Annotated in this window: 96 protein-coding genes (1 of these 96 only partly in view); 56 read left to right on the top strand and 40 right to left on the bottom strand. The window is 66.7% G+C overall.

The features are described 5' to 3' along the window. Positions 1–29: 29 nt before the first annotated feature. The 4 genes from ASC87_RS17975 to ASC87_RS17960 all read right to left on the bottom strand — a co-directional run bounded on the left by ASC87_RS17975 (position 30) and on the right by ASC87_RS17960 (position 7,103). A complete protein-coding gene (locus ASC87_RS17975; RefSeq protein ID WP_082568712.1) occupies positions 30–1,199 on the bottom strand; it encodes an IS4 family transposase in 1,170 nt (389 codons plus the stop codon). Between the two features lie 357 nt (positions 1,200–1,556). After that, positions 1,557–2,648 carry a redox-regulated ATPase YchF gene (ychF, locus tag ASC87_RS17970; RefSeq protein ID WP_056665033.1) on the bottom strand — a complete coding sequence of 364 codons (1,092 nt, stop codon included), beginning with the start codon at positions 2,646–2,648 and terminating at the stop codon, positions 1,557–1,559. A gap of 66 nt (positions 2,649–2,714) precedes the next feature. Next, a complete protein-coding gene (locus ASC87_RS17965) occupies positions 2,715–4,553 on the bottom strand; it encodes an ATP-binding protein (protein ID WP_082568711.1) in 1,839 nt (612 codons plus the stop codon). Between the two features lie 117 nt (positions 4,554–4,670). After that, a complete protein-coding gene (locus ASC87_RS17960; RefSeq protein ID WP_056665027.1) occupies positions 4,671–7,103 on the bottom strand; it encodes an AsmA family protein in 2,433 nt (810 codons plus the stop codon). A 95-nt stretch (positions 7,104–7,198) separates the two neighbouring features. Here ASC87_RS17960 and ASC87_RS17955 point away from each other — a divergent pair, with 95 nt between their 5' ends. The 5 genes from ASC87_RS17955 to ASC87_RS17935 all read left to right on the top strand — a co-directional run bounded on the left by ASC87_RS17955 (position 7,199) and on the right by ASC87_RS17935 (position 12,239). Next, entirely contained in the window at positions 7,199–8,302 is a 1,104-nt protein-coding gene (locus ASC87_RS17955) for an FAD-dependent monooxygenase (protein WP_056665022.1), read from the top strand. Positions 8,303–8,311: 9 nt separating this feature from the next. Continuing rightward, positions 8,312–9,040 (top strand): DsbC family protein, encoded by a 729-nt coding sequence (locus ASC87_RS17950; RefSeq protein WP_056665019.1) that lies wholly within the window; start codon positions 8,312–8,314, stop codon positions 9,038–9,040. 62 nt (positions 9,041–9,102) lie between these two features. Continuing rightward, entirely contained in the window at positions 9,103–10,836 is a 1,734-nt protein-coding gene (locus ASC87_RS17945; protein ID WP_056665016.1) for a M61 family metallopeptidase, read from the top strand. Next, positions 10,821–11,870: a DUF3108 domain-containing protein gene (locus ASC87_RS17940; RefSeq protein WP_157604104.1), complete on the top strand. Its 1,050-nt coding sequence runs from the start codon at positions 10,821–10,823 to the stop codon at positions 11,868–11,870. Before ASC87_RS17945 ends, ASC87_RS17940 begins: the two co-directional genes overlap by 16 nt. A gap of 51 nt (positions 11,871–11,921) precedes the next feature. Continuing rightward, positions 11,922–12,239: a GIY-YIG nuclease family protein gene (locus ASC87_RS17935; RefSeq protein ID WP_056665009.1), complete on the top strand. Its 318-nt coding sequence runs from the start codon at positions 11,922–11,924 to the stop codon at positions 12,237–12,239. A 156-nt stretch (positions 12,240–12,395) separates the two neighbouring features. On the opposite strand, the gene lysS is transcribed toward ASC87_RS17935, so the two are convergent. Then, positions 12,396–13,964 (bottom strand): lysine--tRNA ligase, encoded by a 1,569-nt coding sequence (gene lysS, locus ASC87_RS17930; protein ID WP_369820772.1) that lies wholly within the window; start codon positions 13,962–13,964, stop codon positions 12,396–12,398. A gap of 45 nt (positions 13,965–14,009) precedes the next feature. Between lysS and ASC87_RS17925 the strand changes: the two genes are divergently transcribed. From ASC87_RS17925 to ASC87_RS17855, 15 genes are all read left to right on the top strand, one after another. Further along, positions 14,010–15,068: a Gfo/Idh/MocA family protein gene (locus ASC87_RS17925; RefSeq protein ID WP_056665003.1), complete on the top strand. Its 1,059-nt coding sequence runs from the start codon at positions 14,010–14,012 to the stop codon at positions 15,066–15,068. Beyond that, positions 15,068–15,649, top strand: coding sequence for an acyltransferase (locus ASC87_RS17920; RefSeq protein WP_056665000.1), 582 nt, complete (start codon positions 15,068–15,070; stop codon positions 15,647–15,649). Before ASC87_RS17925 ends, ASC87_RS17920 begins: the two co-directional genes overlap by 1 nt. Positions 15,650–15,654: 5 nt before the next feature. Beyond that, positions 15,655–16,746, top strand: coding sequence for a DegT/DnrJ/EryC1/StrS aminotransferase family protein (locus tag ASC87_RS17915; protein ID WP_056664997.1), 1,092 nt, complete (start codon positions 15,655–15,657; stop codon positions 16,744–16,746). Positions 16,747–16,749: 3 nt separating this feature from the next. Next, a complete protein-coding gene (locus tag ASC87_RS17910; RefSeq protein ID WP_056664994.1) occupies positions 16,750–17,988 on the top strand; it encodes a lipopolysaccharide biosynthesis protein in 1,239 nt (412 codons plus the stop codon). Then, the gene (locus tag ASC87_RS17905) at positions 17,972–18,574 is read left to right on the top strand and encodes an acyltransferase (RefSeq protein ID WP_056664992.1); all 603 of its coding nucleotides are present in this window, start codon (positions 17,972–17,974) and stop codon (positions 18,572–18,574) included. Before ASC87_RS17910 ends, ASC87_RS17905 begins: the two co-directional genes overlap by 17 nt. Then, positions 18,574–19,641 (top strand): glycosyltransferase, encoded by a 1,068-nt coding sequence (locus tag ASC87_RS17900; RefSeq protein ID WP_056664989.1) that lies wholly within the window; start codon positions 18,574–18,576, stop codon positions 19,639–19,641. The genes ASC87_RS17905 and ASC87_RS17900 overlap by 1 nt, the downstream gene beginning before the upstream one ends. Next, positions 19,638–20,867 (top strand): glycosyltransferase family 4 protein, encoded by a 1,230-nt coding sequence (locus ASC87_RS17895; RefSeq protein WP_056665121.1) that lies wholly within the window; start codon positions 19,638–19,640, stop codon positions 20,865–20,867. The genes ASC87_RS17900 and ASC87_RS17895 overlap by 4 nt, the downstream gene beginning before the upstream one ends. Continuing rightward, on the top strand, positions 20,864–21,547 hold the full coding sequence (locus tag ASC87_RS17890) for a class I SAM-dependent methyltransferase (protein ID WP_056664984.1): 684 nt from the start codon (positions 20,864–20,866) through the stop codon (positions 21,545–21,547). The genes ASC87_RS17895 and ASC87_RS17890 overlap by 4 nt, the downstream gene beginning before the upstream one ends. Before the next feature lie 3 nt (positions 21,548–21,550). Then, on the top strand, positions 21,551–22,714 hold the full coding sequence (locus tag ASC87_RS17885) for a DegT/DnrJ/EryC1/StrS aminotransferase family protein (protein WP_056664981.1): 1,164 nt from the start codon (positions 21,551–21,553) through the stop codon (positions 22,712–22,714). Between the two features lie 3 nt (positions 22,715–22,717). Continuing rightward, on the top strand, positions 22,718–23,314 hold the full coding sequence (locus tag ASC87_RS17880) for a sugar transferase (RefSeq protein WP_056664978.1): 597 nt from the start codon (positions 22,718–22,720) through the stop codon (positions 23,312–23,314). Next, positions 23,311–25,191, top strand: a complete 1,881-nt coding sequence (locus ASC87_RS17875) for a nucleoside-diphosphate sugar epimerase/dehydratase (RefSeq protein ID WP_056664975.1) — start codon at positions 23,311–23,313, stop codon at positions 25,189–25,191. Before ASC87_RS17880 ends, ASC87_RS17875 begins: the two co-directional genes overlap by 4 nt. Positions 25,192–25,392: 201 nt before the next feature. Beyond that, positions 25,393–26,370, top strand: coding sequence for a glycosyltransferase family 4 protein (locus tag ASC87_RS17870; protein WP_056664970.1), 978 nt, complete (start codon positions 25,393–25,395; stop codon positions 26,368–26,370). A gap of 29 nt (positions 26,371–26,399) precedes the next feature. Further along, entirely contained in the window at positions 26,400–27,059 is a 660-nt protein-coding gene (locus ASC87_RS17865) for a class I SAM-dependent methyltransferase (RefSeq protein WP_056664968.1), read from the top strand. Continuing rightward, on the top strand, positions 27,056–27,952 hold the full coding sequence (locus ASC87_RS17860; protein ID WP_056664965.1) for a GDP-mannose 4,6-dehydratase: 897 nt from the start codon (positions 27,056–27,058) through the stop codon (positions 27,950–27,952). The genes ASC87_RS17865 and ASC87_RS17860 overlap by 4 nt, the downstream gene beginning before the upstream one ends. After that, positions 27,949–28,917 carry a GDP-mannose 4,6-dehydratase gene (locus ASC87_RS17855; protein ID WP_056664962.1) on the top strand — a complete coding sequence of 323 codons (969 nt, stop codon included), beginning with the start codon at positions 27,949–27,951 and terminating at the stop codon, positions 28,915–28,917. The genes ASC87_RS17860 and ASC87_RS17855 overlap by 4 nt, the downstream gene beginning before the upstream one ends. Before the next feature lie 37 nt (positions 28,918–28,954). Here the strand turns inward: ASC87_RS17855 and ASC87_RS17850 are convergent, their stop codons facing one another. The 24 genes from ASC87_RS17850 to rfbB all read right to left on the bottom strand — a co-directional run bounded on the left by ASC87_RS17850 (position 28,955) and on the right by rfbB (position 53,467). After that, positions 28,955–30,055, bottom strand: coding sequence for a glycosyltransferase (locus ASC87_RS17850; protein ID WP_056664959.1), 1,101 nt, complete (start codon positions 30,053–30,055; stop codon positions 28,955–28,957). A 268-nt stretch (positions 30,056–30,323) separates the two neighbouring features. Next, complete coding sequence (locus ASC87_RS17845) at positions 30,324–31,091, bottom strand: glycosyltransferase (protein WP_082568708.1); 768 nt, start codon at positions 31,089–31,091, stop codon at positions 30,324–30,326. 97 nt (positions 31,092–31,188) lie between these two features. Beyond that, positions 31,189–32,511, bottom strand: coding sequence for an oligosaccharide repeat unit polymerase (locus ASC87_RS17840; RefSeq protein ID WP_056664952.1), 1,323 nt, complete (start codon positions 32,509–32,511; stop codon positions 31,189–31,191). 37 nt (positions 32,512–32,548) lie between these two features. Then, positions 32,549–34,006 (bottom strand): hypothetical protein, encoded by a 1,458-nt coding sequence (locus tag ASC87_RS17835; RefSeq protein ID WP_157604103.1) that lies wholly within the window; start codon positions 34,004–34,006, stop codon positions 32,549–32,551. Continuing rightward, positions 34,003–35,235, bottom strand: coding sequence for a lipopolysaccharide biosynthesis protein (locus tag ASC87_RS17830; RefSeq protein ID WP_056664947.1), 1,233 nt, complete (start codon positions 35,233–35,235; stop codon positions 34,003–34,005). The genes ASC87_RS17835 and ASC87_RS17830 overlap by 4 nt, the downstream gene beginning before the upstream one ends. A 24-nt stretch (positions 35,236–35,259) precedes the next feature. Beyond that, a complete protein-coding gene (locus tag ASC87_RS17825; protein ID WP_056664945.1) occupies positions 35,260–36,066 on the bottom strand; it encodes an SDR family oxidoreductase in 807 nt (268 codons plus the stop codon). A gap of 9 nt (positions 36,067–36,075) precedes the next feature. Beyond that, entirely contained in the window at positions 36,076–37,449 is a 1,374-nt protein-coding gene (locus tag ASC87_RS17820) for a glutamate-1-semialdehyde 2,1-aminomutase (protein WP_056665118.1), read from the bottom strand. Beyond that, the gene (locus tag ASC87_RS17815) at positions 37,446–38,108 is read right to left on the bottom strand and encodes a hypothetical protein (RefSeq protein ID WP_056664942.1); all 663 of its coding nucleotides are present in this window, start codon (positions 38,106–38,108) and stop codon (positions 37,446–37,448) included. The genes ASC87_RS17820 and ASC87_RS17815 overlap by 4 nt, the downstream gene beginning before the upstream one ends. A gap of 7 nt (positions 38,109–38,115) precedes the next feature. After that, positions 38,116–39,597: a hypothetical protein gene (locus ASC87_RS17810; protein WP_157604101.1), complete on the bottom strand. Its 1,482-nt coding sequence runs from the start codon at positions 39,595–39,597 to the stop codon at positions 38,116–38,118. Next, positions 39,597–40,373, bottom strand: coding sequence for an imidazole glycerol phosphate synthase subunit HisF (gene hisF, locus ASC87_RS17805; protein WP_056664934.1), 777 nt, complete (start codon positions 40,371–40,373; stop codon positions 39,597–39,599). Before hisF ends, ASC87_RS17810 begins: the two co-directional genes overlap by 1 nt. 13 nt (positions 40,374–40,386) lie before the next feature. Further along, positions 40,387–41,004, bottom strand: coding sequence for an imidazole glycerol phosphate synthase subunit HisH (hisH, locus tag ASC87_RS17800; RefSeq protein ID WP_056664932.1), 618 nt, complete (start codon positions 41,002–41,004; stop codon positions 40,387–40,389). Between the two features lie 9 nt (positions 41,005–41,013). Continuing rightward, on the bottom strand, positions 41,014–42,216 hold the full coding sequence (locus ASC87_RS17795) for an N-acetyl sugar amidotransferase (RefSeq protein WP_056664929.1): 1,203 nt from the start codon (positions 42,214–42,216) through the stop codon (positions 41,014–41,016). Then, positions 42,213–42,974 (bottom strand): cytidylyltransferase domain-containing protein, encoded by a 762-nt coding sequence (locus ASC87_RS17790; RefSeq protein ID WP_056664926.1) that lies wholly within the window; start codon positions 42,972–42,974, stop codon positions 42,213–42,215. Before ASC87_RS17790 ends, ASC87_RS17795 begins: the two co-directional genes overlap by 4 nt. After that, positions 42,971–44,020 (bottom strand): nucleotidyltransferase family protein, encoded by a 1,050-nt coding sequence (locus tag ASC87_RS17785; protein ID WP_056664924.1) that lies wholly within the window; start codon positions 44,018–44,020, stop codon positions 42,971–42,973. Before ASC87_RS17785 ends, ASC87_RS17790 begins: the two co-directional genes overlap by 4 nt. Beyond that, complete coding sequence (locus tag ASC87_RS17780; protein WP_082568707.1) at positions 44,017–44,667, bottom strand: acetyltransferase; 651 nt, start codon at positions 44,665–44,667, stop codon at positions 44,017–44,019. Before ASC87_RS17780 ends, ASC87_RS17785 begins: the two co-directional genes overlap by 4 nt. Continuing rightward, a complete protein-coding gene (neuB, locus tag ASC87_RS17775) occupies positions 44,664–45,722 on the bottom strand; it encodes an N-acetylneuraminate synthase (RefSeq protein ID WP_200954405.1) in 1,059 nt (352 codons plus the stop codon). The genes ASC87_RS17780 and neuB overlap by 4 nt, the downstream gene beginning before the upstream one ends. A 10-nt stretch (positions 45,723–45,732) precedes the next feature. Further along, positions 45,733–46,908, bottom strand: coding sequence for a UDP-N-acetylglucosamine 2-epimerase (gene neuC, locus ASC87_RS17770; RefSeq protein WP_056664918.1), 1,176 nt, complete (start codon positions 46,906–46,908; stop codon positions 45,733–45,735). Next, positions 46,905–48,071 carry a LegC family aminotransferase gene (locus tag ASC87_RS17765; protein ID WP_056664915.1) on the bottom strand — a complete coding sequence of 389 codons (1,167 nt, stop codon included), beginning with the start codon at positions 48,069–48,071 and terminating at the stop codon, positions 46,905–46,907. The genes neuC and ASC87_RS17765 overlap by 4 nt, the downstream gene beginning before the upstream one ends. Before the next feature lie 15 nt (positions 48,072–48,086). After that, complete coding sequence (locus ASC87_RS17760) at positions 48,087–49,097, bottom strand: NAD-dependent 4,6-dehydratase LegB (protein WP_056664912.1); 1,011 nt, start codon at positions 49,095–49,097, stop codon at positions 48,087–48,089. A gap of 195 nt (positions 49,098–49,292) precedes the next feature. Then, on the bottom strand, positions 49,293–49,724 hold the full coding sequence (locus ASC87_RS17755; RefSeq protein WP_200954400.1) for a MarR family EPS-associated transcriptional regulator: 432 nt from the start codon (positions 49,722–49,724) through the stop codon (positions 49,293–49,295). Positions 49,725–49,810: 86 nt separating this feature from the next. Beyond that, a complete protein-coding gene (gene rfbC / locus ASC87_RS17750) occupies positions 49,811–50,362 on the bottom strand; it encodes a dTDP-4-dehydrorhamnose 3,5-epimerase (RefSeq protein WP_056664908.1) in 552 nt (183 codons plus the stop codon). Further along, a complete protein-coding gene (gene rfbA / locus ASC87_RS17745; protein WP_056664905.1) occupies positions 50,362–51,246 on the bottom strand; it encodes a glucose-1-phosphate thymidylyltransferase RfbA in 885 nt (294 codons plus the stop codon). Before rfbA ends, rfbC begins: the two co-directional genes overlap by 1 nt. Positions 51,247–51,265: 19 nt before the next feature. Continuing rightward, on the bottom strand, positions 51,266–52,159 hold the full coding sequence (gene rfbD, locus ASC87_RS17740; RefSeq protein WP_056664901.1) for a dTDP-4-dehydrorhamnose reductase: 894 nt from the start codon (positions 52,157–52,159) through the stop codon (positions 51,266–51,268). A 252-nt stretch (positions 52,160–52,411) separates the two neighbouring features. After that, positions 52,412–53,467 (bottom strand): dTDP-glucose 4,6-dehydratase, encoded by a 1,056-nt coding sequence (gene rfbB, locus ASC87_RS17735; protein ID WP_056664896.1) that lies wholly within the window; start codon positions 53,465–53,467, stop codon positions 52,412–52,414. Between the two features lie 98 nt (positions 53,468–53,565). On the opposite strand from rfbB, the gene ASC87_RS17730 reads away from it, so the two are divergent. Next, entirely contained in the window at positions 53,566–55,038 is a 1,473-nt protein-coding gene (locus ASC87_RS17730; protein ID WP_082568704.1) for a DEAD/DEAH box helicase, read from the top strand. Here ASC87_RS17730 and ASC87_RS17725 read toward each other — a convergent pair. After that, entirely contained in the window at positions 55,035–55,796 is a 762-nt protein-coding gene (locus ASC87_RS17725) for an SAM-dependent methyltransferase (protein ID WP_056664891.1), read from the bottom strand. The genes ASC87_RS17730 and ASC87_RS17725 overlap by 4 nt on opposite strands. Further along, a complete protein-coding gene (locus ASC87_RS17720) occupies positions 55,793–56,386 on the bottom strand; it encodes a Maf family nucleotide pyrophosphatase (protein ID WP_056664886.1) in 594 nt (197 codons plus the stop codon). Before ASC87_RS17720 ends, ASC87_RS17725 begins: the two co-directional genes overlap by 4 nt. 71 nt (positions 56,387–56,457) lie before the next feature. Between ASC87_RS17720 and ASC87_RS17715 the strand changes: the two genes are divergently transcribed. The 23 genes from ASC87_RS17715 (at position 56,458) to ASC87_RS17605 (ending at position 76,959) form a co-directional block, all read left to right on the top strand. Continuing rightward, a complete protein-coding gene (locus ASC87_RS17715; protein ID WP_056664882.1) occupies positions 56,458–57,006 on the top strand; it encodes a DUF177 domain-containing protein in 549 nt (182 codons plus the stop codon). Positions 57,007–57,157: 151 nt separating this feature from the next. Beyond that, positions 57,158–57,340 carry a 50S ribosomal protein L32 gene (rpmF, locus tag ASC87_RS17710; RefSeq protein WP_056664877.1) on the top strand — a complete coding sequence of 61 codons (183 nt, stop codon included), beginning with the start codon at positions 57,158–57,160 and terminating at the stop codon, positions 57,338–57,340. Between the two features lie 149 nt (positions 57,341–57,489). Then, on the top strand, positions 57,490–58,602 hold the full coding sequence (plsX, locus tag ASC87_RS17705) for a phosphate acyltransferase PlsX (protein ID WP_056664874.1): 1,113 nt from the start codon (positions 57,490–57,492) through the stop codon (positions 58,600–58,602). Further along, positions 58,599–59,591 carry a beta-ketoacyl-ACP synthase III gene (locus tag ASC87_RS17700; RefSeq protein ID WP_056664872.1) on the top strand — a complete coding sequence of 331 codons (993 nt, stop codon included), beginning with the start codon at positions 58,599–58,601 and terminating at the stop codon, positions 59,589–59,591. The genes plsX and ASC87_RS17700 overlap by 4 nt, the downstream gene beginning before the upstream one ends. A gap of 86 nt (positions 59,592–59,677) precedes the next feature. Then, complete coding sequence (gene fabD / locus ASC87_RS17695; RefSeq protein ID WP_056664869.1) at positions 59,678–60,616, top strand: ACP S-malonyltransferase; 939 nt, start codon at positions 59,678–59,680, stop codon at positions 60,614–60,616. Beyond that, positions 60,613–61,362 (top strand): 3-oxoacyl-ACP reductase FabG, encoded by a 750-nt coding sequence (gene fabG, locus ASC87_RS17690; RefSeq protein WP_056664866.1) that lies wholly within the window; start codon positions 60,613–60,615, stop codon positions 61,360–61,362. Before fabD ends, fabG begins: the two co-directional genes overlap by 4 nt. A 142-nt stretch (positions 61,363–61,504) precedes the next feature. After that, on the top strand, positions 61,505–61,744 hold the full coding sequence (gene acpP / locus ASC87_RS17685; RefSeq protein WP_056664864.1) for an acyl carrier protein: 240 nt from the start codon (positions 61,505–61,507) through the stop codon (positions 61,742–61,744). Positions 61,745–61,778: 34 nt separating this feature from the next. Continuing rightward, positions 61,779–63,023 carry a beta-ketoacyl-ACP synthase II gene (gene fabF, locus ASC87_RS17680; RefSeq protein WP_056664860.1) on the top strand — a complete coding sequence of 415 codons (1,245 nt, stop codon included), beginning with the start codon at positions 61,779–61,781 and terminating at the stop codon, positions 63,021–63,023. Between the two features lie 45 nt (positions 63,024–63,068). Continuing rightward, positions 63,069–63,473, top strand: a complete 405-nt coding sequence (locus ASC87_RS17675; protein ID WP_157604100.1) for a hypothetical protein — start codon at positions 63,069–63,071, stop codon at positions 63,471–63,473. A gap of 10 nt (positions 63,474–63,483) precedes the next feature. After that, positions 63,484–64,092: an RNA polymerase sigma factor RpoE gene (gene rpoE / locus ASC87_RS17670; RefSeq protein WP_056664854.1), complete on the top strand. Its 609-nt coding sequence runs from the start codon at positions 63,484–63,486 to the stop codon at positions 64,090–64,092. Between the two features lie 60 nt (positions 64,093–64,152). After that, positions 64,153–64,821: a sigma-E factor negative regulatory protein gene (locus ASC87_RS17665; RefSeq protein WP_162255178.1), complete on the top strand. Its 669-nt coding sequence runs from the start codon at positions 64,153–64,155 to the stop codon at positions 64,819–64,821. A gap of 3 nt (positions 64,822–64,824) precedes the next feature. Further along, positions 64,825–65,868: a MucB/RseB C-terminal domain-containing protein gene (locus ASC87_RS17660; RefSeq protein WP_082568702.1), complete on the top strand. Its 1,044-nt coding sequence runs from the start codon at positions 64,825–64,827 to the stop codon at positions 65,866–65,868. Between the two features lie 97 nt (positions 65,869–65,965). Then, positions 65,966–67,399 (top strand): Do family serine endopeptidase, encoded by a 1,434-nt coding sequence (locus ASC87_RS17655; RefSeq protein WP_056664849.1) that lies wholly within the window; start codon positions 65,966–65,968, stop codon positions 67,397–67,399. Positions 67,400–67,964: 565 nt separating this feature from the next. Beyond that, on the top strand, positions 67,965–69,773 hold the full coding sequence (gene lepA / locus ASC87_RS17650; RefSeq protein ID WP_056664846.1) for a translation elongation factor 4: 1,809 nt from the start codon (positions 67,965–67,967) through the stop codon (positions 69,771–69,773). Then, positions 69,773–70,762 carry a signal peptidase I gene (gene lepB / locus ASC87_RS17645; protein ID WP_056664843.1) on the top strand — a complete coding sequence of 330 codons (990 nt, stop codon included), beginning with the start codon at positions 69,773–69,775 and terminating at the stop codon, positions 70,760–70,762. The genes lepA and lepB overlap by 1 nt, the downstream gene beginning before the upstream one ends. A 25-nt stretch (positions 70,763–70,787) precedes the next feature. Continuing rightward, positions 70,788–71,156, top strand: coding sequence for a DUF4845 domain-containing protein (locus ASC87_RS17640; protein WP_056664835.1), 369 nt, complete (start codon positions 70,788–70,790; stop codon positions 71,154–71,156). A 32-nt stretch (positions 71,157–71,188) separates the two neighbouring features. After that, positions 71,189–71,893 (top strand): ribonuclease III, encoded by a 705-nt coding sequence (gene rnc, locus ASC87_RS17635; protein WP_056664831.1) that lies wholly within the window; start codon positions 71,189–71,191, stop codon positions 71,891–71,893. A gap of 2 nt (positions 71,894–71,895) precedes the next feature. Next, entirely contained in the window at positions 71,896–72,867 is a 972-nt protein-coding gene (gene era / locus ASC87_RS17630) for a GTPase Era (protein WP_056664829.1), read from the top strand. Between the two features lie 39 nt (positions 72,868–72,906). Beyond that, the gene (gene recO, locus ASC87_RS17625) at positions 72,907–73,683 is read left to right on the top strand and encodes a DNA repair protein RecO (protein WP_056665104.1); all 777 of its coding nucleotides are present in this window, start codon (positions 72,907–72,909) and stop codon (positions 73,681–73,683) included. Positions 73,684–73,693: 10 nt separating this feature from the next. Next, on the top strand, positions 73,694–74,491 hold the full coding sequence (locus ASC87_RS17620) for a pyridoxine 5'-phosphate synthase (RefSeq protein ID WP_082568701.1): 798 nt from the start codon (positions 73,694–73,696) through the stop codon (positions 74,489–74,491). Then, positions 74,488–74,904 (top strand): holo-ACP synthase, encoded by a 417-nt coding sequence (gene acpS / locus ASC87_RS17615; protein WP_056664819.1) that lies wholly within the window; start codon positions 74,488–74,490, stop codon positions 74,902–74,904. The genes ASC87_RS17620 and acpS overlap by 4 nt, the downstream gene beginning before the upstream one ends. Further along, positions 74,901–75,983: a beta-N-acetylhexosaminidase gene (nagZ, locus tag ASC87_RS17610; RefSeq protein WP_056664816.1), complete on the top strand. Its 1,083-nt coding sequence runs from the start codon at positions 74,901–74,903 to the stop codon at positions 75,981–75,983. Before acpS ends, nagZ begins: the two co-directional genes overlap by 4 nt. Positions 75,984–76,074: 91 nt before the next feature. Beyond that, the gene (locus ASC87_RS17605; protein WP_056664813.1) at positions 76,075–76,959 is read left to right on the top strand and encodes a 2OG-Fe(II) oxygenase; all 885 of its coding nucleotides are present in this window, start codon (positions 76,075–76,077) and stop codon (positions 76,957–76,959) included. A 96-nt stretch (positions 76,960–77,055) separates the two neighbouring features. Here ASC87_RS17605 and ASC87_RS17600 read toward each other — a convergent pair whose 3' ends face one another. Continuing rightward, positions 77,056–80,169, bottom strand: coding sequence for an Rne/Rng family ribonuclease (locus ASC87_RS17600; RefSeq protein WP_056664811.1), 3,114 nt, complete (start codon positions 80,167–80,169; stop codon positions 77,056–77,058). 644 nt (positions 80,170–80,813) lie between these two features. On the opposite strand from ASC87_RS17600, the gene ASC87_RS17595 reads away from it, so the two are divergent. Genes ASC87_RS17595 through ASC87_RS17580 form a run of 4 tightly spaced genes read left to right on the top strand, consistent with a single transcriptional unit; the run spans position 80,814 to position 83,819 of the window. Then, on the top strand, positions 80,814–81,749 hold the full coding sequence (locus tag ASC87_RS17595) for an RluA family pseudouridine synthase (RefSeq protein ID WP_056665102.1): 936 nt from the start codon (positions 80,814–80,816) through the stop codon (positions 81,747–81,749). Further along, positions 81,746–82,408, top strand: a complete 663-nt coding sequence (locus ASC87_RS17590) for an HAD family hydrolase (protein ID WP_235582198.1) — start codon at positions 81,746–81,748, stop codon at positions 82,406–82,408. The genes ASC87_RS17595 and ASC87_RS17590 overlap by 4 nt, the downstream gene beginning before the upstream one ends. Further along, on the top strand, positions 82,401–82,820 hold the full coding sequence (locus tag ASC87_RS31950; RefSeq protein WP_056664804.1) for a Rieske 2Fe-2S domain-containing protein: 420 nt from the start codon (positions 82,401–82,403) through the stop codon (positions 82,818–82,820). Before ASC87_RS17590 ends, ASC87_RS31950 begins: the two co-directional genes overlap by 8 nt. A gap of 9 nt (positions 82,821–82,829) precedes the next feature. Next, the gene (locus tag ASC87_RS17580; protein ID WP_056664801.1) at positions 82,830–83,819 is read left to right on the top strand and encodes a S49 family peptidase; all 990 of its coding nucleotides are present in this window, start codon (positions 82,830–82,832) and stop codon (positions 83,817–83,819) included. 94 nt (positions 83,820–83,913) lie between these two features. Here the strand turns inward: ASC87_RS17580 and ureG are convergent, their stop codons facing one another. From ureG to ASC87_RS17550, 6 genes are all read right to left on the bottom strand, one after another. Then, positions 83,914–84,567 (bottom strand): urease accessory protein UreG, encoded by a 654-nt coding sequence (ureG, locus tag ASC87_RS17575; protein WP_056665099.1) that lies wholly within the window; start codon positions 84,565–84,567, stop codon positions 83,914–83,916. Positions 84,568–84,584: 17 nt separating this feature from the next. Continuing rightward, on the bottom strand, positions 84,585–85,448 hold the full coding sequence (locus tag ASC87_RS17570) for a hypothetical protein (protein WP_056664798.1): 864 nt from the start codon (positions 85,446–85,448) through the stop codon (positions 84,585–84,587). A gap of 18 nt (positions 85,449–85,466) precedes the next feature. Continuing rightward, positions 85,467–86,633, bottom strand: a complete 1,167-nt coding sequence (locus ASC87_RS17565) for an ATP-binding protein (RefSeq protein WP_056664795.1) — start codon at positions 86,631–86,633, stop codon at positions 85,467–85,469. Then, entirely contained in the window at positions 86,630–87,328 is a 699-nt protein-coding gene (locus ASC87_RS17560; protein ID WP_056664791.1) for a response regulator, read from the bottom strand. The genes ASC87_RS17565 and ASC87_RS17560 overlap by 4 nt, the downstream gene beginning before the upstream one ends. A gap of 31 nt (positions 87,329–87,359) precedes the next feature. Then, positions 87,360–88,433 carry a glycosyltransferase gene (locus tag ASC87_RS17555; RefSeq protein WP_056664789.1) on the bottom strand — a complete coding sequence of 358 codons (1,074 nt, stop codon included), beginning with the start codon at positions 88,431–88,433 and terminating at the stop codon, positions 87,360–87,362. 70 nt (positions 88,434–88,503) lie between these two features. Continuing rightward, positions 88,504–89,148: a sugar transferase gene (locus ASC87_RS17550; protein WP_235582197.1), complete on the bottom strand. Its 645-nt coding sequence runs from the start codon at positions 89,146–89,148 to the stop codon at positions 88,504–88,506. 240 nt (positions 89,149–89,388) lie between these two features. On the opposite strand from ASC87_RS17550, the gene epsF reads away from it, so the two are divergent. The 8 genes from epsF to ASC87_RS17510 are packed head-to-tail and all read left to right on the top strand — an operon-like array spanning position 89,389 to position 98,319. Further along, a complete protein-coding gene (gene epsF / locus ASC87_RS17545; protein ID WP_056664784.1) occupies positions 89,389–90,819 on the top strand; it encodes a chain length determinant protein EpsF in 1,431 nt (476 codons plus the stop codon). 23 nt (positions 90,820–90,842) lie between these two features. Next, positions 90,843–91,769: a polysaccharide biosynthesis tyrosine autokinase gene (locus ASC87_RS17540; protein ID WP_056664781.1), complete on the top strand. Its 927-nt coding sequence runs from the start codon at positions 90,843–90,845 to the stop codon at positions 91,767–91,769. Positions 91,770–91,785: 16 nt separating this feature from the next. Beyond that, the gene (locus ASC87_RS17535) at positions 91,786–92,811 is read left to right on the top strand and encodes a glycosyltransferase family 2 protein (RefSeq protein ID WP_056664778.1); all 1,026 of its coding nucleotides are present in this window, start codon (positions 91,786–91,788) and stop codon (positions 92,809–92,811) included. Next, on the top strand, positions 92,804–93,988 hold the full coding sequence (locus ASC87_RS17530) for a glycosyltransferase (protein WP_082568700.1): 1,185 nt from the start codon (positions 92,804–92,806) through the stop codon (positions 93,986–93,988). Before ASC87_RS17535 ends, ASC87_RS17530 begins: the two co-directional genes overlap by 8 nt. Beyond that, positions 93,985–94,830 (top strand): family 16 glycosylhydrolase, encoded by an 846-nt coding sequence (locus ASC87_RS17525; protein ID WP_056664772.1) that lies wholly within the window; start codon positions 93,985–93,987, stop codon positions 94,828–94,830. The genes ASC87_RS17530 and ASC87_RS17525 overlap by 4 nt, the downstream gene beginning before the upstream one ends. 8 nt (positions 94,831–94,838) lie before the next feature. Further along, the gene (locus ASC87_RS32470) at positions 94,839–96,191 is read left to right on the top strand and encodes a hypothetical protein (RefSeq protein WP_056664770.1); all 1,353 of its coding nucleotides are present in this window, start codon (positions 94,839–94,841) and stop codon (positions 96,189–96,191) included. Beyond that, positions 96,188–97,243: a glycosyltransferase family A protein gene (locus ASC87_RS32465; RefSeq protein ID WP_056664765.1), complete on the top strand. Its 1,056-nt coding sequence runs from the start codon at positions 96,188–96,190 to the stop codon at positions 97,241–97,243. The genes ASC87_RS32470 and ASC87_RS32465 overlap by 4 nt, the downstream gene beginning before the upstream one ends. A 17-nt stretch (positions 97,244–97,260) precedes the next feature. Continuing rightward, on the top strand, positions 97,261–98,319 hold the full coding sequence (locus ASC87_RS17510) for a glycosyltransferase family 2 protein (protein WP_056664761.1): 1,059 nt from the start codon (positions 97,261–97,263) through the stop codon (positions 98,317–98,319). Between the two features lie 3 nt (positions 98,320–98,322). Here ASC87_RS17510 and ASC87_RS17505 read toward each other — a convergent pair whose 3' ends face one another. Together ASC87_RS17505 and ASC87_RS17500 are read right to left on the bottom strand one after the other, a co-directional pair. Beyond that, positions 98,323–100,254 carry an HAD family hydrolase gene (locus ASC87_RS17505; protein ID WP_056664754.1) on the bottom strand — a complete coding sequence of 644 codons (1,932 nt, stop codon included), beginning with the start codon at positions 100,252–100,254 and terminating at the stop codon, positions 98,323–98,325. Further along, positions 100,251–100,484, bottom strand: partial view of an SDR family oxidoreductase gene (locus ASC87_RS17500; protein WP_056664752.1) — the final stretch only. Its footprint extends 456 nt past the window's final position; only the last 234 of its 690 coding nucleotides appear in the window; its start codon lies off the right edge, out of view — the gene reads right to left on this strand; it ends in the stop codon at positions 100,251–100,253. The genes ASC87_RS17505 and ASC87_RS17500 overlap by 4 nt, the downstream gene beginning before the upstream one ends.

Raw genomic sequence — 100,484 nt, 5'->3', positions numbered from 1 at the left:
GCCCACTACTGTCCGGAATAATTTCCCCCTCAGTTGAACAGGGGCGGTTGGGCGGCGGCGAAGGCTTGCGCGGCTTGCCTTCGTCGTCGATACAACTGGTTTTGTGTGTCCGGGCGCATGAACAGCTTTGAGCTGACCTCACACAGCAACTCCCATAGTGTTTTGGGCGACCCGGTCGCCTTCTTGTGCAGCACCAGCAGCAGGTAGGCGATCATGGCAATGAGGATCTGCGTTCGCACCGCTCGTTCGCTGCGCCCCAAGAACCGCTTTATGTTCAGGTGCTGCTTGATCCACTTGAAGAACAGCTCGATGTCCCAGCGATCCTGGTACGCCTGAGCGATGCTCAGTGCCGACGAGCTCAGATCGTTGGTCGCAAGGATCAACGCGGCCTTGCCCTCACGGGCCACTTCGATGCGCCGCAGTACCCGCTCGTACCGATTGCGTCGTCCGCCACCCGGATTGCGATTGGCTAGCCTGACCAATTGATCGCTCAGGATCTTGTCCCCTGCGTCCTCGGGAACTTCCCTGTTTTCCTCGATAGCAAGCGATGCGTTCTTCTTGAACCGGGTCACGAACTGCGCGCCCTGCTGCTCGATGGAGTACCACCAGTTGTAGTCGCAGTAGCCCTTGTCGAACACGTACGTCACGCCCTGTTGGATCGGCACTTTCACGCCTTCATCCCGGTCGTTGACGTTCGGAGCGGTGATGCTGTGCCAGATCGGCGCCCGTGTCTTTGCATCGAACACCAAGTGCAGCTTCACACCTTGCGTATGCCGGGTTCGGTTGTGCAACGTCCAATGGTCGAACTCGCGACCTTTCAACGTGATCGAAGTCGAATCCAGCAGATGAAGTACCTTGCTGCAGCCGCTGCGTGCCTCGCCCTGAACTGCGCTCATGAGGGATCGCACGACATCGGCAAACACCTCGGGTGAACGCTTGGCGTTGGCGTCGGCCAGCGTGGACTTGCGCACCTCGTCCGTGCCCAAGTGGTGGTGGACGTTTTTGTGGGTGTTGAAGTGCTCGACTGTGTGCCGAAGCCCCTTGCAATCACTCCACTGCCCGCACAGCATCACCAGCAGCTGGTCGCGGGCACCGAAGCCCTTGCAGTGGCGATCCGCTCGATGCCTTTCCACGAGCGAGTCGAAACGACCCCGTGGTATCGGCTTCAGCAACTCTTCGAACTGGCTTATCCTGAACATGTTGCGAGCTCCTCGGTTGTTTTGAGTTGGCGCTCTGGGATTTATCCCAAACAGCGAGTGCTCGCAACAACTTACGTGACCTCGGTCCAATTTATTCCGGACAGTAGTGGGCGTTGAGTTGGCGCTCTGGGATTTATCCCAAACAGCGAGTGCTCGCAACAACTTACGTGACCTCGGTCCAATTTATTCCGGACAGTAGTGGGCGAACGCCGGGATCTCCAGCGGTGGACGGGAACGCTGCTGTTGAGCGAGAAGGTGGAGACCCCGGCCTTCGCCGGGGCGACAGCCTGTTTTTTCCCCGGACAGCAGGGGGCCTTCGCCGGCATCACAGGATAGGCAGCAACGGCTCGAGCCGCCTCAGACGTTGAACAGGAAGTTCAACACATCCCCATCCTTGACCACGTATTCCTTGCCTTCCGCACGCATCTTCCCGGCGTCCTTCGCCCCTTGCTCACCCTTGAACGCCACGAAGTCGGCGTAGGCGATGGTCTGGGCGCGGATGAACCCGCGTTCGAAGTCGGTGTGGATCACGCCGGCGGCCTGCGGGGCGGTGTCGCCGATGTGGATGGTCCAGGCGCGCACTTCCTTCACACCCGCGGTGAAGTAGGTCTGCAGGCCCAGCAGCGAGAAGCCGGCGCGGATCAGGCGGTTCAGGCCCGGTTCGGTCTGGCCCATCTCCTGCAGGAACATCAGGCGGTCCTCGTCTTCCATCTCGGACAGCTCGGCCTCGGTCTTCGCGCAGATGGCCACCACCGGGGCCTTCTGGCTGTTGGCGTACTCGCGCAGGCGGTCGAGGTACGGGTTGTTCTCGAACCCGCTTTCGTCGACGTTGCCCACGAACATGGCCGGCTTGGCGGTGATCAGGCACAGCGGCTTGATCAAGGCCTGGTCGTCCTTGCTGAGGCCCAGCGAACGCACGGGCATGGCCTCGTCGAGCGCGGCCTGCACTTTCACGAGCACTTCGACGAGCTTGAGCGCGTCCTTGTCACCCGCACGGCCGAGCTTCTGCGCCCGGTGGACGGCTTTCTCGACGGTGCCGAGGTCGGCCAGGCACAGCTCGGTCTGGATGACCTCGATGTCGGAGATGGGGTCCACCTTGCCGGCCACGTGGATGACGTTTTCGTCGTCGAAGCAGCGCACCACGTTGACGATGGCGTCGGTTTCGCGGATGTGGGCGAGGAATTGGTTCCCCAGGCCTTCACCCTTCGACGCGCCGGCCACCAGGCCCGCGATGTCCACGAATTCCACGATGGCGGGCACGATGCGCTCGGGCTGGACGATGGTGGCCAGGTCCTGGAGGCGGGGATCGGGCAGCTCGACGATGCCGACGTTGGGCTCGATCGTGCAGAACGGGTAGTTTTCGGCCGCGATGCCTGCCTTGGTGAGGGCGTTGAAGAGGGTGGACTTGCCGACGTTCGGCAGGCCCACGATGCCGCATTTGAGGCTCATGGTGTGATGGCGCGGACGCGCGGTGGGTGGCGCAACCGCCGTGACGGACGGTGCAAAAGGCGTATTTTACGGGCGGTCGCGCACTTCCACCGTCCGCTTGATGGCGCGCAGCAGCTGAGCCCGGGAGACAGGCTTCACCAGCACCTCGTCCATGCCGGCCTGAAGGCAGGCGGCCCGGTCCTCGGCGAAGGCGTGGGCGGTCATGCCGATCACGGGCATGGCCTGGGCGGCCCCACCTGCGGAACCGGCCCGCATGCGGCGCGTGGTCTCGAGCCCGTCCATGCCCGGCATCAGCCAATCCATCAGCACCAGGTCGTAGCCGCCCTGGGCCAGGGCCTCCAGGGCCGCCATGCCCGAGTGCACGGTGCGGACATGGACGGCAGCACCGCGGAGCATCTGCTCGGCGATCATCGTGTTGATGGGGTCGTCGTCCACCAGCAGCACCCGCACGCCGGCCAACCCCGCCTCGAAGGACGCCGTGCTGCTCATCGGGTCGCGCCCGGGCGCATCGCTGACGGGCAGCGGCAGTTGCAGCTGCACCCGCGTGCCCACGCCCGGCTGGCTGTCGAGCATGATGCGCCCGCCCATGAGCGTGACGAGCTGCCGGGTGATCGCCAGGCCGAGACCGGTGCCGGCAAACCGGCGCGTGCTGCCGCTGTCGGCCTGGTGGAAGGCGTCGAACACCCGGGCCAGTTCGTTCGGGGCAATGCCGATGCCGGTGTCCTGGATGCGCAGCAGCAGTTCGCTGCGGGCGCGGTCGTAGTCGACTTCGAGGCTCACGTGGCCCTGGTCGGTGAACTTCAGCGCGTTGCCGAGCAGGTTGATCAGCACCTGCTTGAGCCGGAATTCATCGCCGTGCACACACGCTGGCAACTTCGGTGCGGTGCGGTACATGAGCTTGAGCGACTTGGCCAGGGCCTGCGGCTGCATCGTGTCGCGCACGTGGGCGAGGCAGGTGTGCAGGTCGAACCCTTCGTTGAAGATCTCGACACGGCCCGCCTCGATGCGGGAGAGGTCCAGCACGTCGTTGATCAGGTGCAGCAGGTGGGTACCCCCCCGGCGCACGGTCTCGATCAGCTCGGCCCGTTGCTGGGGTGAGGTGGACTGGTCACGCAGCAGGTCGGCCGCGCCCAGCACCCCGTGCAGCGGGGTGCGCAGCTCGTGGCTCATCGTGGCGAGGAAACTCGATTTCGCCTCGGATGCCTGTTCCGCCGCGTCGCGGGCCAGTTCCAGGTCGCGCATGCGGTGGGCGATGAACTCGTTGACGGTGAAGGGTTCGCGGTCGGGCTGGACGGGGGTGAGCTGGACCAGCTGGCTCATCTGCCGCGCGATGCCATACAGGACGATGCCCAGCAGCACCTGTGCGAAACAGCCGTTCAGGTAGAACGGCCACAGCACGTCGCGCCAGCCCGGTATGGCGGTGCCGCGCCATTGCACCACCACCGCGGGCAGCGTGGACAGCACGGTGATCCCGACACTCAGCGCCCAGGCCCTGGCCGCCGGCCAGGTGAAAAACAGCATCAGGTGCGCACCCATCACCCAATACGACATCGACGTGGCGGCGTACAGGCCGATGTGCTGTTCCACGAGCAGCGCATAGCCGACGGTGCCCACCAGGTAGGCGGCAAGCCCCAGGGTCACCAGGCCCTGGGTGAGCAGCAACTGCGACGGCTTGCGCCACACCAGCAGGGCGAGCGCGATGAACCATCCCATCATCAGCGGGAAGCCGACATGGTCGGACGGCGACAGCAGGCCGGCGGCCGACTCGGCGCCCCACAGCACCGCGATGCACCCGGCGATCAGCAGGAACAGCCAGAGGGCCGTGCGCCGGGCGACCAGCGTCAGCCTGGGCGCCGAGTGGGCCGCCGGGGACCGCTGGGCGAGAGGCATTTGCGTGGAAGGCATAGGGAAGGGATTCTCCGGGTAGCCACGCGCCGCGCGGCGCAGTCCAGGTGTGGCCCAGGGGCACTTTTCGTGACGGATTGCGCGCGGCCGGAGGCCTTTCTCAGCCGCAAGGCCTGGCTACTTGAAGAGACCCCGCAGCTTGCGCTTCAGCTCGTCCTCCGGACGCGAGGCGCCCCCTTCCGGTGCACTGGCGCTGCGCGGCGGCAGGCCGAGGCGTTCGCTCAGCTTGTCCTTGAGCCGCTCCTCCACCTTTTTCCCCACCTGGCTCTTCAGCACGTCGGCCGCCACCGCCGACCAGCGGATGCGCCAGGCCACGGCATCGAGCGGCCCGGTCAACTGCACGGGGATGGTGACCCCGCGCAACTCGGCCAGTTCGGCACCCCCCTGGCCCTTCGAGGTTTCGGCCACCGTGGCCCGCACGGTGTAGTCGATGCGGCTTTTCGGGATGTCGACCAGGCCCTCGCCGCCCAGGCGCAGGAACGGGCTCTTGACACTCAGGTCGCTGCTGCGGGCGATGCCGTCGGTGATGGCGAACGATGCGCTCAGTTCCGAGAAGTCGGTCTTTTCGGTGGCGGTGGCCCGGGTGTCGGCATCAGCCTTCATCGACAGCGCCGCGCGCGCCTGGCGCAGCTGTTTCGCGAGGTTGATGCCCTTGATGGCCCCGTCCTGCAACTGCAGGCCTGCCTGGCCGTGCAGCCGGGCCTTCATCTGGCCCACGGTGCGGCCCGCGGTGTCGAGGTCGAACGACACGCGGCCCCGGCCCTCCAGCAGGTCCTTGTCTGCCACGTCCTTCAGCAGCGCGGCCACGTCGATGCCCGTGGCCGCGCCTTTCGCGGCCACCCGGTTCGCGCCGGCGTCGGCGGTCACCGCCATGTCGAGCCGGCCCTTCCACAGGTCGGCCGCGAACGGGCTCGCGCGTAACACCCCGCCCGACAGCGTGGCGTCCAGTGCCAGGTTGGCCGCCCGGTACTGCCGGAACGCGAATGTGCCGGCGCGCAGGCTGAGCCGGCCCTGCATCGACTTGAGTGCGGACAGATCGACCGGTGCCGCGTCACCCGCACCGCCGCCGGCCGGTGCGGAGGCCGCTGGTGCGGTGGTGGCCGAGGCGGCCGGCAGCAGGCGGTTCAGGTCGAGCGCCTTGAAATTCGCCGATGCGGTGATGGCCATCGGCTTGTCGGCCAGGCGCACCTGTCCGTCGGTGTCGAACGGGTTCGTGTTGATGTCACCCGACAGCTTCCACGAGGCCGCGTCGGCGGACGCCGTGGCGCGACCGTTCACGTTGAGCGCCAGCGGCTGCAGTGAGGGTTCCTCGATGCGCAGCCGCGCCACGAGTGCTTCCACCGACAGCACGCGCCCGGCCACGTCGAGCCGCAGGTCGGACCGCACGGTGCCGCCCAGCCGGCGGGGCCCGCTGCTGCCCTTCAGCGTGGTCTCGAACGCCGGCACCTCGATGCGCTCGAAATTGCCCTTCGGCGCGGCCGACTTGAAGGTGGCGTCGATGGCCGTGGGCCCTTGGAGCGACAGCGCGCCGGTCACCGGCCCGCCACTGAGCGTGTTGCCCTTCACCGCGAGCGTGGGCCAGTCGAGGTCGAGCTTGAGTGGGTGGCCGTCCTGCTTGCCGGCGATGCGCACCTTCAACTGGTCGAGCGAAAGTTGCTGTTTGGCCGGGTCGTAGCCGAACGCCTTGAGCGCCACCTGCGAACCGTCCAGGCGCAACGCGCCCAGCACCGCACCGATGCGGGCGTCGAGGTTGTCGGCCGACAGCGTGCCGGCGGCGCCGTCGTAGGCAAGGGCGCCGGTGACCCTGGTGTCGAGCGCCTTGATGCCGAACGCATCCCCGGCCCAGGCGAGCTGCATGTCGCGCAGCGCTACCGAACTGGTCTTCAGGTCGAGCTTGAGCAGGGTCTTGCCACTCAGCCGGCCGGCCAACGCGGGTTGGGTGAGTGCCAGCTGTGCATCCAGTTCGATGGGCGATTCGCGCTGGTCGGCCAATCGGCCGGTGCTGAACGTGGTGATGGCCAGGTCGCCGTCGATCTTGGCGAGTGCGTCGTGCACCGTGAGCCGCAGGTCGTCGAACCGGATCGATTGCACGTCGAACGCGAGCGCTTCACCCTTCGGGCCGCCTTCGGCCACGGGGTCGGGCTTCTGCTTGTCCAGCAGGTCGTCGATGTTGGTGGTGCCGTCGGCGGCGCGGCGGTAGGTGGCCCGCAGGCCGCGTGCGGCGATGCGGTCCACCTCCAGGCGCTTGCGCAGCAGCGGCATCACCGCCACCGACAGCGACACGTCGTCGAGGTGGGCGAAGGTGTCGGGTTTGTCGCGTTCACTCAGGGTCACCGCCGACAGCTGCACCGTGAGCCGCGGAAACACCGAGAGCTTGATGGGCCCGTCGATCACCAGCGTGCGGTGGCGTTCGGTTTTCATCCAGTCGATGGCCAGGCCCTTGTAGGCGTTGGGATCGAAACTGGCCACGAGCCACACGAGGGCGACCACGGCGAGCAGCACCAGCCCACCGAACACGAACGAGATCTTGCGGAGCCGGGAAGTCGCCATGGATGACCGAAGGTCCGGCACCGGGCCGGCGTGGTGGAAACCCGGGCATTGTGCCCAGGGTCAGAGGCCCTCCGTGCGTCTCTACAATGGGACGGATGAAACGTCATGACGTGTGTGTGCGCGGCGCGGGCATCGTGGGCCGAAGCCTGGCGCTGTCGCTTGCCCGGCTGGGGCTGCGCGTGGCCCTCGTGGCCGACGCCGCTGCACCGGCCCGCGCCGACGTGCGCGCCTACGCCCTCAACGCCGCTTCCGTGGCGCTGCTGCGCGAACTCAAGGTGTGGGACGCCTTGCCGGCCCATGCCGCCACCGCCGTCCACGGCATGCATGTGGAAGGTGACACCTCCGGCGTGCTGGAGTTCTCGGCCTGGCAGCAGCAGGTGGCCGAACTGGCCTGGATCACCGACGCCGCCCTGCTGGAGCAGGCGCTGGATTCTGCCGTTCGGTACGCGCCGCACGTGTCGGTGGTGCCAGCGCCGGTGGACGCCACGCTGACCGCCGTGTGCGAAGGCAAGGCCTCGGCCGGCCGCGAAGGCCTGGGCGTGGTGTTCGAACGCCACGACTACGGCCACCGGGCCATCGCCGCGCGGCTGACCACGCCGGTGTCCCACCGCAACGTGGCGCGCCAGTGGTTCCGCTCACCCGACGTGCTGGCGCTGCTCCCGTTCGACGCGCCGGTGCCCGACCACGGTTACGCGCTCGTCTGGTCGTTGCCCGAAGCCCGCGCGCAGGAACTGCTGGCGCTCGACGTGCCGGCGTTCGAGGCCGCGCTGAACGAGGCCACTCGTGGCGACGCTGGCGCGCTGGCGCTGGCCGGCGAACGCGCCTCGTGGCCGCTGATGCAGGCCCGTGCGCACGCCTGGAGCGGCCCCGGCTGGGTGTTGCTGGGCGATGCGGCGCACGTCGTGCACCCGCTGGCCGGGCAGGGCCTCAATCTCGGGCTGGCCGACGTCGTCGCGCTGACCCAGGTGATTTCTTCTCGTGAAACGTGGCGGCCGGTGGGTGACCCCCGGTTGCTGCGGCGGTACGAACGGGTGCGCGACCTGCCCACCCGGGCGATGGGCCAACTGACCGACGGCTTGTTGCATTTGTTCGCAGGATCCCAGGCCCCGTTGCGGGAACTTCGCAACCGCGGCATGGGTCTCGTCAATCAACTGCCCCCGTTGAAACGCTGGCTCACGGCGCGTGCACTCGATTTCTGAAAGCAGACCATGAAACATCCCGTCACCCGCACCCTGCTGGCGTTGGCCGCCGGCGTCCTCGCCAGTTCGTTCGCCTTCGCCGACGAGGCGGCCATCCGCAAGAACCTGCCCGAGCGGGTGCCTGACCTGCCCCCCATCGACGAAGTCACCAAGACCGAGATCCCCGGCCTCTACGAAGTGCGCCTGGGCGGCTCCGAGATCGTGTACTCGGACGAAACGGCCAGCTACATCATCGAGGGCAGCCTCATCGATGCCCGCGCCCGCAAGGACCTCACCAAGGCCCGCCAGGAGAAACTCTCGGGCTTCGTGTTCGACAAGCTGCCCATGAAGGACGCCATCGTCTGGAAAAACGGCACCGGCGCCCGCAAGCTCGTGGTCTTCTCGGACCCCAACTGCGGCTACTGCAAGCGCCTCGAGGTCGACCTGCAGAAGCTGAAGGACGTCACCGTCTACACCTTCCTGATCCCGGTGCTGGGCCCCGACTCGGGCGAAAAGTCGAAGAACATCTGGTGCTCGAAAGACCAGGCCAAGGCCTGGCTCGGCTGGATGCTGGAGGGCAAGCAGCCGGTGCGCAACATGGGCAGCTGCGACACCCCGATCGACCGCAACCTGGCGCTGAGCCGCAAGCACCGTGTCAACGGCACGCCGGCCCTCGTCTTCAGCGACAACACCCGCGTGCCGGGTGCCATCGGCCTGGACGAAATCGAGAAACGCCTGGCTGCCGCGTCGAAGTCCTGACGGCGGGTCGTGTGGCGGCGGGTGACAATGCCCGCAACGCCGCCACACGGAGCCCTTCGCCGATGATCTCGTACCGCGTCACCCTTGCCGATGTCCACGCGCACCTGTACCAGGTGACCCTGTCGGTGCCCGATCCGGCCGCCGACCAGACCCTGAGCCTGCCGGTGTGGATCCCCGGCAGCTACCTGGTGCGGGAATTCGCCCGGCACCTGTCCGGCGTCTCGGCGCGTCAGGGCAGCCGCGAGGTGGTGCTGCAGCAGGCCGACAAGGCCACGTGGATCGCGCGCTGCGAAGGCCGCGGCGCACTGGTCGTCACCTACACGGTCTACGCGTTCGACACCTCGGTGCGGGCCGCTTTCCTCGATGCGGAGCGCGGCTTCTTCAACGGCACCGGCGTGTGCCTGCGGGTGCACGGCCGCGAGGACGAACCTCACCGCCTCGAACTCGCCCGCCTGCCCAAGGGCTGGGACGTGGCCACCTCGATGACGCCCGCCGACGGGCGCGGGGCCTTCCAGGCCACCGGGTACGACGAGCTGGTGGACCACCCGGTGGAACTGGGCCGCTTCTGGCGGGGCACGTTCAAGGCGGCCGGGGTGCCGCACGAGTTCGTGGTGGCCGGGGCGCTGCCCGATTTCGACGGTGACCGCCTGCTGGCCGACACCCGCCGCATCTGCGAGTCGCAGATCACGTTCTGGCACGGCAAGAAAAAGCCGCACTTCAAGCGCTACGTGTTCCTGCTCAACGCGGTGGACGACGGGTACGGCGGCCTGGAACACCGCGCCAGCACGGCGCTGATCGCCGCCCGGCGCGACCTGCCGCAGCGCGGGAAGACCGAACTCTCCGACGGGTACGTCACGCTGCTCGGGCTCATCAGCCACGAGTACTTCCACACCTGGAACGTCAAGCGCCTGCGGCCGGCCGAGTTCGCGCGCTACGACTACACGCAGGAGAACTACACCCAGCTGCTGTGGTTCTTCGAGGGGTTCACGTCCTACTACGACGACCAGTTCCTGCTGCGCACCGGCCTGATCGACCCGGCGCGATACCTCAAGCTCGTGGCCAAGACGGTCACGGGCGTGCTCGGCATGCCGGGCCGCAAGGTGCAGAGCGTGGCGCAGGCGAGCTTCGACGCGTGGGTCAAGTACTACCGCGGCGACGAAAACACCCCGAACTCGACCATCAGCTACTACACCAAGGGCTCGCTCGTGGCCCTCGCGCTCGACCTCACGTTGCGCGACGAAGGCCGCGGCACGCTCGACGACGTGATGCGCGGCCTGTGGGCGCGCAGCGGCGGCGGGCCGGTCAGCGAGGCCGACATCGCCGCGGTCCTGCGGGAGGTCTCGGGCCGTCCGATGGCCAAGGAACTCGCGGCGTGGGTGCACGGCACCGACGACCTGCCGCTGCAAAAACTGCTGGCCCGCGTGGGCGTGAGCTGGACGGCGCAGCCGCCCACGCTCGCGCAGCGCCTGGGCCTGCGGGTGTCCGAAGGGCCGTTGACCGGCATCAAGGTGCAGTCGGTGCTGCGGGGCGGGGCTGGCGAGGTGGCGGGGTTGTCGGCGGGCGATGAACTGCTGGCCGTCGACGACTGGCGCGTGCGCCGCCTCGACGATGCGTTGCGGCTGCTGCCGGCCTCGGGCCAGGTCGAACTCTTGACCGTGCGCGACGGGCGGGTGCGCCGCCTCTCGGCAACGGTGCCCGACGCGGCAGACGCTGGTGCCGTGACGCTGGCGCCCACGGCGGTGGCCAGCACCGCGGCGGCGGCGCTCGACCTGCGGCGGGCGTGGCTGCCCGGTTGAGCCGCCGCGTGCGGGCCGCGGCGCTCGCCGCGCTGGTGGGCGCGGTCGTCGCGGTGCACGGGTGTGTCGTGCAGCAGGTGGGTTTGCACCTCGCCGGTTTCGGCCGCGGCGACCCGATGCCCGAGCGCATGAAGGCCACCTACGTGCGCAGCATGGAGCTGGCCGATCCCGTCGTGGTGGCCAAGGCCGCGCCGGCACCGCGTCCGAAACGGGTGGCGGCCGCGGCGCCACCCGCGCCCGAACCCGCGGCGCCGGCGGCATCGGCGCCCGAACCCGTCACAGCACCCGCCTCGGCCCCGGTGGTGGCGGAGGCCGCGTCTGTCCCCGTCGTGGTGCCCGTGGCGGACGCCGCCAGTGCCCCGCCGTTCGAATGGCCGCGGGCCACGCGGGTGAGCTTCGACCTCACCGGCTACTACCGCGGCGAGGTGTACGGCACCGCACAGGTCGAGTGGTTGCGGGAAGACGACCGCTACCAGGTGCACCTGGACGTGTACGTCGGGTTGAAGGTGGCCCCGTTCATGTCACGCCGCATGAGCAGCGAGGGGGTCATCACCGCCGAGGGGCTGATGCCGCGCCGCTACGACCAGCAGACCAAGCTGGCCTTCAGCCAGCCCACCCGGGCCACCGTGCTGCTGGAGCCCGACCATGTGCTGCTTGCCAACGGCCAGCGCCGCGAACGGTGGGCGGGTGTGCAGGACACCGCCAGCCAGTTCGTCCAGCTCGCGTGGCAGTTCAGCACCCACCCGGAGCAGTTGAAGCCGGGCGCCACCGTCACCGTGCCCCTCGCGCTGCCGCGGGCGGTCAGCCGCATGGTGTACGACGTGTCGGAACCCGAACTGCTGTGGACCAACTTCGGCGAGATTTCGGTGTACCGGTTGAAGCCCCGGCTGGTGCCGAAGGCTGGCGGTGACTTGTCGGTGGAGATGTGGATCGCGCCGCAGTTCCAGTACCTGCCCATCCGGCTGAAGATCCACCAGGATGCGGAGACGTTTGTGGATTTGATGATTACGAAGCCGCCGGAGTTGGGGTCGTAAGGAGGCGTCTTATGAGGCGGTGCTCGGCCTGTGGCCGGCACAGTCGGTGGGATGAACGAGAAGGTCTACTTTGTCTATCTGTTGGCCAGCGGGCGCAACGGCACGCTGTATGCGGGCTCCACGAGCCACCTGGTTCACCGCGTCTTCCAACACAAGTCTGGCACGTTCGATGGATTCACGCGCATGCACCGGGTGGACCGGCTGGTGTGGTTCGAGGTTCATGGATCGGCGCGCGAGATGGTCGTGCGCGAGCGTCGCATCAAGGAATGGCAGCGGGCGTGGAAGATCGAACTGATCGAGGCGATGAACCCGCGATGGCACGACCTGTATGGCGAGCTCCTGGGCGGTGTGTCGCTCAGGCCGGAGTGAGCTCACACCCCCCATGTCACCCCGGTGAAAACCGGGGCCTACTGCGGGCGGTGGGTACCCGGCGTTCGCCGGTATGACATGTCGGTCACCCCGGTGAAAACCGGGGCCCACTGCGGCCGGTGGGTACCGGCGTTCGCCGGTATGACAAGCGTTGTGTCAGCCCTCTTTTCGCAACGACGGAAACAAGATCACATCCCGAATGCTCGGCGAATCCGTCACCAGCATCATCAACCGATCCAGCCCGATCCCGCACCCACCGGTAGGCGGCATGCCGTACTCCAGCGCCCGGATGAAGTCAGCGTCGTAGTACATCGCCTCCTCATCCCCGGCTTCCTTGTTGGCCGCCTGCGACTGGAACCGCGCCGCCTGGTCTTCCGCATCGTTGAGCTCGGAGAACCCGTTGGCGTACTCGCGCCCGGTGATGAACAGCTCGAAGCGTTCGGTGATGGCCGGGTTCGTGTCCGACGCGCGGGCCAGTGGCGACACCTCCACCGGGTAGTCGATGATGAACGTGGGGTTCCACAGCTGCTCTTCCACCACCGCCTCGAACAGGCCGAACTGCAGCTCCGGCAGCTTCCAGTGCGCAGGCGCTTCCTCGCCGGACTTTTTCAGGCGGGCGCGCAGCACCTCGGTGTCGTCGGCTTCGGCGGCCGTCAGCCCCGCATGGGCCACCAGCGAATCGCGCACCGTCAGGCGCGTGAAGGCCGGCTCCAGGTCCACCGGCTTGCCGCCGTACGTCAGCGTGGCCGAACCGGTGGCTTCACGCGCGGCATGGCGCAGCACGTTTTCGGTGAAGTCCATCAGGTCGTGGTGGTTCCAGAACGCCGCGTAGAACTCCATCATCGTGAATTCCGGGTTGTGCCGGACCGAGATGCCTTCATTGCGGAAGCTGCGGTTGATCTCGAACACGCGCTCGAACCCGCCCACGATCAGGCGCTTGAGGTACAGCTCGGGCGCGATGCGCAGGAACATGTCCTGGTCGAGTGCGTTGTGGTGCGTGACAAACGGCTTCGCGTTCGCGCCACCCGGGATCGGGTGCAGCATGGGCGTCTCCACCTCCATGAACCCGTTGTCCACCATGTACTGGCGGATCGAGCTGATGGCGCGGCTGCGCGCGGCGAAACGCTTGCGGGCGTCTTCGTCGGTGATCAGGTCCACGTAGCGCTGGCGGTACTTCTGCTCCTGGTCGGCCATGCCCTGGAATTCGCCGGGCAGGGGCCGCAGGCTCTTGGTCAGCAGCCGCAACGTCGTGACCTTGACCGACAGTTCCCCGGTCTTGGTCTTGAACAGCGTGCCTTCCGCGCCCAGGATGTCACCCAGGTCGTAGTGCTTGAACGCGGCGTAGGCTTCCTCGCCGATGCCGTCGCGCGACACGTACAGCTGGATGCGGCCCGTGGCGTCCTGCAACGAGGCGAAGCTCGCCTTGCCCATCACCCGTTTGAGCATCATCCGGCCCGCCACCGACACGGAGACGTTCAGCGGTTCGAGGGTTTCGTTGTCCTTGTCGCCGTGTTCGCCTGACAGCGCCGCTGCGCGGTGCGCCGGTTTGAAGTCGTTCGGGAAGGCCACGCCCTGCTGGCGGATGGCCGCAAGCTTTTCGCGGCGGGTGGCGATCAGCAGGTTCTCGTCGATGGGGAGGATGGGTTGGTTCATGGGGATTCTCGGTGCGGCCGCAATTTTATGCGGCTGCGCACCATCTCGAGGCCCGGACGGGCCAGGGCGCATAAAATCTTCGGCTTTACCCGGGCGTTCCGCCCGAAAAGAGCCCTCATGCCCGTACCGTCCGTCATCCGGGACCGCAAACTGCGTCTGGCACTGGTCGGCTGCGGCCGCATCTCGAAAAACCACATCGAGGCGCTCAAACAGCACGCCGACCGCGCCGAATGGGTCGCGGTGTGCGACACCCACCCCGAATCACTCGTGCGCGCCGCGGCCGACACGGGTGCGCCCGGGTTCTCGTCCCTCGACGACCTGCTCGCCAACAGCAACCCCGACCTGGTGGTGCTGGCCACCCCGAGCGGCCTGCACCCGCAGCAGGCCATCCGCGTGGCCCAGGCCGGCCGCCACGTGCTGAGCGAAAAGCCCATGGCCACCAAGTGGGACGAAGGCGTGGCCATGGTGCGCGCCTGCCGCGACGCCCGCGTCAAGCTCTTCGTGGTGAAGCAGAACCGCCTCAACGCCACGCTGCAGCTGGTCAAGCGCGCGGTGGACCAGGGCCGCTTCGGCCGCCTGGCGATGGTCAACGTCAATGTCTTCTGGACCCGCCCGCAGGCCTACTACGACGCCGCCCCCTGGCGCGGCCGCTGGGACATGGATGGCGGCGCCTTCATGAACCAGGCGAGCCACTACGTCGACATGGTCGACTGGCTGGTGGGCCCGGTGGACAACGTGCACGCCTACACCGCCACGCTCGCCCGCAACATCGAGGCGGAAGACACCGGCGTGATGAGCCTGCGCCTGCGCAGCGGCGCGCTGGCCTCGGTCAACGTGACCATGCTCACTCACAACAAGAACTTCGAAGGCAGCATCACCTTGCTGGGTGAACGCGGCACCGTGCGCGTGGGCGGCGTGGCCGTCAACAAGATCGAGCACTGGGAGTTCGACACCCCGCACGAGGACGACGCACTGGTGCAGCAGGCGAGCTACGGTGTCGAGAGCGTGTACGGCCCGGGCCACCCGCTGTACTACGACAACGTGATCCGCACGCTGCGCGGCGAAGCGCAGGCGCAGGTCGACGGCTACGAGGGGCTGCGGTCGCTCGAGGTGCTGATCGCTGCCTACCGCTCCGCCCGCGACGGCGTGCGCGTGGGCCTGCCGCTGGTGTTCTGATGTCAGCCGCCACCATCCACCCGTCCGCCATCGTCGACGACGGCGCCACGCTCGGCACCGGCACCCGTGTGTGGCACTTCGCCCACGTGTGCGCCGGGGCCCGCATCGGCGACGGGTGTTCGCTGGGGCAGGGCACCTACGTCGGCAACGACGTGGTGATCGGCCACAACGTCAAGATCCAGAACAACGTGTCGGTGTACGACGCCGTGACGCTGGAAGACGACGTGTTCTGCGGCCCCAGCATGGTGTTCACGAACGTGTTCAACCCGCGTGCGGCCGTGGTGCGCAAGAACGAGTACCGGCGCACGCTGGTGCGCCAGGGCGCCACGCTCGGGGCCAACTGCACCATCGTGTGTGGCACCACCGTGGGCCCGTACGCCTTCGTGGGCGCAGGCGCCGTGGTGAGCCGCGACGTGCCGGCGTTCGCGCTGGTGGCGGGGGTGCCCGCCAAACAGATCGGCTGGATGAGCCGGCACGGCGAACGCCTGGCCCTGCCGCTGGCAGGCGACGGCGAGGCGGCGTGCCCGGCCACCGGCGAACGCTACCGCCTGCGCGACGGCCAGTGCGAGGTGCTCGCGTGAGTGCGTTGCCCTTCATCGACCTGGCCTCGCAGTACCAGGCGCTCAAGCCCCGCATCGCCGAGCGCATGCAGCGCGTGCTCGACCACGGCCAGTACATCATGGGCCCCGAGGTGGCCGAACTCGAGGGCCAGCTCACCGCCTTCACCGGGGCGCGCCACTGCATCACCGTGGCCAGCGGCACCGAGGCGCTGCTGATCGCGCTGATGGCCCAGGGTGTGAAACCGGGCGACGAGGTCATCACCACGCCGTTCACGTTTGCCGCCACCGCCGAGGTCATCGTGCTGCTGGGGGCCGTGCCGGTGTTCGTGGACATCGAGCCCGACACCTGCAACCTCGACGGGTCGCAGGTGGAGGCCCGCATCACACCGCGCACCCGCGCCATCATGCCGGTGAGCCTGTACGGCCAGGTGGCCGACATGGCCCCGCTGAACGACATCGCCACACGCCACGGCCTCACCGTCATCGAAGACGCCGCACAGAGTTTCGGTGCCACGTACCAGGGCCGCCGCAGCGGCGCCCTCAGCACGTTCGGCTGCACCAGCTTCTTCCCGAGCAAGCCGCTGGGCTGCTACGGCGACGGTGGCGCCATCTTCACCAGCGATGACGCGCTGGCCCAGGCCTGCCGCGAGATCCGCGTGCACGGCCAGAGCGCGCGCTACACCCACACCCGCGTGGGCGTGGGCGGCCGCATGGACACGCTGCAATGCGCCGTGGTGCTCGCCAAGCTCGAACGCTTCGGCTGGGAACTGCAGCGCCGTGCCGAAATCGGCGCGCGTTACGCGGCGCTGCTGGCCGGCAGCGGCGTGCAGCTGCTGGCCGTGCGCCCCGACCGCGACTGCGTGTGGGGCCAGTACACCGTGTTCGTCGACGGCCGGGCAGACGTCCAGGCCCGCTTGCAGGCCCAAGGCATTCCCACGGCCGTGCACTACCCGAAACCGCTGCATCGCCAGCCGGCCTACGCCGCGTTCTCGGGCGATGGTCATTTCCCCCATAGCGATGCGGCAAGCGAGCGCGTGATGAGCCTGCCCATGAGCGCCGACCTCACCGAGGCCCAGCAAGACCGCGTCGCGCAGACGCTGCGCCAAGCGCTGGCCTGACCCATGCACGGCCGGCCCGATGGTCTGCTGAAGGCAACGCTGACCCTGCTGGCCGGCGGTGCGCTCGCGCAGGCGCTGCCGCTGCTCCTCGGGCCCTGGCTGGCACGGCTCTACACACCGGCCGAGTTTGGCCACTACACCGTGTTTGCCGCGGTGGCGGCCAACATCGCGGTGGTGGCCTGCGCGCGGTACGACTTCGCGCTGCCGCTGGCCCGCGACGAGGCGGAGGCGCGTGACCTGATCGCGCTGTGCCTGCGCGTGCTGCTGGCCGTGTCGCTGCTGTGCGTGCCGGTCGCCGCGGTGGCGGGATACGCCGGCTGGCTGCCGGCCTGGCCCTGGTTGCCGTTTGCCGTGGGCGCCGCTGGCCTGGTGCAATGCCTCACGCTGTGGTCCACCCGGGCGCAGCACTTCCGGCGCCTGTCGGGCAGCCGCATCACGCACTATGGCGGCGCGTCCGTGGTCCAGGTGGCGGGCGGTGTCGCCCACCTCGGGGTGACGGGCCTGGTGGCTGGCCCCGTGCTGGCGGCGATGGCCGCCTGCACGTGGATGCTGCACCCGAGGCCGCTCGGCGGCTGGCGCGCGCTGTGGACCACCCCGCGCGCGGCGCTGGCGGCGGTTGCCCGTCGGCACCGCGAGTTCCCGTTGCTCAACACCCCCCATGCCTTCGCTGGCGCGTTGCAGGACACGCTGGCCGTGGCGCTGCTGGTGGCATGGACGGGCGAGGCTTCGGCCGGGTTCTGGGGCCTCGCGCTGCGGTACCTGAAGGCGCCGGCCACGCTGGTGGGCGGCGCGGTGTCGCAGGCGCTGTACCCGAAGCTGGCCCACGCCGAGCCGGATGCCGCCCGCCGTGCCGTGCGCCAGGTCATGGCCATGCTGGCGCTGGTGGCCGTGCCGCTCGTGCTGGTGCTGGTGCTGGCCGGGCCGCAGATCTTCGGCGCGCTCTTCGGCGAACGCTGGCGGCCCGCCGGCGAACTGGCACGGGCGCTCGCCCCCTACATCGGCGTGCACTTCATCGCGGCCCCGCTGGCGGTCGTGACACTCGCCTGGCGGGCGCAGGCCTGGGCGTTGCGCGTGGCCCTCGGTGGCCAGGCCGTGTTCCTGCTGTCGCTGGCCGCCGGCCTGCACGTGGGCGGCCTGCTGGCGGGCGCCTGGGCCGTGTCCGCCGGCATGACGCTGTACTTCGGAGCCTACTTCTGGTGGCTCGCGACCTGGAAGGAGGTGCCCCATGCCACTGCCGCTTAGGGCCTGGATCAACCGGGTGCGCCGCTGGATCTGGCACCGCCTGTTCTTTCGCGTGCTGTTCGGCGAGCGTGCACACGACGGCCGGCCGCTGCCGCTCACCCGGCTGTCGCCCAGCACGTGCATCGAGCACGACGAAAACCTCGTGCTGGCCGACGACGTGTTCATCGGCCACTTCAACTTCATCGAGGCGAGCCACGGCGTGCGCATCGACACCGGCGTGCAGGTGACGAACTTCGTCAGCATCGTGAGCCACAGCTCGCACCGCAGCCTGCGCCTGATGGGCCACGAATTCCACCAACTGCCCGACGGCGGCCGCCCCGGGTTCATTGGCGGGCCCGTGCACATCGGCGCGTTCTGCTTCATCGGGCCCCACACGGTGATCGAACCCCACACCACCCTCGGCATCGGGTGCCTCGTGCTGTCGCACAGCCGCGTGCGCGGCCACTTCCCCGACTTTTCGGTGATCGGAGGCGCGCCAGCCAAGGTGATGGGTGACACCCGCGACACCGATGCCGTGCTGCTCGAGAAACACCCGCAATGGCGCGAGCACTACGAGGCCTGGGCGAAGCGCGGGGACGGGGCGTGATGCGCATCGCGTTGATCGGCGACGGCCAGAGCCCCCATCTGCTGAAGTGGGCGCGTGCGCTGACGGCCACGCCCGGGGTGTCGCTGTGGGTGGCGTCGAGCCGCGGTTTCCTGCCAGCGTTCGACGGCCTGGTGCCGATGGAGCGGCGGCTGGCGCTGGGCACCCAGGCGAACCACGCGGGCGGCAACGTCGGTGTGTTGCGGTCGTTGCCCCTGCTCGGCCGCTGGTTGCGCGAGGTGGATGCCGACTGGCTCAACCCCCACTACCTCACGTCCCACGGCACGCTGGCCTGGCTGGCCAAGCGGTTCTGGCGGTTGCGTGCGCGCATCGTGGGGTCGGCCTGGGGCAGTGACATCCTCGTCACGCCGTCGCAGTCCGCCGCGTACCGTTTGCTTACCCGCCGTGTGTTGCGGGCCTGTGCGTTGTGCACCAGCGATTCGTCGCACATGACCGAACGCATGCAGGTGCTGGGCGCGGGGGAGGTCATGACCTTCCCGTTCGGCCTGGAGGCCATGCCCCCTGCACCCGGCGAGAAGGTGCCGTGGCTCTTTTTCGCGAACCGGGGCCTCGAACCCCTGTACCAGCCCGACCGGGTGCTGGTGCTGTTCTCCCGCGTGCTGGCAACCCACCCCGAGGCCCGGCTGGTGGTGGCCAACGGCGGTTCGTTGCGCGGGGCCCTCGAACACCAGGCCCTGGCGCTCGGCATCGCCCACGCGGTGCAGTTCGTGGGCCGCCTGGACGCCGCCACGCAGGCCGGGTGGTACGACCGCGCGCAGTGGTACGTGAGCCTGCCGGCCAGCGATTCGGTGGCCGTGTCGGTGCTGGAGGCCATGGCCCACGGCTGCATTCCGCTGTTGAGCGATCTGCCGGCCAACCGCGAGCTGGTGCGCGACGGCGACAACGGCCGCATCGTCACCGACACCCTGGATCCGGTGGCGCTGGGCCGCCTGCTGCCGCGTGGTGCCGGCATTGCCGCGGCCAACCGGGCCTGGGTGTCTCAACACGCGTTGTTCCCGCCGGCCGTGGGCCGGCTGCTCGACCGCCTGAACGAATGGCCCCCGGCATGAACATCCTCCTCCTGAACCACTATGCCGGGTCGCCCCGCCACGGCATGGAGTTCCGCCCGTACTACCTGGCGCGCGAATGGGTGCGAGCGGGCCATCGCGTGCAGATCGTCGCGGCCTCGTACTCCCACGTGCGCGCTCGCCAGCCCGAGGTGGCCGACACCCCGGTGGACGAGGTGATCGACGGCATCGCCTACCGCTGGTGGCCCGCGCCCCGCTACACGGGCAACGGCCTCGGCCGCGTGCGCAACATCGCCACGTTCCTGTGGCAGGTGTGGCGCGATGCCCGCCGGCAGGTGGCGGCGTTCAAGCCCGACGTGGTCATCGCATCCAGCACGTACCCGATGGACATCTGGGTGGCCCGCCGCCTGGCCCGTTTCGCGCGCGCGAAACTGGTCTACGAGGTGCACGACCTGTGGCCCGCGTCACCGATGGAACTGTCGGGCCTGTCGAAACACCACCCGTTCATCATGCTGTGCCAGAAGGCCGAAGACGACGCGTACCGCGACGCCGACGCGGTGGTGTCGATGCTGCCCAAGGTGGCCGGCCACATGGCCGCGCACGGCCTCGACCTGGCGAAACTGCACATCGTGCCCAACGGCATCTCGCCGGAGGAATGGGATGGCGAGGCCGCTCCGCTCGACGGCACGCTGCTGGCCCACCTCCGGCGCGAACGCGCGGCCGGCCGCACCGTGGTGGGCTATGCCGGCTCGCATGGGGAGCCCAACGCGCTCGACGTGCTGCTCGACGCCGCCGCCGGCCTGCGCGGCGACCCGCTGTCCATCGTGATGGTGGGTGACGGCCACCTGAAATCACACCTGGCCGCACGCGTGCAGTCGGAAGGCCTCACCAGCGTGGCCATGTTCCCGCCCATCCCGAAGGCCCAGATCCCGGCGCTGCTGGCCGAGTTCGACATCGCCTACATCGGCTGGCAGCGCGTGCCGCTGTACCGCTTCGGCATCGCGCCCAACAAGCTGATGGACTACATGATGGCGGGCCGTGCCGTGTTGCACTCGGTGGAGGCTGGCAACGATCCGGTGGCCGAGGCCGGTTGCGGCCTCACCGTGGCACCCGAGTCGGCGCCGGCGGTGGTGGACGGCTTGCGCCGGCTGGCTGCCACGCCGCCGGTCGAGCGCGCCGCGATGGGCGAACGCGGCCGCGCGTTCGTGCGCGCCCACCACACCTACCCGGTGCTCGCAGCCCGGTTCATCGAGGCGGTGACCCCATGAACGAACCCCAGGCCGTCGCCGAACGGTACGCCCGCCGCGCGGCGGACGACCGCTACAGCCTGCTGCGCCCCGACGTGTGGCACACCGTGCAGGAACGCCAGCGGGCGATGCTCCGGCTCTTCGCACGCCAGGGCCTGTCCGACCTGTCCACGGTGCGCGTGATGGAAGTGGGCTGCGGCGCTGGTGGCAACTTGCTGGAACTGTTGCGGGCCGGCATCCGCCCGGAACACCTGAGTGGCGTGGAACTGCTGCCCGAGCGGTACGAGGCGGCGCGCGCCGTGCTGCCGGCGGCGGTGGTACTGCAATCGGCCGATGCGCTCGCGATCGACGTGCCCCCGGCGTCGCTCGATATCGTGTTCGTCTCCACGGTGTTTTCGTCGCTGCTCGACGACGACTTCCAGCAGCGCCTGGCCGACACCCTGTGGCGCTGGGTGCGCCCGGGCGGCGCCGTGCTCTGGTATGACTTCGTCGTCGACAACCCGCGCAACCGCGACGTGCGCGGCGTGCCGCTGCGGCGTGTGCGGGCGCTGTTCCCGCAGGGCCGCGTGTCGGCGTCCCGCGTGACGCTGGCGCCGCCCATCGCGCGGGCCGTGACCCGCTGGCACCCTGCGTTCTACACTCTCTTCAACACACTGCCGTTCCTGCGCACCCACGTGCTCTGCTGGATCGCCAAACCCTGAACCATGGCCGCTGAACTCCCCTTCCTGCCCTTTGCGTTGCCCGACATCGGCGACGAAGACATCGCCGAAGTCGTCGACACGCTGAAGTCCGGCTGGGTCACCACCGGGCCCAAGACGCGCCGTTTCGAGGCCGACTTCACCGCGTTCCTCGGCGACCCGTCGTTGCAGTCGATGGCCGTCAACTCCGCCACGGCCGGGTTGCACCTGGCGCTCGAGGCGCTTGGCGTCGGGCCGGGCGACGAAGTCATCACCACCACCCACACCTTCACCGCCACCGCGGAAGTGGTGCGTTACCTGGGCGCCGACGTGGTGCTGGTGGACGTGGACCCGGCCACGCTGTGCATCGACGTGGCCGCGGTGGAAGCCGCCATCACGCCGCGCACGAAGGCCGTGATCCCCGTGCACTACGCTGGCCTGGCCGCCGACATGCCCGCGCTGCTGGCGCTGGCGCGCCGGCACGGCCTGAAGGTGGTGGAAGACGCGGCCCACGCGTTGCCCACCACCAGCGGTGGCCGCCTCGTGGGCACGCTCGACTCCGACATCACGGTGTTCAGCTTCTACGCGAACAAGACCATCACCACCGGCGAAGGCGGCATGGTCGTCACCCGCGACCCGGCCATCGCCAAGCGCATCCAGGTGATGCGCCTGCACGGCATCAGCCGCGACGCGTTCGACCGCTTCCAGTCCAAGACCCCCAGCTGGTACTACGAGGTCATCGCCCCCGGGTTCAAGTACAACCTCACCGACATCGCGTCGGCGTTGGGCATCCACCAGCTGCGCAAGGCGCGCCGGTTCCAGGAACGCCGCGCCGAGCTGGCCGCGCTGTACGACGCGGCGCTGGCCGACCTGCCGCTCGTGCTGCCGCCGAAGGCCCCGGAAGGCGAGACCCATTCGTGGCACCTCTACGTGCTGCGGCTCGCCGACGGCGTGGCCGTGCCGCGCGACACCGTGATCGAGCGCCTGTTTGCCGCCGGCATCGGCTGCAGCGTGCACTACATCCCGCTGCACCTGCAGCCCTACTGGCGCGACCGTGGCAACCTCAAGCCCGAGCAGTTCCCGCAGTCGCAGCACGTGTACGAGCGCAGCTTCTCGCTGCCGCTGTACACCCGCATGACCGATGCCGACGTGGCCCGCGTGGCCACCGCGCTGCGCGCCGCGCTCGCCTGACCCATGGCCAAGCGGTGTTTCGACCTGCTGCTCGCCGGCCTCGGGCTCGTGGTGCTGTCGCCGCTGCTGCTCGTGCTGGCGCTGTGGATCAAGGTCGATTCACCCGGCCCCGTGTTCTTCCGCCAGGAGCGGGTGGGGCGGGGCGGCGTGCCGTTCCGCATCCACAAGCTGCGCACGATGACCCACACGCCCGCGACGGACGGGCCCGAGATCACCGTGGGTGCCGACCGCCGGGTCACGCGTGCCGGCCGGGTGCTGCGCCACTACAAGCTCGATGAACTCGTGCAGCTGATCGACGTGCTCAAGGGCGACATGAGCCTCGTGGGCCCGCGCCCCGAAGTGCCGCGTTACGTGGCCCTGTACCCCGCGGCGCTGCGCGACAAGGTGCTCAGCGTGCGCCCCGGCATCACCGATCCCGCGTCCATCGAATACCGCGACGAAGCCGGCGTGCTCGCCGCCGCGGCCGACCCCGAGGCCGAGTACGTCAACGTGGTGATGCCCGCCAAGCTGCGCCTGGCCGCGCAATACGTGGAACAGGCCTCGCTCGCCACCGACCTGCGGCTCATCGGCCGCACCTTGCGCATCGTCTTCCGTTCATGACCACCACCTTGTCCTTCTGGCACCGCCTCGACCGGTTCCTCGCGCGGTTGCGGCCCCACCGCCAGCCGCTGTCGCTCGCGGTCGACGCGCTGATCGTGGCCACCAGCTGGAACATCACCTACCTGTTCCGCCTGGGCTTCGAGCGCTGGATCACGGCCCGCCCGTCCTACGACCTGGCCGTGATGGGTGGGGTGGTGGCCGTGTACCTGGTCGTGTTCGTCGCGCTGGGCATCCCGCGCGGCATGTGGCGGTTCTCCGGCTTTGCCGAGGTCAAGCGGCTCACGGTGGCCTGCGGCGTGGCGGGTGCGGTGTGTGCCGTGGTCGTGTCCATGGCCCAGCTGAGCCAGGTACCGCGCGCGGTGCTGGCACTGCACCCGGTCATCACGCTGATGGCGGTGTTCGGCGTGCGCATCCTCTACCGCATGGTGTACGAGCAGGCGCGCTCGCGCATCACCGGCAACGACACCGAGGTGCGCCGTGCCGTGGTGATGGGCGCAGGTGAAGCCGCCAAGCGCCTGCTGGCCACCATCCACCAGCAGGGCTGGATCGTGCTGGCGCTGCTCGACGACGACCCCGCCAAGCTGGGGGCGCGCATCGGCGGCGTGGAGGTCGCCGGCACCCTGGCCGATGTGGCGCGATCCGACGTCATCGGCGGCGCCACCCATGTGATCGTGGCACTGCCCGGGTCCAGCGCCGCCCGGCGGCGCCGCGCCGTCGACCTGGCGTCCGCCTGCGGCCTGCCCGTGCTCACCGTGCCGTCCGTCAGCGAACTGCAGGACGGCAGCGCGCGCATCGAGCGTGTGCGCAACATCGAACCCGAGGACCTGCTGGGGCGTGACCCGGTGGTGCTCGACGAATCCGGCATCTCGGGCCTGTTGTCGGGCAAGACGGTGCTGGTGACCGGTGCCGGCGGATCCATCGGGTCGGAGCTGTGCCGTCAACTCGCGCGCTACGGCCCGTCGCGCCTCGTGCTCTTCGAGCAGAGCGAACTGGCGCTGTACCAGATCGAGCAGCAACTGGCCGAGCTGCACCCGCACCTGCCCCTCGTGCGCCTCATCGGCGACGTGAAGCAGCTGGCCCAGATCGAACATGCCTGCCACACGCACCGCCCGCACCTCGTGCTGCACGCTGCCGCCTACAAGCACGTGCCGCTGATGGAAGACGAGAACGCGTGGATGGCGTTGCAGAACAACACCCTCGGCACCTTCCACGCCGCCACCGCCGCCGCTCGCTCGGGCGCCGAACGGTTCGTGCTGATCTCCACCGACAAGGCCGTGAACCCCACCAACGTGATGGGTGCCAGCAAACGCGCGGCCGAGATGGTGCTGTCCCACCTGGCCACCCAGGGCCACGCCACCCGTTTCGCGGCCGTGCGTTTCGGCAACGTGCTCGGCTCCAGCGGCAGCGTGATCCCGAAGTTCAAGGAGCAGATCGCCAAGGGCGGCCCGGTCACCGTCACCCATCCCGAGATCACCCGCTACTTCATGACCATCCCCGAGGCCGCGCGCCTGGTGCTGCAGGCCGCCGCGCTGGCCGAGAGCGGGCAGGTGTACGTGCTCGACATGGGTGAGCCGGTGAAGATCGTGGACCTGGCGCGGGACTTGATCCGGTTGTCCGGCCACCGCGATGGGGAGATCCCGATCGTGTTCAGCGGGCTCCGGCCGGGGGAGAAGCTGTACGAGGAGCTGCTGGCGGATGCGGACGACACCCTGGCGTCGAGGCATCCCCGGCTGCGGATCGCGAAGCTGCAGGAGCCGGCGGGGGATGCCTGGATGGCGGAGATGCTGGCGTGGCTCACGACCGTGAATTACACGATGGTGCCGGCGGCTTGCCGGAAGGCGTTGAAGGGGTTTGTGCCGGAGTACGAGGCGCGGTGAGCCGCGACCCGTGCGCGGGCGATATGCTGGTAATGTGCCGGGTTCTCGATCGGCACGTCCGAACGCGCCTGCCGATCGCCAAAAATTCACCGTCACGCGACGGAAACGACGATGTCCAAGAGTAAACAAACGATGGTGGCCGCTCGCTTGCGGGTGTTGTCCCATCCGACGATGTCCGCTGTGCTGAGGGGATTAGGCCGCTTGCTGGCTCCCACATCTGCCACACAGGCCGACGTGGTCTTCGTGACGCCGCCGAAGAGCGCGCCCGGCTGGATCCTGGAGGCGATCTGCCGCGAGATCGGCAGCCGCTTGCCCGGGCTCGACATCCGGTATTGCCACCACGGCGAGGCACTGCCGCAGGCGAGCCGCTACTTCTTCTCTCACTACATGTTCTACGTGGGGTCCTTGTCGAAGGTCCGCACGGTGCGGCGCGGGCAGTCCTTCGTGTTCGCCACCCACCTGGAGGCCGACAAACACGGCATCCCGAACGAGAGCCTGGCCCGCTTGCTCGACAGCAGCGACGGTGTCATCTGCATGAACGAGGTGTTGCGCGCCGAACTTCAACGGCTGGGTGTGGCGCCGCATCGGCTCGGCGTGGCCGTGGGTGCGGCCAGCATCCAGACCTACCGGCCCCACGTTCGCCAGCCGGACGGCAAGGTCGGCTTCTGTTCGGCCTACTACGCGCGCAAGTCGCCGGATCTCGTGCTGGAGATCGTCAAGAAGTTGCCGCACCGGCAGTTCCTGTTGCTGGGCAAGGGCTGGCGAGATTACCCGCGTTTCGACGAGCTGGAGAGGCAACCCAACTTCAGCTACGTGGAAGCGCCCTACACCGAGTACCCTGGCTACTATGCCCAGATGAGCGTCTTCGTTTCGGCCTCGCAACTCGAGGGCGGACCCATCCCGCTGCTGGAGGCCATGATGTCGAATGCCGTGCCGGTGGCGAGCCGCACCGGATTTGCGCCTGACGTGATACGGCATGGGCACAACGGATTCATCTTCGATCTGCCGGCGGACGCCAACGAAGTCTGCAGTCTCATTGAACAGGCCTATGGCCTGGACACCGACGTCGCCGCCACTGCCGCGGGCTACGACTGGGTGCCCTATGCCGCCCGGATCGCCGCGCTGATGGGCATTCCGGCCCCGTCGACGACGACCCAGGGCAGGGCCGCCACCGCCTGATGCCACAGGACGTACGCACCGCATCCACCATGACCAGCGCCAAAGACCAAGCCAAGCATCCGGACTACGCCGTTCGGGGCCTCAACCGCGAGCGCCTGGCTGCTCTGTTGCAGCATGCCGGCCAAGAGATCCTGGATGTCGGCTGCGGCAACGGCAACTACGTGCTCCATCTGGCTGATCGCTACAAGATTCGTGGCGTCGACTACAAGCATTTCGCGGCCTGGGACCAGAAGCCCCATCTGTTTGCGGTCTCCGACGCGCAGCGGCTCGATGTGCCTGACGCCAGCGTCGACACCATCCTGTCGTTCGAGACGTTGGAGCACCTGCCCGACCCGGACGCTGCGCTGAGGGAGTACCTCCGCGTGTGTCGCCGCAACCTGATCCTCACCGTGCCGAACTGCTCGCTGACCCACGGCCAGCGGGCCAGTGGCCAGATCTACAACCACTGGATCGACCGCACCCACATCAACTTCTGGGAACTCGACACCCTGTGCCAGCAGGTCGAGGCCGCCGGCTTCAAGGTCGACCAGCGCAACCACATCAATCACATGAACATGGGCCCGATCGCCATGGAGGCCCTGGGCCTGGGCGGCCGCTTCGCCCGCTTTGGCGCGAAGGTGTTCAATCGCCTGCAGCGTACCCAGTACCCGATGACGTGCCTGGTGGTTGCCAGCAAGCCCAAGCCATGACAACCCTCGTCACCGGTCTTTCTGGTTTTGTCGGTTCGCACTGCGCCGAGCAGTTCCCGAGCAGCGACCTGCTGCTGGACGGGCGGCCCGTCGACTTGCGCGACGGCGAACGCGTGCGTGCTGCGGTCGATGCAATCCGGCCCGAGTGGGTGATTCACCTGGCTGCGCAGAGTTTCATTCCGGCCGCCTTCGCCAATCCCATGGAAACCCAGAGCGTGAACTTCCTGGGCACGCTCAACCTGCTGCTGGCCTTGCGTGATACCGGGTTCAAGGGCCGCATGCTGTTCGTGGGTTCGGGCGACGTGTACGGCGCGGTGCCAGAGCATGAGTTGCCGCTGCTGGAGAGCCGGTTGCCCAAGCCCCGCAACCCCTATGCCGTCAGCAAGGTGGCGGCCGAAGCGTTGTGTTATCAGTGGAGCCAGACCGAACCGTTCGAGATCGTGGTGGCCCGACCGTTCAACCATATCGGGCCGCGTCAAGGCACCCAGTTCGCGGTGGCTGACTTCGCGTGTCAGATCAGCGATGTTCGCAAGGGCCTGCGCGATGCCAAGCTGAACGTGGGTGACATCGATGCCACCCGCGACTTCTGCGACGTTCGCGACATCGTGCGGGCCTACAGGCAGCTGCTGGAGCACGGCGTCAACGGCGAGACCTACAACGTCTGCTCCGGCGTCGAGCGTAGCCTGCGCAGCATCATTGAAACCCTGGCGACCCTGGCGGGCATGTCCGTGGAACTCGTCACCGACCCGGCGCGCATGCGCCCTTCCGAGCAGCGGCGCGTGGTCGGCAGCTTCGACAAACTTCACCACCAGACCGGCTGGCAACCAGCCATTTCGTTCGAGCAGACGCTCAGAGACATTCTTGACTATTGGGATCAACGGGAACTGCCATGAACAAATCCGCATTCATCACCGGCATCACCGGCCAGGACGGCGCCTACCTGGCGCAACTGCTGTTGAGCAAGGGCTACAAGGTCAGCGGCCTGTTGGCCCGGCGTTCCAGTGACACCCTGTGGCGCCTTCGGCACCTGGGCATCGGCAACGACGTCCAGCTGGTGGATGGCGACATCACCGACCTGTCGTCGCTGATCCGCATCATCGAACAGAGCAAGGCCGACGAAATCTACAACCTGGCGGCCCAGAGTTTCGTGGGAACGTCCTGGTCCCAACCGCTCCTGACGGGCAACGTCACCGGCCTGGGTGCCGTCAACGTGCTCGAGGCCATGCGCATCGTGAACCCCACTGCGCGCTTCTACCAGGCCAGCACCAGCGAGATGTTCGGGCTCATCCAGGAGGCCGTGCAATCGGAGCAGACCCCGTTCTACCCCCGCAGCCCCTACGGCGCCGCCAAGCTGTATGCGCACTGGATGACGGTGAACTACCGCGAGAGCTTTGGCCTGCACACCTCGAGCGGCATCCTGTTCAATCATGAATCCCCGTTGCGCGGCATCGAGTTCGTGACCCGCAAGGTGACCGATGCCGCGGCCCGCATCAAGCTCGGCCTGCAAACTGAGCTGCGCCTGGGCAACATCGACGTCAAGCGCGACTGGGGCTTTGCGGGCGACTACGTCGAGGCCATGTGGCTCATGCTGCAACAGGAACGCGGCGATGACTTCGTCATCGCCACCGGCAAGACCACCACGGTGCGCGAGATGTGCCGCATCGCCTTCGATCACCTGGGGTTGGACGCCGACAAACACGTCGTGATCGACTCCGCGCTGTTCCGTCCGGCCGAGGTGGATGTGTTGTTGGGCAATCCCGGCAAAGCGCAGCAAAAGCTGGGTTGGCAGGCCCGCACCAGCCTTCAGACCTTGATCACGACGATGGTGGATGCGGATATGGGGCGGCTTTCGAAATGACCTGAAATCGGGCCGCTGCATGGCGGCCCGACCGAAGTCAGCGGTGCCGGCGGAACACCATCCAGCGCGGGGTCCGGAACCGGACGATGCGTGCGTAGAGCCACACGTACGCCACCACAAACGCCAACAGGAACCACGACAGGATCGCCGTGCTGTTCCACCACAACACGCTCGGGATCACCGAAGTGAGGCACAGCAGCCACAGGTACGGTGACGTCATCGAGTTGCGGCGCGTCAAGCGGCGGCCTTCGGTGTTGTTGGCCAGCGTCCAGCGGATCAGGCGGCGATGGATCAACGTGTGCAGGTGGATCCCATCCGGTGCCGCCGTGGCTACGCCACGCACCACCTTGCGCCGGTACATCGTGAAGATGGTCTCGAAGATGGGATAGGCGCAGAGCAGCAGCGGAAAGATCGGGGAGACGTTGGCGTTTCGGTGCACCAGCAGGATGCCCAACTCGGCCAGCAAGAAGCCGAGCAGGTAGGCGCCGCCGTCGCCGAGAAAGATCAGGCCGGCGGGGAAGTTCCAGACGAAGAACCCGAGGACCGCGCCGGCGGTGATCAGGCTCGCGGTGAAGACGAACGTGTCCCCGACTTGGAAGGCCACGTAGGCCATGGCCAGGATCATCATGAACACGCACATCGAGGCCAGGCCGTTGAATCCGTCGATGATATTGACGGCGTTGGCGACGCCAGCGACCGTGAAGAGGGTCAGCGCTACGGCGAACGGGAACCAGGGGATCAGCAGGTCGATGCCGGGGATGTGGGTGCGATCGATGACCGCGCCCACGAATCCTGCAGCCAGTGCGGCGGATACCGCGGTGGCGATGAGTCGTTTTCTGGGCGACACCTTCTTTGTGAGATCTTCGAGGATGCCGGCGACGAACGCCGGAATGGCACAGCCGATCAGGGTCCAAATCAGCGGCGCCACCGGCGAGCTTGAGACTTGCGCGATGGTGGCACCCGCCATGATGGCCAGCATGACGCCCGCGCCCCCGATTCGTGGCACGGGGCGGGCATGAAACTTCTGGGGGCCGCTCAGGTCATGGTCGGCGGACAGATGTTGGTGGCGGCGCGACGTGCGCATGACGAACAACGTTGCGAACAGCCCGACGAGAAAACAGGTGGCGAAATAGGTCATAGGCTTGCATGGTTCTAGTTCGGGGGAATGTGCAGCTGGCCGCACACCGCTGCGCCACCAGCGGCGGTCGCCCTCGGTCGCCGCGCCAAGTGTTCACATGGCGCGTCTGGCATTGATCACCACTCCGTCTTGTGATCGGCCCTGTCTTGAGCTGAGATCGTCAGGCATTCCCCAACGGCCAATGTTTCCGGAACATTGCCGTGTGTCAACCGCGATCGTATCCCAGCTGCGCCAGTCACAGCACGCAACCGCGTGCGGGAATTCCAGGTCATTGGCCGTCTCGACAGATTTGCCAGAAGGCCCGCGATGTCCAAACCTTGAGAAGGCTGGTGAGGTGGAGTTTCAGGTGCTTGAACGATCGGTGGCTGTCCCTCTGCGCATCGTGCACGGCCCGCACGGAACTCACCTGGACGATGCCATGGCCGGCGTTGTAGAGCCGCGCGCTCAGGTCATAGTCTTCGCAGTAGAGAAAGTAGCGTTCGTCGAATCCACCCAGCGCAGAAAAGACGTCTGAACGGACCATCAGGAACATGCCCGCCAGCCAGTAGAAGTTGCCCGGGCGGCGCGCTGGCCGCTCGGTGTCGGGATGGGTGCGCGGGCGTTTCAGGGCGCGGGCGGCTAAGGAGAGGAAGGTCAGGTTGGTCCGAACGGCGTCCTCGGGTACGCCTTCGGAGTTCGTGATCGTCGGCGCCAGCAGCGCCGCCTCTGGCAAGCGGCGGGTGGCTTCGAGAAGCTTTTCGAAGCAGTCGGGCTGAGGAAGCCTCAGGTCCGGATTGAGGATCATGAACCACGGCGTTTCGCACATGTGGAACGCCTGATTGTGATTGGCGCCGAATCCCATGGGCACGTCGTTCCGAATGACGGTGATCCGGAGCGGGTCGAAATCGCCTGCGTCGAACGGTTCGCTGACGTTCAGCGTGACGATGATCCGGGTACCTGAAATGCCGTCGCACGATTGCAGGTCGACAAGGAGTCGCCGAAGCAGCGAGCCGTGCCCATGGCTCACGACCGACAGTGTCATCGAGTTGGAGATCATTGCGATATGTGTGCTGGCGAGGAAGCCAAGGGGGCTGCTACTGGTCGTTGCGTCCGAACGCGCCAACTTCGTGCCATCCGTTCCCGGGCGATGGAGGTCAACTGGCCACGGTGAAGGGTGGCGTTGCAGGGGACGCGGCGGATGCGGGTCTGCGCCGCTTGGCCATGGCAAAGGCGAGAACGACCCACAGGTGGGTGATCAATCCGTTGGCAAACCCGATCGGCGTGTTGATGAAGCTGAAAAGGATGCCCATCACGACGAAGGGTGCGAACAGCAGCCATCGGGCATCCAAGCCCGCACGGATGCGGCGGTATACCCAGCCGGCCAGCACGCCCCAAAGCGCACTCGCCGCGATGCCGAGGTAGCCGAGATCCACATGAAGCGATCCCCACGCTGCCGGGTAGAAGCCGTAGATGCCGATCTGTTGCAGCGCGTCGAAGTGACTTGCCACCAGCGAACCATCGACGCGACGAGCCAGCGCCGACACGATGTCGATTCCGTAGATCCCGAACTGCATCGGGCCGTGGTAGGCCGAGAAGATGTGGGACGCCATGGGAAGTCCCTGCACGATGTACCAGCTGAAGACGAACACGATGTAGGTCCAGTCAGGCCCAAGCGCCTGGTACAGGACGTCGGCCACGGCGCCGCGGAACGTCACACCCCAGCCTTGTTCCGCAACCCGGAACATGCCTTCTCCACCACCCATCGCAGCTGCTCGGGTGAAGAACACTGCGACGAAATAGACCATCGCGGCAAGGCCGACGGCGGCCATCAAGAGCTTGCGACGCCTGCCGGCGTTGGCCGCGCGAGGTGATTCGTTGACGCGGCGGATGCCTTGCTGGTGAAACCGCCGAACGCTCATCGACAGGAACGCGATCACGAGCCCGTACAGCAGCGGTGAGCGACCGCCGGTGGCAAGAGTCGCCAGGACGATCGGGAGGAACCCGAATGCTGCCAGGCGCCACGCGTTTAGGTGTTTTTCGAAGACGATCGACCTGACCGCATAGGCATAAGCCGCCGGGTAGGTCAGAAAGCCGATCTGGAACATCATCGAACTTGCCGAAGCGGCGCCTTCGAGCAATGCGCCGGCCTGATCCGATCGCATCTCGTAGGCCACGGCCAGGTCGAGCACGTTCTTGTCGCGGAGGTCCAGTAGGTAGGCCAGGCTTGCGATGACGCTGGCTGACACGAGCACGCGGTCGGTGCGGGAGAACGCGAGGCGGGCAGGGGCGGGCTCGGTTGCCGGTTTCGCAGGAGCGAACAGGCCCACCGCCCCGGCGCAGAACGCGCCGAGGTAGGCGGCCAGCACCAGGCAACCCTGGACCGTCAACGCCTTGTCCACCATCTGGAACGGCAGCAGCAGATAGAGCAGGAGGCAGGTTCCCCACACCTTGAGCATCAGGATGGCCGGATGGGTCATGGCATCCGTCCCGGCCGTATCGAACCTGCGGAAAGGGTCACAGCTGGCCTTCCTCGACCAGTTGGTCGAGCCTCATTCCCACCGCCTTGGCCAAGCCAAGGGCGCCAGGGGCTGGTTTAGCCGAGTTGAAGCCCTGGAAGGAGAAGAAGTCACCTTCGAAACTCCCGCGCAGGAGATTGGTGACAAGACGATGGCGACGAACATCGATCGGGGCACCGAACTGCTTCGTCAACGTGGAATGACCCAGTGATTTCACTTCGTGGCGCTCGCGGAGCATCACGAAATCTTCGTCGAGGGCATAGTAGGACTCCGTGACCGCCGAAGTCAGGCCCGCCAAGGCTGCCTGCAGCCCGAGTGTGCCTGTGCACGTGAAACTGGCACCTGACAGGGAGACCAGTTCGTTGCCGCTCACGTCGTATGGAACCATCACCGTGTTCGGAAGGGCAAGGAGCCGGTCGAGAAATTCTGTTCGTCGAAAGCCGAACTGGGACGGATGGTCCTTGATGAGCACGACGTAACCCGCCTCGGAGAACGACCTCGCCGCATCGACGACCAGGTTTTCGTGGTCGATCAACGCGATGTTGCGCAACCAGTAGTCGATCGACGCTTCTGGAAACAGTTGAAGACCGAACATCACCCGCTTGTCCCGCGGAAATTTCTCCATCTTGGTCCGCCACTGTGCGTCGCAAAGATCCACGACCCGGATGTCGCGCCATTGGCACTTGTGGCCTAGGAAAGGTTGAGCGTCCATGTAATGCAGATTCAACGGGTCGCGCTTGAACCACGAGATCGCCTTGAACGCCATGGCGCGCGTTCGGAAGTACGCCAGCGTCTTGATAAACCGGGTCTTCGTGAACTTCGACTTCTTCTGGACATAGCTCGGGGTGAAGTCGGGGTTCGCGATTTCCGCGACCGTGCGCTGGACTTGGTCGGAGGGGGGGGGCTGCGCGACACGCACCAATTGCCCGCGGTACAGCAGCATCGACATCCTCGGCAAGACGCTCGCAGTCAGCTCAAGGTGTTTGATTCCCCGTGCGTGAGCACGTCTTTCGAGAACGTCCATCACGTAGCGGTCGATGGGGAAGCTCAGGATGAGACGGGGCTTCACCTCCTCCAGCACCTTGTCCATGGCAATGGCCATCGCGTGGGCCATCGCCGCTGCCAGACGAGGTTCCAGCCAGCGAAGAAGGCGGCATCGGGCAATGACGTCCCGCGTCTCGTCGGGAGACAGCAGAGCGGAGACGGGGGCCGGCGAGCGACGGATCCGCGCTAGCTCCTGATAGAAATCGTCGACAACACATCGGTCGCCTTGACCCCGCACGTCGGTGACTACTACGCTTTCGCCCCAACCGAGGTTCTGTCCGATGTAGCCCCACCATGCGGCGGTGCGGTAGGCCGGAAATATCAGCACACGGCGATTGGCACTCAGTACAGGCGTCACTGCGTTGACGTCGGTGTGAGACGGCGTGGTTGCGTGAGCGGCGATTGAAGTCATGTGGCGAGGGTCGCGTTCAGCGAGGGATTGTTGCGGGTGTAGATGCTCGATATCAGCAGGTAGATGCAGGAGCCGAGCGCGACGGTGACCACCGTGCCCACCAGTCCAAAATACTGGGTCATTGCCGAATTGAGCAGGACGGTGATGCAGAGGGTCGAAAACTGTGCGACAAAAACATCTCGCTCCGAGTACGCACCGTTCAGCAGCAGGGCATTGAAGTCGGCGCAGGCTCGCACGAGAAAGCCCAATGTCAGCACCGCCAGGAAATTGGCATTCACCGATCGCAGCGCCGGAATAAACCCGTGGTCCGATGCGAGGAAATAGAACACGGCGATGACGAGTGCCGAAGCCGGCACAAGCATCGTCATCTCGCGCCGGATAATTGCCCGGGCCTCGTGCCCTCGATTCGCGTGAAGGTGCTGGTAGACATGCGCGGCCACCCGCCCGTACGACGCTACGTTGAAGACTTGGTATGCGAACGAGGCCAGCAGAATGTGGCGGAAGTAGATGCCCGAATCCTCGAGCGATAGCAAGGACCCGACGACGACGCGGTCGCACTGTAGCAGTCCGACTGCCACGAGCCCAATCATGAAGTGGGTGCGGGAAGCGCGGAACTGCTGGATTCGTGTCAACTTTGCCCCGCACACACTGGCCAGGGATGGAAAGGCCCAGCTGCGCGTGAACACGATCGCTGCGACGAGCACAAAGAGCAACGACAGCCCGGCCCAGGCGGCAGTCAGTCGATGGATGTCGAATTGGTCATGCGAGAGCCATATCTCGGACGCGGCCCACAGGAGCAAGGCGAGGTTCTTGGCGAGCGCCGTCAGCAGAACGGCACGATACCGTGGCGCGATCAGTGCGATCCGATACGCCTCGCCCGACACGTGCTCGCCGATGGCAATGACGAGACAGAGCAGGGCGACGTCGACCGGAAGCGAGACCCACCACACAAGAAGTGCTAGCAATATCGGGAGGCACGCGATGTAGTTTGTCGCATAGAACTGCCACGAATTGACGATCAGTCGATCACACTCGACCGCATCGTGCCCTACCATCCGGCGCTGGAGATCGACGTAGCGCTCGAATCCGCTGAAGAAGGTGAAGAATCCGATCAGCGTCAGGGCCAGCCCGAACTGCCCGGTAGAGCGGATCGGCAGCGCGTACAGGCTCAGCAGAACGAACAGAGACCTCGCCGCGATGTCGAGAAGCTTGATGAGAGCGGTCAGCATCAACAGGGCCGGTCAGCTTCGTCTCTACCAGGCGGTCCAACCGCCATCTACGGCCAGCACCTGTCCCGTGACATAGCTCGAAGCGTCGGACGCGAGGTAGAGCAATGCGGGCACCATTTCGTCGGCCTGTGCCATGCGGCCCATCGGAACGCGCTCGGAATAGCGCTCCGAGAAGATTCCGTTCTGGCCGCTGGAAACACCGCCAGGAACCAGGCAATTGACCCGAATGCCGGCTTTCGCCCAGTGAGTCGCCAGCCACTTGGTCAGGCCGACGACGGCCGCCTTCGACGCTGCGTATACCGCGGGAGTGTTGATCGGTCCGCCCAGGTAGTCAGAACCCTCGTAGATGCGGCTGTCCGGGCCGACGAGCCCGTAGATCGATGCGGTCTGGACGATGGTGCCACCGTTCCCGTTTGCGATCATGTGACGCCCGACGGCCTGGGCCATCAGGAACATGCCGTCGATGTTCACGGACATCACCTCGCGCCAAACGTCGAGCGAATAGTCCTCGAATGGTGTGAAGAAAGCGCGTACATCCTGAGACTTCGTCGCTGCGTTGTTATGGAGGATGTCGATGCCGCCGAAACGGGCAACGACCGCTTCGACGCAATCGCGAACCGAGGTGGCATCGGAGACATCACAAACGAAGCCCGTGGCGTTTTCGCCGAGTTGCGATGCCGCTGCAGACGCAGCGCCGCCGTCGACGTCCACCACCGCGACCCGGGCACCGGCTTCCATGAGGCCAGCGCAGAACTTCTGCCCGAGGATGCCGGCTCCGCCCGTGACAAGCGCGACCTTGCCGTTCAGCTGAAACTTGGTCAGTGAGGACATCGTCGGCATTCAGTTGTGCGTGCGGAAGACCGGCCGGATGGCCTGACCTTGCAGCAGGCCGTCCGTTCCCGCATCCAACGCCTGGACGAATACGCCGAGGGCGCCATCCACCGCTTCCAGTGTCTGTTGGAGTTCCGCCTCCCCATGGGCCTGCGAGATGGCGATCCAGGGCATCATCACGCCTCGCTTTAGCAGTTCCTGGGCGAACAGCGTGCGCAGCGCGAGGGAAAGGTTTCCGCTCCGGTCGCGGGTCAGGTAGTTCAGGCTGATGGCCGGGCCGTCCATCTGGAAATGCTGGGCGAGGCCGTGGCGATTCGAGATCTCCGTCATGCCGTCGCGCAGCTTCTTGCCGTAGGCCCACAGGTGATCGACGACCTTCTCAGACCGGTAGATGTTGACCGTCTCGATGAAGGCGCCGAGGCCTGGCATTTCCGCTCCGTGTGTCGTGGACAACAGGAATGTGCGCTCCATGCCTGGGCGATCGATGCTGCCGACCGCCATGACTTCGCGCCGACCGCCGACCGCGGCCACGGAAAAGCCGTTGGCCATGCCCTTCCCGAAGGTCGTTAGGTCGGGCTGGACGCCGAAGAATGTCTGCGCGCCCTGCAGATGCCAGCGGAAGCCGGTGATCATCTCGTCCAGGATGAAGAGCGCTCCCTGTGCGCGGCAGAGCGACTGGACTTCTTGAAGGAAGTTCGTCTCGCCGGGACAGCCGGGTTGTCCAGGCCAGTTCGCTGGGGCCTGCGAACTGGGAGGGCAGGGGGTGGCGGTCGTCGCGGGCTCGAGCATGACCGCCGCGATCTCGCCCGGGTGTGCATCGAAGAGCGCCTTCAGGGAGGCGATGTCGTTGTAGTCGAACACCAGCGTCGCCGACACCTGGTCGGTCGGGATGCCCCGTTTGAGCGCGGTGGTGCCGATGAACCAATCGTCGAACGAGAAGAATGGCTGCTGGCGCGGCACGCAGACATAGCGCTTTCCCGTGTAGGCACGCGCGATCTTCACCGCGGCGGTCGTCACGTTCGACCCGTTCTTGGCGAACTTGACCATCTCGACCGACGGGATGAGATCGATCAGTGCCTCCGCGGCCTCCAGCTCGGTGAGCGTCGCCCGGGTCAGGTTCACTCCTTTTTCCATCTCGGCGGCGGCCGCTGCGTTGATGCGTGGATCGGCATAGCCGAGCGTGACGGCGCGCAGCGCCATGCCGTAGTCGAGGAACCGGTTGCCGGCCGTGTCCCAGGCGTGGGCGCCCTTGCCGCGTACAAATAGGGGCGGCGCGATGGCTGGAAACTGGTCGTCGCCACGGGAATAGGTGTGCGCGCCACCGGGAATGGCGCGATGGAGGCGGGCGCGAAGCGCGTCGAAGTCGTCGGATGAAGAGGTCATGTTCGCCATATGGGTTGAACGTGGATCTGCGTGCGGATGATGTGCTCGCGCGGATTTCCGATGTAAACGCTGTTTGGGGGCAGGTCGCGGTCCAACAGCAGCGATTCTGCAGCGATGCTGCAGTTGTCTCCTACGACGGATCGGCCCAGCACCGAACTGCCGGGGCGGAGCGTGACGTGGTTGCCGAGCGTGGGGTAGATGTTGTGGTTGCTGCCGATGCCCACGCGCTGGTAGGCGATCAGGTAATCGCCGTAGTTTCCGCGTCCGAGCACCGTTCCGAGTGGGTGGACCAGCAGGAAGATGGAGGGAAGCGACACCTCGTGGAAGATGTCGCACCCGTGGAGTGCCTTGTTCAACAGGAACAACTTCTTGCACCAGCCGGCGGGCGCGCCCTCGCGGTGGAGCTGGTTGGACAGGAAGTACAACCACATCGCGTACTGGTCGCCATGCAGGTGATCGAAGACTGACTGACTCCCGTCAAAGAAATAGCCGTTGTTGACGTGGGCGAAGCAGTGGGTCAACCGCTCGAGGGCGGTCGCTGCGGATGGCATCAGGTCTGCCGCGTGGATCGGATCGTTGTCGCACAGGATGTTGTTGACCTGCCCGGCAGCCAATTGGCAAAGCCCGGTCAGTTCGAGGGAAGTGCGGAGGTACTTCATGTCGCCGTCAATAGACAAACACCCGCGGGAAACCGAGGGGAGGGCCATAGGTCGCCTGGAACGGGTGCAGGACGCAATCGGTTGACGGCGAGCAAGGCGTTGGCGCCTGCATGATGACTTCGTCGTTCCTGAGGAAGACGATCGCGTCCTGCTCGAAGTAGATGCCGAGCGTGTCGCCCGCTTTGTAGCGCCCAACCACCTGCACGCGGTCGAATTTGCCCGATTCTTCCTTGGTGACCACCATGAGGTTGTCGACCAACTGGCCGTCGTCGGTTCCCTTCGGGCTGATGTAGAGCTGGTAGCCGGTGTCGTCAAGATGCGCTGCGTCGGTGGAGCTGGCGACACCCACGCGCAAGGGGCCGAGCTGAGGATCGACCAGGAAGGTGAGGCCTGACCCCACCGTGAAGTTCCTGGCTGCCCCGTAGCTCGGGCGAGTCCATTCAAAGGGCAGCTCGGTGGTGACGGTGGCGGTGGGAGGTAGTCCGACGCGGGTTGCCGTGGTGGTGCGTGGCTTCTCCTTGGTGATGGAAAAGGACTTGACCTCGAACGTGCCCGTATTGAGGTACGACGCCGGATCCTGGAACATTGCAGCGGTGTCGCACACTAGGCGGTTGGCGCCGTTGATCATGGTAGGGCACGGCAAGGTCGGTGCAATCACGAAGCCCGCGACCGATGCCGTCTTCACGGCCTCGGAGAAATCGATGCAGTCGTACTTGACGCTCACGCCACGGCTCAGGCATTTCCATTGCGCGGCGTCGGCGGCGGAGATGGGAAAGGAGAACCGTCGCACCTCGTTGGCCGGGATGCTGTCGATCTCGTAGTTCTCGCTGCCGTCCCCGACCAGGATGAAGTCGCTTTGCCGCGTACAGTCCTCTGCGATGGAGGTGTCCGGGGTACAAGGGCTGATGGTGCGCGGAGCCGTCTGGAACCAGAAATACATGTGCCCCTTGAGAGTACCGTCGCGGCTGTCGGCCGCAACCGTCGAGAAGGATGAGTCAATGCGCGCGTCGAACGAGACTCGGCTTCCGTCCAGGTTGGCGGGCGCGCGCACGGCGGCCGGGAGTTGGACGAAGGCAAGCACATTGATGAAGCCGAAGCCGGTCCCGTCGGGCAACTTCATGTGGTTCGGATCGATCCACCACGGACCGGTGGAGGTCACCCAGTCGTTGTTTGCCCCCGCGTCGGACGTGAGCCATGCGAAACACGAAGCCGGACTGAACAAGCTCGCCGGGACCCCGATGCCGGAGTCGCAGGGCTCGTCGGAGATCACGTAGTTGTACCAACGGCCGGTGTTGTAGGCCCATCCACCAAGGTCGGCATCGAACACCTTGATCTCCGGTTCCATGGTGATGGTTTCCGGTGGAGGCGGCTCCGCCGGTCCGCCCCCGCCACACGCCACGACGACCAGGGAGAGCGTGGCGAGCGCTGCGAGAGCGCCCAGCCATCGCCCCATCACCCGACAAAGCGTTTTCGATTCGAGGAAGCGCATCAGCTGTGACTACCCTTTTGCGATCGAACGCTCACGCCGTTCGTAGCCAGGTAGGTGCGAACCTTGATGGGACTGTGGTCCGAGAAGAGAAACATGCTGCTGATGGTGATGGCGGAGGCGCCAGCTTCCAATGCATCGCGACAGTGTTGCAACGTGCCCGCGCCGCTCGACGCGATCAGCGGCACCTCCAGCTTGGCGGACGCGCTGGCGATCAGGTCGGTGTCGTAACCTTCCATCGTGCCGTCGCGGTCGATGGAGCAGAGCATGATCTCGCCGGCATGGGCATCCTGCATTCGTTGCGCCCAGACCAATGGATCCAGCTCTGTGTCCTGGTGGCCGCAGTTCGAGACGACATGGTGTCCGCCACCCGGTGTGCGGCGGTAGTCGATGCCGACTACGATGCACTGATCTCCGAATCGCGATGCCGCGCGCGTCACGAAGCCAGGGTCCTCGATGGCCGACGTGTTGATGCAGACCTTGTCCGCGCCACTCGCCAGCAATGACGCAATCTGTTCCAGCGAACGGATGCCCCCGCCGACGGTGAACGGCATGAAGACTTCTTCGGACACGCGTTCGATGATCGTGCCCGAGGCCGGCCTGCCTTCAGGGGTGGCATCAATGTCGACGAAGAGCAGTTCGTCGACACCGTACGCGTCGTATACCTTCGCGGTGGAGACAGGGTTTCCTGCCTCGCGGAAGTTCTCATGGAAACGAACCCCCTTGACGAGTTTGCCACCGCGGATGAGGAATTTCGGGATGATGCGTTTCTTCAGCATGGACGGTCCGTCATCAGAATGTGTGTTGAACCCAATTGCCCAACATCTTCAGTCCGTTGTCTTGGCTTTTCTCTGGATGGAACTGCGCCGCGATCAGGTTGCCGGACCGTACCACCGCGGTCACCGGCGAGCCGTAGTCTGTGGTAGCGATCAGGTCTTGGCCGCGGTGGCATGCCATGTGAAAGCTGTGCACGAAGTAGAAGTTGGCCTCGCCTGATCGGATGCCCTTGAACAGCCAGTCATCAGGAGAGAAGTGAAGTTCGTTCCACCCAACGTGCGGAACTTTGAGCGGTGCCGGCACGGCAAGCCTGCGGATGTCGGCATCGATCCACCCCAAGCCCTCGTGGTTGCCGTGCTCGCTGCTGCTTTTTGCGAACAGCTGCATGCCCAGGCAGACGCCCAGAATGGGCTTCTTCACCTCGAGTGCCTGACGGGTCAGAAAGGCTTGGAGATCGCGCTCGCGGATGGCACGCATTGCATCGCCGAATGCGCCCACGCCGGGAAGCACGATTCGATCGGCGGATGCCAGTTCATCACGATCGGAGGTGACGATTACGTCCTCCCCGAGGTACTCGAATGCATTGCGCAGCGAGCGAACGTTGCCCATGCCGTAGTCGACGATCGCGATCATGCGCCGGCCTCAGACGTACTTGACGTTGCGGCCTTGCTCGCCCTTGGGCGGGCCGACCGGTTTGTCGACTTTAGTGTTGTCCCAGCGTGGCATGTCCGGCATGGGCTTGCCCGTCTCCACGGTCGAAGCATCGAACTTCCAGGGGTGGACTTGGTGCTTCTCCAGAATCTCGTAGAGCTCGCTTTCAGAGATCTGCAGGATGTCCAGGAACCAATCGATGGACGCCGGCCGCTTGCCGTCGTACTGGGCTTCGAGGGCTAGGGCTTCCTCGCGACCCAGTTCCCCGTTCCGGATATCGATCGTGGCGAGGTGATTGGTGCGCCCATAACCGCGTTTCACGTACTTGGCATAGTCGCGCATGCCCTGGAACGTGCACTCGATCTTCTCGTAGTCGTATTGCGGGGGAACGCCTTCCACTTCCTGGCCCTTCCAGCCCAGTTCGCGCTTGATCATTTCGACCTGGGGCTTTGTGTTCCATTCGATGTAGTTGCCAAGACAGATCGATTCGACTTTGAGCTTGATCAAGTCCTTGCGTTTCGGATAGTCAAACATCCAGAGGTCGCGGCGATCGACCCGGCCTTGCAGAAACTCGAACATGTCGTCGGCGGTCATGCCCTGGTTCATCAGTCGATTGAACCGCTTCTCGTCCACCTCTTCCATTTCTTCGAAGGTGTACCAGCTGTGGTATTCGGCGGTCGATTCGCCCCAGAAGATCAGCGGCGTTTCGAACCTGAGCGCCATGTGCATGACACCGGCGTAGATGCCCGTGTGGCAGTGCCAGCAGAAATCACCGCGGCGCTTCAGAGACTCGAGCATCAACTCGCGCACCACGTGGAAGCTTGTGGTCATCTCGACCACGTCGACGCCCAGTTGCTTGAAGACGCTGGTGTTGTTCTCGGCCACGAGAGGGCGGTACCCCCAGTGGTTGTAGCGGAGCACCAAGGGCTTAAGCCCGAGCTTCTTCACGATGTACCAAAGCTGGAACACGCTGTCCTTGCCCCCGCTGTAGGGGACCACGCAGTCATAGTTACCTTTCCCCTTGTGGCGTGCGATCATCTCCTGGAGTTGCACGCCGCGCGCCTCCCAGTCGATCTTCTCCTTCTTGAATTCGACCTGCCTGCAGACGCTGCACACGCCGAATTCGTCGAAAGTGATGGTGTCGACCGTTTCCTTGGTGAGGCACTTGGTGCAACGCTTGATATTGAGGGTCATGTTGAACTCCGGCAAGGGGTAGGTCGGGCTTCCGCGTTCTTGATCAGTTCGCGGTTGGCCAGAATGGCTTCGATGCAGATGAAGTCGACGAGGTCATCGACCTCGAACGACTTCCAGCGTGGTGTGACGAACGGCAGTGTTCGGCGGTGGCAGAAGCCGCGCTCCCGGCGAATGGCCCCCACGGTGGAGGCATAGAGACTGCCGTCTAGGCTGTAGAGGGGTTCAATGTCCTGGCGGCGGGGCAACTGCCCGAAGGACTCGGACGAGTACGGCTGCATCAGTCCATCGGTGTCGATGCGCACGGCGAACGCAGGATGCGAGGATGCGAGGGCGGTGACACCGACGATAGCGTCGGCGTCGTGCTCCTTGGCGACCAGTGTTTCCAGCGCCTTGTCGATGTCCTGCGCTTCGGTCAGTGGTGACGTCGGCTCGAGCAGGACGATGTAGTGATAGGTGTCGCCGGCGGCTTCCAGCGTATCGAGGCAGTGCTCGACGAAACCGATGCTCGGTGCTGTGTCATTGGCCAGGTGGTCCGGACGGAGGAATGGCACATCGGCGCCGGCCGCTCGGGCAAGTTCCGCAAACTCTGTGCTGTCGGTAGAGATGACCACCCGGTCCACGTAGCGGGATCCGCGAGCGGCCTCGATGGGCCAGGCCAGCAACGGCTTGCCCTGCAGGGGGCGGACGTTCTTTCCGGGAAGACCTTTCGAACCCGCCCGGGCAGGTACCAACGCCAGCACGCGCTTGTCGCCGATCATTGGAAGACCTCGTCGAATTCAAGGTTCGCTCGTTCGTAGTCTGGCAGCCGGCCGATGTCGAGCCAGTACCCCTCGATGCGATGGCAGCGGGCGCGGAGGCCTTGGCCGGCGGCAAGGTCGAACAGCGAGGGCATGTCGAAGAAGGTTGCGCGAGGCACCAACTCCAGCATGTGCGGCGAAATGGCGTAGACACCTGCGCTGACGATGAAGCGCTGGACGGGTTTTTCTTCGATGGCTTCGATGTGTCCGTCACGTTCGCGGACAACGCCGAACGGGACCTGCATCTCGTATTCCCGGACCGCCATCGTCGCGTCTGCGCCTGACGCCGTGTGCTGATCCAGCATATAGCCGAAGTCTTCCTTGGTCAGCAAGTCGGCGTTGGTGACGACGATGGGTTGCGTCGGCGCCTCGGGGAGGAGGCTCAGCGCGCCAGCGGTTCCCAGGCGTTGATCTTCGCGCAGGTAGCGAATGTCGATGCCGAACCTGGAGCCATCGCCAAAATGTCGCTCGATCTGATCCGCCTTGTAGTTCACCGCAAAGTAGAAGCGATGGAAGCCTTGCGCTGCGAACCCTCGAACGATGGTCTCGAGCAATGGTCGTGTCCCCACGCGAAGCATCGGCTTCGGTGTTTCCCTTGTCAGCTGCTCCAGCCGGGAGCCGAGTCCGCCAGCCATGATGACGACCCAGTTCTCCCGCGGGGGCGTGGTGAGAAAGTCATCGACGACTTCCAGTCCCACGACGATGCCGTTCGCGGTCACCACGGGCATCTGGTGCAGACCGCGCTGCCGCATGGTCGCGAGGATGGAATGGCGATTGTCGCCCGCCTTGGCGACGGTCGGGTTCGTGTGCATGGCCGCAGACACCGCGTCGGTCAGCGTCAATCCCTTCAACAGGCCGCGTCGTGCATCACCGTCGCTGAGCGTGCCGATGAGGCGCCGTTCGGCGTCCACGACGAGGGCCATCTGGCTTCCCGCGCGATCGATGGTGGCCAGTGCTTCTCGGAGGGTCATCTCCGGCGCAATAAGCGCACGTTCCCATGTTTTCATTCTCGCTCCTTCATTACTCGGGCCGGGACGCCGATCAGCGTGGCGCCTGCGGCGAAGCTCTTGAGAACCACGCTGCCTGCGCCAACGACGGTGTCGCTGCCGAGCACCAAGCCTTGTTTGACGACGGCGCCCGCGCCAATGTGGCTGCGGGCACCGATTTGAACGTTCCCGCACACGACGGCGCGGCAGGACACGTGCACGAACTCTTCGAGCACGACGTCGTGCTCCACGACTGCGGCCGTGTTGACGATGCAGCCGTTACCGACCGATGCGCCGGCCTGGATCACGCTGTTCGCGAGCAATTGCACGGTGTCACCGAGTCGCGAGAACGGAGAGACGACCGCGCTCGGATGGCGGACGCCGACGAACCGCCACCCCTTGGCCTCGAGGGACCGTTGCACGCGGCCGCGAAGGCCGTTGCTGGCAGGGATCCCTATGCCACCGATGCCGTTGACGAGCTTCAGCATGGGGCCGTGCTCATCGAGTACGCGGTCGTCGCCCAGGACCGGTAGTCCGCAAATGCTGAGACCATGGCGTGAGTGGTCTGCATCGGTGAAACCGAGCACGCGTTCCCCGTGCGCCAGAAGGGCGTCGGCAACGACGGCCGCATGCCCGCCGGACCCGATGATGATCAATAACCCGCTCATGGTGCGATCGGCTCATCCGTGGCGTAGTCCCTGAGCGCGGGTCTTCCGATCAGCCCCCAGGCGTCGAGGGGGGACAGTCCCGTGCCGGGGCGCTTCCAGGTCAGGTCTTCGATGGTGAGCCGATCGCCAGCCCGGATGGGGCGGGCAGCGACGATGCTGCGGCGCGCGACTGGACGGTTCCCAACCTCCTGGGCAGCGGGTGCCTTGATCGTCGAGCCCAACGCGAGCTCGATGTTCCTGATACCCCGCACCATGTTCCGAAGTTCATTGGGTTCGAGCGACGCGGCGTGGTCCGGACCGGGCAATGTGCGATCGAGGGTGAAGTGCTTTTCGATGACGCTCGCGCCTCGGGCCACTGCGGCGAGCGACACCTCGATGCCGAGGGTGTGGTCGGAGTACCCCACGGGCAGGCCGAACGCGGCGCGCATCGTGTCCATCGCTCGCAGGTTGATGGCCTCGGCAGGAGCGGGGTACTGGGTCACACAGTGCAGCAAGGTGACTTGGCCCTCCAGCGCGTGGCGCCCGGCGGCGCTGCAGTACGCGGCCATGAAATCTTCGCGGCTGCGTGGTTCTTCGTCGCGGGTCAATCCGAAGGCGATCACGCCCAACGCATCCTCGATTTCGGCGATGGTGCTCATGCCAGTCGAGACGATGAGGGGCATCTTCAAGCGGGCGACCTGCAGCAAAAGTGGGCCACAGGTGATGTCGCCCGAAGGAACTTTCAGAGCCGGCATGCCAAGGGTGGAGAGAAAGGCGATGGCCTCACTGTCGAAGCCGGTCGACATGAAGTGGATGCCGCGTTGCTTGCAGCGTTCCACCAGGATGTGGTGGTCGCTCAACGAGAGTTCGAGCTTTCGAAGCATCTCGAGCTGCCCGCCTTGCTCCTTCGTGTTCTCGACCTGGTAGTCCGCCTTGACCGCGGAGGCCGTGGCCAGTTTGGTGGCACTGAAGGTCTGAAACTTAACGGCGTCCGCTTGCGCCTCCGCCGCGACGTCGATCAGTTCCAGGGCCATTTCGATGGACCCGTTGTGGTTGACGCCGGCCTCTGCAATCACGAACGTGGAATCAGCCAAGGGGGGCCTCGATCAGGTGGAAGTGTTTTTTGAGCAGGACATCGCGAGATGGCAGATCGGCGAGCACGGCAACGATGCGCTTTGCCGATTCACCGTCGCCGTAGGGGTTCGAGACGGCGCTGCAGTCGAGTTCGAGCGCCTGCGCGATCGCTGAACGGATGGAATCGCGCTCGGGTTCGCAGTGAATGACGGACGCGGGCGCCAGGCGACCGCGTTGACGGTCACCGATATCGACGGTCGGCACGTGGAAGGACGGCGCTTCGTAGAGGCCGCTGGACGAGTTGCCCACCACCGCGTCTGCCTGCGACAACAGGCTCAAGTAGCGCAGTTGCCCCAGCGACGAGTAGACACGCGCACGATGCTGGTTGGACGCGAACCAACGATCGAGTCGGGCGGACAGGCCGCGGCCGCCGGTGTCCGCATTGGGGCGCGTGAACCAGAGGACAATATCCTCGTCCAAGGTGTCAAGGGCCGCGAGAAGCTGGTCGAACTGTCGCACACTTTCCCCGGGCTCCAGTGTCACCGGGTGGAAGGTTACGAGCAGGTTGCGAGCGCCCAACGGCGCCTCAAGCGCTTCTGACAGGGCATACCGGTCCAGCAGCGGCGTGCGCTTCAGGTGATCGAGGCCAGGACTGCCCACCGAATGGACGCGGGCAGGATCTTCGCCGAGTTGACGCACACGCTGTGCGGACAGTTCATTCGTCACGAAGTGCACGTGTGCCATCTTGGTGATAGCGTGACGGATCGATTCGTCGAAGGCGCCTTCGGTGGTATCTCCACCAGCGATGTGCGCGACCGGAATGTTGTGGATCAGGCATGCCTGCACCGCCGCCAGGATCTCGAAGCGATCGCCGAGCACGAGGACGAGATCTGGCGCCAGCTGTTCCAATGCGTCGGACATGCCGATGACGCCCAGGCCCATCGATTTGGCGACACCGGAGGGGGTGTCGCTGGACAGCAGCATTTCCACTCGCCGGGCGATCTCGAACCCGTCTTGTTCGATGACCTTCACCGTCATGCCGAACTCCGGAGACAAGTGCATTCCCGTGACGACAAGTTGCAACTCGACGCCCTTCGCTTCCTGGAGGTCATGCAGCACCCAGTACAGCAGGCCGTACTCTGCGCGGCTGCCTGAGACGACCGCAATCTTCTTGGCGAAACCCGTCACGACACGCCCTGAACCAGTTGGGGGCTGCTGGGGAGATTGATGATGCGTCTTGCGAGATCTTGCGCCACCGGCGTCTTCATGGTCGGGCATTCCGCATACATGGGCAGCGTCGTGAGCAACTCCCAGACGGGGCGAGTCATCTGCCCCGCCGCGTTGGTGTGGCTCAGGACCTCGTCTCGCAGGTGAGCGACGTCCGAGTCGAGTATCAAGGTCTGCAGCCAGTAGTTGGCGTGCGTTCCCGGGCGCTCGACGAAGAGAGACACACCTGCTACGTCTTTCAACGCCTCCGCGTACCGCTGAGTGAGCTCCCGCTTTGCTGCGATGAAACCCGACAGCTGTTCCAGCTGGGCGCAGCCCAGGGCAGCATTCAGGTTCGGAAGCCTGAAGTTGTATGCCACCTCGTCGTGGAAGAAGGCCCACGGATGAGGTTGTTTGGCCGTGGTGGTGAGGTGCTTCGCGCGCTTTGCGAGGCCACTGTCGTTGGTGATGATCGCGCCACCGCCGCCGGTCGTGACGATCTTGTTGCCATTGAAACTCAGCATGCCGCAGAGGCCGTACGTTCCGGTATGCCGATCGCCGATACGGCTGCCGAGCGATTCCGCCGCGTCTTCGACCACTGGGATGTCGAAGCGGGCCGCCAGCTCGATCAATGCAGGCATGTCGACCGGATGGCCGAACGTGTGCATGGGTACGATGGCCGCGATGCGTTGGCCAGTTTGGCGATTGACGGTTGCGCCCGCCCGGCGTTCGGTGATGGCAGCGAGGTGGTCTGCGAGCGCCGGCACCGACATGCCCAGCGACGTTTCGTCGGTGTCAACGAAGTGCGGCGTTCCTCCGCAATGGACCACGGCATTGGCCGTGGCCACGAATGACAGTGCCGGAATGATGACTTCGTCACCTCTTTGGACACCTGCCAGCTGCAGCGCGATCTGCAGCCCCGAGGTGCCGTTGGATACCACCACGGCATGCTTGACACCCGTCACTTCAGCAAGATCCCGCTCGAACCGATCGACGTAGCTGCCGACGGAGGAAACCCAGCCTGTGTCGATGCATTCCTTGACATAGGCCAGTTCGTTGCCCTTGAAGCTGGGCTCGTGGAGCGCGACCTGGGATTGGCCAGTGACGCGTTGCACCCGCTCGGTGATGATCTGTGACAAAGTCATGCGAGATCTCGCTGTTCAGATGTTGTAGAGGCCGGCCTTGTAGCGGCTGAGGTTCTCCTTCTTGGAGAACCACTCGATGGTTTCCTGCAGGCCGCGACGAAACCCGTCCTTCTCGCCGTATTCGGGTGTCCAGCCTGCCAGCGTTGCGGCGAGACTGTTGTCGGCCCAAAGACGTTCGACTTCACTTTTTGCCGGCCGGAGTCGCTGCTCGTCGCTCGTGAATTCGACAGGGCGACCCATCAGGTCGGCAATCATCTTCGCCGTGTCCCCGATCGACACCTCGAAGTTGCTTCCGATGTTGACGACCTGACCCACCGCGGCATCACATTCGGTCACCGCCACGAAACCGCGGACCGTGTCGCGCACGTAGTTGAAGTCGCGCGTAGGATGCAAAGCCCCGAGCTTGATCGCGCGCGCGCCTGAGGCAATCTGCGTGATGATGGTCGGAATCACGGCGCGGGCGGACTGGCGTGGCCCATAGGTATTGAACGGGCGAATGATCGATACAGGGGTGCCGAACGATGCATGGAAGCTGGCCGCCATCTGGTCCGCGCCGATCTTGCTGGCGGAGTAGGGTGACTGACCTTGCAACGGGTGCTTTTCCGTGATCGGCACGAACAGCGCTGTGCCGTACACCTCGCTCGTGGACGTGTGGACAACACGCTCCACGCCCAGTTCGCGGGCCGCCTGGACCACGTTCAAGGTGCCCTTGACGTTGGTGTCCACATACGTGTCCGGCGAATGATAGGAATACGGGATCGCGATCAGCGCGGCCAGGTGCATGACCACGTCGCAATCCTTCATGGCCACTTTGACGCCGTGGGGGTCGCGGATGTCGCCGGAGAAGACGTCAATGGAAGACTTGATGTCATCGCCCGCGTGGTCCAGCCAGCCCCACGAGTTGAAGCTGTTGTAGTAGACAAACGCACGAACGTCGGCGCCCTCTCGCACGAGGTGTTCCGTCAGGTGAGAGCCGATGAATCCATCAGCGCCTGTGACCAATACCTTTTTGCCTTTGAGTTTCATTCCGCAGCCTGTCGTTCGATCCGAATGTGATGTAGGGTGGTGTCCGCGTGATTCGGGGGTGAATCGCCGGAGCGCCGAGAGGGTGATCCTGGCGTCGCGAAGGGGCGCCGGGGGCTCGCCGAGGATTCGGCAGGAGGCCAACCCGACATTGTCGCAGCAGGTCGATGGAGCGACCCGAAAGGCCTCGGACCCCGGTCATGGCTCGCGAGGGTATCCATGGGTGCGAAGCGCAGCAGAGGCTGGACCTTTGTCCCTCGCGTCGGTTGATTCGGCGGAATGCCGTTGGACCCGATCGACGGGGAGTTCAAGCTTCAGGGCGCGGATTTCTGTAGACAGCGTCTCGAATTCCAGCTCTTTCCGCTCGATGAAGCTCCTGGTCAAGCGAACCTTCGCTGACACGCCGGTCGGGGTCAGCAAGTAGACGTACGCCAACTTGTTGTCGCTTCTCCGGAAGTTGTTCGCCTTGACCCAGCCCTTGTCAATCAGTGCGCGCAGGCAATAGTTCAACTTGCCCACGCTGACGCCCAACCGGTCGGCCAGGCGGCGTTGGCTGGCCGCCGGATCTTTCGTCAACTCGCGAAGTAGCTCGAAATGCAGTTCATCCTGTGGCATCGGCGCTTGCATCATCCAGTCTGTTCAAGCCTTGAACGGGCTGGATGATACCGCCATCCGTACGATTCGCAAGCCGCGCCACCGCGGATCTCGTGACCGTGTCATTCGAACGCATTCGCCTGGTCCAGGGGGGGCGCGTCACGGTCTTTGCTCGATAATTGCGGATCTGCACCTAGCGTGGGCCAGGCGATGCCGACTGTCGGATCGTTCCACCGCACTGCCCCCTCAGCCTGCGGCATGTAGTAGTCCGTCGTCTTGTAGAGAAAATCGGCGGACTCGGACACCACCAAGAACCCATGCGCGAACCCCGGCGGAATCCACAGCATCCGCTTGTTCTCAGCGCTGAGTTCGTAGCCCACCCACTTGCCAAAGTTCGGGCTGCTGCGCCGCATGTCCATGGCCACGTCGAACACGGCGCCGCTGACTGCGCGAACGAGCTTGCCCTGCGCGTGCGGCGGCAGTTGATAGTGCAACCCGCGCAACACGCCCTTGGCAGACCGCGAATGGTTGTCCTGCACGAAGGTGACGGGATATCCGACGGCGTCGTCGAACAGCTTCTGGTTGAAGCTCTCCATGAAGAACCCGCGCTCGTCGCCGAAGACCTTCGGCTCGAGCAGCAACACCTCGGGGAGGGCGGTAGGGGTGACCTTCATCAGAACACCTGTTCCTTGAGCACCTTGAGCAGGTACTGCCCATACCCATTCTTCAGCATCGGCTGCGCCATCGCATCGAGCTGCTCCGGGGTGATCCACCCAGACCGGAACGCAATCTCCTCCGGACACGCCACCTTCAACCCTTGCCGCTTCTCCAGCGTGGCAATGAACTGCCCAGCATCCAGCAGGCTGTCGTGGGTGCCGGTATCGAGCCACGCATACCCGCGACCCATGATCTCGACGTTGAGCTGCTGCTGCGCCAGGTAGCGCGCATTGACGTCGGTGATCTCCAGCTCTCCGCGGTGCGACGGCTTGATGCTCGCGGCGATGTCGCAGACCTGTTCGTCGTAGAAATAGAGGCCGGTGACCGCGTAGTTGCTCTTCGGGGCCTTGGGCTTTTCCTCGATGCTGAGCGCGCGCTTCTGCGCGTCGAACGCCACCACGCCGTACCGCTCGGGGTCGTGCACGTGGTACGCGAACACGGAGGCGCCGGTGTCGCGGTTCGCCGCCGACGAGAGCAGGCCCTGCAGGTCGTGGCCGTAGAAGATGTTGTCACCGAGCACGAGGGCGCTCGGCTTTCCACCGATGAAGTCCTTGCCAAGGATGAAGGCCTGGGCCAGGCCGTCGGGGCTGGGCTGCACGCAGTATTGGATGTTGATGCCCCACTTGCTGCCGTCGCCCAGCAGCGCTTCGAAGCGCGGGGTGTCCTGCGGGGTGCTGATGAGCAGGATGTCGCGGATGCCGGCGAGCATCAGCGTGCTCAGCGGGTAGTACACCATGGGCTTGTCGTACACCGGCAGCAACTGCTTGCTGATGGCGAGGGTGGCCGGGTGCAGGCGGGTGCCTGATCCCCCGGCGAGGATGATGCCTTTGCGGTTGCTCATGAGCCCTCGAAGGTCGATGTCAGTTGGACAGCACTTCGGCCAGCATGCGGTCGACGCCTTGCTGCCAAGGCGGCAGCGTGAGGCCGAAGGTCTGCCGCAGCCGCGTGGTGTCGAGCCGGGAGTTGGCCGGGCGCCGTGCCGGGGTGGGGAATGCGCTGGTGGGCACCGGGTCGATGGCGCCCTGCGGCACCTTGATCGCCTGCCCGGCGGCACGCGCATGTTCGATGACGTGGCTCGCGTACCCGTGCCACGTGGTTTCGCCCGCGGCGACGGCGTGGTACGTGCCCGACACCTCGGGCCGCTGGCGCGCCACGCGCACGGCGTGCGCGGCCACGTCGGCCAGCAGTTCGGCGCCGGTGGGGGCGCCGAACTGGTCGCTGATGACGGTCAGCCGATCGCGTTCACGGGCCAGGCGCAGCATGGTCTTGGCGAAGTTGCCGCCGCGCGCGGCATACACCCAGCTCGTGCGCAGGATCAGGTGCTTGCAGCCGCTCAGGCGGATGGCGGCTTCGCCATCGGCCTTGCTGTGGCCGTACACGCTGAGCGGGGCCACTGGCGCGTTTTCGGTCCACGGGGCGGTGCCGCTGCCGTCGAAGACGTAGTCGGTGCTGTAGTGCACGAGCCAGGCGCCGAGCGCGGCGGCCTCGCGAGCCAGCACTGCAGGCGCCGTGGTGTTCACGGCACGGGCGAGGTCAGGCTCGCTCTCGGCCTTGTCGACGGCGGTGTGGGCGGCGGCATTGACGATGACGTCGGGGCGCACCGATTGCACCAGGGCGGCCAACGATTCTGGCTGGGACAGGTCGGCGGCCGGGCTGCTGCGGCGGTCCAGGGCCACCACGTCACCGAGCGGTGCGAGCGCGCGCTGCAGCTCCCAGCCGACCTGGCCGTTCTTGCCGAGGAGGAGGATCTTCATGGGCGACCCGCCACGTTGTCATCCCGGCGCAGGCCGGGATCTCCACCGGTTCGTTGAACACCGGCGTTTGCTGGCAGCGCGGTAGATCCCGGCCTGCGCCGGGATGACAGTGTCTTTTGGCCGTTCTTGCCGAGGAGGAGGATCTTCATGGGCGAACCCCCGTCACCCCGGCGAAAGCCGGGGCCCACTCGGGCGAGTGGGTCAGGATGGTGATGGTGGGTCCCGGCGTTCGCCGGGATGACGGGTGGGAGTTCATGCGCCGTATTGCTTCGAGACCCAATCCCGGTAGTTCCCGCTCTGCACGTTCGCCACCCAATCCGCATGGTCGAGGTACCACTGCACGGTCTTGCGGATGCCGGTTTCGAATGTTTCGGCGGGCGTCCAGCCGAGTTCGCGTTCGAGCTTCCTGGCGTCGATGGCGTAGCGGCGGTCGTGGCCGGGGCGGTCGGTGACGAAGGTGATGAGGCGCTTGTAGCTGCCGGCGGGATCGGGGCGCAGTTCGTCGAGCAGCGCGCACACGGTGTGCACGATCTCGAGGTTGGGCTTTTCGTTCCAGCCGCCCACGTTGTAGGTTTCACCGAGGGCGCCGCGTGCGAGCACCTCGCGGATGGCCGAGCAGTGGTCCTTCACGTAGAGCCAGTCGCGCACCTGCTGGCCGTCGCCGTACACGGGCAGCGGTTTGCCGGCGAGTGCGTTGACGATCATCAACGGGATCAGCTTCTCGGGGAAGTGGTAGGGCCCGTAGTTGTTGCTGCAGTTGGTGGTGACCACCGGCAGGCCGTAGGTGTGGAACCACGCACGCACGAGGTGATCGCTGGCCGCCTTGCTGGCCGAGTACGGGCTGTTGGGTTCGTACGGATGGGTTTCGGTGAACGCGGGGGCGGTGGCCGACAGCGAACCGTACACCTCGTCGGTGCTGACGTGGTGGAAGCGGAAGTTCGCCTTGTCATCGCCGGTGAGTGACAGCCAATGCGCACGGGCGGCTTCGAGCAGCGTGAACGTGCCGTTGACATTCGTGCGGATGAAGTCGCCGGGGCCGTGGATGCTGCGGTCGACGTGGCTTTCCGCGGCGAAGTGCACGATGGCGCGCGGCCGGTGTTCGGCGAGCAGGCGGTCGAGCAGCGCACGGTCGGTGATGTCGCCCTTGACGAACGTGTGGCGCGGGTTGCCCTGCAGCGACGCAAGGCTCTCGAGGTTGCCGGCGTACGTGAGGGCGTCGAGGTTCACCACGGGCTCGTCGGTCGTCGCGGCCCAGTCGAGGACGAAGTTCGCGCCGATGAAGCCGGCGCCGCCTGTCACGAGGATCATGGAGCGGGAGTCGAATGCGACAGAGTGCGAATCCACTGATTCTAGTGGCCGAATCCGGGCCAAAAGGCGGTGATCCCGCGAAGGGGGATAATCGGAGGATGACCGATACATCCCTGGATACCCCCCGCGTCGATGCGGCCGAGCCGCCTCCCGCGGTGGAATTCTCCACCTTGCCCCTGGCCCCCATGCTGCAGCGGGCCATCGCCGACTCCGGCTACACCCTCGCCACGCCCATCCAGGCGAAGGCCATTCCGCTGGTGTTGGCCGGGCGCGACGTGATGGGCGCCGCCCAGACGGGCACGGGCAAGACGGCCGCGTTTTCGCTGCCGCTGCTGCAGAAGATGCTCAAGCACGAGACCAGCAGCGTCTCGCCCGCTCGCCACCCGGTGCGCGCGCTGGTGCTGGCCCCCACGCGGGAGCTGGCCGACCAGGTCGCCAACAACATCAAGAACTACGCGAAACACAGCAAGCTGCGTGTGGCGGTGGTGTTCGGCGGGGTCGACATGAAGCCCCAGACGCTCGAGCTGAAGCAGGGTGTCGAGGTGCTGATCGCCACGCCAGGCCGCCTGCTGGACCACATCGAGGCCAAGAACTGCGTGCTGAACCAGGTCGAGTACGTGGTGCTCGACGAAGCCGACCGCATGCTCGACATCGGCTTCCTGCCCGACCTGCAGCGCATCCTGAGCTACCTGCCCAAGGCCCGCCAGACGCTGCTGTTCTCGGCCACGTTCTCCACCGAGATCAAGCGTCTCGCCGAAAGCTACCTGCAGGACCCGATCCTGGTCGAGGTGGCCCGCCCGAACGCCACGGCCACCAACGTGGAGCAGCGCTTCTACAGCGTCTCCACGGATGACAAGCGCGCAGCCGTCATCAAGGTGCTGGCCGACCGCGGCATCAAACAGGCCATCGTGTTCGTCAATTCGAAGCTCGGTTGTGCCCGCCTCGCGCGTTCGCTGGAGCGTGACGGCCTGAAGACCAACGCGCTGCACGGCGACAAGTCGCAAGACGAGCGCCTGAAGGCACTCGATTCGTTCAAGAAGGGCGAGACCGACGTGCTGGTCTGCACCGACGTGGCCGCCCGCGGCCTCGACATCGCCGACCTGCCCGCCGTGATCAACTTCGACGTGCCGTTCAACGCGGAAGATTACGTGCACCGCATCGGCCGCACTGGCCGTGCCGGCGCATCGGGCCTGGCGGTGACACTGGTGACCCGCGACGACACGCGCCTCGTCACCGACATCGAAAAGCTGATCAAGAAGAAGCTGGAGCTGGAGCCCCTGGAACTGGACGCCAGCCGCCCGCGCTTCGAACCGCGGGAAGGCCGCCCCGACCGCGGCCCGCGCCGCGGCTGGGACGATGGTCCGGCCACCACCGAGTCGCGTCCGGTGCGCACCTACGCCCCACCGAAGGCGCCGCCGCGCGACCCGTTCTTCGACAAACCCTACGAACCGTCGGGCTCCGGCGAAGCCAGCTGGGAGAGCAAGACGCCGGCACCCGCCGCGCGGGTGTCGCCCAACATCAAGCCCAAGCGCAAGATTGCCGCCTTGTTCGGCGGCAAGAAGGCTGACTAACCGGCAAGCAAGGAAAACACCGCCGGCACGTCGTTCGACACGGCTCGCGGTGCCCCTTTCCAGCTGGAGACCCGCGCCGTGTGGGTCCAGCCCGTGGGCAGCGTGAGCCCGCTGCTCACCGACAGCCAGGTGTCCCCGCGCAGGTGGGACAGCAGCGCGCCCAGCAGGGCCTCGTTGCGGTAGGGTGTCTCGATCATCAGCTGGGTCTGCTGCGCGCGTTTGGACAGCGCCTCCAGGTCGCGGATGCGCTGGCCGCGTTCGCCGCCATCCACCGGCAGGTACCCCACGAACGCGAAGCTCTGGCCGTTGAGGCCGCTGGCGCCCAGCGCCATCAGCAGCGAACTGGGCCCCGACAGCGGCAGCACCGCGATGCCGAGCGCATGCGCGGCCTGCACGAGCGCCGCGCCCGGGTCGGCAATGGCGGGCAACCCCGCCTCCGAAATCAACCCCACATCAACGCCGTCGACTGCCGCCTGCAGCAGCGGCTTCAGGTCCGGGGCCGCCGCAGCCTGCCGTGCGCCCTTCTGCGGGCGGGGCAGTTCCACGATCGACAGGCCCTGCAGCGGTTGCGCGAGCGGCACGATGGCGTCCACGCGCTTCAGGAACGCGCGGGTGGTTTTCGCGTTTTCTGCCACCCAGTGGGTGAGCCGGGCCGCGGTGCGCAACGCACCGAGCGGCAGCACGTCTTGCAGGTCGCCGTCGGTGGATACACCGAAGTCGAGGCTGTTGGGGACCAGGATCAGGCGCCCCTGCGTCACGGGTTCAACGGGTCGATGCCCGCCTCCCGGAGCAGCGCGCACGTGCGGATCAGCGGCAGGCCGATGAGCGCGGTGGGGTCGTCGGATTCAATGCCCGACAGCAGGGCGATGCCCAGCCCTTCGGCCTTGGCGCTGCCCGCGCAGTCGTATGGCTGCTCTGCGGCGAGGTAACGCTCGATGTCGTCGTCCGACAGGTCGCGCACGTGCACGGTGACGCTGGCCATTTCGCAGGTGTCGACGGCCCGCGCCACGCAGCGCACGGCAACGGCGGTGTGGAACACCACGGTGCGGCCGCGCATGGCGCGCAGTTGGGCCACGGCGCTGTCGTGGTTCCCGGGTTTGCCGAGCGGCAGGCCGTCGAGGTCGGCCACCTGGTCGGAGCCGATCACCACGGCGCCGGGGTGGTGGGCGGCCACGTCGGCCGCCTTGGCGCGCGCGAGGCGGCGCGCGAGGGTGGCCGGCTGTTCGCCGGGCAGCGGGGTTTCGTCGACATCGGGCGCAACGGCCTCGAACGGCAGGCGCAGCCGTTCGAGCAGTTCATGGCGGTAGGTCGATGTCGATGCGAGGATCAACCGGTGGGGGGAGTGCATCCGCCGATTCTCCCACCGGCGGGCGTGTGGCGACCCTGTTGTGCGGAGGGGTGCGATTTACACTGTCGGACATGAAATCCCGAGAATTCGACCCGCTGCGACTCGACGTCGCCGCGTTCGCCAAGGATGGCGAAACCCTCGACGGCACCTGGCCGCTGGAGAGCCTGGAGCGCCTGGCCACGTCCGTACTGCCCGGCTCCGCAGCCACGTCGCCACCGGTGGTCTGGCGCCTGACCGGTGAGCTTCGCACGGCCAAGGGCAGTGAGCCCCAGGTGTGGCTGCACGCGTCGGCCCACACCGAGGTGGCGCTCGAGTGCCAGCGTTGCCTGAAACCCATGACCGAGGCCATCGAGGCCGAACGGTCGTTCCTGTTCGTGCACGGCGAGGACACCGCTGCCGACCTGGATTCCGACAGCGAGGATGACGTGTTGGCACTCACTCGCGCACTCGACGCGCGGGAGCTTGTGGAAGATGAGCTGCTGCTGGCGCTGCCCATCGTGCCGCGCCACGACGTCTGCCCCGACCCGTTGAAGGTCGCCGAGGACGACCTCCCGGAAGACGACAAACCCAACCCGTTCGCCAAACTGGCCGCGCTCAAGCGTGGTGGATTGCCGAACTGACCGATTGATCGACGGAGTTCGCCCAGGCGCCGAACCCCGTGCTAGAATCTCAGGCTTTTCGACGCGCGGTTTCGGCATTTCGCCGGGACGACGATGCGGTTACACCCCCTGGCTCCTGTGAAAGAGCATCAGGAGACCTAAGGAGCTTTTCATGGCTGTTCAGCAAAACAAGAAGTCGCCCTCCAAGCGCGGTATGCACCGTTCGCACAATGCCCTGAACACCCCGGGCACCGCCATCGAGCCGACCACCGGTGAGTCGCACCTGCGCCACCACATCAGCCCGAACGGTTTCTACCGTGGGCGCAAGGTGCTCAAGACGAAGGCGGACGCCTGACGGCATCCGCTCGTTACCCGCGCGTGGCCTTGGCCACGCACCGGGTAAACTGCTTGATCCCCACCGCTTGCCCGGCCTGAGCTGAATGCCTTGCCGGGCATGCGTGTTTCCGAGACGATGATTCGCCGCTCGCTTTCGCTCGCACCCCGATGACTTCGCCTGCGCTGCCAGCCCTCGATACCGTCCGCCTGTCCATCGATTGCATGGGCGGCGACCACGGGCCCTCCGTCACCCTGCCGGCCTGCCGCGCATTCCTCGCCGCACATCCGCGGGCCGAGCTCATCCTGGTGGGCCGCGCCGACGCGCTGGCCGAAGCCGTCGGCTGGGCCCGGTGCAAGGTGGTGGCTGCGTCGGAAGTGGTGGAGATGGACGATCCGGTCGAGGTGGCGCTGCGCCGCAAGAAGGATTCGTCGCTGCGCGTGGCGCTGAGCCAGGTCAAGCCGGGTGCCGATGGCGCGCCGGCCGCGGCCGACGTGTGCGTGTCCGCCGGCAACACCGGCGCGCTGATGGCCGTCGCCCGCTACCTGCTCAAGACACTCGACGGCATCGACCGCCCGGCCATCGCCACGGTGATGCCCAACATGCGAGACGGGTTCACCACGGTGCTCGACCTGGGTGCCAACGTCGACTCCTCCCCGGAACACCTGCTGCAGTTCGCCGTGATGGGCAGTGCGCTGGTGTCGGCGATAGAGGGCAAGCCCGATCCCACCGTGGGCCTGCTGAACATCGGCGAAGAAGCCATCAAGGGCAGCGAAGTCATCAAGCGCGCATCGCAACTGCTGCGTTCGGCCGGCGACGCAGGTGCCATCAACTTCCACGGCAATGTGGAAGGCAACGACATCTTCAAGGGCACCACCGACGTGGTCGTCTGCGACGGGTTCGTGGGCAACGTCACGCTGAAGTCCGCCGAGGGCATGGCCAGCCTCATCGTGAGCCTGATCAAGCAAGAGTTCTCGCGCAGCTTGTTCACGAAACTGCTCGCATTCGTGGCCATGCCGGTGCTAAAAGCGTTCAAAGCGCGTGCCGACCACCGCCGCTACAACGGTGCGGCCCTGCTGGGCCTGCGCGGGCTGGTGTTCAAGAGCCACGGGTCCGCCGATGCCTTTGCGTTCGAGCAGGCTCTCAATCGGGCTTATGATGCGGCCCGCAATCGTTTGCTTGATCGGGTGCACGACCAGATCCTCGAGATGCTCCAGACGCAGCCCGCCGCGGCCCCGTCACCAGAGCAACCCGTGGGTCCGGGCGACGCCCTCGCTGCATGACTCCATCTTCCTCTGCCCGCTACTCACGCGTCACCGGCACCGGCAGTTACCTGCCCCCGAAGCGCCTCAGCAACGTCCAGCTCGCCGCTCAACTGGCCGCCGACGGTGTCGAAACCTCTGATGAGTGGATCATCGCGCGCACCGGCATCAAGGCACGGCATTTCGCCGAGCCCGATGTGCCCTGCAGCGACCTGGCCGTTGCCGCCGCACGCCATGCCATCGAGGCGGCCCGGCTCACGCCCGCCGACATCGACCTGATCATCGTCGCCACGTCCACGCCCGACATGGTGTTCCCGTCCACCGCCTGCATCGTGCAGCGAAAGCTCGGCATCGTGGGGTGCCCGGCGTTCGACGTGCAAGCCGTGTGCTCGGGCTTCGTCTACGCCATGACGGTGGCCGATTCGATGATCCGCACCGGCGCGGCCCGCAAGGCGCTGGTGATCGGCGCCGAGGTGTTCTCGCGCATCCTCGACTTCAAGGACCGCACCACCTGCGTGCTGTTCGGTGACGGCGCCGGCGCCGTGGTGCTGGAGGCCAGCGATACCCCGGGCATCGTCGCCACCGAGCTGCATGCCGACGGCCGCCATGCCGACATCCTCTGCACGCCGGGCACGGTCTCGGCCGGCCAGGTGCTGGGCGACCCGTTCCTGAAGATGGACGGCCAGGCCGTGTTCAAGCTGGCCGTGGGTGTGCTGGAAGACGTGGCCCGCTCGGTGCTCGAGAAGGCCGGCCGCACCGAAGCTGACATCGACTGGCTGGTGCCGCACCAGGCAAACATCCGCATCATGCATGGCACGGCCAAGAAGCTGAAGCTGCCGCTCGAGAAGGTGATCGTCACCGTCGACGAACATGGCAACACGTCGGCCGCCTCCATCCCGCTGGCACTGGACGTCGCCGTGCGGGCGGGTACCATCCAGCCGGGCGACACCGTCATGCTCGAAGGCGTGGGTGGCGGTTTCACCTGGGGCGCGGTGCTGCTGGACCTGTAGCGTCCGCTCGCTTCGCGCGTTCTTCTGCATTTCCGTCGCCGCCTCTTTCCCGGGCGCGGCCTCCCGACAACAGACCCAGTGTTGCCATGACTCCGTTTGCATTCGTTTTTCCCGGCCAGGGTTCCCAGACCGTCGGCATGCTCGACGCCTGGGGTGACCACGCCGCCGTGCGCGACACCCTCGCGGAAGCCTCCGATGCGCTCGGCGTGGACATCGGTGCGCTGATCGCGCAAGGCCCGAAGGAATCGCTCGACCTCACCACCAACACCCAGCCGGTCATGCTGACCGCCGCGGTGGCGTGCCTGCGCGCGTGGCTCGCCGAAACCGGCCTGCAACCGGCCGTCGTGGCGGGGCACTCGCTCGGCGAGTACTCGGCCCTGGTTGCCGCCGGCGCGCTGACGCTCGCTGACGCGCTGCCGCTCGTGCGCTTTCGCGCGCAGGCCATGCAGGAAGCCGTTCCCGTGGGCGCGGGTGGCATGGCTGCCATCCTGGGTCTCGATGCCCAGGCTGTCCGTGACGGTTGTGCCGAGGCCGCTGCCGCCGCGGGCGAGCCGGTCGAGGCCGTGAACTTCAACGACCCGAAGCAGATCGTGATCGCCGGCACCAAGGCCGCGGTCGAGAAGGCCTGCGAGGTGCTCAAGGCCAAGGGTGCCAAGCGTGCGTTGGTGCTGTCGGTGTCCGCGCCGTTCCATTCGAGCCTGATGCTGCCGGCGGCCGAGCGCCTGAAGGAAAAGCTGGCCACCACGGCCATCGCCGCGCCTGCCATTCCGGTGATCAACAACATCGACGTGGCAGTCCAGACCGACCCGGAAGCCATCCGCGATGCGCTGTACCGCCAGGCCTTCGGTCCGGTCCGGTGGGTGGAAACCATCCAGGCCATCCGCGCGCGTGGCATCCTCCACATCCTCGAATGCGGTCCGGGGAAGGTGCTGGCTGGCATGGTCAAGCGCATCGAGGCCGATGCCACGGGTGCACCGGTGTTCGATCCCGCCTCGCTGGCGGAAGCAAAGGGGTTGCTGCAATGAGTGAAATTTCGGTGGTGGGGCAGATTGCCCTCGTCACGGGTGCGTCGCGCGGCATTGGCCGGGCCATCGCGCTGTCGCTGGCCAGGCAAGGCCTGAAGGTCATCGGCACGGCCACGACCGAGGCCGGTGCGCAGGCCATTGGCCAGGCGCTCGCCGGCCATGAAGGGTCCCGCGGCATCGTGCTCAACGTCAACGACGCTGCCGGGCTCGACGCCGCCATCGACGGCATCGTCAAGGAATTCGGCGGCCTGCACGTGCTGGTCAACAACGCCGGCATCACGCGCGACACGCTGTCGATGCGCATGAAGGACGACGACTGGGATGCGGTGGTGGACACCAACCTGAAGGCCGTCTTTCGCGCCAGCCGTGCCGCCATCAAGCCCATGATGAAGCAGCGCTACGGCCGCATCGTCAACATCACGTCCGTCGTCGGGGCCAGCGGCAATGCCGGCCAGGCGAACTACGCGGCCGCGAAGGCCGGCGTGGCCGGCATGACCCGCTCGCTCGCCCGCGAACTGGGCAGCCGCGGCATCACGGTGAACTGCGTGGCTCCCGGGTTCATCGAGACGGACATGACCAAGGAATTGTCGGACGCGCAGACCGCGGCCCTGCTGGGGCAGATCCCCCTGGGCCGGTTGGGTTCGGCGCAGGACATCGCCAACGCGGTCACGTTCCTCGCATCCCCGCAGGCCGGCTACATCACCGGCAGCGAACTGCATGTCAACGGTGGCATGTACATGAATTGAGGTGCGGCGCCGGCTTGTACTGGCGCCCGTTTCATCCGGTTATCAAGCCCGACCGGCACGTCCTGGGGGTGTCTCGAAGCAGACGACCCACAAGCCGTAGAATCTCGGGCTGTCCAAGTAAACCCTCCTGGAGGAGTGAGTCATGAGCGATATCGAAGCACGTGTGAAGAAAATCATTGCCGAACAACTCGGCGTGCCTGAGGCCGATGTGTCCAACGAGAAGGCCTTCGTGGCTGACCTGGGCGCCGACTCACTCGACACCGTGGAACTGGTGATGGCCCTGGAAGACGAATTCGGCATCGAGATCCCCGATGAAGAAGCCGAGAAGATCACCACCGTTCAGCTCGCGATCGATTACGCGCTGAAGAACCAGAAGGCCTGATGGCCTCGTCCTCCATTCACTGCCAGTAAAGCGTATGACCCGTCGTCGCGTCGTCGTCACCGGCCTCGGTCTGATCAGCCCCGTGGGCAACACGGTCGCTGAGGGCTGGGCCAACATCCTGGCCGGACGTTCCGGCATTGACACCATCACCAAGTTCGATCCGTCGAACTTTGCCTGCCGTTTTGCGGGCGAGGTGAAGGGGTTCAATGTCGAGGACTTCTTCCCGGCCAAGGAAGCCCGCCACATGGACACCTTCATCCATTACGGATTGGCGGCGTCCATTCAGGCGGTGAAGGACGCGGGTCTGCCCACGGGCGACGCGCTGAGTGAAGAAGCAGCCGAACGCATCGGCTGCATCGTGGGTTCGGGCATCGGCGGTTTGCCGATGATCGAGGAAACCCACGCCGAACTGGTGGCACGCGGCCCACGCCGCGTGTCCCCGTTTTTTGTGCCGGCATCGATCATCAACATGATCTCCGGCCACGTGTCGATCAAGTTCGGGTTCCAAGGCCCCAACCTGGCCATCGTCACGGCCTGCACCACCGGCCTGCACTGCATCGGTGAAGCCGGCCGCCTGATCGAATACGGCGACGCCGACGTGATGATCGCCGGTGGCGCCGAATCCACCGTCTCGCCGCTGGGCGTGGGCGGTTTTGCCGCTGCGCGGGCGCTGTCCACGCGCAACGACGATCCCAAGACGGCCTCGCGCCCCTGGGACAAGGACCGCGACGGTTTCGTGCTGGGCGAAGGTGCCGGCGTGCTGGTGCTCGAGGAGTACGAGCACGCGAAGCGCCGCGGCGCCAAGATCTATGCGGAACTGTCCGGCTTCGGCATGGGCGGTGATGCGTTCCACATGACCGCCCCCAACGTCGATGGTCCCAAGCGGTCCATGAAGGCCTCGCTGCGCAATGCCGGGATCAATCCCGACCAGGTGCAGTACGTCAACGCCCACGGCACCTCCACGCCGCTCGGCGATGCGAACGAGACCAACGCGCTGAAGCTGGCCTTCGGCGACCACGCCAGGAGCCTCGCCATCAGTTCCACGAAATCGATGACCGGTCACCTGCTGGGCGGCGCCGGTGGCATCGAGTCGGTGTTCACCGTGATGGCCCTGAAGGACCAGGTGGCACCGCCCACGATCAACATCTTCAACCAGGACCCCGAGTGCGACCTGGATTACTGCGCCAATACCGCGCGGGAGATGCAGATCGAATATGCCGTGAAGAACAACTTCGGGTTCGGCGGCACGAACGGCACCCTGGTGTTCAAGCGCGTCTGACCGACGCGCCGCGCCCGGGCCATGCAGGCGCCACCGGCTTTTTCCGTGGCCGTGTCACGCTTTGGCGTGTGGCGCGGGCTGTGCCTCACGGTGTCGCTGGCCGCGGCTTCCGCTGCGGTGGCCTGGGCCTGGTCCCTGCGGGACACCCTGCCGCTGGCGATCTCGGCACTGTTGCTGGCGGGGCCGGCCCTCTGGCCGGTGGTGCGGCCGCCCCGGCCATTCCACCTGCGGTGGGACACCCAGGCCTGGCTGCTCGATGCAGCCCCTGGCCGTGTGTCGGTGGCCCTCGATGCCGGCGCCTGGATGCTGCTCCGGTTTGCCCCGGAAGGCCGGTGGGGCGCGCGGTGGCTGCCGGTGCAGCGCCGCGGCCACGAGGCCGCCTGGCACGCCCTGCGCTGTACGGTATATTCCGCGCGCCCGCCCGCCGAGCGGTTCGCCGCCGACCTCTGAATGCGCCTGAATGACCTCTCCTGATGTTGACGCCCCTCTCATCGAGCGTGTGAAACGCGGCGATGTGAAGGCGTTCGAGATGCTGGTCGTGAAGTACCAGCGTCGCATCGAGCGCCTGATCGGCCGGATGGTGCGCGACGTGGACCTGGTGCCCGACATCGCCCAGGAAACCTTCATCCGCGCCTACCGCGCCATCCCGCAGTTCCGAGGTGAAAGCCAGTTCTATACCTGGCTGTACCGGATCGCCGTCAACACCGCCAAGAAGGCCCTCGTGGGCCTGAAACGGGACCCGATCGTGACGGAATCCGCGCGCGCATCGAGGGAAGACGACGATGAAACTTCCCGGGTGGAGAATGAACTAACCGACGGCGAAACACCCGAAGCAGTGTTGGCCAGCAAGGAAATCGCCGCCGCGGTGAACGCGGCGATCGAGGCGCTGTCCGAGGATTTGCGGCAGGCGATCACGCTCCGCGAGATCGAAGGCCTGAGCTACGAAGAGATTGCCGACCTGATGAACTGCCCCATCGGCACCGTCCGGTCGCGGATTTTCCGGGCGCGCGAAGCCATCGCGCTGCGCTTGCGCCCGCTGCTGGACACGCGTGAAGGTGAACGCTGGTGATGGGTGCCGCTCGCTGGGTCGGCCCCCGTCGTGGTTCGAATGGTTGTGTTGGAGATGGTTATGTCGCAACGGTCTGATGGCAAGCTGCCCCCGATGGAAGATGTGTCGGCGCTGGTCGATGGCGAACTCGACGACTCCGCCGTGGCGCGCGCATGCGCCCAGTGGCGCGACGACACGTCCGCCCGAGAGGCCTGGCACACCTACCAGTTGATCGGCGACGTGCTCCGATCGGACGACCTCGCCTCCACGGCATCGCGGGACAGCGCGTTCCTCGCCTCGCTGCGTGAGCGCCTGGCCGCCGAGCCGGTGGTGCTCGCCCCCCAGCCGGCGCTGGCGCCGGTCGAGGTCGTGGTGCAGCCGGCGGTGGCCAACGGCCACGCCGGGCGCCGCCAGTGGCGCACGCCGGCGGCGGTGGTCGCCGGGTTCGCGGTCGTGGCCAGCGTGCTGGTGGTCACCCGCATGCCGGTGGCCGGCGACGCGGGCACCGTGCTCGCGGCCGCGGGCAACGCCAACGCCACGGCCACGCTGGTGCCCGCGTCTTCACCAGCGCCGGTGGCGGTGCAGGCCTTCGACCGGCAGGTCGAACCGGTTGATGCCCTCGACGGGCAGTTGGTCCGGGACGCCCGTCTCGACGAATACCTGGCCGCCCACAAGAAGTTCGGGGGCAGCTCGGGTCCGGGCGTGCCATCCGGGTTCCTGCGCAACGCCGCGGCAACCACGGGCCGCTGATCCATGACGGCGACTGCCCGCGCACGCATCTCCTGGTTGACCCTGTTCTGGGTGGCGGCCTTGCCGGTCCACCTCGCGCACGCACAGGCCGCGCTCAACAGCGGCGACGCCATCGTGGAGAAGCGCGAGACCAAGGCGTGGCTCAGCCGCATCCAGGAGGCGGCCAGCAAGCGCAGCTACCAGGGCACGGTGGTGGTCAGCAGCGGCGGTGCGGTGGCCAGCTCGCGCATCACGCACTACTGTGAAGGCCGCGACCAGTTCGAGCGCATCGATTCACTCGACGGGCAGACCCGCCACGTCGTGCGGCACAACGAGCAGGTGCACACGGTGTGGCCCCAGCGCCGCATCGCCATGGTGGAGCAGCGCGACCAGCTCAGCTCCTTTCCCGGGCTGCTGCAGGCTGGCGGTGACCGCGTGCCCGACTTCTACGAGCTGCGCTCCACTGGCCAGGAGCGGGTGGCGGGGCGCGAGGCCAACGTGCTGACGCTGCGCCCGAAGGACACACACCGCTACGGCTACCGGCTGTGGGCCGACAAGGCCACCGGGCTGCTGCTGCGCACCGAGGTGCTCGGCGACCGGGGCAGCGTGCTGGAATCCGCCGCGTTCTCCGACGTGGTGATTGGTGTGCACCCCTCCATCGACACGCTGCTGCAGCCGATCCGCAAGCTCGACGGCTTTCGCGTGCTGCAGCCCGCGGCCGTTGCCACGCGGCTCGAGAACGAAGGCTGGAGCCTGTCACCCAAGGTGCCGGGGTTCCAGATGGTCAGTTGCGTGAAGCGCCCGGTGGACGGTCCGCTGCGCACGCAGTCGCCAGGGGCTGCCCAGGAGCCGCAGCTGGTGCAGGCCGTGTACTCGGACGGCATCACCTACGTCACCGTGTTCATCGAGCCCTACAGCGTGGAGCGCCACCCGCGTGCCATGAACACGGCCATCGGCGCCACGCAGACGCTCATGCACCGCCAGGCGGATGCCTGGGTCACGCTGATGGGCGACGTGCCAGCGCCCACCCTTCGCCTGTTTGCCGAAGCGCTCGAACGCCGCAAATGAGCCCCCCAGCTCGGGCGGTGGCCGGTTTTGAGGCAACATCGGCCCGGTGCCGGGTGGTGCGTGCCCGGCGTTTTCCTTTGACCTTGAGGATCCCTTCATGCCCCCCAGCCTCGCCATCGGTTCGGTGAAGACGAACCTGGATTCGATTCGCCGCCTTGCCGTGCTGCTGGCCACCGGCACCGTGCTGTGCCTGGCCACTCTCCTCGCACCGCTGGCAGCGCAGGCGCAGGCCCGCGAACTGCCCGACTTCGCCGACCTGGTCGACAGGGTGGGCCCGGCCGTCGTCAACATCCGCACCACCGAACGCAGCGGGGAGGGGCCGCGCATGCCGTTCCGCCGGCGTGCCCCGTCGCTGCAGCAGAGCGACGAGGTGCCTCGTGGTGAAGGCTCCGGCTTCATCCTGAGCGCCGACGGCTACGTGATGACCAACGCGCACGTGATCGCCGGCGCGTCGGAGGTCTACGTGACCATGACCGACAAGCGCGAATTCAAGGCCAAGATCATCGGCGCCGACGAGCGCACCGACGTGGCTCTCGTGAAGATCGATGGCAGCGGACTGCCCGTGCTGCGCATCGGCGACGTGAACCGCCTGCGGGTGGGCGAGTGGGTGGTGGCCATCGGCTCACCATTCGGCTTCGACAACACCGTGACGCTCGGCATCGTCAGCGCCAAGCAGCGCGAGACGGGATCCGAGGTGCCGCTGTTGCAGACGGACGTGGCGGTGAACCCGGGCAACTCCGGTGGGCCGCTGATCAACATCCGTGGCGAGGCCGTGGGCGTGAACTCGCAGATCTACAGTCCCGTGGGCAGCTACGTGGGCATCTCGTTCGCCATCCCCATCGACGAGGCCATGCGCATCGCCGACCAGCTGAAGGCGGGCGGCCGGGTGGTGCGTGGGTACCTGGGCATCCTGCCCATCGAGGTGCCGCGCGAGGCCGCCGAGGAATACGGCCTCACGAAGATGAAGAACCGCGGCGCCTTTGTCAGCCAGGTGGTCAAGGGCGGCCCGGCGGAAAAGGCGGGCCTGCAGCCGGGCGACATCGTGCTCGCGTTGAACGGCAAGCTGGTGGACGGCCCCGTGGAACTGCGCCGCGCCCTCGGCATCATCAAGCCGGGTTCGGCCATCGTGTTGCAGATCAACCGCCGGGGCAAGGCAATGGACATCAAGGCGAACCTCGCCGAAATGCCCGCGCAGGCCGCTGCCGCATCGGCGCCCGAGCGCATCGAGGCACCGGAACCAAAGGGGTCGCAGGCGGCCAAGCCGTGGGGTCTCACGGTGACGAACCTGTCCGAGACCGAGCGCCAGGCCACGCGCGGCTCCGGCGGGGTCAAGGTCACGGCGGTTGCCGGTGGTGCCGAGTCGGCCGGTGTTCGCGCTGGCGACGTGATCCTCGCGGTGGGCAGCTCCGACGTGGCCGACCTGAAGCAGTTCGACGCCGTCCTCGCGAAGATCGACAAGACCAAACCACTCCCGGTCACGCTGCTGCGTGGCGAGTGGGCGCAGTTCGTGCGCATCCCCCTGGGGAAGTGACGGGGCGGTGATCGAGGGCATGTCCTCCAATCTGTGAGGACATGCATCCGACTGCTTTACCGGGAATTGCCACGAGACGAAACGAGGCAGGAATCGGGCCAGAAAAAAGTGTCCACAGGCCTATCCCCCTAGTCTCATATCGTGAAAGTTGGTGGGCGCCAACCTGACCCAATCGGACCTGAATTCAGCCGTCTATCCGATACAATTGGGGCTGACGGCCAGGCTTTTACCGCTGGCCGATGCAAGGAGTCTCGGCCTCTCCAACTATCCCCAGGCTACCCACAAGCATTTGTGGATAAACTGTGGATGGATTTCGCTGTTGGTGACTTGCAACGACGCACAATCAAGCAGTGGCGCGGTTTTCAGGGTGGTCCTTTTGGCTACAATGAAACCCCAACAAGCAGTTGCCATACGTTTTGTTGGAAGGCGCGTCAAAGTTTCGACGTGCCTTTTTTTTGTTCAACGCACGGGCGTCACGCCCCCTCTTCGCACCGAGCTCGTGTGCCTTCGCGCAGCATCCTGCTGACGCGACAATCCGCAACGAACCTCCGGTCGCCGCTGTCCCATGGATCACATCCGAAATTTCTCCATCATTGCCCACATCGACCACGGCAAGTCGACGCTGGCCGACCGCCTGATCCATCGGTGCGGCGGGCTCAGCGACCGCGAGATGGAGGCTCAGGTGCTCGACTCGATGGACATCGAGCGCGAACGCGGCATTACCATCAAGGCGCAGACCGCTGCGCTCACGTACCTGGCGCGCGACGGCAAGACATACCAGCTCAACCTGATCGACACCCCCGGGCACGTCGACTTCTCATATGAGGTGAGCCGCTCGCTGTCGGCGTGCGAAGGCGCGTTGCTGGTGGTAGACGCGAGCCAGGGGGTCGAGGCGCAGACGGTGGCCAACTGCTACACCGCGCTCGACCTCGGGGTCGAGGTGATTCCCGTCCTCAACAAGATGGACCTGCCGCAGGCCGATCCCGAGCGTGCCAAGGAAGAGATCGAGGACGTGATCGGCATCGACGCCGAACACGCGATCCCGTGCAGCGCCAAGACGGGCGAGGGCATCGACGACATCCTCGAGGCGGTCATCGCCCGCATGCCGTCGCCGAAGGGCCGTGCCGAGGCGCCGCTGCGCGCCATGATCATCGACTCCTGGTTCGACAACTACGTCGGTGTCGTGATGCTGGTGCGGGTGGTCGACGGCCAGCTCAAGCGCGGCGAGCGTTTCAAGATGATGGCGTCGGGCGCGGCGTACGCGGCCGAACAGCTGGGGGTGTTCACGCCCAAGTCGGTGCCCCGCGAAGCGCTGCGGGCCGGCGAGGTGGGTTTCGTGATCGCCGGCATCAAGGAACTGCAGGCGGCCAAGGTGGGCGACACGCTCACGATGGAAAAGAAGCTGCCGAACAACCTGGGGCCGGCCGACCAGGCGCTGCCCGGGTTCAAGGAAATCCAGCCGCAGGTGTTCGCGGGCCTGTACCCCACCGAGGCGAGTGAGTACGACCAGCTGCGCGACGCGCTGGAAAAGCTCAAGCTCAACGATTCGTCGCTGCGCTACGAGCCCGAGGTGTCGCAGGCGCTCGGGTTCGGCTTCCGTTGCGGCTTCCTCGGCCTGCTGCACATGGAAATCGTGCAAGAGCGGCTCGAGCGCGAATTCGACCAGGACCTGATCACCACCGCGCCGTCGGTGGTGTACCAGGTGGAACTGGGCAGCAAGGAAGTCATCCAGGTCGAGAACCCCTCGAAGATGCCCGACCTCGGTCGCATCAACGAGATCCGCGAGCCCATCGTCACGGTGCACCTGTACATGCCCCAGGACTACGTGGGTCCGGTGATGACACTCGCGAACCTGAAACGCGGCGTGCAGTTGAACATGGCGTACCACGGCCGCCAGGTGATGCTCACGTACGAGATGCCGCTCGCCGAGATCGTGCTCGACTTCTTCGACAAGCTCAAGAGCGTGTCGCGCGGCTACGCCTCCATGGACTACGAGTTCAAGGAGTACCGGGCGGCCGACGTGGTGAAGGTCGACATCCTGCTCAACGGCGACCGGGTCGATGCGCTGTCGATCATCGTGCACCGCACGCAGAGCCAGTACCGCGCGCGCGCGGTGGTCGCGAAAATGCGCGAACTGATCTCCCGCCAGCAGTTCGACGTTGCCATCCAGGCCGCCATCGGGGCCAATATCATTGCGCGTGAGACAATCAAGGCCCTGCGCAAGAACGTGATCGCGAAGTGCTACGGGGGTGACATCTCCCGCAAGCGCAAGCTCCTCGAAAAACAGAAGGCCGGCAAAAAACGCATGAAGCAAATCGGCTCCGTCGAAGTGCCGCAGGAAGCGTTCCTGGCCATCCTCCAAGTGGAAGATTGATGGGTGCTCTGACTGGTGTGCTGTATGGCTGCCTCGTGGTGTTTCTCGGGGGCTGGTACCTCGGCGAATGGACGGGCAACTTCTCCTTCCTGCTGTTCATCCTGACGGTCGTCACGCTGGCCTACTGGCTGGCCGAGCGCTTCCACTTCGCCCCGCAGCGTGTCGTGGCGGCGCGGAACCTCGAGGCGCAGGACGCCCAGCGCCGGCAGCAACTGGCCAACAAGGGCATCGCCAAGGTCGACGGTGACATCTCCGCCGACCGCGATGCACTGCTGGCGCAGCCCTGGTGGCTCGACTGGACGGCCGGGCTCTTCCCGGTGATCCTGATCGTGTTCCTGCTGCGCTCGTTCCTGTTCGAGCCGTTCAAGATCCCGTCGGCGTCGATGGTGCCCACGCTGCTCGTCGGCGACCTGATCCTCGTCAACAAGTACCACTACGGCGTGCGCCTGCCGGTGATCAACAAGAAGATCATCCCGCTGAACGACCCGCAGCGTGGCGACGTGATGGTGTTCCGGTACCCGGCCAAGCCCACCATCGACTACATCAAGCGCGTGGTGGGGGTGCCGGGTGACGAGGTGGCCTACCTGAACCAGCGCCTGTACCTGAACGGCAAGCTGGTCGACACCCAGCCCATGCCCGAGTTCTACGACGAGGACGGCACCCGCTCGAACCGCGAGGACGGCATGCACTACCTGCCGCAGTTCAGCGAGAAGCTGGGTGCGAAGGAGCACCGCATCCTGGTGGACGTGAAACGCCCCAGCTACGTGGTGCCCCATGAGAACTTTCCGTTCAAGGACAACTGCCGCTACAGTGCCGAAGGCGTGAAGTGCAAGGTGCCGGCCGGGCACTATTTCATGATGGGCGACAACCGCGACAATTCCGAGGATTCCCGGTTCTGGGGGTTCGTGCCGGATGAGAACATTGTCGGCAAGGCGTTTTTCATCTGGATGAACTTCGGCAACTACAAGCGTTTCGGTTCGTTCGACTGACTTACCCCACGAGGAGCGAGAAAGCATGACCCCCCCATTCCGTTCGGTGCGCAGGCAGCGTGGCGTGACCCTGTTCGGCCTGATGTTCTGGGCCATCCTGATCGGCATGATCGCGCTGGTGGCCCTGAAGGTGCTGCCCACGGTGAACGAATACCTGACCATCAAGCGGGCCGTCGAAAAGGTGGCCACGAGCGGCGCCAGCACGGTGCCCGAGGTGCGTGCGGCGTTCGACAAGCAGAAGGAGGTCGACTACTCGATTACCTCCATCGACGGCAAGGACCTGGAAATCACCAAGTCGAACGACAAGGTCGTCATCTCGTTTGCCTACGACAAGGAAATCGAGCTGATGGGTCCTGTATACCTGTTGCTGAAGTACCAGGGCCAGTCGAAGTAAGCTGTCGACCTGGGACACCCGATTCGAACCCCGTGGACAACCGCCTGACTGCGCTCCAACAACGGCTGGGACACACCTTTGCCCAGCCGGACCTGCTGAGCCGTGCCATCACGCACCGCAGCTTCGGGGCGGACCACAACGAGCGCCTCGAATTCCTCGGCGACGCGGTGCTCAGCCTGGCCATCAGCGGCCTGCTGTACGAGCGTTTCAGCGGGTCCGACGAGGGTGACCTCACCCGCGTGCGGGCCCACCTGGTGCGGGAAGACAGCCTGCACCGCGTGGCGCTCGTGCTGGGCCTGCCCGACGTGCTGCGCCTGAGTGACGGTGAAGCCCGTGGCGGCGGCGCGCAGCGCCCGTCCATCCTGGCCGACGCACTCGAGGCCATCATCGGCGCCACCTTCCTGGACGGCGGTTTCGACGCCGCCCGCCGCCTGGTGCAGTTGATGTTCGGCGAGGTGATTGCCACCACCGAGATCGATGGCTGGGCCAAGGACGCCAAGACCGAGCTGCAGGAATGGCTCCAGGCGCGCCGGCTGCCGGTGCCCGGGTACCGCATCCTCGGCACCCGGGGTCAGGCCCACGCCCAGACTTTCGAGGTCGAATGCGCCGTTCCGTCGCTCGGCCTCACCGAAACCGGCGAAGGCCGGTCCCGCCGTAATGCCGAACAGGAAGCCGCACATCGCATGCTGCGTGCCCTGAAGGCCAGCGACAAACCCGGCAGCGCCCTGCGCTCCTGATCATGAACCACCCGCAAGACCCCGATGTGCCCGAGCAAAACGCCGAGGCGCACGATCCCGAATCTCCATCCGCAGAGGATGGCGGCGAGGGCCATGACACCCGCTGCGGCCTCGTGGCCATCGTGGGCCGGCCCAACGTCGGCAAGTCGACCCTGCTGAACGCGCTGGTGGGCCAGAAGGTCAGCATCACGTCGGCCAAGGCCCAGACCACCCGCCACCGCATCACCGGCATCCGCACGGTGGACGACACCCAGTTCGTGTTCGTCGACACCCCGGGCTTCCAGACCAAACACACGGCGCCGCTCAACCGCAACCTGAATCGCACGGTGCAGGGCGTGCTGAACGACGTCGACGTGGTGCTGTTCCTCGTCGAGGCGGGCCGCTTCGGGCTGGACGACGCCAAGGTGCTGGCGCTGATGCCCAAGGACAAGCCGGTCATGCTGATCGCCAACAAGCTCGACACGGTGCAGCGCCGGGCCGACCTGATGCCGTGGCTCAAGGGCATGCAGGACCGCCACGCATTCGCCGAGTTCGTGCCGCTGTCGGCCAAGAAAGCGGCCGACGTGGAACGGTTGCTGGGCATCGTGAAACCGTACCTGCCCGAACAGCCGTGGTTCTACGAGGAGGATGCGCTCACTGACCGCAGCGACCGTTTCCTCGCGAGCGAACTCATCCGCGAAAAGCTGTTCCGCCTGACCGGCGACGAACTGCCCTACACGTCCACCGTCGTGATCGACAAGTTCGAGGAAGAGGGCAACCTGCGCCGAATTGCTGCCACCATCATCGTCGAGCGCGATGCCCACAAGGGCATGGTGATCGGCAACGATGGCGAGCGCCTGAAGCGCATCGGCTCCGAGACGCGCCAGGACCTGGAGCGGCTGATGGACTGCAAGGTGTTCCTCGAGTTGTGGGTCAAGGTCCGTTCGGGCTGGGCCGACAACGAAGAGCACCTGCGCAGCTACGGCTACGAGTAAGCGGTCGCCAGCGTGAGCGGCCCGCGAGCAGTGCGCCCGGTGCGCACCGCGTCCGTGCTGACGGCCTATGTGCTGCACCGGTACGACTGGAGCGAGTCGAGTGTCGTGCTCGACCTGTTCACGCGCGAGCTGGGGCGCCTGCCCGTTGTGGCCAAGGGGGCCAAGCGGCCCTACTCGCAACTGCGGCCGGTGCTGCTGCCGTTCCAGCGCCTGAACGTCACGCTGGGCAAGCCGCCCAAGTCCGATGACAGTGGAGGCGCCGACACCTCCGGCGAGGTGCGCACGTTGCGCACTGCCGAGTGGGGCGGGGGCGCCGCCATGCTGACAGGCGCCGCGCTGTTCAGCGGTTTCTACCTCAACGAGCTGCTGATGAAGCTGCTCGGCCGGCAGGACCACCACCCGGAACTGTTCGATGCCTATGCGGCCACGCTGCCGGCGCTTGCGCTGCCGGACGACACGGCTGGCCAATCGGCCTTGCGTGCGTTCGAGCTGACGCTGCTGCTGCGGCTCGGTGTGTTGCCCGACCTGACCGTGGTCACGTCGACCCAGGCGTCGGTCGCGCTCGACCAGGGCTACGTGCTGCTGCCCGAGGTGGGGCTGTCGCCCGCACGTGCCAGCGACACACCGATTTCCGGTGCCGCGTGGATCGACCTGCAGGCGGCGTTGATCCACGGCAGCATCCCCGCGCTGCAGCTCGCGTGTGGCAGGGTTTTGCCCGCGTTGCGCTCGCAAGTGCGGGCCCTGCTTCACTATCATCTGGGTTCGCACGTGCTTCGCACGCGCCAGGTGATGATCGGTGTCCAAACCCTCGGCTGAGCCCCCTGCCATGAACCCATTGATGACCCGCGGGTCCGACCTCCAGCGTGCCGGCACGGCCTTGTCGGTCAACGTCAACAAGGTCGCGCTGCTGCGCAACACGCGCACGCTCGGTGTGCCGAGCGTGGTGCGCGCGGCCACGCTCTGCCTCGAGGCGGGGGCCGACGGCATCACGGTGCACCCCCGCCCCGACGAACGCCACATTCGCCCCCACGACGTATTCGACCTCGCCGGGTTGCTCAAGGCATGGCCAGGTGCCGAATTCAACATCGAAGGCAACCCGTTCCACAACCTGCTCGACCTGGCCCGCGAGGTGGTGGCCCGGGGCCTGCCGCTGCACCAGTGCACGCTCGTGCCCGACAGCGTCGAACAGTCCACCTCCGACCACGGTTGGCGCTTTCCCGAAGACGCTGAGCGGCTCGTACCGCTGATCGCCGAGGTGCGCGCACTGGGCGCCCGCGTCAGCCTGTTCATGGACCCGGTGCCCGAGGCCATGGCTGCGGCGCGGGCCGTGGGCGCCGACCGCGTCGAGCTCTACACCGAGTCGTACGCCCGGGCGTTTGCCGACGGCCGGCTCGACACCGTGCTGCCGGCGTTTGCCGAAACCGCACGCGCCGCGTGGCGCGAGGGGCTGGGTGTGAACGCTGGCCACGACCTCAGCCTGGACAACCTCACCGCCTTCCTGAAAGGGGTGCCGGGTGTGCAAGAGGTGTCGATCGGCCATGCGCTGGTGGGTGATGCGCTCGAATTCGGCCTGGCCGACACCGTGCGCCACTACCTTCAGTGCGTGCGCGAGGGCAACGCATGATCTACGGCGTCGGCACCGACCTTTGTGACATCCGGCGCATCGCCGCGTCGCTGGAACGGCGCGGTGACCGCTTCGCCGAGAAGGTGCTCGGCCCGAACGAGATCACCGTGTTCCACGCACGCCGGTCGCGTGTGGCGGCACGGGGGTTGAGCTACCTCGCGAGCCGCTTCTCGGCGAAGGAGGCGTTTTCCAAGGCCATCGGGCTCGGCATGCACATGCCGATGACCTGGCGCGCCTGCGAGATCCTCAACGCCGCGAGCGGCAAACCCGAGATCCGCCTGCATGGTGCGTTGGCCCACTGGTTCGCCGCGCGCCGCCTGGTGGCCCATGTGACCGTCACCGACGAACAGGACTACGCTGCCAGCTTCGTGGTGGTGGAAACCACCGAATCACAACGAGAAGACCGATCATGACCCAACACGCACCCGTTGTCCTCGACATCGCGGGCACCACGCTCAACGCCGATGACCGCCGCCGCCTCCAGCACCCGCTCACGGGCGGCCTGATCCTTTTCGCCCGCAACTGGGTGGACCGCGGCCAACTCGTGGAACTCACCAACGAGATCAAGTCGGTGCGGCCGGACGTGCTGATCTGCGTGGACCACGAGGGCGGGCGGGTGCAGCGCTTTCGCACCGATGGCTTCACCCACTTGCCCCCTATGCGGGCGCTGGGCGAGCTGTGGCACCACGACGGGTCTGCCGGGGCGGGTACGGGCGCACTGACCGCCACTGACGCTGCCACGGCCGCCGGGTACGTGCTGGGTGCCGAGCTGCGTGCGTGCGGGGTCGACCTGGCGTTCACACCCGTGCTCGACCTGGACCACGGCGCATCCGGCGTCATCGGCGACCGGGCGTTCCACCGCGACGCCCGGGTCACCACGGTGCTGGCCAAGAGCCTGATGCACGGCCTGCTGCTGTCCGGCATGGCCAACTGCGGTAAACATTACCCGGGGCACGGGTTCGTGAAGGCCGACAGCCACACCGACGTCCCGGTCGACAAACGTGCGCTGAAGGCCATTCTCTCTGACGATGCGCGGCCCTATGAGTGGCTGAGCACCAGTCTGGCGAGCGTGATGCCCGCACACGTGATTTACCCGAAAGTCGATAACAGGCCGGCAGGATTTTCCGCTCGCTGGCTGAAGGACATCCTTCGATTGCAACTGGGTTTCACCGGCGCTGTGTTCAGCGACGACTTGAGCATGGAAGGTGCGCGCCGCATCGACGGCACCGTGGTGCCATACGCCCACGCCGCCACCGTGGCCCTGAACGCCGGCTGTGACCTGGTGCTGCTGTGCAACCAGTCGCTGGGTGATGGCCGGGCGGTGGACGAACTGCTCGATGGCCTTGAGGCAGGGCTCGCGCACGGCAGCTGGGCGGCCGACCCGGACAGCGAGGCCCGTCGGGTTGCGCTGCTGCCGCAATCGGCGCCCCTGACGTGGGACACGTTGATGCATCATCCTGCCTACCAACGCGCGCTGGAGCGGCTGCCGTGATTTTTTCACGCTGCGGTGCAGCAGCTGGTTCGATCCTTGCTGCAGCGGCGTGTTCGCATTGCTTTTTGAAACCCTTTCCGACGACGTTACCGTGATCACCGCAGCCCCCGCCGTCATCAACAACCCGTACCGGCATTTCACCGCTGCGGACACCGTGTCGATTCGCGGCAGGACCCTTGGCCTCGGCGACCTGGTCGATCCGAAACTGTTCGACCGGCAGTACATCCAGAAGGTCCGCGACCGCGTGGCCCAGGCCCAGCCGTTCCGGCACCTGAGCGAGGTGGGTTGGTTCAACCCGGTGCTGCTGGAGCTGGCCAGCGAGGAATTCGAGGTGCTGTCGTCGCCCGAGTGGACGGAGTGGACGAGCCGCCACCAGAAGATCTTCCGGTCGCCGCCCACGCTGCCGTTCGGGCCGGCGTCCACGCTGTACTTCAGCATCGCCAATTCGGGCTGGTTCGTCGACCTGATGGCTCACTTGATGCAGACACCACCGCTGATCGCCGATGCCCAGTTGCACGCCGGCGGCCTGCACGAATCACGCAACGGGGGCCGCTTTGGCATCCACCGCGATTTCGACCGCCATCACCAGACCGGCCTGAACAACGAGATGGCCATGATGACGTACCTCAACAAGGACTGGGATCCGGCCTGGGGTGGGGCGCTCGAACTCTGGGACAAGCACCAGAAGCACGCCGTCGCGAGCATCCAGCCTGATTTCAACCGGGTGGTGGTGCTGTGCCACGGGCCCGAAAGCTTCCACGGCCATCCCGAGCCCATGAAGCTGCCCGAGGGCCGCACGCGGCGTTCGCTGTCCACGTACTACTACAGCAGCCACATCCGGACCGCGGAAGCCAACAAGGCGCCGCAGTCCACCCAATTCCTGATCGTGAAGCCGCAGGAGCGTGCGCGCGAGATGGCGCGCAGCCTTGCGCCACCGATCCTCTGGGACGCGCTGAAGCGCACCTTCGGCCGCTGAGCTGAGCCCACCGGCGGCGCCGCTGCTGCCCGGCTTCCTGCCTCCTCCATGAAAAACGGCGCGCCAAAGCGCGCCGTTCCTTGACCCTGCCAGGCGTCAGTTCGTCTCGAACGGCAGGCGCACCTGCGACAGGTCCTTGCGGGTCTCGACCAGCACCAGCGGGCCGTCGTCGGCCAACACCACCGGCTTGATCTCGCGCGGCACGTGAGCTGGTTTCGGCTCGTTGGCGATGGCGATCTGCGCGGCGCGGATCTTGTCCGCGTCGGAGTTCACCCACTGAAGGCCATGCTGTTCGGCCACGGCTTCCAGTTCACCGATGGGCAGCGCGTAGGCGGCCGGTGCCGGTGCCGCGACGGGCGCGGCGGCCACCGGCACAGGGGCCGGTGCGGGCACGGGTGCCGGCGCAGCCTCTGCCACCGCGGGGGCTGGTGCAGCGACCAGTACCGGCGTGGGGGCGGGGGCTTCGGCCACGACAGCCACCGGGGCGGTGGCCACGGTGTCGGCTGCGGCTTCGGTGGCAACCTCGACAGGGCGGGTCAGGTCGGCAGCCACGTCACCGGTGGATTCCAGCGTGGCCTGCTGGCCTTCCGCGCCTTCTTCACCACGGCGCTGGCGGTCACGTCCCCGGCCGCGGTTGCGGCGGCGGCCTTCGCGTTCACCCGGTTCCGAGGCCACACCGTCTTCGCCCGTCACCGGGGCGGCGTCGACTGCATTGGACGGTGCCAGTTCGGCATCGGTGCCCGCGGCCACCGGCACGAGGCCGGCCACGGCCTGGGTGTCATCAGCGTCGGCCACGGCGTCGGTGGTGCCATCGGCGCCACGTGTGTCGTCGCGGTCGCGGCCACCGCGGCCGCCACGGCGGTTGCGGCGGCGGCCGGTGCGTTCACCGGTCTCGGCGCCGGCTTCGGGCGTGTCGCCGCCTGGCACGGTGTCGACAAAGGCGCGGGCCTGCACGGCTTCCTCGGCGCCGGTTTCGACCGGTGCGTTGGCACGGACCTCACGGTCCTGGCGCGGACCACGGCGGCCTTCGCCCCGTTCACCACGCTCGCCACGGCCTTCTTCGCGCTGGGCGGGTGCGCCGTCGGCGCGGGCTTCCTGGCCACGGCCGCGGTCACCGCGTTCGCTGCGCTCACCACGTTCACCACGCGGCGGACGCGCGGTTTCGGCGCCGGCTTCGACCGGTGCGTCGGTGCGCTCGCCGCGGCGGGCATTGCGGCCTTCACGACCTTCACCACCACGCTCGCCACGGGCTTCCGAACGTTCGCCCCCGCGTTGTTCACCGCGGTCGCCACGCGGGCCGCGCTCGCCTCGTTCACCACGTTCACCACGCGGTTCGCCGTCGCGTTTGCCATCACGGCCGCCGCGGCCGTTGCCACGGTTGCCACGACCACTGCGGTCACCGCGATCGCCACGGCCTTCCTTGGTTTCGACAGCCGGCGCCTCGGCCGGGGCTGCGACCGGTGCCGGGGCGGCTGCGCCACCGAACAGGTTCTTCAGCCAGCCGAAGAAGCCGCCGCTCGGGGCGGGTGCGGCCGCCACGGGGGCGGGCGCCACCACGGGCGCTGCAGCGACGGGGGCAGCTTCGGGTTTCGGCACGGCCACGGGAGCCGGCGTGTCGGGCAGGATGCCCTTGATGACCGGTTCCTGCTTGGCCTTGAACTTCTCGCGGCGGGTGATGCCGACTTCGTCGTCCGGCTCCTCGATCATCGAGTAGCTGACCTGCAGGTTCTCGAGGCGCGGATCGTCGTGGCGCAGGCGCTCGAGGCGGTAGTTCGGGGTGTCGAGGTGCTTGTTCGGCACGAGCAACACGGTGATGCGCTGCTTCAGCTCGATCTTGGCGATTTCGGTGCGCTTCTCGTTCAGCAGGAACGAGGTCACTTCCACCGGCACCTGCACGTGCACGGCGGCGGTGTTCTCCTTCATCGACTCTTCCTGCACCATGCGCAGGATCTGCAGCGCGCTGGATTCGGTGTCGCGGATGTGGCCGGTGCCGTTGCAGCGCGGGCAGGTGATGTGGCTGCCTTCGGAGAGGGCCGGGCGCAGACGCTGGCGGCTCAGTTCGAGCAGGCCGAACTTGCTGATGGAGCTGAACTGCACACGGGCGCGATCCTGGCGCAGTGCGTCGCGCAGGCGGTTCTCGACGTCGCGGCGGTTCTTCGACTCTTCCATGTCGATGAAGTCGACGACGATGAGGCCGCCCAAGTCGCGCAGGCGCATCTGGCGCGCGATTTCATCGGCGGCTTCGAGGTTCGTGCGGGTGGCCGTTTCCTCGATGTCGCTGCCGCGCGTGGAGCGGGCCGAGTTGACGTCGACCGACACGAGCGCTTCGGTGTGGTCGATCACGATGGCGCCGCCGGACGGCAGGTTCACCGTGCGCGAGAACGCGGTTTCGATCTGGTGTTCGATCTGGAAGCGGCTGAACAGCGGCGCATCGTCGCGGTAGCGCTTCACCTTCGATGCCGATTCCGGCATCACGTGGCTCATGAACTGCTGGGCCTGGTCGTAGATGTCGTCGGTGTCGATCAGGATCTCGCCCACGTCCGCGGTGAAGTAGTCACGGATGGCACGGATCACGAGGGACGATTCCTGGTAGATCAGGAACGCACCCTTGCCCGCCTGTGCGGCGCCATCGATGGCCTTCCACAGGGTGAGCATGTAATTCAGGTCCCACTGCAGCTCGACCGCGGTGCGGCCGATGCCGGCGGTGCGGGCGATCAGGCTCATGCCCTTCGGGTACTCGAGCTGGTCGAGGTTTTCCTTGAGTTCCTCGCGGTCCTCGCCCTCGATGCGGCGCGACACACCGCCCCCACGCGGGTTGTTGGGCATCAGCACCAGGTAACGGCCGGCCAGCGACACGAACGTGGTGAGGGCGGCGCCCTTGTTGCCGCGCTCTTCCTTTTCGACCTGCACGAGCAGCTGGTCGCCTTCCTTGATGGCGTCCTGGATGCGCGCGTTGCGCACGTCCACGCCGTCACGGAAGTAGTTGCGCGAGATCTCCTTGAACGGCAGGAAGCCGTGGCGGTCTTCGCCGTAGTCGACGAAACAGGCTTCGAGCGATGGCTCGACGCGGGTCACGACGGCCTTGTAGATGTTGCCCTTGCGTTGTTCCCGGCCTTCGATTTCGGTCTCGAAGTCGAGCAGCTTCTGGCCATCGACGATCGCGAGCCGGCGTTCTTCTGCCTGCGTCGCATTGATCAGCATGCGTTTCATGTGCACTCCTTGGCCGCACCCGCGGAGCGGGACACGGCAACCATCAACATGTCGCCCCCGAGGTCAGTCAGGGGCGACGGATCGATGCACGAGAAACGTTGCTGAACCGGAAGGAATCGCCCTGGACTGTCTGAACGTGGTGCCGATCAGTCGATCGGCCGTTCGGGCAGCGTTGGCGCATGCGTGGTGGAAGGCAAAGCGGGCCGCGAGGCCGCGGCTCCGGGGCCGCCCACGGCGCTGCCTGCGCGCGGGTAGCGCGTGGGGCAGGGTGGGGTGGGGGCCGGGAACTTCATCCGCTTTATTCTTTGGACGCGGGTGGCAGACGCCGGAACCTTTGTTGCTGAGCCGCCACCGTACTTCGGTGTTGTCTCGGGTCCGATGTCTACCGCCTGAAAACCTTTTTGCAGGGGTTCGTTCTTGTTTCTCTGCCGTGCCGGGCCTCGCGCCGCCTTGTCACATGGGGACAGGGCCTGTCGCGCACCGGGCACGTTGCATCACCTTGTGGCCGGATTACTCTCCGGCCGCCGCGTTACGCCGCAGGTGCGACGTTAAACTCTGGAAAATCAAACACTTACGACGATAACGTGGTGCATCGCATTATAGAGGCCAAACCGCCGGGCCCCGCAAGCGCCAAACCGGCAGTCCTGAACGTCGTCGTGGACGAGGGTTCCGAGGGCCAGCGCCTCGACAATTTCCTGCTGAAATTCCTGAAGGGTGTGCCGAAGACGCACGTCTACCGGGTGATCCGCTCGGGTGAGGTGCGTGTCAACAAGGGCCGTGCCGCGGCCGACACGCGCCTTGCGCTCGGCGACGTGGTGCGCGTGCCGCCGGTGCGCGTGGCCGATCGAGAGGACGTTCCGGCCGCCCCGGCCCGTGAATTTCCCGTCGTGTTCGAGGACGACCACCTGCTGGCCGTCAACAAGCCGGCCGGCGTGGCCGTGCACGGCGGCAGCGGGGTGAGCTCCGGCGTGATCGAGCAGTTGCGCCGGGCGCGGCCGCAGGCCAAATTCCTCGAATTGGTGCACCGGCTCGACAAGGAGACATCGGGCCTGCTGCTGATCGCCAAGCGCCGGTCGGCGCTGGTGGCGCTGCAGGAACAGTTCCGCAGCCGTGAAACAGGCAAGACCTACGCGGCGCTCGTCAATGGCGCCTGGCCCGAGAAGGTCAAGGTGATCGACGTGCCGCTGCACAAGTTCCTGACCGCAGAGGGCGAACGCCGCGTGCGCACCGTGGACGCCGACCACGACGACGGCCGCCGCTCCATCACCCTCGTGAGGGTGGCCGCCCGCTTCGCGGCGTTCACGTTGCTGGACGTGACCATCAAGACCGGCCGCACCCACCAGATCCGGGTGCACCTCGCCCACGAGGGGCATCCGATCGCGGGCGACGAGAAGTACGGCGACTTCGCCGTCAACAAGGCGCTCGCCCGAGGCGAGGCCTTGCCAGGGCACCGGTTCGACCGGATGTTCCTGCACGCCCGCCGCCTGCGCTTCGATCACCCTGCCACTGGCGAGACGATCGAATTGGCTGCACCCTTGCCCCCCGAATGCCAGAAACTCGTGGAAGCGCTGACACCATGACCCGCCCCCGCCAATTCGACCTGATCGCCTTCGACTGGGATGGCACGCTATTCGACTCCACCGCGCTGATCGCACGGTGCATCCAGTCGGCCTGCGCAGACATGGGCGTGCCCGTGCCCAGCGACCGCGACGCGAGCTACGTCATCGGCATGGGCCTCGTCGAGGCGCTGCAGCATGCCGCGCCCGGCCTGCCGCGGGAGCGCTACCCGGAACTCGGCGACCGCTACCGCAAGCATTACTTCGCCCGCCAGCACGAGATCGTGCTGTTCGAGGGCACCGTGGCCATGCTGCAGGCGCTCAAGGCCCGCAACCACTGGCTCGCGGTCGCCACCGGCAAGTCGCGCCGAGGGCTCGACGAGGCGCTGGAGTCCGTCGAGTTGCGTGGCGTGTTCGACGGCAGCCGCACGGCAGATGAAACCGCCTCGAAGCCGAGCCCGCTGATGCTCAACGAGCTGATGCGCGAGTTCGGCGTGGACCCCGACCGCACGCTGATGATCGGCGACACCACCCACGACCTGGAGATGGCCCGCAACGCCGGCACGGCGAGCGTCGGTGTCAGCTACGGCGCGCACGAGCCCGCCACGTTCGAGGTGTATCCCACGCTGCACGTGGCCCATTCGGTGGCCGACCTCGCTGTCTGGCTCTCTGAACATGGTTGAACCCGTCCCCGCCGCACCTGCCGAATACGTCTGTGCGGCCGCGGACCTGGCCGAGCGCGGCCGTGCCATCGTGTTCAACGTGATGCACTTCCGCCAGCCGGCCCGGGCCTTCGCGCTGCGGTTCGACGGCCGTGTGGTGGCCTACCTGAACCGGTGCGTGCACGTGCCCACCGAGATGGACTGGCAGGAGGGCGAGTTCCTCGACCGCGACCGCGAGTTCATCATCTGTTCGATCCACGGCGCCGAGTACGAACCCCGCACCGGCCGCTGCGCCGGGGGGCCGTGCGGCCGCGGAAGCCTGACGGCGCTGCGGGTCGAGGAGCGCGACGGCGGGGTGTATTGGTATCCTTCCCGGGACACCCGTCCCGCGGTGTTCGACGAGCCCGGCGCACCTTCCGCGACGGGCACCTGAAAGACCTCCATGAATCCGCAAGACGAGATCCCCACCACCCCGGCGGCCCCTGTGCAGGCCCCACCCCCCGCCGCGGCGCCTGCCTGGAGCGGCCCGCTCGAGCAGTTGGCCCGCGAGTACCTGCGCGATCGCCGCAGCGACCGGCGCTGGCGTGTGTTCTTCCGGCTGATGTGGATCACGTTGTTCGGGCTGGTCATCTGGGCGTCGTTTGCGGCCCGCAACACCACGTCCGCGCCCAGCGGACCGCACACCGCGCTGGTCGAGGTGCGGGGTGAGATCGCCCCCGACACCGAGGCCAGCGCCGAAAACGTCGTGGCCGCGTTGCGCGCAGCGTTCGAGGATGAAGGCGCCCAGGCCGTGGTGCTGCGTTTCAACTCGCCGGGCGGCAGCCCGGTGCAGGCCGGACTCGTCAACGACGAGATCCACCGCCTGAAGGAACTGCACAAGAAGAAGGTCTATGCCGTGATCGAGGAAGCCTGCGCGTCGGGGGCCTACTACATCGCCGTGGCCGCCGACGAGATCTACACCGACAAGGCCAGCATCGTCGGCTCCATCGGGGTGCTGATGGACGGGTTCGGTTTCACGGGCACCATGGACAAGCTCGGCATCGAGCGCCGCCTGCTGACGGCCGGACAGAACAAAGGCATCGGCGACCCGTTCTCGCCCATGAGCGACAAGCAGAAGGCCTACACCCAGGTCATGCTCGACCAGATCCACCAGCAGTTCATCGACGTGGTGAAACAGGGCCGCGGCCAGCGGCTCAAGATCAGCGCCGACACCTTCTCCGGCCTGTACTGGAACGGCGAACAGGCCATCGAGATGGGCTTGGCCGATCACCTGGGCAGCCTCGATTACGTGGCCCGCGAGGTGGTGCAGGCCGCCGAGATCATCGACTACACGCCGAAGGAAAACGTGGCGGAACGCCTGGCCAAGCGATTCGGTGCTTCGGTGGGGGCGGGGGCGGTGAAGGCGCTGCGCAGCGTGGGGTCGATCCGCTGACGCAGCTTGTCACCCCGGCGAACGCCGGGGCCCACCGTGGGAGTCGCGGTGACAGCGGCCAGTGGGTCCCGACTTTCGTCGGGATGACGGGCCCCTACTTCAGCATGCCTTTTGTCTCGATGAACGAGATCACGTCGGCCAGGCCGGCGTGGGTCTTGAGGTTCGTCATGACAAACGGGCGCAGCCCTTGCGCATTGGTGCGCATGCGGGTGGTGTCGGCCGCCATCACGCCGAGGTCGGCGCCCACGTAGGGGGCCAGGTCGGTCTTGTTGATGACGAACAGGTCGCTTTTCGTGATGCCGGGGCCGCCCTTGCGCGGGATCTTTTCGCCGGCGGCCACGTCGATCACGTAGATCGTCAGGTCGCTGAGTTCCGGGCTGAAGGTGGCGGCCAGGTTGTCGCCTCCGGACTCGATGAACACGATGTCCGCGTTCGGGAACTTCTCGAGCATGCGGTCCACGGCCTCCAGGTTGATGGAGGCGTCCTCGCGGATTGCGGTGTGCGGGCACCCGCCCGTCTCCACACCCATGATGCGCTCGGCCTCCAGCGCCCCGGCGACCGTCAGCAGGCGCTGGTCTTCCTTCGTGTAGATGTCGTTCGTGACGACCACGAGGTCGTACTGCGTGCGCATCGCCTTGCACAGCATCTCGACGAGGGTGGTCTTGCCGGAGCCGACCGGGCCGCCGACGCCCACGCGGAGCGGCGGCAGTTTCTTGGTGCGGTGAGGTATGGAGTGCAGGCTGCTCATGCCTGCGATCATAAGGTTTACGCCGAGATGCCGACGGTCAAGGTGGCGATGTAGCCGGTGTCGACACTGCCCGACACCTCGGTCACCTGCAGCGTCACGCCGTCGCTGAACACGTTGTCGGTGGCAAAGGTGATGCTGGCGTAGTTGTTCACGCTGGCCGAGTAGCCGCTCGTGGCGTACACCGCGTCGCACACCGCGTCCGGGAACGCCAGCTGCGAGGTGCGAAGCTTGTTGACTGAACTCGTCGCGGTTGCCGTGCTGCGGTACACCTCGAAGTGCATGTGGGGCATGCGGCCGGCGTAGCAGCCGGGGAAGATGGTGGTGAACGCGACCTCGCCGCTGGCGTCGGTTTCCTGCACACCGCGCAGGTAGTTCTGGTCGGTCACCCCCGACGAGTACATCGAGTAGCGGCCTTCGCGGTCACAGTGCCACAGGTAGATCGCGTAGCCGGACAGGTCGGCACAGCTGCTCTGGGTGTTGACGAGGCGCAGGTTCATCAGCAGGGGCACCCCGGCGGCGGTGCCGGAGGCGCCGGCAAAGCTCGTGCGGATGTCGCTGCGCACGATGCCCGACAGCGCGAGGGCGTTGACGACCCCGCTGCTGTTGGAGTTCGAGCCGTCGCCCGGGTAGGGGCCGGCGGTTTCCTCGGGGATCACCGAACAGGTGCCGGTGGTGGTCGACCCGCTGGAGCCGGTGCCCGTGGTGGTGTCGGTGGACCCGGACGAGGTGGACGAGCTATCGGCATCATCGCCCCCGCCACAGGCCACCAGCGGCACCGCGGTCATGCCCGCGAGCCACAGCAGGGCCTTGCGGCGGCCGAACGATGCGGCCAGGGTGTTCAGGTCATGGGCGAGGCCATGGTCATGGTCGTGTTGTGGCATCGGGAATCTCCTCCGGTTTCAGAGGTTTTTAGTGTGGCGGGTTCCTGTATCGGGTGTTTCGCTGGTTTGTGTCGCGGCGGACACGATTGCGACGGGCGCACGGGGCAACCGCAATGTGGCCCGCAACCCGCCGTCGGGGCGGTTGGCGAGTTGCACGGTGCCTCCGTCGCGTCGGGCGAGGTCGCGCGCGATGTGCAGGCCAAGGCCGGCGCCACGTGGGGAACCGCCCGGGGAGGTGGGGTCGATGCGGTAGAACGGCTGGAACACCTCGCCGAGGCGGTCGGCGGGGATGCCCGGGCCGCGGTCGTCTACCGTGACCCGCACACCGTCCCCGTCTCCCGCCAGCCGCACCGCGGCCGAACCGGCATGGCCGAGTGCGTTGCCGATCAGGTTCGCGAGCACTCGGCGCAACGCGGCAGGGTGGGCGTCCACGAGGGCTGGTTCGGCCTGCAGCGTCACGGGGTGACCCTGTTCCGCCAGGTCGTCGGTCAGGGCCTGCAGCAGTGCGGCCAGGTCCACCCGCTCGGGGCGTCCGGCGCCGTGCTGTTCGCGCAGCAGGGACAGGGCGCCGTCGATCAGCGTGTCCATTTCCTGGATGTCGGCCACACAGCGGTCCGCCTGCGGGTGCCCGCCGAGCTGCTCGACGCGCATCCGCAGCCGGGCGAGAGGCGTGCGCAGGTCATGGGAGATCGAGGCCATCAGCAACTGCTGGGCGGCAAACTGGTCCTGCAACCGTGTGGACATGGCGTTGAACACCTCGGCCGCCTGGCGGACTTCCACCGTGCCCCGGCCCTCGTCGAGCCGCGGGGGAGGCAGGCCGCGGTGCAGCGCGTCTCCGATGGCCTGGGCCGCGCCGCTGAGCCGGCGGATCGGGGCCGACAACCCGCGGGCGCCCCACGCGGCCGCGAGCGCGATGGCCAGCGCCCGCACGGTGTAGTCGAGCCAGATCAGCGGCGGCGGTGGCGGCCCGCCCGGCCGGGGAGGCCCCGGCGGGGGCTGGTCGTGCCGAGGCCCGGGCATGTCCAGCGGCGGCAACGACGGCATGGGGGGAAGGCCGGGGCCGTGTGCCCCGGGCGGTTCAGCCCGGTGCGCGGCGAAATAACCCAGCAGGTGGCTGGCCACCAGGGCCACCCACATCAGCACGAACAGCCGCTTGAACAGCGTGTCGGACCACCAGCGCTTCATTGCGCCAGGTCGCCTTCGAATGAGTAACCCTCGCCCCGCACCGTGCGGATCAGCGACGGGTCCTCCATCTTCTGCCGGAGCCGGGAGATCGCCAGGTCGATGGCGCGGTCGGTGGTGTCGGCGCCCGGGGTGCGGGTGAGGTCGAGCAGGCGCTCGCGGCTCAGCACGCGGCGCGGGTGGTCCACGAACGCGGAGAGCAGCCGGAACTCGGCCGCGGACAACGCGAGCAGCACCCGGTCGGGCGACGTGAGCTGGCGGCGCACGCGGTCGAAGGTCCACCCGTTGAAGCGGGCGAGGGTGGCCGGCGGCGGAGCCGTGCCGGCACCGGTGCCCGTGCGCCGGAGCACGGCGTTGATGCGTGCCACCAGTTCGCGCGGTTCGAAGGGTTTGGGCAGGTAGTCGTCGGCCCCCAGCTCCAGGCCCACGATGCGGCTGGCCGGGTCACCCTGGGCCGTCAGCATCACGATGGGCAGGTGGGACGTCTTGCGGACGTCTCGGCACAGCTCGAGGCCGCTCGCGTCGGGCAGCATCAGGTCGAGCAGCAGCACGTCGAACCCGGGGGCGGCAGGTGCCAGCGCACGGCGCAGGCCGGCGCCGTCGGCCACTGCCGTGACCTGCATGCGGTAGCGCGCGAGGTAGTCGCACACCAGGGTGCGCAGTTCGGGATCGTCGTCGACCAGCAGCACGTGGATCATCGCGGCATCATGCCGCGGTTCGAGCCAGGCGTCAGGCCGGACTTTGCAACAGATCTCGCAGTTGGTCCGGGTGGAAGCGCCGGGCTGCGTCCTCGTGGGCGGCACGACCCATGTTGCGCCGCAGCTCCGGAGAGTCGATCAGCTGGGCGATGCTGGCCAGCAGCTGGTTCGGCGTGCTGCACAACAGGCCCGTTTCGCCGTGGCGCAGCACGTTGCGGATCTGCGGGGAATCCCAGGCCACGCACGGCAGGCCGAGCGCCATGGCTTCGGCGAGCAGCAGCGGGAAGTCCTGGGACGTGCCGGAGTAGGCCACGTAGATCCAGGCGCCGGCGAGCTTGGCCGCACGGGCTGGCGCGTCGTCTTCATCGAAGATGCCCACGTTGGCGGCTTTCAGGCGCGCGCGGGATTCGGCATCGACCCGGCCCACCCAGTTGAAGCTGAGGGCCATCGATTCTTCGCCGAGCAGCACGGCCATCTGGGCGAACTGGGCGGGGCCCATCGGATCGGTGGACGAGCTGCCGGCCACCACGAGCGGGCGGCGCGATTCCTGGCGCTCCCAGCCGAAGAAACGGGCGTCGACCCGGTGTTCCAGCAGGCGGATGGGCTGTTCGGCCTCGGCCGCGGCGGGCTGGGGCTTGCCCGTGGGTGCGGGCAGCGCCGGCCGCCGGGTCAGCGGCAGCAGTGCGCTGGCGCTCCGCAACACACCCAGCATGCGCGAGCCATGGGGCAGCAGGAAGAGCTTGGGCGACAGGCCGCAGAACCAGGCGGCGTACACCGCCACCATCGACGGCATCAGGCCGTGCAGGTGGATGGCGGCGACCGGCCGCGACGCGGCTTCCTGGCACAACACACGCACGGCATGCTTGAACCGGGCGACGGGCCCGGCATTCGAAGCCGGCAGTTCCAGGCGCACCGCCGGGTGGAACTTGGCCAGCATCGACGGATTGGGGGGATCCTCGAGCAGGATCACGGTCTGGGGAACACCGGTGTCCCCCAGGGCCTGGCTGGTGCTGCTGACAAACGCAAATGCCGATTCGGTCAACTTGCCGACCACATGCAGCACGGATTCATCGGTGAGCACGATGGCGGCGTGGGCCCTGTCCATCCATGACTCCTTCGGGGCGAACGGTGAAAAACAAGAAAGGGAAACCCGGCCCCGCCGGGCGGGGGGTGGATCAGCGCGCGCCGTCGCGGGCGAGCACGACCTTCACGGTTTTCAGCAGGATCGTGATGTCGCCCACCAGTGAGCGGCTGTCGATGTAGGCTTCGTCCAGCGCCACGCGTTCGGCGTAGGTGGTGTTGTTGCGGCCGCTGACCTGCCAGAGGCCGGTCATGCCCGGGCGCACGCTCAGGTAGTGCCAGCGCACGCGGCCGTAGCGGGTGAGTTCACCCACGGTGATGGGGCGCGGGCCCACGAGGCTCATCTCGCCACGCAGCACGTTGATGAGCTGCGGGAGTTCGTCGAGGCTCGTGCGGCGCAGGAAGTTGCCGATGGGGGTGACACGCGGGTCGTGGGTGAGCTTCTGGTCACGTTCCCATTCCGCGCGGGCGGCCGGGTCGGTGGCGAGGATCTCGGACAGCATCTGCTCCGAATTCCGGAACATGCTGCGGAATTTCAGGCAGCGGAACAGGCGGCCCTGGTGCCCCACACGGTAGTGGCCGAAAAGCACCGGGGCGCCGTCCTTGCGGATGATCATGGCGACGATCACGAGCATCAGCGGCCCGAGCAGCAACAGCAGCACGGCGGCGGCCAACTGGTTCATGCGCAGGTGGAATTGCTCGATGAAAGCGTTCGACAGGCCGGACTTTGGCCTGCGCATTGCTAGTAGAAGCTCGTGTGCTGCAGTCGGGACCATCTGGGAACTCCTTCACATTCGATGATGGCTTCAAGTGCAACTCCTGTGCCAATGCGGCAGTGCAGCATTCGTTTGGGGGGGTGGCAAGGGGTTTCGCTTCATAGAAACTCGTGAAAACATCCGCGACATCTCAGGGTTAACGCCCGTGCGTTTGTTTGTTGAATATGGCTGGAAGAATGTGCCGATCAGAGAGGTAGGAATTACATGTCGCTGACGCAATTACTAATCGTCCTTCGGGCCCGCTGGATCTCGTTTGTGCTGGTCCTGACCTGCGCTGGTGCGCTGGCGGTCGTTGCCAATGCATTGCTGCCCAAAAGGTACTCCGCAACGGCCAGTGTGGTGCTCGACGTGAAGTCGCCGGACCCCATCGCCGGGGTGGTGCTGCCGGGCGCCAACGCCTCGGGCTACATGGCCACGCAGGCCGACGTGTTCCGCAGCGAGCGGGTGGCCTTGCGCGCCATCCGGTCCATGGGCCTCGACAAGGACCCCAACCTGCAGCAGGTGTGGCGCGAGGCCACCCTGGGCGCCGGCGACTACAACGCCTGGCTGGCCGAGCTGCTGCTCGCCGGCCTCGACGTGCGGCCGGGCCGCGAGTCCAACGTGCTTGCGGTCAGCTACACCGCGAAGAGCCCGAAGCAGGCGGCCACCGTCGCCAACGCGTTTGTCGCGGCCTACGTGGGCACCACCCTCGACCTGCGCGTTGAACCGGCCAAGCAGTACAGCAGTTTCTTCGATGACCGCCTGAAGCAGGCGCGCGATGCACTCGAGGTCGCACAGGGCAAGCTGTCGGCATACCAGCAGAAGAAAGGGCTGATGGCCACCGACGAGCGGCTCGACGTGGAAAACGGCCGGCTCACCGAGCTGACCAGCCAGCTCGTGGCGCTGCAGGCCATCGCGAACGAATCCGCCGGCCGCGAAGGCCAGATGGGGGGCAACCCGAACCAGATGAGCGAGGTGCTGAACAACGGCCTCGTGTCGTCGCTGAAAGGTGACCTGGCCCGCCAGGAAGCCCGCCTGGACGAAATGAGCGCCAAGTTCGGCGACCAGCATCCGCAGGTGCTGGAGGCCAAGGCCAGCATTGCCCAGCTCCGCCAGAAGATCGACTCCGAGACCCGCCGCATCAGCGGATCGGTCACTGCCAACAACAGTGTGAACCAGCAGCGGCTCGGCCAGTTGCGGGCATCGGTGGAAGAGCAGCGCTCGAAGATGATGCTGCTCAAGGGGATGCGTGACGAAGCCGCGGTGCTGGTGCGGGATGTCGAAAACGCGCAGCGCGCGTACGACGCCGTGTCCGCCCGCATGAACCAGACGTCGATGGAAAGCCAGACCACGCAGACCAACGTCTCGGTGCTGAAGAATGCCTCGCTCCCGCTGGAGCCGTCGTCGCCCCGCACCAAGATCAACCTCGCCATCGCGATGGTGGTGGGCGTCTTGCTGGCGCTGGCCACCGTGATCGTGCGCGAGACGCTCGACCAGCGCCTGCGCACCGAAGACGACGTCATCAACTTCCTGAAGCAGCCGCTCCTTGGCGCGCTGCCCGTTCACAACCGCACCCGGCCCAACGGCCGGTTGCGTCTCGGCCTGTCCAAGGTCGGGATGTTCGGCGGCGGCAGCGTGCCGCGCCTGGCCAAGTGAACCCTCGACTTCGATCGGATCCCATGAACCGCCGTATTCCCCCGCCCTCGTTCATTGCGTCCTCCTTCTCCCCGCACGATGCCCGTCCGAACGGACAGGACGTCGCGCCGCAGGTGCTCGACCGGCACATCGGCGACTACATCCGGGAAGCCCGAGGCCTGTCCGAAGACCAGGTGGAGCAGATCCTGCACCACCAGCTGCACCACAACCTGCGCTTCGGCGAGGCGGCGGTGGCGCTCAAGCTGGCCACGCGCGAGGACGTGCTGTGGGCGCTATCGCAGCAGTTCCACTACCCGTACGCCGCCAGCGAGACGGCGCAGTTCCACGAGGAACTCGTCACCGCGATCGACCCGTTCTGCGACCAGGCCGAAGCGTTCCGCGAGGTGCGCAGCCAGCTGATGATGGGCGTGATGGGCAGCGACAAGCCCCGCCGCGCGCTCGCCGTCATGAGCCCCGACAGTGGCGACGGGAAGAGTTTCTTCGCCAGCAACATGGCCATCTCGTTCAGCCAGCTGGGGGGGCGCACGCTGCTGGTGGACGCCGACATGCGCACGCCGCGCCAGCACCAGCTGTTCGGTGTGCCCAACCAGTCGGGCCTGAGCGGCATCCTGGCCGGCCGGGCCGAAGCCAACGTGATCCACCAGGTGCGCGACCTGCCGTCACTGCACGTGCTGCCGGTGGGCACCACACCGCCGAACCCGCTCGAGCTGGTGCAGCGTGCGGGTTTCGGGCTGCTGATGCAGGAGCTGCTCAGCAAGTTCGACCACGTGGTGGTGGACACCCCGGCCGACACCCACGGCGCCGACGCGCGGGTCGTGGCGTCGAAGTGTGGTGCGGCCATCGTGCTCACCCGCCCCGGAAAAACGCGCGTGAAGCCCACGCAGAAGCTGATCAGCGCCATCAACAAGACACCCACCAAGCTCGCGGGTGTCATGTTCAACGAGTACTGAGGAAGCGGCGCACCGCATGACCCGATCCATCCTGATCGTCATCCCCACCCTCAACGAGGCCCGCACCATCGACGGCGTGTTGGCGGCCCTTGCCCAGGACCTGCCGCGTGACGCCGCCACCACGTTCGTCGTGGCCGACGGGGGCAGCACTGACGGTACGGCCGATCGCGTGGCCGCGCGCGCCGGCGTGCAACTGCTGCACAACCCGAAACGCATCCAGAGCGCGGCCGTGAACCTTGCGGCGGCCACCCACGGGCGTGACGCCGACGTGCTGATCCGTTGCGATGCCCATGCGGTGTACCCGCCGGGCTTCGTGCGCCAGCTGGTCGAAGCGCTCGACCGCACTGGCGCCGATGCGGTGGTGGTACCCATGGATTCGGTGGGGCACAGCTGCCTGCAGCGCGCCACGGCGTGGGTGTCCGACACACCGGTGGGTTCCGGGGGCTCGGCCCACCGGGGCGGCCGCCGCAGCGGGTTCGTCGACCACGGCCACCATGCTGCGTTCCGCATGGCGTCGTTCCGCCGCGCCGGCGGTTACGACGAGACCTTCACCCACAACGAGGACGCCGAGCTCGACTGCCGGCAGCGGGCGCTGGGCGCCAAGGTGTGGCTCGACGCCGACATCCGCCTCGAGTACCACCCGCGCGACTCCCTGCGTGGCCTGTGGAAACAGTACGCCGGCTACGGCCGCGGCCGCTCGCGCACCGTGCGGCGCCACCCGGGTTCGATGCGTGCGCGCCAGCTTGCGGTGCCGCTGCATGTGGCGTTTTCCGCCGTGGCCGTGTTGCTGGCCGCCTGGGTGCCGTGGCTGATGTTGTGGCCCGCGGCCTACGCCGCTGTGCTGGCGGCGGCGTCGGTGGGCCTGGCGGTGAAGCACCGGTCGGCGTGCGGGCTGCTGGCCGGTCCGTCTGCGTTCGTGATGCACACGGCGTGGGCCATCGGTTTCTTCGACGGCATGCTCTCGCTGCGCGAACAACCTTGGCGGCCCGAGGCTGCCACCCCGCTGTGGGACAGCGCACCCGTGGGAGCTTCGCATGACTGACCCATACGTGAAACCCATCGAATCGCTGCTGGTGGACCCGTCGCTGTTCACCGCCCCGTACGACGCCGCGCTCACCGCGGGCCTCGTGGCCGCGGGCGTGGAGTCCACGTGGGCCACGCGGCCGCAGCGGCAGAACGACCGCCAGGAGATTCCTGTCGAACGGGTCGATGCGTTCTTCTACCGGCGCGTCGACGAGGCCTTGTCGCTGCCGAGGAAGCTGCGTGCCGTGGCCAAGGGGCTGTCGCACATTGCCGGGTTGTGCGTGCTGGTGGCCCGTGTGATCGCCCGCAAGCCCGACGTGGTGCACTTCCAGTGGACGGTGGTGCCTCCGGTCGACGGCATCGCCATCGCGCTGATCCGCCTGTTCCGCCCGGTGGTGCTCACCGTGCACGACACGGTGGCCTTCAACGGTGAACGCATCTCGTGGTTCCAGAATCTCGGCTTCGACTGGCCCATCCGCCAGGCCGACCGCCTCATCGTGCATACCCGAACCGGCCGCCAGACGCTGATCGACCGCGGGGTTCCCGCCGACAAGGTCGCGGTGATCCCGCACGGGCCGTTGCGCCTGCACGTCACGCCGCCCACGCCCGAGGCCATTGCCGACCGCGACCCGCGCTGGACCTTCGTGCTGTTCGGCGAGATCAAGCCCTACAAGGGGCTCGACCTGCTGGTGGAAGCGCTCGCCGCGCTGCCTGCCGCCACCCGCCTGAAGACCCGTCTCGTGGTGGCCGGTCGCCCGCGCATGGACATGGCCCCCATCGAGGCCCGCATCGCTGAACTCGATCTCGGCAGCGTGATCGAGATCCGGGCGCGCCGGCAGAGCGAGGAAGAGATGGCGCTGCTGTTCGCGCAGGCCGATTGTTTCGTCTTCCCGTACCACCAGATCGACGCGAGCGGGGTCTACTTCCTGACCAAGGCGTTTTCGAAGTGGATGATCGCGAGCCGGGTGGGCATCTTCGCGGAAGACATGCGCGAGGAGATCGACGGCCGGCTGATCCCGGTCGGCGATGTGGCCGCCCTCGCCGAGGCCCTGGGCCATGCCATCGAGGCGAGGCCGTCCGGCGCTTTGCCGCAGGCCTCCGACAGCTGGACGGCCATCGGCCACCAGACCCGCGCGTTGTACGAAAGCACGATGCAATCGCACGCCAGGCGCCTCAGCCCGCCTGCCCGAACATGACCCGTTTCACCTGGTTCCGTTCGGCGCTGGCCGCGGCATTCGTGTCGCTGCTGGCGCTGCCTGCCGCGGCCGAACCTGCGGTGCCGAAGGCCATCGAGGGCCAGGGCTACCGGCTCGTGAAGGACTGGGATTTCGGTTCGTCCATCCGCGACACCGCGGCGCTGCGCCGCGAGTTCCACACCCGCTACATCTACGAGGACGGCAAGCTCGATCGCCTGAACGACGAGTGGCAGCGGTACCGGGACAACGACAACCACACGTTCGAGGACGGCGGCCTGTCGCTCGTGGCCCGGGTCACCGGCGGCCTGAAACCGGGAGGCATCGACAGCGGCATGTTGCGCTCGAAGTGGTCGGGCCAGTACGGGTACATCGAGGCGCGGGTGCAGGTGCCGAAGGGGCGCGGGCTGTGGCCGGCGTTCTGGCTCAACCCGGAAGACAAGGTGTGGCCCCCCGAGATCGACATCATGGAGATCGTCGACAACGGCCGCGACACCACGCGCAACAGCTTCCACTACGTGCACGGCAAGGGCCCGCGCAAGACGAAGACCGAGGCCACGCGTCTCGACAAGTTCGGCTCGTACCGGCCGGCAGGTGTCGATTTCGCCGACGGCTTCCACACGTTCGCGGTGGAGTGGACCGAAGACCGGGTGCGGCATTTCGTCGATGGTGAACTGGTGGTCGACCGCCTCTACGCCTGGCAACACGACAACGGCCGCGACGCTGGTCCGGCGCACGTGCTGATCAACCTCGCGGTGGGGGGCAAGTGGCCCGGCCCGCCGGACGCGTCCACGGTGTTTCCCGCCCGCCTGAAGGTCGACTACATCCGCGTGTGGCAGAAATGAGTGCGACCATGTCCCTGCCGGTACCGCCGACGTACCTCGGCCCGCGCGACGAGCCGCCGGCGGCCGAGTGGGTGGACGAGGTGGATCCGGAGCCGTTGCCGGAACTGCTGCCGAAGGGCACGCGCGTGGGCATCATCCTCGCGATGGTGTCGCTGATCCTGCTGACCCGCTTCGGCCTGAACACCGGTTCGTACGGCCTCAACTTCGCCGTGCCGGTGATCTACGTGATGATCTTCGCCGGGCTCGCGAAGGACCGCTTCAACCTCGACCTGCCCGGGCTCATCCTGTACACGATGTTCATCGGGGTGGGTGCCCTGAGCCTGCTGGCGAACCTGAACCTCGGGCACGACCGGGACGGCTCGTTCGCGTCGCTGATCCTGCTGGCGGTGCTGTACCTGCCGTTCGTGTTCCTGCTGCGGCCGTTCGCGGTGTCGCGCGAGGCCTGGATGTGGGCGATGCGCATGTTCAGCAACCTGGCGCTGTTCGTCGCCGTGGTCGGGGTGATCCAGTTCTGCCTGCAGTTCGTCTGGAAGCCGGCATGGCTGTTCGACTTCTCGCCGCTGATCCCGAAGGTGATCAGCGCCGACGTGCTGGCCAACTCCAGCATCTACACGGGCTCGGCGTACAAGGCCAACGGCTTCTTCCTGCGCGAGCCGTCGGCGTTCTCGTTCCTGATGGCGTTTTCGCTGATCTGCGAGATGGCGCTGTTCAAGCGCTGGGTGCGCATGGGCACTTTTGCGGCGGGGCTGATGCTGTCGTACTCGGGCACCGGCCTGCTGGCGCTGGCCTTCGGCCTGATGTTCCCGTTCGGGTTCAAGACCGCCGTGCGCATCGGCATCATCGTCACGGTGGGCCTGATCCTCTTGCTGCTGTTCGGCGACGCACTGAACCTGACGTTCACGCTCAGCCGCATCAACGAATTCAAGAGCGAAAGCAGCAGCGGCTACATCCGCTACGTGGCGCCCATGCGGCTCATCAACGAGATGATCGACTCGTCCGCGTGGACGGCGTTCGTGGGCCACGGCCCCGGCACCATCTTCCACGCGGGCCGATCCTACGAGTTCCACGATCCCACCTGGGCCAAGCTGCTGTACGAGTACGGCCTGCTGGGGTTCGCGGCGTGCCTCGGCCTGATGTTCTACGCGATGAGCCGCTCGCACGCGCCGGTGCAGATCCGCGCCACGCTGTTCTTCTGCTGGCTGGTGCAGGGCGGCCACCTGCTCACCCCCGAGAACGTGCTGCTGATCTACGTGCTGCTGTCGATGTGGCCGCCGCCGGGCAGCGAACTCCGGCGCCGCTTCCATGGCAGCACGATGCCCATGACCACGATGCAATTCGAAGAGAAAGGTCCGTACGGATGACCGCCTCCCCCGGACCCACCGTCAGCGTGGTGATCCCCTGCTACAACTACGAGAAGTACGTGGGCTTCGCGCTCGACAGCGTGCGGCGCCAGCGCGTGGCGCCGTTCGAGGTGATCGTGGTCGACGACGGTTCCACCGACGGCTCGGCTGCGGTGATCCAGTCGTTCCCGGGTGTGCGCTACATCCGCCAGGACAACGCGGGCCACGTGGCCGCCTTCAACCGCGGCTATGCCGAAACGCGCGGTGACGTGGTGCTGTTCCTCGACGCCGACGACCTGCTCGAACCGGATGCCATCGCCGAGGTGGTGTCGCACTGGCGCGCCGATGCGGCGAAGCTGCAGTACGAGTTGAAGGTGATCGACGGTGCGGGCGACTGGACCGGCCGGGTGTTCTGCAACTACCCCGCGGGTTATGACACCGACACCGTGCGCGACGAGTTCGCGCACCACGGCACCTACGTGTGGCCGGTGTGCACCGGCAACGCGTACGGCCGGGGGTTCCTGGACGCGGTGATGCCGCTGTCGGTCAAGGCCGCGCCCGATGGCCTGCTGAACACGGTGGCGCCGCTGTACGGCGCCGTCGTGGTGGTGCCGCGGGTGCTGGGCCACTACCGGCTGCACACGCAGAACCAGAGTTACCACAACACCGACGCGCGCCGCATGGACCTGCGTTTCACGAAACAGATTGCGCTGCGGCGCGGCGAGTTCGATGCGCTGCAGGAACACGCCCGCCGCGCGGGGGCATCGCTACCCCCGGGCAACCTGCTCGACCGTGAACTGGTGTTCCTGAACTACAGGCTGATGGTCAAGAAGCTGGGCGGCACCTATGCCGATGACGCCCAGGACAGCGTGTGGTCGCTGTGGCGCAAGTCCGTGGCGCTGCTGTTCGGGCGGCCGTTCCGGCTGAAGGCCCGGGTGGCGCACCTGGCCTGGGCCACGGCACTGGCTGTCTCGCCGCGGGCGCTGGCGCGCACGCTGGTGCAGCTGCGGTTCAGCCGCGCCGAGGTGCTCAAGCGTTTCCGTCGTTCGTCCGCTCCCTTGTCCACGGCCTGAGAGGCTGATCCCATCCCATGCTCGATCCGAACGCGCTCGTTTCCGTCGTCATTCCCAACTACAACTACGAGGCGTTCGTGGGGGCCGCGATCGACAGTGCGCTGGCGCTCGACTGGCCGCGCGTGCAGGTGGTGGTGGTGGACGATGGGTCCACCGATGGGTCACGCGAGGTCATCGCCCGCTATGGCGACCGTGTCGAAGCCGTGCTGCAACCCAACGCGGGCCAGCTGGCCGCCTGCAATGCCGGGTTCGAACGGGCCCGTGGCGAGGTGGTGTTCCTGCTCGACTCCGACGACGTGCTGAGCCCGGGCATCGTGCGCGCGCTGGCGCCGCTGTGGCGCCCTGGCGTGAGCAAGGTGCAGTTCCAGATGCGCAGCATCGACGCCCAGGGCCGGCCGCTGGGCGGGGTGTTCCCGCAGTACCCGGCGGCCACGCCCACGCCCGAGGAGATCACGCGCTGGTCCCTCACCACCAGCGCCTACCCCACACCGCCCGGTTCCGGCAATGCCTACGCGCATGCCTTCCTGGCCAAGATCTTTCCGCAGGACGACAGCAACGGCAAGATCGCCGACTCGGGGCCGCTGGCCGCCGCGCCGTTCCTCGGCGACGTGCTGACGATCCCCGAGCCGCTGGTGTCTTACCGCGTGCACGGGAAAAACGACGGTGCCATGTCCGAGGTGGACGGCCCCAAGTTCGCCCGCGAAGTGGGCCGCACGCAGGCGCGGTTCGCGTACGCGCAGCGGATCGCCCGCGGTGCCGGGCTCGAGATGAAGGACAGTGCGCTCAACCGCAGCCTGTCGTACCTGCCGTACCGGCTGGCGTCACTCACGCTCGCCCCGGACTTGCACCCCATTGCACGCGATGCCGGCTGGAAGGTGTTGGCCGACGTGGTGCGCGGGGCCATGTCGCCCCAGGGCGTGTCGGGCAAGGGCCGCATCACGCTGGTGGTGTGGAGCACGCTGGTGGCCCTGTTGCCCACCCGTGCGGCGCGCACGTTGATCCTGTGGCGTTTCGCGCCGGGCGCACGCCCGAAGGCGTTGCGCACGGCGCTGGTTCGGTTGCGCGTGATCCGCTGACGGTCAGGCCGCCTCGGCCACGGCGGCCGGGCTGAACCCGATGCGTTCAATCTCGATCGGGAACGAAAGTGGCGCGGTGTCGGTCACGAGCAGCTCCCAGACGGTGCCGCCGTCGGCACGTTGCTCCAGTTTCGTGAAGCCGAGCTTGGCGTAGTGGTCCTCCACCAGCTTGTTTTTCTCGGTGGGCAGGTAGGTGCCCACGAGGCGGCGGATGCCGCGCTGGCGCGCCTGGTCCACGAGTTCCTGCAGCACGGCCTGCTCCACCTTGCGGCCCAGCACGCGGCAGCTCATCAGCCAGGTGTCGATGTCCCAGTCGTCGCCGGTGCGGCGGCACAGCAGCACGCTGATCATGCCGTTGTCGCCGAACGTGTCGGACAGGCGCACCTGCAGCGAAAACGCGTCGGGGTCGGCCTGCGCGGCGGCCACGTCGGCCTCGGTGTAGCGGCGCGTGGTCAGGTTGAACTGGTTCGACTTGTTGATGAGTTGCGCGATGCGGGCGCGGCCGGTGTCGTCGAACGGTTGCAGGGTCATGCGCATGTCGAGCGACGCCAGGTATGCGTCCACGTCACCCGCCTGCTTCTGCAGGTTCACGCGGCGGGCGTTGTCCTGGTAGAAGGCGGCGCGCTGGCGGTCTTCGCCCGAAAACGCGATGGCCTCGAAGTACCCGGCGGCCAGCAGCGTGCGGGCGTACAGCGCCGGGTCGGCCGGCAACTCGGGCACGGCCACCTGCGGCAGCATGCGGCGCACGAGGTCACGTTCCATCGGGTTGTCGTCGAGGAACACCATGGCGTCGAGGCCCAGCGACAGCTCGTTGGCGATGGCCTGGATGTTCGTGGCCTTGTCGTTCCAGTTGGCCTGGAACACCGCGAGGTGGTCCTCGCGGAGCAGCATCTCGGGGTGTTCGCGGAACGGGCGGCGGGCCACTTCGTCGGTGTTCTTGCTGGACACCGCCAGCACGATGCCGCGGTCGCGCAGCGCGAGCGCCGTGCGCTGCACGCCCAGGTGGGCCTCGCCGGTGGCGTCACCCTGGCCGATCACGATGCCTTCGAGGCCGTCGTCACCGATCACGCCACCCCACACCGTGTTGTCGAGGTCGAGGATGAGGCACTTGCGGCTCTTGCCCCGCAGTGCGGCGATGAGGCGGCACACGTGGTCGGCATACAGCGGCAGGAAGGTGCTGGCAAACGGCAGCTTCGCCATGTTCCACAGCGTGGTGTCGTGCCAGTCGGCCAGGCCCACGGTTTCGGCGAGGTTGGCCACGTCGAACAGCAGGTCCTCGCTGCCGGGGATGGTGCGGCCGATGGCGCGGTTCAGGTCGTCGATGAGCGCACGCTGGGTGCCGGCCAGGGCCAGGTCGAAGCTGCCGAACGACGACTCCACCGGACGGGGCACCGTCTGCACGATGGCGATGGCCTGGCCGTTGCGGCGCAGGCCGTCGCGGATCATGTTCAGGTGGGCGAGGGCGGTGTCCACCGTGCGGCGGGCGGCTTCCTCGTCACCCGGCGTGGGGGTGAGCGGCAGGCCGCGGTGGTCCACCGCGATCAGTACCGCGTCGCAGCGGGCCTGGTTGATGGCGGAGTCGGGCGACAGCGCGGTCTGCATGACCTGGTCGTAGTCGGCCTCGATGCATTCGAGGGCGATGCCGTGGCGGGCCGCGGTGGCCACCAGGGCCGGCACGATGAAGTGCGACGTGGCGTTGCTGATCAGCCCGAGGCGAAACGGCACCAGCGGCGTCAGCGGGCGCTGCGCGGCACGGGCCTTGTCGATGGCCTTGGCAAGCTTGTTCAGCTGGTTTTCATCGAGCCGGTGGTTGGCCAGCTTCTGCACGGCGGGGCCGAGGCTCGCCTCGGTGGCTTGCAGGGCGCGCACCTGGGTCGAGAAGTCTTCCGGTGCCTTCGGCAACCAGGCGAGTTCGGCGTACAGCGTGTTGCTCATGATGGGGTTCCTGTCGCTGCTTCGGTGATGGACGCGGCCACGGCCTCGGGGGTCGAGAACGGCGCTTTGTCGCGTTGCATGGCGAGGAAACGTTCGTCGAACGCCTCGAGCATGCGGGTTTCGGTGTAGCCCGGCTTGACGGCGCGCACGCGCAGCCACGGGTAGTCGGCGGCGGCCATGGCGAGCACGCCGGCCAGGCCGTGTTTGGCGATCACGTACGCACCCATGCC

Origin of the sequence: Rhizobacter sp. Root1221, assembly GCF_001425785.1 — a bacterium.
GTDB lineage: Bacteria > Pseudomonadota > Gammaproteobacteria > Burkholderiales > Burkholderiaceae_C > Rhizobacter.
The sequence above is the reverse complement of the archived record's forward strand: the minus strand, read 5'-3'. Positions and strand labels throughout refer to the sequence as shown.

What these genes read in the sequence shown, in the direction of transcription:
- ASC87_RS17975 (WP_082568712.1), bottom strand. Translation starts at nt 1,199, where the DNA reads ATGTTCAGGATAAGCCAGTTCGAAGAGTTGCTGAAGCCGATACCACGG.
- ychF (WP_056665033.1), bottom strand. Translation starts at nt 2,648, where the DNA reads ATGAGCCTCAAATGCGGCATCGTGGGCCTGCCGAACGTCGGCAAGTCC.
- ASC87_RS17965 (WP_082568711.1), bottom strand. Translation starts at nt 4,553, where the DNA reads ATGCCTTCCACGCAAATGCCTCTCGCCCAGCGGTCCCCGGCGGCCCAC.
- ASC87_RS17960 (WP_056665027.1), bottom strand. Translation starts at nt 7,103, where the DNA reads ATGGCGACTTCCCGGCTCCGCAAGATCTCGTTCGTGTTCGGTGGGCTG.
- ASC87_RS17955 (WP_056665022.1), top strand. Translation starts at nt 7,199, where the DNA reads ATGAAACGTCATGACGTGTGTGTGCGCGGCGCGGGCATCGTGGGCCGA.
- ASC87_RS17950 (WP_056665019.1), top strand. Translation starts at nt 8,312, where the DNA reads ATGAAACATCCCGTCACCCGCACCCTGCTGGCGTTGGCCGCCGGCGTC.
- ASC87_RS17945 (WP_056665016.1), top strand. Translation starts at nt 9,103, where the DNA reads ATGATCTCGTACCGCGTCACCCTTGCCGATGTCCACGCGCACCTGTAC.
- ASC87_RS17935 (WP_056665009.1), top strand. Translation starts at nt 11,922, where the DNA reads ATGAACGAGAAGGTCTACTTTGTCTATCTGTTGGCCAGCGGGCGCAAC.
- lysS (WP_369820772.1), bottom strand. Translation starts at nt 13,964, where the DNA reads ATGCGCCCTGGCCCGTCCGGGCCTCGAGATGGTGCGCAGCCGCATAAA.
- ASC87_RS17925 (WP_056665003.1), top strand. Translation starts at nt 14,010, where the DNA reads ATGCCCGTACCGTCCGTCATCCGGGACCGCAAACTGCGTCTGGCACTG.
- ASC87_RS17920 (WP_056665000.1), top strand. Translation starts at nt 15,068, where the DNA reads ATGTCAGCCGCCACCATCCACCCGTCCGCCATCGTCGACGACGGCGCC.
- ASC87_RS17910 (WP_056664994.1), top strand. Translation starts at nt 16,750, where the DNA reads ATGCACGGCCGGCCCGATGGTCTGCTGAAGGCAACGCTGACCCTGCTG.
- ASC87_RS17905 (WP_056664992.1), top strand. Translation starts at nt 17,972, where the DNA reads ATGCCACTGCCGCTTAGGGCCTGGATCAACCGGGTGCGCCGCTGGATC.
- ASC87_RS17900 (WP_056664989.1), top strand. Translation starts at nt 18,574, where the DNA reads ATGCGCATCGCGTTGATCGGCGACGGCCAGAGCCCCCATCTGCTGAAG.
- ASC87_RS17895 (WP_056665121.1), top strand. Translation starts at nt 19,638, where the DNA reads ATGAACATCCTCCTCCTGAACCACTATGCCGGGTCGCCCCGCCACGGC.
- ASC87_RS17890 (WP_056664984.1), top strand. Translation starts at nt 20,864, where the DNA reads ATGAACGAACCCCAGGCCGTCGCCGAACGGTACGCCCGCCGCGCGGCG.
- ASC87_RS17885 (WP_056664981.1), top strand. Translation starts at nt 21,551, where the DNA reads ATGGCCGCTGAACTCCCCTTCCTGCCCTTTGCGTTGCCCGACATCGGC.
- ASC87_RS17880 (WP_056664978.1), top strand. Translation starts at nt 22,718, where the DNA reads ATGGCCAAGCGGTGTTTCGACCTGCTGCTCGCCGGCCTCGGGCTCGTG.
- ASC87_RS17875 (WP_056664975.1), top strand. Translation starts at nt 23,311, where the DNA reads ATGACCACCACCTTGTCCTTCTGGCACCGCCTCGACCGGTTCCTCGCG.
- ASC87_RS17865 (WP_056664968.1), top strand. Translation starts at nt 26,400, where the DNA reads ATGACCAGCGCCAAAGACCAAGCCAAGCATCCGGACTACGCCGTTCGG.
- ASC87_RS17860 (WP_056664965.1), top strand. Translation starts at nt 27,056, where the DNA reads ATGACAACCCTCGTCACCGGTCTTTCTGGTTTTGTCGGTTCGCACTGC.
- ASC87_RS17855 (WP_056664962.1), top strand. Translation starts at nt 27,949, where the DNA reads ATGAACAAATCCGCATTCATCACCGGCATCACCGGCCAGGACGGCGCC.
- ASC87_RS17850 (WP_056664959.1), bottom strand. Translation starts at nt 30,055, where the DNA reads ATGACCTATTTCGCCACCTGTTTTCTCGTCGGGCTGTTCGCAACGTTG.
- ASC87_RS17845 (WP_082568708.1), bottom strand. Translation starts at nt 31,091, where the DNA reads ATGATCTCCAACTCGATGACACTGTCGGTCGTGAGCCATGGGCACGGC.
- ASC87_RS17840 (WP_056664952.1), bottom strand. Translation starts at nt 32,511, where the DNA reads ATGACCCATCCGGCCATCCTGATGCTCAAGGTGTGGGGAACCTGCCTC.
- ASC87_RS17835 (WP_157604103.1), bottom strand. Translation starts at nt 34,006, where the DNA reads ATGACTTCAATCGCCGCTCACGCAACCACGCCGTCTCACACCGACGTC.
- ASC87_RS17830 (WP_056664947.1), bottom strand. Translation starts at nt 35,235, where the DNA reads ATGCTGACCGCTCTCATCAAGCTTCTCGACATCGCGGCGAGGTCTCTG.
- ASC87_RS17825 (WP_056664945.1), bottom strand. Translation starts at nt 36,066, where the DNA reads ATGTCCTCACTGACCAAGTTTCAGCTGAACGGCAAGGTCGCGCTTGTC.
- ASC87_RS17820 (WP_056665118.1), bottom strand. Translation starts at nt 37,449, where the DNA reads ATGACCTCTTCATCCGACGACTTCGACGCGCTTCGCGCCCGCCTCCAT.
- ASC87_RS17815 (WP_056664942.1), bottom strand. Translation starts at nt 38,108, where the DNA reads ATGAAGTACCTCCGCACTTCCCTCGAACTGACCGGGCTTTGCCAATTG.
- ASC87_RS17810 (WP_157604101.1), bottom strand. Translation starts at nt 39,597, where the DNA reads ATGCGCTTCCTCGAATCGAAAACGCTTTGTCGGGTGATGGGGCGATGG.
- hisF (WP_056664934.1), bottom strand. Translation starts at nt 40,373, where the DNA reads ATGCTGAAGAAACGCATCATCCCGAAATTCCTCATCCGCGGTGGCAAA.
- hisH (WP_056664932.1), bottom strand. Translation starts at nt 41,004, where the DNA reads ATGATCGCGATCGTCGACTACGGCATGGGCAACGTTCGCTCGCTGCGC.
- ASC87_RS17795 (WP_056664929.1), bottom strand. Translation starts at nt 42,216, where the DNA reads ATGACCCTCAATATCAAGCGTTGCACCAAGTGCCTCACCAAGGAAACG.
- ASC87_RS17790 (WP_056664926.1), bottom strand. Translation starts at nt 42,974, where the DNA reads ATGATCGGCGACAAGCGCGTGCTGGCGTTGGTACCTGCCCGGGCGGGT.
- ASC87_RS17785 (WP_056664924.1), bottom strand. Translation starts at nt 44,020, where the DNA reads ATGAAAACATGGGAACGTGCGCTTATTGCGCCGGAGATGACCCTCCGA.
- ASC87_RS17780 (WP_082568707.1), bottom strand. Translation starts at nt 44,667, where the DNA reads ATGAGCGGGTTATTGATCATCATCGGGTCCGGCGGGCATGCGGCCGTC.
- ASC87_RS17765 (WP_056664915.1), bottom strand. Translation starts at nt 48,071, where the DNA reads ATGACTTTGTCACAGATCATCACCGAGCGGGTGCAACGCGTCACTGGC.
- ASC87_RS17760 (WP_056664912.1), bottom strand. Translation starts at nt 49,097, where the DNA reads ATGAAACTCAAAGGCAAAAAGGTATTGGTCACAGGCGCTGATGGATTC.
- ASC87_RS17755 (WP_200954400.1), bottom strand. Translation starts at nt 49,724, where the DNA reads ATGATGCAAGCGCCGATGCCACAGGATGAACTGCATTTCGAGCTACTT.
- rfbC (WP_056664908.1), bottom strand. Translation starts at nt 50,362, where the DNA reads ATGAAGGTCACCCCTACCGCCCTCCCCGAGGTGTTGCTGCTCGAGCCG.
- rfbA (WP_056664905.1), bottom strand. Translation starts at nt 51,246, where the DNA reads ATGAGCAACCGCAAAGGCATCATCCTCGCCGGGGGATCAGGCACCCGC.
- rfbD (WP_056664901.1), bottom strand. Translation starts at nt 52,159, where the DNA reads ATGAAGATCCTCCTCCTCGGCAAGAACGGCCAGGTCGGCTGGGAGCTG.
- rfbB (WP_056664896.1), bottom strand. Translation starts at nt 53,467, where the DNA reads ATGATCCTCGTGACAGGCGGCGCCGGCTTCATCGGCGCGAACTTCGTC.
- ASC87_RS17730 (WP_082568704.1), top strand. Translation starts at nt 53,566, where the DNA reads ATGACCGATACATCCCTGGATACCCCCCGCGTCGATGCGGCCGAGCCG.
- ASC87_RS17720 (WP_056664886.1), bottom strand. Translation starts at nt 56,386, where the DNA reads ATGCACTCCCCCCACCGGTTGATCCTCGCATCGACATCGACCTACCGC.
- ASC87_RS17715 (WP_056664882.1), top strand. Translation starts at nt 56,458, where the DNA reads ATGAAATCCCGAGAATTCGACCCGCTGCGACTCGACGTCGCCGCGTTC.
- rpmF (WP_056664877.1), top strand. Translation starts at nt 57,158, where the DNA reads ATGGCTGTTCAGCAAAACAAGAAGTCGCCCTCCAAGCGCGGTATGCAC.
- plsX (WP_056664874.1), top strand. Translation starts at nt 57,490, where the DNA reads ATGACTTCGCCTGCGCTGCCAGCCCTCGATACCGTCCGCCTGTCCATC.
- ASC87_RS17700 (WP_056664872.1), top strand. Translation starts at nt 58,599, where the DNA reads ATGACTCCATCTTCCTCTGCCCGCTACTCACGCGTCACCGGCACCGGC.
- fabD (WP_056664869.1), top strand. Translation starts at nt 59,678, where the DNA reads ATGACTCCGTTTGCATTCGTTTTTCCCGGCCAGGGTTCCCAGACCGTC.
- fabG (WP_056664866.1), top strand. Translation starts at nt 60,613, where the DNA reads ATGAGTGAAATTTCGGTGGTGGGGCAGATTGCCCTCGTCACGGGTGCG.
- acpP (WP_056664864.1), top strand. Translation starts at nt 61,505, where the DNA reads ATGAGCGATATCGAAGCACGTGTGAAGAAAATCATTGCCGAACAACTC.
- fabF (WP_056664860.1), top strand. Translation starts at nt 61,779, where the DNA reads ATGACCCGTCGTCGCGTCGTCGTCACCGGCCTCGGTCTGATCAGCCCC.
- rpoE (WP_056664854.1), top strand. Translation starts at nt 63,484, where the DNA reads ATGACCTCTCCTGATGTTGACGCCCCTCTCATCGAGCGTGTGAAACGC.
- ASC87_RS17665 (WP_162255178.1), top strand. Translation starts at nt 64,153, where the DNA reads ATGTCGCAACGGTCTGATGGCAAGCTGCCCCCGATGGAAGATGTGTCG.
- ASC87_RS17660 (WP_082568702.1), top strand. Translation starts at nt 64,825, where the DNA reads ATGACGGCGACTGCCCGCGCACGCATCTCCTGGTTGACCCTGTTCTGG.
- ASC87_RS17655 (WP_056664849.1), top strand. Translation starts at nt 65,966, where the DNA reads ATGCCCCCCAGCCTCGCCATCGGTTCGGTGAAGACGAACCTGGATTCG.
- lepA (WP_056664846.1), top strand. Translation starts at nt 67,965, where the DNA reads ATGGATCACATCCGAAATTTCTCCATCATTGCCCACATCGACCACGGC.
- lepB (WP_056664843.1), top strand. Translation starts at nt 69,773, where the DNA reads ATGGGTGCTCTGACTGGTGTGCTGTATGGCTGCCTCGTGGTGTTTCTC.
- ASC87_RS17640 (WP_056664835.1), top strand. Translation starts at nt 70,788, where the DNA reads ATGACCCCCCCATTCCGTTCGGTGCGCAGGCAGCGTGGCGTGACCCTG.
- era (WP_056664829.1), top strand. Translation starts at nt 71,896, where the DNA reads ATGAACCACCCGCAAGACCCCGATGTGCCCGAGCAAAACGCCGAGGCG.
- ASC87_RS17620 (WP_082568701.1), top strand. Translation starts at nt 73,694, where the DNA reads ATGAACCCATTGATGACCCGCGGGTCCGACCTCCAGCGTGCCGGCACG.
- acpS (WP_056664819.1), top strand. Translation starts at nt 74,488, where the DNA reads ATGATCTACGGCGTCGGCACCGACCTTTGTGACATCCGGCGCATCGCC.
- nagZ (WP_056664816.1), top strand. Translation starts at nt 74,901, where the DNA reads ATGACCCAACACGCACCCGTTGTCCTCGACATCGCGGGCACCACGCTC.
- ASC87_RS17600 (WP_056664811.1), bottom strand. Translation starts at nt 80,169, where the DNA reads ATGAAACGCATGCTGATCAATGCGACGCAGGCAGAAGAACGCCGGCTC.
- ASC87_RS17590 (WP_235582198.1), top strand. Translation starts at nt 81,746, where the DNA reads ATGACCCGCCCCCGCCAATTCGACCTGATCGCCTTCGACTGGGATGGC.
- ASC87_RS31950 (WP_056664804.1), top strand. Translation starts at nt 82,401, where the DNA reads ATGGTTGAACCCGTCCCCGCCGCACCTGCCGAATACGTCTGTGCGGCC.
- ASC87_RS17580 (WP_056664801.1), top strand. Translation starts at nt 82,830, where the DNA reads ATGAATCCGCAAGACGAGATCCCCACCACCCCGGCGGCCCCTGTGCAG.
- ureG (WP_056665099.1), bottom strand. Translation starts at nt 84,567, where the DNA reads ATGAGCAGCCTGCACTCCATACCTCACCGCACCAAGAAACTGCCGCCG.
- ASC87_RS17570 (WP_056664798.1), bottom strand. Translation starts at nt 85,448, where the DNA reads ATGCCACAACACGACCATGACCATGGCCTCGCCCATGACCTGAACACC.
- ASC87_RS17565 (WP_056664795.1), bottom strand. Translation starts at nt 86,633, where the DNA reads ATGAAGCGCTGGTGGTCCGACACGCTGTTCAAGCGGCTGTTCGTGCTG.
- ASC87_RS17560 (WP_056664791.1), bottom strand. Translation starts at nt 87,328, where the DNA reads ATGATCCACGTGCTGCTGGTCGACGACGATCCCGAACTGCGCACCCTG.
- ASC87_RS17555 (WP_056664789.1), bottom strand. Translation starts at nt 88,433, where the DNA reads ATGGACAGGGCCCACGCCGCCATCGTGCTCACCGATGAATCCGTGCTG.
- ASC87_RS17550 (WP_235582197.1), bottom strand. Translation starts at nt 89,148, where the DNA reads ATGCGCAGGCCAAAGTCCGGCCTGTCGAACGCTTTCATCGAGCAATTC.
- epsF (WP_056664784.1), top strand. Translation starts at nt 89,389, where the DNA reads ATGTCGCTGACGCAATTACTAATCGTCCTTCGGGCCCGCTGGATCTCG.
- ASC87_RS17540 (WP_056664781.1), top strand. Translation starts at nt 90,843, where the DNA reads ATGAACCGCCGTATTCCCCCGCCCTCGTTCATTGCGTCCTCCTTCTCC.
- ASC87_RS17535 (WP_056664778.1), top strand. Translation starts at nt 91,786, where the DNA reads ATGACCCGATCCATCCTGATCGTCATCCCCACCCTCAACGAGGCCCGC.
- ASC87_RS17530 (WP_082568700.1), top strand. Translation starts at nt 92,804, where the DNA reads ATGACTGACCCATACGTGAAACCCATCGAATCGCTGCTGGTGGACCCG.
- ASC87_RS17525 (WP_056664772.1), top strand. Translation starts at nt 93,985, where the DNA reads ATGACCCGTTTCACCTGGTTCCGTTCGGCGCTGGCCGCGGCATTCGTG.
- ASC87_RS32470 (WP_056664770.1), top strand. Translation starts at nt 94,839, where the DNA reads ATGTCCCTGCCGGTACCGCCGACGTACCTCGGCCCGCGCGACGAGCCG.
- ASC87_RS32465 (WP_056664765.1), top strand. Translation starts at nt 96,188, where the DNA reads ATGACCGCCTCCCCCGGACCCACCGTCAGCGTGGTGATCCCCTGCTAC.
- ASC87_RS17510 (WP_056664761.1), top strand. Translation starts at nt 97,261, where the DNA reads ATGCTCGATCCGAACGCGCTCGTTTCCGTCGTCATTCCCAACTACAAC.
- ASC87_RS17505 (WP_056664754.1), bottom strand. Translation starts at nt 100,254, where the DNA reads ATGAGCAACACGCTGTACGCCGAACTCGCCTGGTTGCCGAAGGCACCG.